General features: G+C 63.7%; 106 protein-coding genes and 2 pseudogenes (2 of these 108 only partly in view). 41 read left to right on the forward strand and 67 right to left on the reverse strand.

What is annotated here, in order from left to right:
- Positions 1-877 carry the 5' portion of a LysR family transcriptional regulator gene (locus CK228_RS02690; protein ID WP_095771261.1) on the reverse strand. 26 nt of this gene lie to the left of the window's left edge, so 877 of the gene's 903 nt are visible here — the first part of the coding sequence; the start codon lies at positions 875-877; the stop codon falls past the left edge of the window.
- 102 nt (positions 878-979) lie between these two features.
- Between CK228_RS02690 and CK228_RS02695 the strand changes: the two genes are divergently transcribed.
- From CK228_RS02695 to CK228_RS02720, 6 genes are all read left to right on the forward strand, one after another.
- Entirely contained in the window at positions 980-1969 is a 990-nt protein-coding gene (locus CK228_RS02695; protein WP_095786782.1) for a zinc-dependent alcohol dehydrogenase family protein, read from the forward strand.
- 197 nt (positions 1970-2166) lie between these two features.
- A complete protein-coding gene (locus tag CK228_RS02700; protein ID WP_032929194.1) occupies positions 2167-2460 on the forward strand; it encodes a zf-TFIIB domain-containing protein in 294 nt (97 codons plus the stop codon).
- A 63-nt stretch (positions 2461-2523) separates the two neighbouring features.
- Positions 2524-3510 (forward strand): Tim44 domain-containing protein, encoded by a 987-nt coding sequence (locus tag CK228_RS02705; protein WP_095771263.1) that lies wholly within the window; start codon positions 2524-2526, stop codon positions 3508-3510.
- Between the two features lie 366 nt (positions 3511-3876).
- On the forward strand, positions 3877-4428 hold the full coding sequence (locus CK228_RS02710) for a MaoC family dehydratase (RefSeq protein ID WP_095786783.1): 552 nt from the start codon (positions 3877-3879) through the stop codon (positions 4426-4428).
- A gap of 2 nt (positions 4429-4430) precedes the next feature.
- Positions 4431-5591, forward strand: a complete 1161-nt coding sequence (locus CK228_RS02715; protein ID WP_095771458.1) for a CaiB/BaiF CoA-transferase family protein — start codon at positions 4431-4433, stop codon at positions 5589-5591.
- A 14-nt stretch (positions 5592-5605) separates the two neighbouring features.
- Positions 5606-6754, forward strand: coding sequence for an extracellular solute-binding protein (locus CK228_RS02720; RefSeq protein WP_095786784.1), 1149 nt, complete (start codon positions 5606-5608; stop codon positions 6752-6754).
- A 62-nt stretch (positions 6755-6816) separates the two neighbouring features.
- Here CK228_RS02720 and CK228_RS02725 read toward each other — a convergent pair whose 3' ends face one another.
- Together CK228_RS02725 and CK228_RS02730 are read right to left on the reverse strand one after the other, a co-directional pair.
- A complete protein-coding gene (locus CK228_RS02725; RefSeq protein WP_095786785.1) occupies positions 6817-7656 on the reverse strand; it encodes an amidohydrolase in 840 nt (279 codons plus the stop codon).
- 65 nt (positions 7657-7721) lie between these two features.
- Positions 7722-8507 (reverse strand): IclR family transcriptional regulator, encoded by a 786-nt coding sequence (locus CK228_RS02730; RefSeq protein WP_095771266.1) that lies wholly within the window; start codon positions 8505-8507, stop codon positions 7722-7724.
- Positions 8508-8676: 169 nt separating this feature from the next.
- Between CK228_RS02730 and CK228_RS02735 the strand changes: the two genes are divergently transcribed.
- From CK228_RS02735 to CK228_RS02770, 8 genes are all read left to right on the forward strand, one after another.
- Entirely contained in the window at positions 8677-9996 is a 1320-nt protein-coding gene (locus CK228_RS02735; RefSeq protein ID WP_095786786.1) for a sugar ABC transporter substrate-binding protein, read from the forward strand.
- Positions 9997-10120: 124 nt separating this feature from the next.
- Positions 10121-11017 (forward strand): sugar ABC transporter permease, encoded by an 897-nt coding sequence (locus tag CK228_RS02740; protein ID WP_095771268.1) that lies wholly within the window; start codon positions 10121-10123, stop codon positions 11015-11017.
- Positions 11017-11883, forward strand: coding sequence for a carbohydrate ABC transporter permease (locus CK228_RS02745; protein WP_038645102.1), 867 nt, complete (start codon positions 11017-11019; stop codon positions 11881-11883). Before CK228_RS02740 ends, CK228_RS02745 begins: the two co-directional genes overlap by 1 nt.
- 4 nt (positions 11884-11887) lie before the next feature.
- Positions 11888-12985: a sn-glycerol-3-phosphate ABC transporter ATP-binding protein UgpC gene (ugpC, locus tag CK228_RS02750; RefSeq protein ID WP_095786787.1), complete on the forward strand. Its 1098-nt coding sequence runs from the start codon at positions 11888-11890 to the stop codon at positions 12983-12985.
- A 3-nt stretch (positions 12986-12988) separates the two neighbouring features.
- Entirely contained in the window at positions 12989-14101 is a 1113-nt protein-coding gene (locus CK228_RS02755) for a mandelate racemase/muconate lactonizing enzyme family protein (RefSeq protein WP_095786788.1), read from the forward strand.
- Between the two features lie 9 nt (positions 14102-14110).
- Entirely contained in the window at positions 14111-14440 is a 330-nt protein-coding gene (locus CK228_RS02760; RefSeq protein WP_095786789.1) for an L-rhamnose mutarotase, read from the forward strand.
- Positions 14433-15509 (forward strand): Gfo/Idh/MocA family oxidoreductase, encoded by a 1077-nt coding sequence (locus CK228_RS02765; RefSeq protein WP_095786790.1) that lies wholly within the window; start codon positions 14433-14435, stop codon positions 15507-15509. The genes CK228_RS02760 and CK228_RS02765 overlap by 8 nt, the downstream gene beginning before the upstream one ends.
- On the forward strand, positions 15506-15961 hold the full coding sequence (locus CK228_RS02770; RefSeq protein ID WP_179295795.1) for a MaoC/PaaZ C-terminal domain-containing protein: 456 nt from the start codon (positions 15506-15508) through the stop codon (positions 15959-15961). The genes CK228_RS02765 and CK228_RS02770 overlap by 4 nt, the downstream gene beginning before the upstream one ends.
- 73 nt (positions 15962-16034) lie before the next feature.
- Here the strand turns inward: CK228_RS02770 and CK228_RS02775 are convergent, their stop codons facing one another.
- The 12 genes from CK228_RS02775 to CK228_RS02830 form a co-directional block, all read right to left on the reverse strand.
- Positions 16035-16478 (reverse strand): GntR family transcriptional regulator, encoded by a 444-nt coding sequence (locus CK228_RS02775; protein ID WP_245437947.1) that lies wholly within the window; start codon positions 16476-16478, stop codon positions 16035-16037.
- 115 nt (positions 16479-16593) lie between these two features.
- Positions 16594-17715 carry an acyltransferase gene (locus CK228_RS02780; RefSeq protein WP_095786791.1) on the reverse strand — a complete coding sequence of 374 codons (1122 nt, stop codon included), beginning with the start codon at positions 17713-17715 and terminating at the stop codon, positions 16594-16596.
- Between the two features lie 218 nt (positions 17716-17933).
- Positions 17934-18935 carry a N(2)-acetyl-L-2,4-diaminobutanoate deacetylase DoeB gene (gene doeB, locus CK228_RS02785; protein WP_095786792.1) on the reverse strand — a complete coding sequence of 334 codons (1002 nt, stop codon included), beginning with the start codon at positions 18933-18935 and terminating at the stop codon, positions 17934-17936.
- Between the two features lie 5 nt (positions 18936-18940).
- A complete protein-coding gene (doeA, locus tag CK228_RS02790) occupies positions 18941-20119 on the reverse strand; it encodes an ectoine hydrolase DoeA (protein WP_027046567.1) in 1179 nt (392 codons plus the stop codon).
- A 134-nt stretch (positions 20120-20253) separates the two neighbouring features.
- Entirely contained in the window at positions 20254-21246 is a 993-nt protein-coding gene (locus CK228_RS02795; RefSeq protein WP_095786793.1) for a cyclodeaminase, read from the reverse strand.
- Positions 21243-22229: a hydroxyectoine utilization dehydratase EutB gene (gene eutB / locus CK228_RS02800; protein WP_179295786.1), complete on the reverse strand. Its 987-nt coding sequence runs from the start codon at positions 22227-22229 to the stop codon at positions 21243-21245. The genes CK228_RS02795 and eutB overlap by 4 nt, the downstream gene beginning before the upstream one ends.
- Before the next feature lie 5 nt (positions 22230-22234).
- On the reverse strand, positions 22235-23014 hold the full coding sequence (eutA, locus tag CK228_RS02805; protein ID WP_095786794.1) for an ectoine utilization protein EutA: 780 nt from the start codon (positions 23012-23014) through the stop codon (positions 22235-22237).
- A 3-nt stretch (positions 23015-23017) separates the two neighbouring features.
- Positions 23018-23677 carry an ectoine/hydroxyectoine ABC transporter permease subunit EhuD gene (gene ehuD / locus CK228_RS02810; RefSeq protein WP_095771279.1) on the reverse strand — a complete coding sequence of 220 codons (660 nt, stop codon included), beginning with the start codon at positions 23675-23677 and terminating at the stop codon, positions 23018-23020.
- On the reverse strand, positions 23677-24336 hold the full coding sequence (ehuC, locus tag CK228_RS02815; protein ID WP_095786795.1) for an ectoine/hydroxyectoine ABC transporter permease subunit EhuC: 660 nt from the start codon (positions 24334-24336) through the stop codon (positions 23677-23679). Before ehuC ends, ehuD begins: the two co-directional genes overlap by 1 nt.
- A gap of 160 nt (positions 24337-24496) precedes the next feature.
- Positions 24497-25348, reverse strand: a complete 852-nt coding sequence (ehuB, locus tag CK228_RS02820; RefSeq protein ID WP_095771281.1) for an ectoine/hydroxyectoine ABC transporter substrate-binding protein EhuB — start codon at positions 25346-25348, stop codon at positions 24497-24499.
- Between the two features lie 81 nt (positions 25349-25429).
- Positions 25430-26215, reverse strand: coding sequence for an ectoine/hydroxyectoine ABC transporter ATP-binding protein EhuA (gene ehuA / locus CK228_RS02825; protein ID WP_095786796.1), 786 nt, complete (start codon positions 26213-26215; stop codon positions 25430-25432).
- A gap of 180 nt (positions 26216-26395) precedes the next feature.
- Positions 26396-27781, reverse strand: coding sequence for a PLP-dependent aminotransferase family protein (locus CK228_RS02830; RefSeq protein ID WP_095771283.1), 1386 nt, complete (start codon positions 27779-27781; stop codon positions 26396-26398).
- An 84-nt stretch (positions 27782-27865) separates the two neighbouring features.
- Between CK228_RS02830 and CK228_RS02835 the strand changes: the two genes are divergently transcribed.
- From CK228_RS02835 to hutH, 5 genes are all read left to right on the forward strand, one after another.
- Positions 27866-28357, forward strand: a complete 492-nt coding sequence (locus tag CK228_RS02835; RefSeq protein ID WP_010914600.1) for an Lrp/AsnC family transcriptional regulator — start codon at positions 27866-27868, stop codon at positions 28355-28357.
- Positions 28358-28487: 130 nt separating this feature from the next.
- Positions 28488-29981 carry an NAD-dependent succinate-semialdehyde dehydrogenase gene (locus CK228_RS02840; RefSeq protein ID WP_095786797.1) on the forward strand — a complete coding sequence of 498 codons (1494 nt, stop codon included), beginning with the start codon at positions 28488-28490 and terminating at the stop codon, positions 29979-29981.
- A gap of 38 nt (positions 29982-30019) precedes the next feature.
- Positions 30020-31399, forward strand: a complete 1380-nt coding sequence (locus CK228_RS02845) for an aspartate aminotransferase family protein (protein ID WP_095786798.1) — start codon at positions 30020-30022, stop codon at positions 31397-31399.
- A gap of 8 nt (positions 31400-31407) precedes the next feature.
- Positions 31408-32511 (forward strand): alcohol dehydrogenase family protein, encoded by a 1104-nt coding sequence (locus tag CK228_RS02850; protein ID WP_095786799.1) that lies wholly within the window; start codon positions 31408-31410, stop codon positions 32509-32511.
- Positions 32512-32644: 133 nt separating this feature from the next.
- On the forward strand, positions 32645-34141 hold the full coding sequence (hutH, locus tag CK228_RS02855) for a histidine ammonia-lyase (RefSeq protein WP_095786800.1): 1497 nt from the start codon (positions 32645-32647) through the stop codon (positions 34139-34141).
- Positions 34142-34196: 55 nt separating this feature from the next.
- Here the strand turns inward: hutH and CK228_RS02860 are convergent, their stop codons facing one another.
- On the reverse strand, positions 34197-35636 hold the full coding sequence (locus CK228_RS02860) for an NAD(P)-dependent oxidoreductase (RefSeq protein WP_095786801.1): 1440 nt from the start codon (positions 35634-35636) through the stop codon (positions 34197-34199).
- A 218-nt stretch (positions 35637-35854) separates the two neighbouring features.
- A complete protein-coding gene (locus tag CK228_RS02865; protein ID WP_095786802.1) occupies positions 35855-37201 on the reverse strand; it encodes an FAD-binding oxidoreductase in 1347 nt (448 codons plus the stop codon).
- A 348-nt stretch (positions 37202-37549) separates the two neighbouring features.
- Here CK228_RS02865 and CK228_RS02870 point away from each other — a divergent pair, with 348 nt between their 5' ends.
- Both CK228_RS02870 and CK228_RS02875 read left to right on the forward strand, forming a co-directional pair.
- On the forward strand, positions 37550-39406 hold the full coding sequence (locus tag CK228_RS02870) for an ABC transporter ATP-binding protein (RefSeq protein WP_095786910.1): 1857 nt from the start codon (positions 37550-37552) through the stop codon (positions 39404-39406).
- Complete coding sequence (locus CK228_RS02875) at positions 39406-41298, forward strand: ABC transporter ATP-binding protein (RefSeq protein ID WP_095786803.1); 1893 nt, start codon at positions 39406-39408, stop codon at positions 41296-41298. The genes CK228_RS02870 and CK228_RS02875 overlap by 1 nt, the downstream gene beginning before the upstream one ends.
- A 27-nt stretch (positions 41299-41325) precedes the next feature.
- Here CK228_RS02875 and CK228_RS02880 read toward each other — a convergent pair whose 3' ends face one another.
- The 8 genes from CK228_RS02880 to CK228_RS02915 form a co-directional block, all read right to left on the reverse strand.
- Positions 41326-42108: an ABC transporter ATP-binding protein gene (locus CK228_RS02880; protein ID WP_027045736.1), complete on the reverse strand. Its 783-nt coding sequence runs from the start codon at positions 42106-42108 to the stop codon at positions 41326-41328.
- Between the two features lie 10 nt (positions 42109-42118).
- Positions 42119-42859 carry an ABC transporter permease gene (locus CK228_RS02885; protein WP_348628951.1) on the reverse strand — a complete coding sequence of 247 codons (741 nt, stop codon included), beginning with the start codon at positions 42857-42859 and terminating at the stop codon, positions 42119-42121.
- A gap of 145 nt (positions 42860-43004) precedes the next feature.
- The gene (locus tag CK228_RS02890) at positions 43005-44012 is read right to left on the reverse strand and encodes an ABC transporter substrate-binding protein (protein ID WP_095786911.1); all 1008 of its coding nucleotides are present in this window, start codon (positions 44010-44012) and stop codon (positions 43005-43007) included.
- Between the two features lie 215 nt (positions 44013-44227).
- Positions 44228-45526 (reverse strand): hypothetical protein, encoded by a 1299-nt coding sequence (locus CK228_RS02895; protein ID WP_095786804.1) that lies wholly within the window; start codon positions 45524-45526, stop codon positions 44228-44230.
- Positions 45527-45633: 107 nt separating this feature from the next.
- Positions 45634-46365: a histidine utilization repressor gene (hutC, locus tag CK228_RS02900; protein WP_095786805.1), complete on the reverse strand. Its 732-nt coding sequence runs from the start codon at positions 46363-46365 to the stop codon at positions 45634-45636.
- A 31-nt stretch (positions 46366-46396) separates the two neighbouring features.
- The gene (locus CK228_RS02905) at positions 46397-47422 is read right to left on the reverse strand and encodes a zinc-binding dehydrogenase (protein WP_095786806.1); all 1026 of its coding nucleotides are present in this window, start codon (positions 47420-47422) and stop codon (positions 46397-46399) included.
- 15 nt (positions 47423-47437) lie between these two features.
- A complete protein-coding gene (hisD, locus tag CK228_RS02910; RefSeq protein ID WP_095786807.1) occupies positions 47438-48760 on the reverse strand; it encodes a histidinol dehydrogenase in 1323 nt (440 codons plus the stop codon).
- 82 nt (positions 48761-48842) lie between these two features.
- Positions 48843-49616, reverse strand: coding sequence for a glucose 1-dehydrogenase (locus CK228_RS02915; RefSeq protein WP_095771295.1), 774 nt, complete (start codon positions 49614-49616; stop codon positions 48843-48845).
- Positions 49617-49847: 231 nt separating this feature from the next.
- On the opposite strand from CK228_RS02915, the gene CK228_RS02920 reads away from it, so the two are divergent.
- The gene (locus CK228_RS02920; protein WP_095786808.1) at positions 49848-50951 is read left to right on the forward strand and encodes a histidinol-phosphate transaminase; all 1104 of its coding nucleotides are present in this window, start codon (positions 49848-49850) and stop codon (positions 50949-50951) included.
- Between the two features lie 170 nt (positions 50952-51121).
- Positions 51122-52405: an FAD-binding oxidoreductase gene (locus tag CK228_RS02925; protein ID WP_095786912.1), complete on the forward strand. Its 1284-nt coding sequence runs from the start codon at positions 51122-51124 to the stop codon at positions 52403-52405.
- A 120-nt stretch (positions 52406-52525) separates the two neighbouring features.
- On the opposite strand, the gene fghA is transcribed toward CK228_RS02925, so the two are convergent.
- The 9 genes from fghA to CK228_RS02960 all read right to left on the reverse strand — a co-directional run bounded on the left by fghA (position 52526) and on the right by CK228_RS02960 (position 60490).
- Positions 52526-53395, reverse strand: coding sequence for an S-formylglutathione hydrolase (gene fghA, locus CK228_RS02930; protein WP_095786809.1), 870 nt, complete (start codon positions 53393-53395; stop codon positions 52526-52528).
- Positions 53396-53502: 107 nt separating this feature from the next.
- Entirely contained in the window at positions 53503-53634 is a 132-nt protein-coding gene (locus tag CK228_RS36275) for a hypothetical protein (RefSeq protein WP_280951006.1), read from the reverse strand.
- Positions 53635-53646: 12 nt separating this feature from the next.
- Positions 53647-55266 carry a GMC family oxidoreductase gene (locus CK228_RS02935; protein WP_095786810.1) on the reverse strand — a complete coding sequence of 540 codons (1620 nt, stop codon included), beginning with the start codon at positions 55264-55266 and terminating at the stop codon, positions 53647-53649.
- A gap of 223 nt (positions 55267-55489) precedes the next feature.
- On the reverse strand, positions 55490-56569 hold the full coding sequence (ugpC, locus tag CK228_RS02940) for a sn-glycerol-3-phosphate ABC transporter ATP-binding protein UgpC (RefSeq protein WP_095786811.1): 1080 nt from the start codon (positions 56567-56569) through the stop codon (positions 55490-55492).
- Positions 56570-56579: 10 nt separating this feature from the next.
- Complete coding sequence (locus CK228_RS02945; protein WP_095786812.1) at positions 56580-57425, reverse strand: carbohydrate ABC transporter permease; 846 nt, start codon at positions 57423-57425, stop codon at positions 56580-56582.
- Positions 57418-58320 carry a sugar ABC transporter permease gene (locus CK228_RS02950; RefSeq protein ID WP_245318043.1) on the reverse strand — a complete coding sequence of 301 codons (903 nt, stop codon included), beginning with the start codon at positions 58318-58320 and terminating at the stop codon, positions 57418-57420. The genes CK228_RS02945 and CK228_RS02950 overlap by 8 nt, the downstream gene beginning before the upstream one ends.
- Positions 58321-58427: 107 nt before the next feature.
- Entirely contained in the window at positions 58428-59357 is a 930-nt protein-coding gene (locus tag CK228_RS02955) for an extracellular solute-binding protein (protein ID WP_245437948.1), read from the reverse strand.
- Positions 59354-59662: a hypothetical protein gene (locus CK228_RS35675; RefSeq protein ID WP_245437949.1), complete on the reverse strand. Its 309-nt coding sequence runs from the start codon at positions 59660-59662 to the stop codon at positions 59354-59356. The genes CK228_RS02955 and CK228_RS35675 overlap by 4 nt, the downstream gene beginning before the upstream one ends.
- 126 nt (positions 59663-59788) lie before the next feature.
- A complete protein-coding gene (locus CK228_RS02960; protein WP_095786813.1) occupies positions 59789-60490 on the reverse strand; it encodes a GntR family transcriptional regulator in 702 nt (233 codons plus the stop codon).
- A gap of 67 nt (positions 60491-60557) precedes the next feature.
- On the opposite strand from CK228_RS02960, the gene CK228_RS02965 reads away from it, so the two are divergent.
- Positions 60558-61697: a mandelate racemase/muconate lactonizing enzyme family protein gene (locus CK228_RS02965; protein ID WP_095786814.1), complete on the forward strand. Its 1140-nt coding sequence runs from the start codon at positions 60558-60560 to the stop codon at positions 61695-61697.
- A gap of 500 nt (positions 61698-62197) precedes the next feature.
- Here the strand turns inward: CK228_RS02965 and CK228_RS02970 are convergent, their stop codons facing one another.
- Positions 62198-62854: a GntR family transcriptional regulator gene (locus CK228_RS02970; protein WP_245318061.1), complete on the reverse strand. Its 657-nt coding sequence runs from the start codon at positions 62852-62854 to the stop codon at positions 62198-62200.
- A gap of 323 nt (positions 62855-63177) precedes the next feature.
- Between CK228_RS02970 and CK228_RS02975 the strand changes: the two genes are divergently transcribed.
- The 8 genes from CK228_RS02975 to atzF are packed head-to-tail and all read left to right on the forward strand — an operon-like array spanning position 63178 to position 71541.
- The gene (locus tag CK228_RS02975) at positions 63178-64305 is read left to right on the forward strand and encodes a BMP family ABC transporter substrate-binding protein (protein WP_095786815.1); all 1128 of its coding nucleotides are present in this window, start codon (positions 63178-63180) and stop codon (positions 64303-64305) included.
- A 59-nt stretch (positions 64306-64364) separates the two neighbouring features.
- Positions 64365-65453, forward strand: coding sequence for an ABC transporter permease (locus tag CK228_RS02980; protein ID WP_245437959.1), 1089 nt, complete (start codon positions 64365-64367; stop codon positions 65451-65453).
- Positions 65453-66379 carry an ABC transporter permease gene (locus CK228_RS02985; RefSeq protein ID WP_095786817.1) on the forward strand — a complete coding sequence of 309 codons (927 nt, stop codon included), beginning with the start codon at positions 65453-65455 and terminating at the stop codon, positions 66377-66379. Before CK228_RS02980 ends, CK228_RS02985 begins: the two co-directional genes overlap by 1 nt.
- Before the next feature lie 14 nt (positions 66380-66393).
- The gene (locus tag CK228_RS02990; protein ID WP_095786818.1) at positions 66394-67095 is read left to right on the forward strand and encodes an isochorismatase family cysteine hydrolase; all 702 of its coding nucleotides are present in this window, start codon (positions 66394-66396) and stop codon (positions 67093-67095) included.
- A gap of 10 nt (positions 67096-67105) precedes the next feature.
- A complete protein-coding gene (locus CK228_RS02995; RefSeq protein ID WP_095786819.1) occupies positions 67106-68638 on the forward strand; it encodes an ABC transporter ATP-binding protein in 1533 nt (510 codons plus the stop codon).
- Positions 68638-69306 carry an isochorismatase family cysteine hydrolase gene (locus tag CK228_RS03000; protein ID WP_095771311.1) on the forward strand — a complete coding sequence of 223 codons (669 nt, stop codon included), beginning with the start codon at positions 68638-68640 and terminating at the stop codon, positions 69304-69306. The genes CK228_RS02995 and CK228_RS03000 overlap by 1 nt, the downstream gene beginning before the upstream one ends.
- The gene (locus CK228_RS03005) at positions 69299-69649 is read left to right on the forward strand and encodes a cupin domain-containing protein (protein WP_095786820.1); all 351 of its coding nucleotides are present in this window, start codon (positions 69299-69301) and stop codon (positions 69647-69649) included. Before CK228_RS03000 ends, CK228_RS03005 begins: the two co-directional genes overlap by 8 nt.
- Positions 69646-71541, forward strand: coding sequence for an allophanate hydrolase (atzF, locus tag CK228_RS03010; protein ID WP_095786821.1), 1896 nt, complete (start codon positions 69646-69648; stop codon positions 71539-71541). Before CK228_RS03005 ends, atzF begins: the two co-directional genes overlap by 4 nt.
- Here the strand turns inward: atzF and CK228_RS03015 are convergent.
- The 8 genes from CK228_RS03015 to CK228_RS03050 all read right to left on the reverse strand — a co-directional run bounded on the left by CK228_RS03015 (position 71489) and on the right by CK228_RS03050 (position 80559).
- Entirely contained in the window at positions 71489-73018 is a 1530-nt protein-coding gene (locus tag CK228_RS03015) for an amidohydrolase (RefSeq protein ID WP_095786822.1), read from the reverse strand. The two genes, atzF and CK228_RS03015, sit on opposite strands and share 53 nt — an antisense overlap.
- Before the next feature lie 9 nt (positions 73019-73027).
- The gene (locus CK228_RS03020; RefSeq protein WP_095786823.1) at positions 73028-73921 is read right to left on the reverse strand and encodes an ABC transporter permease; all 894 of its coding nucleotides are present in this window, start codon (positions 73919-73921) and stop codon (positions 73028-73030) included.
- Positions 73918-74955, reverse strand: coding sequence for an ABC transporter permease (locus tag CK228_RS03025; protein WP_095771316.1), 1038 nt, complete (start codon positions 74953-74955; stop codon positions 73918-73920). Before CK228_RS03025 ends, CK228_RS03020 begins: the two co-directional genes overlap by 4 nt.
- Complete coding sequence (locus CK228_RS03030) at positions 74952-76511, reverse strand: ATP-binding cassette domain-containing protein (RefSeq protein WP_245437951.1); 1560 nt, start codon at positions 76509-76511, stop codon at positions 74952-74954. Before CK228_RS03030 ends, CK228_RS03025 begins: the two co-directional genes overlap by 4 nt.
- 40 nt (positions 76512-76551) lie before the next feature.
- On the reverse strand, positions 76552-77619 hold the full coding sequence (locus CK228_RS03035; RefSeq protein ID WP_245437952.1) for a BMP family ABC transporter substrate-binding protein: 1068 nt from the start codon (positions 77617-77619) through the stop codon (positions 76552-76554).
- 122 nt (positions 77620-77741) lie between these two features.
- The gene (locus tag CK228_RS03040) at positions 77742-78062 is read right to left on the reverse strand and encodes an NIPSNAP family protein (RefSeq protein WP_095771318.1); all 321 of its coding nucleotides are present in this window, start codon (positions 78060-78062) and stop codon (positions 77742-77744) included.
- 16 nt (positions 78063-78078) lie between these two features.
- Positions 78079-79704 (reverse strand): choline dehydrogenase, encoded by a 1626-nt coding sequence (locus CK228_RS03045; protein WP_095786825.1) that lies wholly within the window; start codon positions 79702-79704, stop codon positions 78079-78081.
- Between the two features lie 3 nt (positions 79705-79707).
- Positions 79708-80559, reverse strand: coding sequence for a uracil-DNA glycosylase (locus CK228_RS03050; protein WP_245437953.1), 852 nt, complete (start codon positions 80557-80559; stop codon positions 79708-79710).
- A gap of 193 nt (positions 80560-80752) precedes the next feature.
- Here CK228_RS03050 and CK228_RS03055 point away from each other — a divergent pair, with 193 nt between their 5' ends.
- Positions 80753-81403, forward strand: a complete 651-nt coding sequence (locus CK228_RS03055; protein WP_095771321.1) for a TetR family transcriptional regulator C-terminal domain-containing protein — start codon at positions 80753-80755, stop codon at positions 81401-81403.
- A 228-nt stretch (positions 81404-81631) separates the two neighbouring features.
- Here the strand turns inward: CK228_RS03055 and CK228_RS03060 are convergent.
- The 6 genes and pseudogenes from CK228_RS03060 to CK228_RS03085 form a co-directional block, all read right to left on the reverse strand.
- A pseudogene (locus CK228_RS03060) lies at positions 81632-82361 on the reverse strand (SDR family oxidoreductase).
- A 70-nt stretch (positions 82362-82431) separates the two neighbouring features.
- Positions 82432-82605, reverse strand: a pseudogene (locus CK228_RS03065) (SDR family oxidoreductase); the annotation flags it as partial.
- 645 nt (positions 82606-83250) lie between these two features.
- Positions 83251-84813, reverse strand: coding sequence for a glutamine-hydrolyzing GMP synthase (guaA, locus tag CK228_RS03070; protein ID WP_010914447.1), 1563 nt, complete (start codon positions 84811-84813; stop codon positions 83251-83253).
- A 55-nt stretch (positions 84814-84868) separates the two neighbouring features.
- Entirely contained in the window at positions 84869-85534 is a 666-nt protein-coding gene (locus tag CK228_RS03075; RefSeq protein ID WP_095786827.1) for a 5'-methylthioadenosine/S-adenosylhomocysteine nucleosidase, read from the reverse strand.
- The gene (locus tag CK228_RS03080) at positions 85534-85992 is read right to left on the reverse strand and encodes a PaaI family thioesterase (protein ID WP_023686843.1); all 459 of its coding nucleotides are present in this window, start codon (positions 85990-85992) and stop codon (positions 85534-85536) included. Before CK228_RS03080 ends, CK228_RS03075 begins: the two co-directional genes overlap by 1 nt.
- Positions 85993-86120: 128 nt before the next feature.
- Complete coding sequence (locus CK228_RS03085; protein WP_095786828.1) at positions 86121-87410, reverse strand: RsmB/NOP family class I SAM-dependent RNA methyltransferase; 1290 nt, start codon at positions 87408-87410, stop codon at positions 86121-86123.
- A 302-nt stretch (positions 87411-87712) separates the two neighbouring features.
- Between CK228_RS03085 and CK228_RS03090 the strand changes: the two genes are divergently transcribed.
- Entirely contained in the window at positions 87713-88390 is a 678-nt protein-coding gene (locus tag CK228_RS03090) for an MIP family channel protein (protein ID WP_010914441.1), read from the forward strand.
- 70 nt (positions 88391-88460) lie between these two features.
- On the opposite strand, the gene katG is transcribed toward CK228_RS03090, so the two are convergent.
- Entirely contained in the window at positions 88461-90659 is a 2199-nt protein-coding gene (gene katG, locus CK228_RS03095; protein ID WP_095786829.1) for a catalase/peroxidase HPI, read from the reverse strand.
- Between the two features lie 149 nt (positions 90660-90808).
- Between katG and CK228_RS03100 the strand changes: the two genes are divergently transcribed.
- A complete protein-coding gene (locus tag CK228_RS03100) occupies positions 90809-91717 on the forward strand; it encodes a hydrogen peroxide-inducible genes activator (RefSeq protein ID WP_019860002.1) in 909 nt (302 codons plus the stop codon).
- Positions 91718-91735: 18 nt separating this feature from the next.
- Here CK228_RS03100 and CK228_RS03105 read toward each other — a convergent pair whose 3' ends face one another.
- Genes CK228_RS03105 through CK228_RS03120 form a run of 4 tightly spaced genes read right to left on the reverse strand, consistent with a single transcriptional unit; the run spans position 91736 to position 95440 of the window.
- The gene (locus CK228_RS03105) at positions 91736-92542 is read right to left on the reverse strand and encodes an amino acid ABC transporter ATP-binding protein (protein WP_095786830.1); all 807 of its coding nucleotides are present in this window, start codon (positions 92540-92542) and stop codon (positions 91736-91738) included.
- Positions 92539-93480 carry an amino acid ABC transporter permease gene (locus CK228_RS03110; protein WP_095786831.1) on the reverse strand — a complete coding sequence of 314 codons (942 nt, stop codon included), beginning with the start codon at positions 93478-93480 and terminating at the stop codon, positions 92539-92541. The genes CK228_RS03105 and CK228_RS03110 overlap by 4 nt, the downstream gene beginning before the upstream one ends.
- A gap of 57 nt (positions 93481-93537) precedes the next feature.
- Entirely contained in the window at positions 93538-94395 is an 858-nt protein-coding gene (locus CK228_RS03115) for an ABC transporter substrate-binding protein (RefSeq protein ID WP_095786832.1), read from the reverse strand.
- A gap of 31 nt (positions 94396-94426) precedes the next feature.
- Positions 94427-95440 carry a 2OG-Fe(II) oxygenase family protein gene (locus CK228_RS03120; RefSeq protein WP_095786833.1) on the reverse strand — a complete coding sequence of 338 codons (1014 nt, stop codon included), beginning with the start codon at positions 95438-95440 and terminating at the stop codon, positions 94427-94429.
- Positions 95441-95543: 103 nt separating this feature from the next.
- Here CK228_RS03120 and CK228_RS03125 point away from each other — a divergent pair, with 103 nt between their 5' ends.
- Positions 95544-96488, forward strand: a complete 945-nt coding sequence (locus CK228_RS03125; protein ID WP_095771329.1) for a nucleoside hydrolase — start codon at positions 95544-95546, stop codon at positions 96486-96488.
- A gap of 103 nt (positions 96489-96591) precedes the next feature.
- Positions 96592-97266 (forward strand): TetR/AcrR family transcriptional regulator, encoded by a 675-nt coding sequence (locus CK228_RS03130; protein WP_095786834.1) that lies wholly within the window; start codon positions 96592-96594, stop codon positions 97264-97266.
- A 52-nt stretch (positions 97267-97318) separates the two neighbouring features.
- Here CK228_RS03130 and CK228_RS03135 read toward each other — a convergent pair whose 3' ends face one another.
- A complete protein-coding gene (locus tag CK228_RS03135; RefSeq protein WP_095786835.1) occupies positions 97319-97843 on the reverse strand; it encodes a hypothetical protein in 525 nt (174 codons plus the stop codon).
- Between the two features lie 12 nt (positions 97844-97855).
- On the reverse strand, positions 97856-98731 hold the full coding sequence (locus tag CK228_RS03140; protein WP_245437954.1) for a methyltransferase domain-containing protein: 876 nt from the start codon (positions 98729-98731) through the stop codon (positions 97856-97858).
- A gap of 32 nt (positions 98732-98763) precedes the next feature.
- Here CK228_RS03140 and CK228_RS03145 point away from each other — a divergent pair, with 32 nt between their 5' ends.
- The gene (locus CK228_RS03145; protein ID WP_095786837.1) at positions 98764-99672 is read left to right on the forward strand and encodes a LysR family transcriptional regulator; all 909 of its coding nucleotides are present in this window, start codon (positions 98764-98766) and stop codon (positions 99670-99672) included.
- A 134-nt stretch (positions 99673-99806) separates the two neighbouring features.
- Here CK228_RS03145 and CK228_RS03150 read toward each other — a convergent pair whose 3' ends face one another.
- The 5 genes from CK228_RS03150 to hisS form a co-directional block, all read right to left on the reverse strand.
- Positions 99807-100910, reverse strand: a complete 1104-nt coding sequence (locus CK228_RS03150) for a calcium:proton antiporter (protein ID WP_095786838.1) — start codon at positions 100908-100910, stop codon at positions 99807-99809.
- A gap of 69 nt (positions 100911-100979) precedes the next feature.
- Entirely contained in the window at positions 100980-102752 is a 1773-nt protein-coding gene (locus tag CK228_RS03155) for an AMP-binding protein (protein WP_095786839.1), read from the reverse strand.
- A 102-nt stretch (positions 102753-102854) separates the two neighbouring features.
- Complete coding sequence (gene hisG, locus CK228_RS03160; protein ID WP_095786840.1) at positions 102855-103553, reverse strand: ATP phosphoribosyltransferase; 699 nt, start codon at positions 103551-103553, stop codon at positions 102855-102857.
- Entirely contained in the window at positions 103550-104671 is a 1122-nt protein-coding gene (locus tag CK228_RS03165) for an ATP phosphoribosyltransferase regulatory subunit (protein WP_095786841.1), read from the reverse strand. Before CK228_RS03165 ends, hisG begins: the two co-directional genes overlap by 4 nt.
- Positions 104672-104722: 51 nt before the next feature.
- The gene (gene hisS, locus CK228_RS03170) at positions 104723-106225 is read right to left on the reverse strand and encodes a histidine--tRNA ligase (RefSeq protein WP_095786842.1); all 1503 of its coding nucleotides are present in this window, start codon (positions 106223-106225) and stop codon (positions 104723-104725) included.
- 253 nt (positions 106226-106478) lie between these two features.
- Between hisS and CK228_RS03175 the strand changes: the two genes are divergently transcribed.
- On the forward strand, positions 106479-106730 hold the full coding sequence (locus CK228_RS03175) for a hypothetical protein (protein WP_095786843.1): 252 nt from the start codon (positions 106479-106481) through the stop codon (positions 106728-106730).
- 86 nt (positions 106731-106816) lie between these two features.
- On the opposite strand, the gene CK228_RS03180 is transcribed toward CK228_RS03175, so the two are convergent.
- The gene (locus CK228_RS03180; protein WP_095786844.1) at positions 106817-107455 is read right to left on the reverse strand and encodes a DNA-3-methyladenine glycosylase I; all 639 of its coding nucleotides are present in this window, start codon (positions 107453-107455) and stop codon (positions 106817-106819) included.
- A gap of 213 nt (positions 107456-107668) precedes the next feature.
- Between CK228_RS03180 and CK228_RS03185 the strand changes: the two genes are divergently transcribed.
- Together CK228_RS03185 and CK228_RS03190 are read left to right on the forward strand one after the other, a co-directional pair.
- A complete protein-coding gene (locus tag CK228_RS03185; protein ID WP_095786914.1) occupies positions 107669-108400 on the forward strand; it encodes a L,D-transpeptidase in 732 nt (243 codons plus the stop codon).
- A gap of 264 nt (positions 108401-108664) precedes the next feature.
- Positions 108665-109585 carry a bifunctional 5,10-methylenetetrahydrofolate dehydrogenase/5,10-methenyltetrahydrofolate cyclohydrolase gene (locus CK228_RS03190; protein WP_095786845.1) on the forward strand — a complete coding sequence of 307 codons (921 nt, stop codon included), beginning with the start codon at positions 108665-108667 and terminating at the stop codon, positions 109583-109585.
- A 125-nt stretch (positions 109586-109710) separates the two neighbouring features.
- On the opposite strand, the gene CK228_RS03195 is transcribed toward CK228_RS03190, so the two are convergent.
- The 5 genes in view from CK228_RS03195 to CK228_RS03215 are tightly spaced (at most 31 nt apart) and all read right to left on the reverse strand, a layout consistent with a single transcriptional unit that may run on beyond the window.
- Entirely contained in the window at positions 109711-110598 is an 888-nt protein-coding gene (locus tag CK228_RS03195) for a hypothetical protein (protein ID WP_095786846.1), read from the reverse strand.
- 31 nt (positions 110599-110629) lie between these two features.
- Entirely contained in the window at positions 110630-111928 is a 1299-nt protein-coding gene (gene glcF, locus CK228_RS03200; RefSeq protein ID WP_095786847.1) for a glycolate oxidase subunit GlcF, read from the reverse strand.
- 10 nt (positions 111929-111938) lie between these two features.
- Positions 111939-113144: a glycolate oxidase subunit GlcE gene (gene glcE, locus CK228_RS03205; protein WP_095786848.1), complete on the reverse strand. Its 1206-nt coding sequence runs from the start codon at positions 113142-113144 to the stop codon at positions 111939-111941.
- Positions 113141-113725, reverse strand: coding sequence for a hypothetical protein (locus CK228_RS03210; RefSeq protein ID WP_095786849.1), 585 nt, complete (start codon positions 113723-113725; stop codon positions 113141-113143). Before CK228_RS03210 ends, glcE begins: the two co-directional genes overlap by 4 nt.
- A 4-nt stretch (positions 113726-113729) precedes the next feature.
- A protein-coding gene (locus tag CK228_RS03215) for an FAD-linked oxidase C-terminal domain-containing protein (protein WP_095771467.1) crosses the window boundary here: on the reverse strand, positions 113730-114424 show its end. Its footprint extends 802 nt past the window's final position; only the last 695 of its 1497 coding nucleotides appear in the window; its start codon lies beyond the right edge, outside the window; it ends in the stop codon at positions 113730-113732.

The raw sequence follows: 114424 nt of genomic DNA on the forward strand, positions 1-114424 counted from the left end.
CCGCCAGCGCATCGATGGCGAGCCTAACCTTGAGCGGCAGATGCGGCGTCTGCAGCCAGAGCGCGTGGCAGTCGTAGAGATAGTGCGGCTGGTCCGGCAACAGCGCGACCAGCCCACCGGCCTCTATGCGCGCGCGGACCAGCCACCATGGCAACCACGCTAGCCCCATGCCTTCTGCCGCTGCATCGGCGATGGCATCGAGATCGTCGAGCCGCAGGCGGCCGGTCGGCATGATCTCCTGTGCGGATTGCCCTTCACGCGCAAACAGCCAGGGCTGAACGACCTGGCCAAGCCTGCGATAGACAATCGCCTGATGATCGGCGAGGTCTTCGATCCGCCGCGGCTCGCCATGAAGCCCGAGATAGGCGGGCGAGGCACAGACGACCATGCCTTGCCGCGCAACGCGGCGGGCGATGATGCCCGCCTTATCGTCCAGATCGCCGGTGCGGATGGCAAGGTCAAAGCCGTCTTCGGCAAGATCGGCGAAGCGGTCGCTGAGTGACAAATCGAGTTCCAGCATCGGATAGTGCCGCGCCAGCTTCAGCAGCACGGGGGTGACGCAGTGGCGGCCGAAATGCGCCGGCATGGTCACGCGCAGTCTGCCTCTCGGTTCCGAAAACTGGTCGGCGGCCAGCGCATCGGCGGCTTCCGCCTCGGCCAGCACGATGCGGCAGCGTTCATAATAGGCGCGACCGAAATCGGTCAGGCTCTGGCGGCGCGTGGAGCGATTGATGAGGCGAACGCCGAGCCGCTCTTCGAGAGAACGGACATGCTTGCCCACCATCGGCCCGGACAGGTCGAGCGCTACCGCCGCTGCCGCGAACGAGCCAAGGTCGACCGCCTTGACGAACACGGCCATGCTCTCGAGCCTATCCATATTCGAAACCTATGGTTTCTTCTGCTTTACCCTTACGCCCATTTATCTATCAAGTCTCTGGCTACATAGCCTATTCGGTACAGATAATTTGGAGTAACCCGAATGGCTCGTACTGTCTGCTTCCATCAGCATGGCGGTCCAGAAGTCCTGCGCATCGAGGATATCGATCTCGCTCCAGCGGGTGCGGGAGAGGTTCAAATCCGCGTCAAGGCACTCGGCCTCAATCGCGCCGAGGCACTGCTGCGTGCGGGCAGCTATATCGAGACGCCCGCCCTGCCCTCCGGGCTTGGTCTCGAGGCGGCGGGAATTGTCGAAACGGTAGGCGAAGGCGTGAACGATTTCGTCCCGGGCGACGCCGTCAGCGTCATCCCGCCGCAATCGATGGCGCGCTGGCCGGCTTACGGCGAGCTGGTCACCTATCCCGCCGGGCTCATCGTCAAGCACCCACCGTCGCTCGACTGGCAGACAGCGGCGGCTGTCTGGATGCAATATCTCACCGCCTATGGCGCCCTGATCGACATCGCCAGACTGAGCAGTGTAGACGCTGTCGTCATCACCGCGGCCTCCAGCAGCGTCGGGCTTGCCGCGATCCAGATCGCCAACAAGGTTGGCGCGACAGCGATCGCGGTGACGCGAACATCGGCAAAGAAACAGGCCTTGCTCGATGCCGGCGCGGCGCATGTTGTGGTCCTGGCCGAGGAAGATCTCGCCGCACGGCTGAGCGAGATCGCGGGACCGCAGGGCGTGCGCGTCGTGCTCGATGCAATCGGCGGTCCGATCTTCGAGCCGCTGACAGGTGCAATGTCAAAGGGCGGCATTCTCATCGAATATGGCGGGCTGAGTCCCGAGCCGACGCCGTTCCCCTTGGCTGCCGTGTTGGGCAAGACGCTGACATTGCGTGGTTATCTCGTGCACGAGATCACCGGCGCCCCAGAGAAGCTGGAGATCGCGAAGGCGTTCATCCTTGAAGGCCTGGAAACCGGCACGCTGAGGCCGATCATCGACAGGATCTTTGCTTTCGACCAGATCGTCGAGGCGCACCGCTACCTCGAATCGAACGAGCAGTTCGGCAAGATCGTCGTAACGGTTTGAGCGACGGCAGCGGCCAACAAATCATTCTTGCCGGCAATATCGCCCTTGAAGGCCTGGCTCCGCATTCCTAACTGTCTGGAGCGGGCCGGGCCCCTCTGACGATCGCTTCTGGTGATTGTGATGTCGGACCGCTTTAACGGGCCCGTTTCCACCTTTTTCGGTCAAGCGGGCTCAATCCTTTCGGTTTGGAGCCCCGTATGACATCTTCCCTCCTTGGTTTGGTTTGCCCCTCCTGCCGTGTCGCGCTCGTGATGAGCGAACGCCAGGGTATCGAGATCGACTATTGTCCACAGTGCCGTGGCGTCTGGCTTGATCGAGGCGAACTCGACAAGATCATCGAGCGTTCCGGCAGGGAGGCGTCGCCTGCGCCGCAGCCACAGCCGGCAGCCTTCTCCCAGCCGCAACACGGCCGCGATGACGACTATTCGCGCTCGCAGGGCCATCGCTATCCCAAGCGGAAGAAATCCTTCTTCGAGGAATTGTTCGATTGACCGCATGAGGCCCGGCGCCTGCTGAAATTTCCAAAAAACCACATCGATAAAGGTTCATCTGCGATGATGTCTCGCACCAGTCGATTTGCAACCCTGTTTGCCGGGCTGTTCCTTGCATTCTCCATGATCGCGATCGATCATGCCGAGGCGCGGCGCGGCGGCAGTTTCGGCAGTCGCGGCACGCGCACGTTCCAGTCGGCGCCGCCGACCAGGACCGCGCCGGCGCCGATCGCTCCCGTCGAGCGTTCGATGACACCCAACACCGGTGTGAACGCTGCCACCCGGCAGCCGCAGGCCGGCCCACAGCGGCCGGGCTTCATGAGCGGTTTTGGCGGAACGATGATGCGCGGCCTGCTGCTCGGCGGCCTGATCGGCCTGCTCGTCGGGCAAGGGTTCGGCGGCCTGGCCGGCATGTTCGGCTTCCTGCTTCAAGCCCTGCTCATCAGTGGCGCGATCATGCTGGCCATCCGCTTCTTCCGCTCGCGGTCGGCGCAGGGCCCCACCCCGGCGCTCGCCGGTGCCGGCAATGCCCAGGCGCCGCGATTTGAGAACCGCGCTCCGGCACAGCAGCAAACGGCCGGCTCGTTCACAATCCCCGGCTTTGGCGGAGGTTCGGGCGGAGGCTCTCCGGCTGACGTCTCCGAGGAGATCACGCTGGCTCAGAGCGACCTCGACGCATTCCAGAAGCTGTTGACCGACGTCCAGGAAGCATTCGGGCGCGAAGACCATGCCGCCCTGCGCCGGGCGACAACGCCCGAGATGGTGTCCTATCTCTCGGAAGAGCTGGCCGACAATGCCCAGAAAGGTCTTCGGAACGAGGTCTCCGATATCACCTTGCTGCAGGCCGACATCGCGGAAAGCTGGCGCGAGGACGACCGCGACTACGCCACGGCCGCGCTGCGCTACGAGTCTCGCGACGTGATGCGCGAACGCGGCAGCGGCAAGGTCGTCGAGGGCGACGAAGACCATCCGACAGAGACGACCGAACTGTGGACTTTCACGCGTCAGAATGGCTCGAGCTGGAAACTCTCGGCAATACAACAGGCCTGAGCCGGCCATTGAAGGAGGGGCGTCGCGGGGCGCCTTAGCGCACGATCCTGACGCACATCGGCGTGCCGATCCCGATGGTGCGTCCGATGTCCGTCAGCGGTCCTGCGCGCTGAAATAAGGTGCCTCCCGGTTCAGGCGGCCGACAAAGACCAGGCAATCCTTTTTCATGATTTCCTCCCCTGCCGGCCCGCGCGTGGGCGCGCGGGATTGGCAAAATTTCGCCTGCCCTCGCTTGCAACATTGCCCCATATGTGAAAATACTTTTTACAAAAGAAGATTAGCGGGAGGAGACGTCATGCGGTCCGGCGCTTTGAGGCGTGTTCATATGGCTGGGCTGAGTCTCCTGCGAGACTGCCGGGGCCGGCCATGAACGACTTCGCGCCCACCGTCGGTGTCACCTCGACCTACCCCCAAAACATGCCTGAGGCGCACGCGGCATTGCCGGTGTGGAACGCCGAGAACTGGTTCTACGAGGACTGGCCGGTCGGCCAGAAAATCCGCTCATTGCGGCGCACGATGGCGGAGGGCGACAGCCACCTCTTCAACACGCTGGTGCTCGACATCCACCCCTATGTGCAGGACCAGATGTTCGCCGAAAGCGAAGGCATTTTCGGCAAGCGGCTGATCGCCGGCGCTTTCGTCTTTTCGGCCGGGCTGGGGCTGGTCGCCACCAACTGCGTCAACGCCTTTTCCTATGGCTATGACAAGCTCCGTTTCATCAAGCCTGTCTTCATAGGTGACACGATCTATTCGATCCGCTCCAACCTCGACAAGAAGCCGCGCTACAGAGAGATGGGACTGATCCGTGCCAGCTACGAAGTGTTCAAGGGCGAAGGCGAGCTGGTCCTCTATTGCGAGCACCTGCAGACGGTGAAGTACCGCAACCCGGCCGATTTCGTCGGCAAGACGGAGAAATGAAAATGCCGGCTTTGGCCGAATTGCCGCTTGCCGGTCTCGTCGTCGTCGACATGAGCCAGTTTCTGTCCGGGCCTTATTGCTCGCTGCGGCTGCTCGACCTCGGTGCGCGCGTCATCAAGATCGAGCGTCCGGATGGCGGCGACCTGTCGCGCCGGCTCTATCTCAGCGACACCGAGATCGGCGGCGATTCCACGATCTTTCATGCCATCAACCGCGCCAAGGAAAGTTTTGCCATCGACCTGAAGAACGAGGCGGATCTCGAAGCGCTGCGCGGGCTTCTGGCCAAGGCCGATGTGCTTATCCAGAATTTCCGGCCCGGCGTCATCGAGCGGCTCGGCCTCGACTACGAAGCCGTCCGCAAGATCAACCCGCGGCTCGTCTACGCATCGATCAGCGGCTATGGCGAGGACGGCCCATGGGTCAAGCGGCCCGGCCAGGATTTGCTGGCGCAATCCCGTTCCGGCGTGATGTGGCTCAATGGCGACGAGGACCAGGGACCCGTGCCCTTCGGGCTGGCCATCGGCGACATGCTCGCGGGTGCAGCCTGCGCGCAAGGCATTCTGGCGGCGCTGGTGCGGCGCGGCATCACCGGCCAGGGCAGCCATATCGAAACCAGCCTCCTGGAAGCACTGGTCGACTTCCAGTTCGAGGTGCTGACCACGCATCTCAATGACGGCCGCCGCTTGCCCAGGCGCTCCAGCTTCCGCAGCGCGCATGCCTATCTCTCGGCGCCTTACGGCGTCTACCCGGCCAAGGACGGCTATCTCGCCATCGCCATGACGCCGATCCCGAAACTCGCCGACCTGCTGTCGCTCAATGAGTTGGCGCCTTATCGCGACAGACCGGCCTCGTGGTTCACCGCGCGCGACGACATCAAGGCGATCATCGCGCAGAGGATCGCCAGCAAAACCATCGACGAATGGCTTGATATTCTCGAGCCGGCCGACATCTGGTGCGCCAAGGTGCTGACCTGGCCGGAGATGCTGGCCAGTGAAGGCTTTCAGTCGCTCGACATGCTGCAGACGGTGACGCGCGAGGACGATGTCTCGATCCTCACCACCAGTTCGCCGCTCAGGGTCGACGGTGTCAGGGCCAAGGTCGATCGGGCCGCGCCGCGCATCGGCGAGCACAGTGCCGCGATCCGCGAGGAGTTCGGCCTGTGACCACGCTCAAGGGTATGACCTGGAGCCATCCGCGCGGCTATGATCCGATGGTCGCCTGCTCGTCGCTTTGGCAGCAGAAGACCGGCGTCGCCATCCACTGGGACAAGCGCTCGCTGCAGGATTTCGAGTCCTTTCCGGTCGAGGAACTGGCGCGCGCCTATGATCTGATCGTCATCGATCACCCGCATGTCGGCCAGATCACGGCGGAACGCTGCCTCGCGCCGCTGGATGTCGCCGGCCGCGAGGCCGAGCGCGCAGCGCTCGCTTCGGGCAGCGTCGGCCAGTCCTATCCGAGCTACGCCTGGCAAGGACGGCAATGGGCGTTTCCGATCGATGCGGCCAGCCAGGTCCAGGCATGGCGGCCGGACGCGCTCGACGCGCGGCCGGCGCGCTGGAGCGAGGTGCTCGACCTCGCCCGGCAAGGCCGCGTGCTTTTGCCGTTGCGGCCGCCGCATGCGCTGATGGTGTTCTATACGCTTGCCGGCAATCTCGGGCACGCTTGCGCGACCGATCCGTCCCGCGATCTCATCGATAGCGAGACCGGCTGCGAAGTCTTCGAGATGATGCGAGAGATCGCCGCGGTGGTCGACCCGGCCTGTTTGGAGATGGATCCGATCGCGGTTTCCGAACGCATGGCGGAGGCCGATTCCCGCATTGTCTGCGCTCCACTCATCTACGGCTACGTTTCCTATGCGATGTCAGGGTTTCGCGCGCACCGGCTGGCCTTCACCGACATCCCGGCTGTCGGCTCCAGCGGCCCTATCGGCTCAGCGCTCGGCGGCACGGGCATAGCGGTGTCAGCCTTTTCCAAGGCGAAAGATGCAGCGACGGACTTCGCCTATTGGGTCGCCAGCGGCGACGTGCAGCGCGGCGCCTATGCTGCTGCCGGTGGCCAACCAGGCCATGCTGCCGCCTGGGAGGACCAGACCGTCAATGCCGCGACCGGCAATTTTTATCGCGGCACGCACGCGACGCTGGAGGGCGCATGGGTGCGGCCGCGTCATGATGGCTACATGGCGTTCCAGCAGGCGGCGTCCGACCGCATCCTGTCGGCCATGACCTCCGGGCACAAAGCCGCCCGGGTCGTCGCTGATCTCGTCGGCCTGTTCCGGGAGAGTGCCGCCGCGCAGGTGTCCGGCGCCGCTGCTGAGAGAGGAGCCTGAGCGAAACCGGGCGGAGGAGAACGTCTGGGCTACGCCCCGGCGAGACGCCGAGGCAAATCCAACTATTCCAACCGCCAGAGCTTGCGGGCATTGCCCGACAGCAACCTCTCGCGCTCCGCGACGCTGCAACCGGAAAGCAGCGCGTGGGTCGCTGCCACCCAAGTCGACAAGCCGCCACCAAGCGTGCAGACCGGCCAGTCGCTGCCCCAGACCACACGGTCCCAGCCGAACGCAGCGATGCTGTGCTCGACATAGGGCCGCAGCGTCCCGACCGTCCAGCTGCCGGAATCGGCATAGGCGACCACACCGGAAATCTTGGCCATGACGTTCGGACGCCGCGCGATCTCGCTCATATGCTCGCGCCAGGGATGCTCGGCTCCGCCCTTGATGTCGGGGACGCCGCAATGGTCGAGAACGAACTGGACGTCGGGTGCGAGGTCGGCCAGCGCTATTGCTTTCGGAATCTGGTGCGGCAGCACGACGAGATCGAAAGTCAGGCCGATGCCGCCAAGCCGCTTGATGTTGTCACGAAACACCGCACCTTCCGACAGATCATCGGGCATGACATGGAGCACGCGGCGGAAACCCCTGACGAAAGGATTTGCCCGCTGCCTTTCGAGATAGGCCGGGAAATCCGCGTCTTCCGGCCGGCAGGACGCGATCGCCCCGACCAGCATGCTGCCGGCCTGTCGCGACAGACCTTCCACCCGTGCGGTCTCGGCTTCAATGTCAGCCGGATCGACATCGACCTCCATGTGCAGCACGCGCTCGACGCCGACACGCTGCGCCTCGGCGGCATAGTCCTCGTAGGAGAAGTCGCGGTTGAGCGGCGGCACGCCGGCAAGCCAGGGATAGCGCAAGGCCGAGCGATCGATGAGATGCAGATGGGTGTCGATGATCACTGGAGCTCCTCCAAATTGGCGTTGTCAAATCATCTCACGGAGGAATTCTTCATTCAAATAAGAATTTATGCTGCCGACCCTACAGCCGATCCTGCCAGATGCGACAGCTTCTCGCACGTCGCCAGCAACAGCTCGATCGTCCTGGTGATATCGGGCGCGGACGGCGCATTGACCACGGTAATGTAGGGAATGGACAGGGCGGCGATGGCCTTGCCGTCGGAACTGCGCACCGGAGCCGACAGGTTGAAGACGCCGGCGGTCTGCATCGAGGCCATCATCTCGTAGCCACGGTCGCGGATCTGGTCGAGCCGGGTGAAGAACTCGGTCGATTGGGCCGTCTTGTCGGTGCTGCGGACGTGTTCGGAGATCATCATCTGCCGCTCTTCCTGCGAGCGGAAGGCAAGCAGTACATGGCCCGAACCGGTGTCGAACAGGCTGATGTGGGAACCCACCCGGATCGAGATGCCCCAGTAGTTCGGCGCCTCCTGCTGGGCGATGACGACGGCGGAACCGCGATCAAAAACAACGAGTTGATTGGCCTGCTGCGAGGTCTCGGCCAGTTCGCGCATCAGCGGCGTGGCGTAGGAAACCAGCCGCCGCACCGGAGCGTGCAGTTGCGCCAGGCCGAACAGTTTCAGCGTCAGCGAATAGCGGTCACCATCCAGCCTTGTGACATAGCCGCGCCGCACCAGCCGGTCGAGCATGCGATAGAATTCGTTCGGGCTGCGGTCGAGTTTCTTGGCGATTTCGGCCTGGGTCAGGCCTCCGTCGACGCCGGCCAGCAGTTCGAGGATGTCGAGCCCCTTGTCGAGCGCCGGCGCGCGGTAGCGCTCGTCTTCGCTGTCGTCCATGGCTCATCCCTCCAGTGAATTCGATTCTTCATATACGCAGGAATGCGGCCGGCGGAAACAAATTTCGCCTTGACGTACGTATGAATGTTTTGTTTGTATATGAATGTAGCATTTCCTGTCACGTGGACAGGTTGCGGTCGCCGCTAAGGCGCACCCAGGGAGGAAACCAATGAACAGACTGCTTTCCGGCGTCTCCGCCGGCGCATTGGTGCTTGCATTCGGTGCAGGCACGGCCCTTGCCGGCGACCTGCCCGGCAAGTTCGAAGGCGTCACCGTCGACGTGAAACTGATCGGCGGCCAGCAATATGAAAAGCTCTATGAGCGCATTCCTGAATGGGAGAAGGCCACCGGCGCCAAGGTCAACATCCTGACCAAGAAGAATGGCTTCGACATCGACAAGGAGTTGAAGTCCGACATCGCCTCTGGCAGCACCAACTGGTGCGTCGGCTGGAACCATTCGTCCTTCGCGCCGCAATATACCGGCCTCTACACAGACCTCAGCAAATTGCTACCCAAGGAAGAGATCGACGCCTTCGTGCCGTCGACGATCAAGGCGGCAACCATCGACGGCAAGCTCGAGATGCTGCCGCGCGCGCAGTTCGACGTCTCGGCGCTCTACTACCAGAAGAGCCTCTACGAGAACGCCGACAACAAGGCCAAGTTCAAGGCCAAATACGGCTATGATTTGGTGCCGCCGGACAGCTGGAAGGAGGTCACCGACCAGGCCGAGTTCTTCGCCAACCCGCCTAATTTCTACGGCACGCAGTTCGCCGGCAAGGAAGAGGCGATCAACGGCCGCTTCTACGAGATGGTGGTCGCCGAGGGCGGCGAGTATCTCGACAAGGACGGCAAGCCGGTCTTCAACTCGGAGGCCGGCATCCGGGCGCTCGACTGGTTCGTCAATCTCTACAAGGCCAAGGCCGTGCCGGCCGGAACGACCAACTATCTCTGGGACGATCTCGGCCAGGGCTTTGCCTCGGGCACCGTCGCCATCAATTTGGACTGGCCGGGCTGGGCCGGCTTCTTCAACGACCCGAAGTCGTCGAAGGTGGCGGGCAATGTCGGCGTGAAGGTCGCGCCGAAGGGTTCTTCCGGCAAGCGCACTGGCTGGTCCGGTTTCCACGGTTTCTCGGTGACCGAGAACTGCCCGAACAAGGAGGCCGCAGCCTCGCTGGTTTGGTGGCTGACCAATGAGGACAGCCAGAAGCTGGAAGCCGCAGCAGGCCCGCTGCCGACACGCACGGCCGTGTGGGATTGGGACTTGAAGCAGGCCGAAAACGATCCCTACAAGAAGGAGGTTCTCTCCGCCTTCCAGGAAGAAGCCAAGCACGCCTTCGCCGTGCCGCAGACGCCTGAGTGGATCGAGATTTCGAACGCCGTCTATCCTGAGCTGCAGGCGGCGATCCTGGGCGACAAGACCTCCAAGCAGGCATTGGACGAAGCCGCCGCCAAGGCGACGCAGATCCTGCAGGATGCCGGCAAGCTTTAGAGCAGTCCCAAGGCTGCCTCCCCCATGACGAATGGGGGAGGCGATCGCGTCTCGTCGGAAGCTCCGCGATGCACATCGCCTTTCGGTGCCCCACCCACGCAATGCAAAACCCCACAGGATTCTGATGAAGGGCTTCAAGCCATCGGCGCCATTTCTGCTGCTGCTTCCAGCCTTCATCGTGCTGGCCGCGGTCGTCGTCGTGCCGCTGCTTCTGTCGCTCTATTCCAGCTTCACACCGTTCCGCCTGACCAGGCCCGAAACGTTCTTCGTCTTCGTCGGCTTCAGGAACTATCTCTCGATCCTGGCCAACTCCGATTTCTGGTGGGCGTTCGGGCGCACGGTGCTGCTGCTGACCATCGCGCTCAATCTCGAAATGCTGCTGGGCCTGGGGCTCGCCATGCTGGTCGAGAAGGCGACGCGCGGCCAGCGCATCCTGCGCACGCTGATGATGTTTCCGATGATGTTCTCGCCGATCCTCGTCGGCTTCCAGTTCAAGTTCATGTTCAACGACAATATCGGCCTGGTGAACAACGCCCTGCAGTCGCTCGGCATCACCAGGGATGCCATCCCGTGGCTGATCGAGGGCCACCTCGCCTTCATCGCCATCTCGGTTGCCGAGATATGGTCGTCGACCGCGATCTTCGCGATCCTGATCCTCGCCGGTCTGCTCGCAATGCCCAAGGAGCCGATCGAGGCGGCGCGGGTCGATGGTTGCACGCCGTGGCAGACCTTCCGCTATGTGACGTGGCCGTTCGTCATGCCTTTCGCCTATATCGCCATGACCATCCGTTCGCTCGACGTGGCGCGCGCCTATGACATCGTCAAGATCATGACCGATGGCGGACCGGCGGGCCGCACCGAGCTGTTGTGGACGCTGGTGGCACGCACCGCCTACAGCGACGGCCGCATGGGCATGGCGAACGCCATGGCCTACTTCTCGATCCTGCTGTCGATCGCCTTCACCGTCTATTTCTTCAACAAGCTCGCCGCGGCGCGCACGCAGATCGGTGCGGAGTGGTGATGGACGAGAATTCTTCCGCCCGCCTGAAGCGCCGGCTGCTGGGCATCGTCCATCGCGTCGGCCTGTTCCTGGCGATGCTGACGATCTGCCTGCCCGGCCTCTGGATCGTGCTGTCATCGCTGCGGCCGACCGTCGAGATCATGGCCAAGCCGCCGGTGTGGATCCCGCAGGAGATCTCGTTCGACGCTTACATCGCAATGTTCTCAGGCATCGGCAAAGGCGGCATCCCGGTCATCGAATATTTCCGCAACTCGCTGATCATCTCGGTGACCTCGACGATCATTGCGGTGGCCATCGGCATGGCCGGTGGCTATGCCTTCGCGCGCTACCGCTTCCGCGGCAAATCGAGCGTGTTCCTCGGCCTGATGCTGACGCGCACGGTGCCTGGCATCGCGCTGTCGCTGCCTTTGTTCTTCCTCTATGTGCGGCTCGGCATCATCGACACGCATTTCGGGCTGATCCTGGCCTATGTCGCGCTCAACGTGCCGTTCACCATCTGGCTGATCGACGGCTTCTTCCGCCAGGTGCCGAAAGACCTCGCGGAGGCAGCACAAATCGATGGCTGCACGCGCTGGCAGGCTTTCTGGCAGGTCGAGTTTCCGCTCGCCGGACCGGGCATCGCTTCCGCCGCCATCTTTGCCTTCCTGACCTGCTGGAACGAGTTCGCGCTGGCTTCGCAGCTGACCCGTTCGGTGAGCGCCAAGACGCTGCCGGTCGGCCTGCTCGACTACACGGCCGAATTCACCATCGACTGGCGCGGCATGTGCGCGCTGGCCGTGGTGATGATCATTCCCGCACTCACCCTCACCTACATCGTCCAGAAACACCTTGTCGGCGGCCTGACCTCCGGCGCGGTGAAAGGCTGATCCCATGGCAACCGTTTCCCTCAAAAAGCTGACCAAGCGCTACGGCAATATCGGGATCGTGCATGGCATCGATCTCGATATCGCCGACCGCGAATTCATCGCGCTGGTCGGCCCGTCGGGCTGCGGCAAGTCGACGACTTTGCGCATGATCGCCGGACTGGAAGAAATCAGCGCCGGCTCGATCGAGATCGGTGGACGTATCGTCAACGATCTGCCGCCGCGCTCGCGCAACATCTCGATGGTGTTCCAGTCCTATGCGCTCTATCCGCATATGACGGTGCGCGAAAACCTCGGCTTCTCGCTGAAGATCGCCGGCGCGGCCAAGGAAGACATGGAGCGCCGCGTCGCCGAGGCCTCGGCCATTCTCGGCCTCGATACGCTGCTCGACCGCCGCCCGTCGCAACTGTCGGGCGGCCAGCGCCAGCGCGTCGCCATGGGCCGCGCCATCGTGCGCGACCCTGACGTGTTTCTCTTCGACGAGCCGCTTTCCAATCTCGACGCCAAGCTCAGGACGCAGATGCGCACCGAGATCAAGAAGCTGCATGCCAAGGTGCAGTCGACGGTGATCTACGTCACCCACGACCAGGTCGAGGCGATGACGCTTGCCGACCGCATCGTCATCATGCGCGACGGCCATATCGAACAGGTCGGCACGCCAGACGAAGTCTTCCGCCGCCCGGCGACACGCTTCGTCGCCGGCTTCATCGGTTCGCCGCCGATGAATTTGCACGAGGCGACTGTCGACGACGGCCAACTGGTTTTCGCCAGCGGCGAAAAGCTGCCGCTGCCCACCCAGTTCAAGGCCAATGTCGCGACCGGCGACAAGGTCGTGTTCGGTCTGCGGCCTGATGACATCTATCCGACCGGCCATGGCATCAGCTCCGGCGGCGCGGCCGACGTCCATCAGATCGAGCTGCCGATCACCGTCACCGAACCGCTCGGCAACGAGACGCTGGTGTTCGTCGAATTCAACGGCACGGACTGGGTTTCGCGCATGCTGAACCCGCGCCCGTTGCGCTCCGGCGAGCGGGTGGCGATGAGCCTCGACCTGTCGCAGGCGCATCTGTTTGCCGCCGAGACCGGAAAGACATTGCGGAGCTGACCGATGGCTAGAATCGAGAAAATCGAACTGCGGATGGTGGACCTTGTGCCCAAGGTCAAGCGCACCGACGCCATCCAGAGTTTCGTCAGCCAGGAAACGCCGATCGTCACCATCACCGATTCCGACGGCGCGGTCGGCACCGGTTACAGCTACACGATCGGCACCGGCGGCTCCTCGGTGATGCGGCTGTTGTCCGACCATCTGGCGCCACGCCTGATCGGCCAAGACCCCGACATGATCGAGGCGATCTGGCACGATCTCGAATTCGCCACCCATGCGACCACCATCGGTGCGATCACCGCCATTGCTATCGCGGCGATCGATACGGCGCTCTGGGATCTCAGGGCGAAGAAGCAGAACCTGCCGCTGTGGAAACTGGCCGGCGGTGCCAAGGATCGCTGCCCGCTCTACACCACCGAGGGCGGCTGGCTGCACATCGAGACGGCAGCACTTGTCGACGACGCACTGGCCGCCAAGGCCAAGGGCTTCCGCGGCTCAAAGGTGAAGATCGGCAGGCCGCACGGGTCGGAAGATCTCGCCCGCCTGTCGGCGGTGCGCAAGGCGGTGGGCGACGGCTACGAGATCATGACCGATGCCAACCAGGGGTTTTCGGTCGACGAGGCGATCCGGCGCGCGGCGCGGCTGCGCGAACTCGATCTCGCCTGGATCGAGGAGCCGCTGCCGGCCGACGATGTTGACGGCCATATCAGGTTGTCCAACTCGACGCAGACGCCGATCGCCATTGGCGAGTCGCTCTATTCGATCCGCCATTTCCGCGAATACATGCAGAAAGGCGCCTGCTCGATCGTGCAGGTCGATGTCGGCCGCATCGGCGGCATCACGCCATGGCTCAAGATCGCCCATGCGGCAGAGGCCTTCGACATTCCGGTCTGCCCGCATTTCCTGATGGAGCTGCATGTCAGCTTGACCTGCGCGGTTCAGAACGGCAGGTATGTCGAGTACATTCCGCAACTCGACCAGTTGACCGGCAAGCATATGCGCATCGAGGATGGGCATGCGCTGGCGCCCGACGAACCCGGCATCGGCATCGACTGGGACTGGGACGCGGTCAAGGCCATGAGCATCGCCGAATTCACCACGGCGATCACCAGATAGGAGTCGGATATGCAGCGAATGGGCATGGTGCTTGGGTTGAAGCCGGAGAAGGTCGAGGAGTATGTCCGCCTGCATGCCGCCGTCTGGCCCGACGTGCTGACCATGATCTCGGCCTGCAACATCAAGAATTACTCGATCTATCTGAAGCGGCCGGAGAATCTGCTCTTCTCCTATTTCGAATATCACGGCACCGACTATGCGGCCGACATGGCCAAGATGGCCGCCGATCCGAAGACGCAGGAATGGTGGGCGGTCTGCATACCATGCCAGGAGCCGCTCGCGACCCGCAAGGAGGGCGAATGGTGGGCCAGCATGGACGAGGTCTTTCACCATGACTGAGGGCGGTTTCGACCCTGCCTTACTCGTCCAGTCCTGGCCAAAACCCTCGAAGCCTCGCCCGATCGTCACCTTCGGCGCCGGATCGATCGTCGGCGACGCGCATTTTCCCGCCTATCGCAAAGCCGGCTTTCCAATTGCCGGCCTCTATGATCCGGACCAGGCCAAGGCGAAAACCCTGGCCGAAAAATGGAGCGTGACGGCGTTCCGTTCGGTCGACGAAGCCGCATCTGTCCAGGATGCGATCTTCGATCTGGCGACCCCGCCGGGACGGCACGCCGAGATCCTGGAAGCTCTGCCCGACGGCGCGGTTGCGTTGATCCAGAAGCCGATGGGCAACTATCTCGGCGAGGCCACCGAAATCCTCGAAATCTGCCGCGCCAAGAACCTCAAGGCGGCGGTGAACTTTCAGCTGCGCTTCGCACCGATGATGCTGGCGCTCAAGGACGCTATCGCCAGGGGCTGGCTCGGCGAAGTCGTCGACTTCGATGCCTGGCTGGCGCTGGCGACACCGTGGGAGTTATGGGAGTTCCTGCTCAAGGCGCCGCGCGTCGAGATCGCCATGCACTCGATCCATTATCTCGACCTGATCAGGCAATTGCTTGGCGATCCCAAGGGCATCCACGCCAAGACGCTCGGTCATCCCAACCACAAGGTGGCGCAGACCCGCACCAGCGCCATTCTCGACTATGGTGACACCGTGCGCTGCGCGCTGTCGATCAACCATGACCACAAATTCGGCCGCCGCCACCAGGCCTGCGAGTTTCGCATCTGCGGCACCGAGGGCGCGGCCTATCTCAAGCTCGGCCTCAACCTCGACTACCCCCGGGGCGAACCGGACATTCTGGAAATCCATCCGAAGGGCGCAACGGACTGGATCGCGGTACCGCTTGCCGGCGAATGGTTCCCCGACGCCTTCGTCGGGCGCATGGCCAATGTGCAGCGCTTTGCATCAGGAGAAGACGGCGAACTGGTCAGCTCGGTCGAGGACGCCTGGAGCACCATGGCGCTGGTGGAAGCCGCCTATAGATCGAGCGCGGCGCCGGCGACGCCGATCGCGGAAAGACCCTGATGGAACAAATCCAATATTTCGAAGATTATGAGATCGGCTCTTCGCGGCTGACCAGCGGCCGCACCATCACCGAAACCGACTTCGTCGTCCATGCCGGCCACACCGGCGATTTCTTTCCGCACCACATGGACGCCGAATACATGAAGACGACGCCGTTCGGCCAGCGCATCGCGCATGGCACGCTGGTGTTCTCGGTCGGCATCGGGCTGACGGCAAGCATTATCAACCCCGTCGCGTTCTCCTATGGCTATGACCGGCTGCGCTTCATCAAGCCGGTGTTCATCGGCGACACGATCCGCACGCGCACCACCATTGCGGCCAAGGAAGACGATCCCAAGCGGCCGGGCTCGGGACGCGTGATCGAACGCTGCGAGGTGATCAACCAGCGCGGCGAGGTGGTGCTCGCGGCCGATCATATCTACGTCGTCGAACGCAAGCCGGCGCAGAGCTGAAAAACAGCGTGGTTCTTACGAACCGGTCGCGCGCGGTGATGCGCTCAAGCCCCGAGCAGCAGGACCATCCCGACTATGATTTTCGCGACAGGCCGCCGCCCTCTATCGCATTGACGAGCGTATCGCTTCCTTCGCGCAGGTGCTGCCGCAGAATGCTCCCGGCCTTCTTGCCGTCGCGCCGGCGGCAGGCGGCCAGCAGGTCGCGATGTTCCGCCTGCGAGCGGGCGCGATGGTCGAGGTTGGACAAGAGGATGCGGACATAGCGATCGGCCGCGTTGTGATGCGCCTCGATCAGGCCGAGCAGACGCTGATTGCCGCAGGCAGCGTAGAGCGACAGGTGAAAGGTCCGGTTCAGCGCCCCCCAGCGGCCGACATTGCGCTCCGCGTCGATCTGGTCGAGCACCTGTTCAGCCTCATCGAGATTGCCGTCCAACAAAGCCGGAATGGAGAGGCGGAGCGCTTCGCATTCGAGCAATTCGCGCACCGCGTAGATTTCGCTGATCTCGGCCCCGTCCATCCGTGCGACATGCGCAGGCCCGCTGCAGACTGGCCAGCATTGATAGCGAGATTCCCCGCGCCGATGGTCTCTATCGAAAATCTCTGCAGGGCTCTGCCCAGCGCAGGCGCGGCGCCTATGCTGCCGTAGCCGGCCGATCCTTGAACAGGACCGGATTGGCAACAGCGGGCTGCGCATACCGTATGCGCAGGCGCAGAAATGGCGCTTCTATGCAGGTGTAGCTGAGATAGCCGATCGGGATCGTCGCCAGGAAACACAGCAAGGACCAGAGGCAGGCAATGTAGAAATTGCTTATGCCCATGATGTTCGTGTTTATGAACGCCGCCAGCTGCATGACGAAGAACAGGTGCAGGAGATAGATCGAATAGCTGTAGGCCCCAGCCTTCTCCAGGATCTTGAATGGCAGGCCTGTTCGCTTCCTTGGAAAGCTGGTGTCGTAATAGGCGATCCCAAATGAATAGGCCGCCGCCTCCACCGTCGGCAGGATGATCCATATCCAATGTGGCGAGGGGTATCGCTGTAGCTGGTAGAATCCCCCGGCGGCATCGAACCACCAGAAGAACCCCGAAAAGGCCAGCAGTACGGCCAGCGCCAGCCAGTGCCGGTCCTTCGCATAGGCGCGGAGATGGAAGGCAAGGATGCCGGCGAGGAACTGATCGGCATGGCCAATGATGGTCCAGGCCGCCGCCGACTGCACCTCGCCGAACTGCGCGTAAAGCGCCCACCTCAGCAAAATGGCTGCAGCGATGAACAGCAAAGGGGCGAACAGGAAGCGTCTGGACGCCATCAGCAGGAACGGCAGCAGGATGTAGAAGTGAGCTTCCACGGTTATCGACCAACCGCCGTTCGGGAGGGTGGGAAAGATCACCCCCTTCCCGACGTCGGTGAAATAGCCGCCCAGGGGTTGGCCCGCCATAGATACGCGGCAAGCCTCGACGGCGATCACGGCCAGCAAGAGCGGAAGCAACCTCAGCGCCCGGTTGGCGAAGAAGGGCAGATAGCTGACTTGTTTCCCATCAAGAAGCTTGGCGAACAGGTAGCCGGAGAGCGCCATGAACAATGAAACGCCGGTGAACCCCTCATCCAGCAGGCTGAAAATGGGCACGGCAGGCACGAAATCATAGGGCACCGGCCCCTCGGGAGACTGATGGAGGAAATGCCAGGTGAAGACCAGGAAGGCCGCTAGGCCACGAACATGGTCCAGCGCCGGATAGTGTTCTCCAGTCGAAGATCTCATGATTCAGACCAGGCGTCCGGGCGTTCAACGATCATCGCCATGTCGCGCGGTCCAATACCCGCAACCGTGGCCGCAGAGCGAGGGTCCGCTCGCCAATGCCTAGTTTGTCTGCCTCTCGTTAATTTACACTTCCATCAGATGGAGAAAATTGATGTCCGGCGCGGCCAGCCGCAATCGCCGGAAACCGCGCGGGATGTACCGGGACGCAGCCGTGTCGATCAATCGACCTCCACGGCTACCACCGCCGCGCAGTCCCCGGCCTTGACCAGGCCGGGAAAATGCCGCGCCGCCAACATGCCCGGCATTTTTGCCCGGATCTCCTGCGGGGCAATGCCTGTGCGGCCAACCGAATGGATCCGTGCCAGCACCGCGCCCTCTTCGATGGGCTCGCCGAGATCGACCATGGTTTCGATCATGCCGTCCTCCTCGGCGAAGGAGAAGCAATCGCCTGACGGCATGTCCAGCCATCGAGTTCTGCTCTTCTCGACCGCGCCATCCACGATGCCGGCATGGCGCAGCACATTGAGAATGCCGCGCCGCGCGATACGCACGGTTTGCGCACGCGAGGTGCCGCCACCGCCCAGTTCGGTGCTGACGAAGACCTTGCCCATCTCCTCGGCCGCCGTATCGTACATGCCGACCGAGTCGATTTCGATCATGCGCATCGCGAACGGAGCCGAGAATGCCGCCACCGCATCGAAGGCTTTTTGCTCCAGCGCCTTGTCGGGCAGTGTGTGGGCGGCGCAGAACGGCACGAAGTCCAGCGTCTTTCCCCCAGAATGAAAGTCGAAGACGATGTCGGCTCGAGGCAGCAGTTCACGCTGGAAATAGTCGGCGATCTTCTCGGTCACCGTGCCGTCCGGCCGTCCGGGAAAGCTGCGGTTCATGTTGCCCTTGTCGATCGGCGAGGTCCGCGTGCCGGCGCGGAAGGCTGGATAGTTCATCGCCGGCACGATGATCACCGTACCGCTGACATTTTTCGGGTCGAGCGTGCGGGCGAGATCGTAGAGCGCCAGCGGCCCTTCATACTCGTCGCCGTGGTTGCCGCCGGAAAGCAGCGCCGTCGGCCCCTTGCCGTTGCGGATGACGCAGATCGGGATCATCACCGAACCCCAGGCCGAGTCGTCGCGGCTGTAGGGCAGGCGCAGGAAACCGTGCTGGACGCCGTCACGATCGAATTCCACAGTCGGCGCGATCGGCGACGGGCGGAGGCTGGACATCGGGCTCAATTCTTCACCACCAGTTTGCGCGGAACATTGGCCAGGCACTCTACACCGGTTTCGGTGATCAGGATGGACTCGGTGATCTCCAGCCCCATCGTCTCCAGCCAGAGGCCGGTCATGAAGTGGAAGGTCATGCCGGGCTTGAGTTCGGTGCGGTCACCGGGGCGCAGGCTCATCGTGCGTTCGCCCCAGTCCGGCGGATAGGACAGACCGATCGAGTAGCCGGTGCGGTTGTCCTTGACGATGCCATACCTTTTCAGCACGGCGAAGAAGGCATTGGCGATGTCCTCGCAGGCGTTGCCGGGCTTGGCGGCGGCGAGCCCCGCCTCCATGCCTTCCAGTGTCGCCTTCTCGGCATCGAGGAACTCCTGCGTCGGCTTGCCGAGGAAGACGGTGCGCGACAGCGGACAATGGTAACGGTTGTAGCAGCCGGCGATCTCGAAGAAGGTGCCCTCGCCCCGCTTCATCGGCTGGTCGTCCCAGGTCAGATGCGGCGCCGAGGCGTCCACGCCGGACGGCAGCAGCGGCACGATCGCCGGATAGTCGCCGCCAATGCCGTCGACGCCGCGCGTGCCGGCATCATAGATCTCGGCGACGAGATCGCATTTGCGCATGCCGATCTCTATTCTGTCGAAGATGCGTTGGTGCATGGCTTCGACGATGCGGGCGGCCTTGCGCATGTAGTCGATCTCGGTCGGGCTCTTCACCGCGCGCTGCCAGTTGACCAGGGCGGTGGCGTCGACGAAGCGGGCATTGGGCAGATGCTTCTGCAGCGAGGCGAAGGCGGCGGCGGAGAACCAGTAATTGTCCATCTCGACACCGATGGTGAGCTTGCCCCAACCACGATCGACGAGCACGCTGGACAGGAAGTCCATCGGATGGCGTTCCGTCGACTGCACATAGTGGTCGGCGTAGCCGACGATGTTGTCCTGCGCGAGATAGGCGGTGCGCCTGGCGCCGTTGGCGTCCTGACCGCGGCCGTACCAGACGGGCTCGCCCGAGGGCGGCACGATGACCGCCTGGTGCACGTAAAAGGACCAGCCGTCATAACCGGTCAGCCAGGCCATGTTGGAAGGGTCGCTGACGATCAGGAGATCGACGCCCTTGGCCTCCATAGCTCGCCGCGTCTTGGCGAGGCGATCCGCAAATTCGCCGCGCGAGAATTTCAGGTTCGGTTGCATTCTTTTGCTTCCTCGTTTGTTGGGCCCTGGAGCCTGTTTCAACTTCGTCGAACCCGGCTCCAGGAATTTTTGCTTGAGCATGATCTGATCGGAAACCGGTTCGCACTTTTCCGGGTCATGCTTTGCGGCCAGCATCAGCTCTCAAAAGTGGTTCCGGCATTGGCCGCCCGCGCGCGGTCGCGGGCGAACGTGGCGATCGCCGTGTCCTGCACGCCGGTGCCGGTGAGGTCGGCGATGGTGATATCGCTGGCCGAGCGTCTTCCGTGTCGTTCGCCCGCGAGGACCTGGCCGAGTTCGGTCACTTCTTCGTCGGCGGCCATCACTCCTGCCGCGATGGCATGATGCAGTTCGCCCAGACGCCGCGTCTGGCGCGCGCTGTCGGCGACATAGAGATCGGCCATGCGCAGGATGGCCGGCGCGATCTCGTTCTTGTGTTCGGCGTCCGAGCCCATGGCGGTGATGTGCTGGCCGGCGGCGATGAAGCCGGCCTTGATCAGCGGCTCGGTCGATGGTGTGGTGGTGACGATGATGTCGGCGCCGGCAACGGCATTTGCTGCATCAGGCTCCGCGCGCACGACAATGCCCAGTCTTTCGCGCAAGCGGGCAGCAGTGGCTTCGGCCTTGGTGGCGTCGCGCGCCCAGATGCGTGCCTCGGCGATCGGCCTGACAAGACGCAGTGCCTCCAGTTGCAGGCCCGCCTGCAAACCGGCGCCGAAGATCGCTGCCACGGTGGAGTCCTCGCGCGACAGATGCTTCGCCGCGACCGCGCCGGCAGCGGCCGTGCGGACATCGGTCAGGTAGCCATTGTCGAGCAGCAGCGCCTCGACCACGCCGGTCCTTGCCGAAAGCAGCACCATCATGCCGCCACCGCTCGGCAGGCCGAGTTTTGGATTGTCGAAGAAGCCGGAGCTGATCTTCACTGCGAAGCCGTCGATACCGGGCACATAAGCGGACTTCATGTCGACCTCGCCGCGATGCTCGGGAATGTCGAGCCGCAGGATCGGCGGCATCGCCACGGGCAGAGTGGCGAGCGCGCGAAAAGCGTTCTCGACGCAGGCGACCGCATCGAGATCGAGCGTCACGATCTTGCGCAGTTCTTTCTCGGTGAGGATGGTCATCCGGCTCATGCTGCACGCTCCGCGATTGCGTCGCCGCAGACGATCTTGCGGTGCGCGTCCATATCGATGTTGCGACCGGAGAGAAGCGCAACCACCGGCCCGCTCGGCTTCACCTTGCCGGAAATCAGCGCGGCGACGCCGACCGCACCGGCGCCCTCGACGATCTCGCGCTCCTGCGCATATGCATGGCGGATGCCGGCGGCGATCTCGTCCTCGCTGAGCAGGACGACGTCGTCGAGCAGGTCGCGGCACATGGCGAAGGTCAGCCTATTGTCGAGGCCGATGCCACCCCCAAGCGAATCCGCCAGCGTCGGCAGTTCCTCCACCAGGACAGGCCGGCCGGCATCGAGGCTCGCCTTCATCGCAGCACCCCGGGCCATCGAAACTCCGATGATTTTTGTGGCGGGGCTGACGCCCTTGACGGCTGCGGCAACGCCAGAAGCCAAGCCGCCGCCGGAAAGCTGCACCAGCACGAGACCGGCGTCAGGAACCTGCTCGATCATCTCGAGCCCGAGCGTACCTTGCCCGGCGACGACATCGGGATGGTCGAAAGGCGGCAGCATGATGAGCTCCTCCTCCGCCACAAGCCGCTCGACCTCCTGCTGCGCGTCGTCCTGGCTGTCGCCGACGATGCGGACCTCCGCGCCGAGCCGGCGGATTTCGTCCAGCTTGTTCTGGGGCACCAGCCGCGACATGCAGATCACCGCGCGCATGCCTTCAAGCTTCGCCGCATGTGCCAGCGCGCGACCGTGATTGCCGGTCGAAGCGGCGACCACGCCGCGTGCCTTTTGCTCCGAGCTCAACGAGGCGACGGCATTCGAGGCGCCGCGCAGCTTGAAACTACCGGTGGTCTGGCGATGTTCGAGCTTGAGATGCACGGGGACACCGAGACGCTCGGAAAGGATCGGGGACAAAACGGTCGACGTGCGCTCGACTTTGCCGGCGATGCGGTCGCGAGCGGCGCGGATATCGCCAAGGGAGACGGTCGCCATCGTCATCAATCGTGCAGCAGCGGTAGCGTCAGCAGCCGCCCGAATTCGGGACGCGGCGTCTCGTCGCCACACAGCCGCAAGCAGTTCCAGGCTGTTGCCTGGTTGCTGGTCACCACAGGACGGCCGATTGCCTGTTCCATGTCGGTGACCGCAAGCGCGCCGCGCAGCGCCGTGCAGGACACAAACAGGGCATCGGCCTGCGGGTGGGTCGCCTGGCGCGCGAGATCGACAAGGGCTGTCGGGGGGATGCGCGCCATCTCGCGGTCGTCCTCGAAGCCGAGACAGGTGAAGCTGGCGATCTCGAAACCACGCGCGGCGAAGTAGGCCGCCATCGGCCTGGAGGTTTCGACCGTGTAGGGGGTCAGAATGCTGATCCGGCGCACGCCGAAGGCATTCAGCCCGCGCACGCCGGCCATTGGCGGGGTGACCATGGGAACGCCAGGCTTGGCCGCCTGGATCGCCGTCTCGATCTCGGCATCACCGATCACCACCGAGGCCGACGTACAGGAGTAGCAGATGGCGTCGAGCTTCTCGTCGGGCAGGATCAGGGCCGCGCCCGCCGTCAGCGCCGGCTGCATCTTGCGCAGATTTTCCGGCGTCGTCGGATTGGCATAGGGAATGCGCGCGACATAGACGCCGATGCGCTCGCTTGCCACCATGCGGCGAAAATCCGGTTCGCTGGTGTGATCCGTGGCCAGGATGATCAGGCCGACGCGCTTGTCGAGCGGACGCTCGTCGAGTGATGGCCGTTTCGGATAGACCTTGATCTCGGGCAAAGGTTTCATCTGCTATCTCTCGATCTTGCCGTAACGGCGTTCCAGCCAGCGCAGCAGCACGACCGAACAGAGGCTGATGGCGAGGAAGAAGGCACCGACCAGCGTGATCGGCTCGATGTAGCGATAGTAGGTGTTGGCGACGCTTTTGGCCTGGTTCATCAGTTCCAGCACGGTGATCGCCGAGAGCAACGGCGTCTCCTTGAACATGGCGATGAAATAATTGGCCAGCGCCGGGATCATCGGCGGGATGGCTTGCGGGATGATGACGTGCGTCCAGGTCTGCCGGGCGCTGAGATTGCAGGCCTTGGCGGCCTCCCACTGGCCACGTGGTACATTGTCGATGCCGGCGCGGTAGACCTCCGCCGTGTAGGTGCCGTAATGCAGCCCGAGCCCGATGACACCGGCGACCAGCGGCGGCAGCAGGATGCCGATGTCGGGCAGCACGTAGAAGATGAAATAGAGCTGCACCAAAAGCGGCGTGCCGCGGATGAATTCGGCCGCCCAGCCGACGGTGCGTGACAGGGCCTTGTTGGGCGAGCGGCGCGCAAGCGCGATGCCCAGCCCGACGATCGCCGCCAGTACCGAGCCGAGCAGCGTGGCCAGGATGGTGATCTTCACCCCCTGGATCAGCGTCGGCATGATCTGCCATACGAAATTCCAGTCCCACTCCATCAGACGCGCACCCCATCGAGGCCGCGCGCCATGCGGCGCTCCAGCGAGCGCACGCCCCACGAAATGAGCAGCGCCAGGATGAAATAGATGACCAGGATGGTGGCGAACGGCACCATCGTGTTGCCGGTCTGGGCGCGCACCACCTGCGCCTGGAAGGTCAGGTCCGCGAGCGAGATCAGCGAGACCACGGAGGTGGCCTTGAGCAGCTCGATGGCGTTGTTGCCGAAGGTCGGCAGCATCACCAGAAAGGCCTGCGGCAGGATGACATGGCGCAGGCCTTGCCAGCGGCCGAGATTGAGCGCGATGCAGGCCTCATGCTGTTCACGGCCGATCGACTGCACGGCCCCGCGCACCACTTCGGCGGCATAGGCGCCGACGTTCAGGCCCAGCGCCAGCACGCCGGCCTGCAGCGGGGTCAATTCGAGGCCGATCAAAGGCAGCACGAAATAGGCGAAGAACAGCTGCACGAAGATCGAGGTGCCGCGGAAGAATTCGATATAGGCGGTGGCGAGCGCCCGCAAAACGAAGAAACGTGACAGCCGTCCCATGCCGGCAAGAAAGGCCATGATCAGGGCAAGCGCCGCCCCCATCAGCGTCAGCTCGATGGTGACAAGCGCTCCCTGCAATATCAGACCGAGATAGCCGGACCACTGGGTCATTCGGTTTCCAACGTTGGTTTAGCCTTCCTTCTCCCCGTTCCCGGGAGAAGATGCCGACAGGCAGATGAGGGGCTGAGCCATCCTTGCGAAAGTTAGTGCCGCCCCTCATCCGGCCCTTCGGGCCACCTTCTCCCCGTAAACGGGGAGAAGGGAGGAGCAGCTACTTCGCCGCGCAGAGCTTGTCGCGCGTCGTCGACATGGCGGCGGCGGCCGAGAAACCGTAGGGCTCGATGATCTTGGCGAACTCGCCCGACTTCTTCATCTTGGCGAGTTCGACGTCGAACTGATCGCGCAGCGCCTCGTCGCCCTTCTTGAAGGCGGCGCCGTCGCAATAGACAGGGGCGCCCTGCACCGGGGCAATGACTTCGAGGTTCGGGTCGTTGGCCTTCTTCATCAGATCGTTGATCGACAGAACCGGCAGCGAATAGGCATCGATGCGGCCGTCCTGCACCATCTTCAGGCCGCTCTGGCCGTCCGGCACGACGATGACGCGTTCGCGCGGCACGCCGGCGTTGAGCGCCAGCTTCTCCTCGGTGCCGCCGCCGGGCGCGCCGATCGTGGCCGATGTGTCCTTGGCGACGTCCTCGTAGCTCTTGAAGCCTTTCGGATTGCCCTTCTTTACCAACATCGCCTCGGCGTCGCACAGCACAGGCTCGGAATAGGCGACCGCGGCGCAACGCTCCGGCTTCATGAACAGGCCGGCGGTGACGACGTCGAAGCGGCCGGCCTGCAAGCCGGGGATCATGGCGCCATATTCGGAGATCGAGGCGACGATGTCGGCGACACCGAGCCGCTTGAAGATCTCGCGCGCCACGTCCGGTGCCGCGCCCGAGACCTTGCCGTCGGCGGCAACCGCCGTATAGGGCGGCTCGTTCGCGATGGCGACACGGGCGAAGCCCTGTGCCTTCAACTGCTCGAGCTTGCTGTCGTCGGCCGAGCCCGGGATCGAGGCGGCTAGAACCGCCGTCAGTGCCAAGCCGGCGACGCCGGCCAGAATGCCAAGTTTCTTCATTGTTCCCAACTCCTTGTTTCTTGTCTTGGTTTGACTTCTTGTCTTGGTTTGTCTGGGGCGATGCTCCACCCCGCAAAGCGGTCAGACGCGATGTCCGGCCGCGATGATCTTCTTCAGGAAGCCTTGCGTGCGCTCCTGCTTGGGATGGCGGAAAATCTCGTCGGGCTTGCCTTCCTCGACGATTTTGCCGCGATCGAAGAACAGCACCCGGTCGGCAAAGTCGTGGGCAAAACCCATTTCGTGGGTGACCAGCAGCATGGTCATGTCGGTCTCGGCGCAAAGCCGCCACAAGACGTTGAGCACCTCTTCGACCAGTTCCGGATCGAGCGCCGACGTCACCTCGTCGAACAGCATGATCTTCGGCTGCAGCGCGAGCGCCCTGGCGATCGCCACGCGCTGCTTCTGGCCGCCCGACAGTTGCGCCGGCATCGCCTTTGCCTTGTCGGCCATGCCGACCATGTCGAGCAGTTCCATCGCCCGCTTCTCGGCGGCGGCGCGCGGCATGCCCTTGGTCAGCATCGGCGCCAGGGTCACATTGTCGATGACGCTCTTGTGCGGAAACAGGTTGAACAGCTGGAACACCATGCCGATCTTCTGGCGCATCCGCGCCAGATGCCTCTCGTCGGCCGGCAGCAGCTGACCGTTGCGCTCCATATGATAGAGCTGCTCGCCCTCGATCTGGATGTGGCCGCCATCGATGCGCTCCAGCGTCATCAGGATGCGCAGGATCGTGGTCTTGCCCGAGCCGGAGGGGCCGATCAGCGCCAGCTTCTCGCGCGGCATGACCTGCATCGACAGGCCGTCCAGCACCTTGAAGGCACCGAAGCTCTTCGAAATGGCATCGACCTTGATGATGGGTGCGGACAAATGAATTTCCCCGTGCTGGAGAAGCCTGTGCCCTTAACGATGCGGAACGCGCCAAATCATGTCAATTGGGAAAATAATATCATGACAATTATTCTGATTGCGCACATTTTCCGGTCAATCGTGGCTGGCTTTTTGGGCATGCCGTCGTCCCGAAACCGCTTCGCACTTTGGGCGACATGCTCAGATAGCGAGCAGCAAATGCTCCGGATCGCCAAGCAGCAGCTTGGTGACAACGCCGAGACCGGCGCGCAGTTCCCCTTCGGTGGTCGAGCCCAGCGAGATGCGCACCGCCGGATGCCAGGGCGCATCCGAAATGCGGAACGATGTGCCCGGCGCGATCGCCACGCCCTGTAGCCGTGCTTGGGCGACAAAGCCCTCCTCGGCGCGGTCGTCGGGCAGTTGCAGCCAGACATGCAGCCCGTCGCGCCGGGCGCGATAGTCGATCCCTGCCAACACTTCGGCGGCGATATCCTGCCGCCGCCGTAACGCGGCGCGCTGCCAGCGCACCAGTTCCATCGCCGTGCCGTCGGTCACCCATTTGGTGGCGATCTCGGCTACCAGCGGCGTTGCCATCCAGTTCGACACCAGATGCCGGTTGGCGACGGCGGCGACATAGCGGTCGGGCGCCGCGAGATAGCCGATGCGCAGGCCGGGCACGGTGATCTTGGTGAAAGAGGTAACATAGAGCGTACGCTCCGGGGCAAAGGCGGCGACCGGCGGCGGCCGGTCCTCGACCAGCGGCCCCAGCACGTCGTTCTCGATGATGGCGATGTCATGCTTGCGCGCAACCGCCGCGATTTCTTCGCGCCGCCGCGCGTCCATGAGCGTTGCCGTCGGGTTGATCACCGAGGGTTGCACGAACACCGCGCGGATGTCGGAAAGGCGGCAGGCCTCGTCCAATGCCTCCGGGATCAGGCCGTTATCATCGATCGGCAGGCCTTGGAGGTTGAAGCCGAGATAGCGGGCCAGCGGCACCAGCGTGTGGTGGCCGATCGCCTCGGTGGCAACGGTCGAGCCAGGCGGCGCCACGCTCATCAGCGCCACCGTCATGCCGGCGGTAGCGCCGTTGGTCAGGCTGATGTTCTGCGCTGAAATGTCGAGCCCGCACAATTTCAGCCATTCGACCGCCACCGCACGATGGCGCGGAAACACCATGTTGGGCCGGAAAGACAGCGCCGAACTCGACGGCAGGTTTTCAGCGAGCCAGCCCAGCGCCTGCTTCAGCCGCTCCAGATGCATCGGCTCGCAGACCGGCTTCAGGATGGAGAGATCAATGACCTCGCCGAGACGCTCGGGCAGATAGGGCGGCTCCGGCTCGCGGCGCTGCGTCTGGACGAAGCTGCCACGGCCGATCTCGCCCGAAATCAGGCCGCGCCGGATCAACTCCTCATATGCGCGGCTGACCGTCTGCACCGAAAGCTTGAGATCATCGGCCAGCCGTCGATGTGTCGGCAGCCGCGCGCCATTGGCAAGACGCCCGTCATGGATGGCGCGCGCGAACTGATCGGCAAGCGATTGATAGGCTGGCCGCCTTATGAGCGCGGGATCGGGTTGCCACAATGTCATGACTTATTAGAGATCGAAATCAGTGCAATTGACAATCGAAATAATGCGCCATCATGGTACTGTGGACGAAAAAAGTGGGCGCTGATGACTGCTGCGAAACTCGACGCGATCGACCTCAAAATCCTCGACGCCATCCAGCGCGACGGGCGCATCACCAAGCTGGCGCTGGCCGAGCAGGTGGGGCTGTCGCCGACCCCATGCTGGATGCGGCTGCGCAAGCTGGAGAAGGCCGGCATCGTCTCGGGCTATCACGCAAGGATCGCCATGCGCGTCGTGGCACCGGTGGCCACCGTACTGATGGAGGTGACGTTGGCCAGCCACCGCCAGGCCGATTTCGACCGCTTCGAGCGTGTCATCCGCGATATCCCCGAGATCGTCGCCTGCTGGTCGGTGGGCGGCGGCGTCGACTATGTGCTGAAGGTGATGGCTCGCGACATCGATGCCTATCAGCGGCTGGTCGACGGCTTGCTCGACCGCGAGATCGGCATCGACCGCTACTTCACCTACATCGTCACCAAGACGGTGAAGGAAGAGATCGCACTTCCCATCGCCGAGTTGCTGCCGGTGTCGCCGTAGTGCCGGAGACATCGTCTGCTGAGGCGGCACAATAGAGAGAATCTCTCTACTTCAGGACACCCAAACAGCCTCTCTGTCTGCCCACGATGGATAGTCTCCCAAGATCAGACCGAACCGGGAGGCTTCGACCATGTCCGCGCATTTCGCCCGCTCGCATCGCCATGAGGCGCTCGACCGCCTCGCTGACCGCCGTCTGCTGCGCGAACTGGCCTATGTCGGCGGCCACTGGACGGCGAGCGAGGCCGCCGAAAGCTTTGAGGTCACCGATCCGGCGACAGGAAGCACGGTCGCCTTCGTCGCGGCGCTGGATGCACGGCAAACGACAAAAGCAATCGATGCCGCCGCGCGCGCTTTTCCGGCCTGGCGGTCGCTGCTGCCGCAGGAGCGGTCAAGAATCCTGCGAAAATGGTTCGAGCTGATCATCGCCGCGAAAGGCGACCTCGCGCTGCTGATGACCCTGGAACAGGGCAAGCCCTTGCAGGAATCGCTCGGCGAAATCGACTATGCCGCCTCTTTCGTCGAGTGGTATGCGGAGGAAGCCAAGCGCCTCAACGCCGAGAGCGTCACCAGCCATCTGGCGAATGCGGAAATGATGGTGCGGCGCGAGCCGCTCGGCGTCGTCGGCATCGTCACGCCGTGGAATTTCCCCTCGGCCATGCTGACCCGCAAGGCGGCCGCAGCCCTGGCCGCCGGCTGCACCATTGTCGCGCATCCGTCCTCGGAAACGCCGCTGTCGGCGCTGGCACTGGCCGAGCTTGGCGAGCGCGCCGGACTGCCGGCCGGCGTCTTCAACATCGTCACCGGCAAGGCCGCGACGATCGTCGGGCGGATGTGCGAAGACGCGCGCGTCCGCGCCATGAGTTTTACCGGTTCGACCGAGATCGGCAGGCTGATCGCCGCGCAGAGCGCGCCGACAATGAAGCGGCTGGTGATGGAGCTTGGCGGCCACGCTCCGCTGATCGTCTTTGCCGATGCCGATCTCGACAAAGCGGTAAACATCGCCATCGACGCCAAATTCGCCACATCGGGCCAGGATTGCCTCGCCGCCAACCGCACCTACGTCCAGCGACCGATCTACGATCGCTTCTGCGCCGCCTTCGCCAAGCGGATCGAGGCGCTGCGGACCGGCAATGGCCTTGACGACAGGACTGACATCGGGCCGCTGATGCATGAGCGCGCTGTCCAGAAAGTCGAGGAGCAGGTCGCCGATGCGCTCGCCCATGGCGCGCGTTGCCTTGCCGGCGGCAAGCGACATCAGGCCGGGCCGCTGTTCTACCAGCCGACGCTGCTGGCCGACGTTTCCGACGCGGCGCTGATCATGGGCGAGGAGACTTTTGGGCCCGTCGCCGCGGTGACGCCATTCGACAGCGAGGGCGAGGTGATCGAGCGCGCCAATGCCACCGAATATGGCCTCGTTGCCTATGTCGTGACCGAGAACGGCGCGCGGCAGCAACGCATGGGCCGCGCGCTCGACTACGGCATGGTTGCCATCAACCGGGTGAAGATCACCGGCGCGCCAATCCCGTTCGGCGGCGTCAAGCAGTCGGGCATTGGTCGCGAAGGCTCGCGCCATGGCATCGAAGCTTTCACCGATCTCAAATATCTCTGTCTCGATGTAGCCTAAGCTGCAGCGGAATCGCCCTTTCGTCAGGAGTAGAAAAAATGCTCGACCAATCCAACGAACTCAACGCCTGGGATCGCGACCACTTCTTCCATCCCTCGACGCATATGGGCACGCACGCGCGCGGTGAATCGCCGACCCGCATCATGGCGGGCGGTGAAGGCGTGACCGTCTGGGACAACAATGGCAGGAAGAGCATCGATGCTTTCGCCGGCCTCTATTGCGTCAATGTCGGCTATGGCCGCCAGAAGATCGCCGATGCCATCGCCACCCAGGCGAAGAACCTCGCCTACTATCATGCTTATGTCGGCCACGGCACCGAAGCCTCGATCACGTTGGCCAAGATGATCATCGACCGCGCGCCGAAGGGCATGTCGAGGGTTTATTTCGGCCTCTCCGGCTCGGACGCCAACGAAACCAACATCAAGCTCATCTGGTACTACAACAATGTGCTCGGCCGGCCGGAGAAGAAGAAGATCATCTCGCGCTGGCGCGGCTATCACGGCTCGGGCGTGATGACCGGATCGCTGACCGGGCTCGACCTGTTCCACAACGCCTTCGACCTGCCGCGCGCGCCAGTGCTGCACACCGAAGCGCCCTATTATTTCCGCCGCGCCGACCGCTCGATGAGCGAGGAGCAGTTCTCGCAGCACTGCGCCGACAAGCTCGAGGAGATGATCCTGGCCGAAGGTCCCGAAACCGTGGCCGCCTTCATCGGCGAGCCGATCCTCGGAACCGGCGGCATCGTGCCGCCGCCCGCCGGCTACTGGGAGAAGATCCAGGCGGTGCTGAAGAAGTATGATGTGCTGCTGGTCGCCGACGAAGTGGTTACCGGCTTTGGCCGGCTGGGCACCATGTTCGGCTCCGATCATTACGGCATCAAGCCGGACCTGATCACCATCGCCAAGGGCCTGACCTCGGCCTATGCGCCGCTGTCGGGCGTCATCGTCGCCGACGGAGTGTGGAAGGTACTGGTCGATGGGTCCGACAAGCTCGGCTCGCTCGGCCATGGCTGGACCTATTCGGCGCACCCGATCTGCGTTGCCGCCGGTGTCGCCAATCTCGAACTGATCGACGAGATGGATCTGGTGACGAATGCCGGCGAGACCGGTGCCTATTTCCGTGCCGAGCTCGCCAAGGCCGTCGGCGGCCACAGACACGTTGGCGACGTGCGCGGCGACGGCATGCTGGCGGCGGTCGAGTTCGTCGCCGACAAGGACGACCGGGTGTTCTTCGACGCTTCGCAGAAGATCGGGCCGCAAGTGGCGACGTCGCTGGCCACCAGCGGGGTTATCGGCCGCGCCATGCCGCAGGGCGACATTCTGGGCTTCGCGCCGCCGCTCTGCTTGACGCGCGAGGAGGCCGACATCGTCGTCTCGAAGACGGCGGATGCGGTGAAAAGCGTGTTCGCCAATCTCTGAGATCGACGATGAACGCCATGACCGCAACCGTTCCCGCCACCATGGCCGCCGTGCTGCTCACCGGGCACGGCGGACCGGAAAAGCTCGTCTACCGCACCGATGTGAAAGTACCCTCGCCCGCACCGGGTGAAGTGTTGGTCAAGGTCAGTGCCTGCGGGATGAACAACACCGACGTCTGGGTGCGCCAGGGAGCCTATGGTACGGAGGAGGATGCCGGCGCCGTGTCGACCTGGCGGCGCCAGGGCAACACGCTGACATTCCCGCGCATCCAGGGCACCGACACGGTTGGCACCATCGTTGCCGTCGGCGACGGCGTTTCGCCGGACCGCATCGGTGAGCGGGTGATGGTCGATTTCTCCATCTACAACCGCGACGACGACTCACTGGCCGACATCGACTATATGGGCCATGGCCGCGACGGCGGTTACGCCGAGTACCAGACCGTGCCGGCGCAGAATGCGCATGTCGTCGACACGGATATGAGCGACGTCGAACTCGCCACCTTCTGCTGCGCCTACCTGACCGGCGAACAGATGCTGGAACGCGCTGGCTTGAAAGCCGGCGAGCGCGTGCTGGTCACCGGTGCCTCGGGCGGCGTCGGCTCCGGCATCGTGCAACTGGCGCGGGCGCGCGGCGCCATCCCCTACGCCGTCGTCGGCAAGGGCAAGGAACAGGCGGTGCTCGACATCGGCGCCGAGGCCGTCATCACCCGTGGCGTCGCCGATCTGCGGCGGGCCGCGGCTGAAGTGACCGGCGGCCAGCCGATCGATGTGGTGGCCGATCTCGTCGGCGGCGCGATCTTCAACGACCTGCTGCGTATTCTGCGGCCCGAAGGCCGCTACACCACGGCCGGTGCGATCGCCGGGCCGGTCGTGCAGCTCGATCTCAGGACCATGTATCTCAAGCAATTGCAGTTGCATGGCTCGAGCCAGGGCACTCGGGCGGATTTCCGCCGGATCGTCGGCTACATTGAGGCGAAAAAGATCCGGCCACTGGTCGGCGGCGTCTACCGGCTCTCCGATTTTCACCGCGCACAGGCCGACTTCGTCGCCAAGGATTTCGTCGGCAAGCTGGTGGTGGTACCTGATGCCGTCGCGGAGCGGCCGGCGTAGTTCCTGGCCCCCCGCTTTAGCCACCTTCTGCCGCTGTCCCAATGGGAATGGCTTGCAGTCGTGTCCGCGAGCCGTCACAAACGGCGACGCCCGTAGTCATGCTGGGCATCCGGTCGCGGGATACAGGCGAGACATGACAGGCCGAATGATATTGCTCGATGCCAAGCCGCTCGGCGTGGCCGACGTCGCAGAGATCGCACGCCGCAACGCCCGACTGATGCTGGGCGAGGAGGCGATGCGCCGCATCCGGGCGAGCCGCGCCCTGATCGAGCATCTGACCGGGCTTGGCAAACCGATGTACGGCGTCACCACGGGCCTGGGCGCCTGTGTCGACACGCCGCTCGCGCAGGCTGACCTGATCGCCTTCCAGCACAGCGTGCCGCTCAGCCACAGCATGGGCATCGGACCGGCGCTGCCCACCGAGGCGGTTCGGGCACTGATGACCGCGCGCATCTCGGGCATGGCCGCTGGTGGCACCGGCGCGTCCGAGCGCGTGGTCATGGGCCTTGTCGCGGCGCTCAATGCCGGCGTCCATCCGGTGATCCCGACCTGGGGCTCGATCGGCGCGGCCGACCTTGCCCATCTCGGCCATATGGCGAGGTCGCTGCGCGGCGATGGCGAGGCGGAATTCCAGGGCAGGATCATGCCCTCCGCCGAGGCGCTTGCCTTGGCCGGACTCGAGCCGCTGGACCTGCGCGAGAAGGACGGCCACGCCATCATCGTCGCCAACAGCCTGTCGACCGGAACGGCGTGCCTGTGCCTCGAAGACGTCGCCCATCTCATCGACTGGGCGCTGGCCGCCGTGGCGCTCAATTACGAGGCGTTTCGCTCCTCCCTGACCGCGATCGACGAGCAGGCGCTGGCCGCGCGGCCGGCCTTCGGCCAGCGCGAGATCGGCGCGCGGTTGCGCGCGGAGCTGGCGGGAAGCGGCTTGTGGAAGGACAAGGCGGCTCGGCGCCTGCAGGATCCGCTCAGCTATCGCTGCGTTCCACAGGTCTGGGGCGGCCTGCTCAATGCGTTCGAACAGGCGCGGCTCGCCACCGAGATCGAACTGACCCATTCGGGCGACAACCCAGTGATCCTGGCCGACGGCGATCGGGTGATTTCCAACGGCAATTTCGACCTGACAGCAATGACGCTCGCCTGGGAGCAGCTCGGCCAGGCACTCGCGCATTGCGCGGTTGGCACCGCCAACCGCAGCATGAAGCTGATGTCGCCGACAACAGCCGAACTGCCGCGTTTCCTGTCGGCGAGAGGCGGCAGCCGTCAGGGCTATGCGGAACTGCAAAAGCCCTTGTCCGCGCTGGAAGCCGAAATCCGGCACCTGGCCAACCCGATGTCACTCAGCCCGCTCGCCGTTTCGGACGGCATCGAGGACCAGTCGTCGATGGCGCCGCGTGTGGTGGCCAAGACGGCCGAGATCATCGAGCGCATGCGCTATCTCGTGGCGATGGAGCTGATCTTCGCGGCGACGGGCGTGGAGTTGCGCGGTGTCGTCGACAGCATGGGCGAAGGGCCGCAGCGCACCTTCGCCGCCGTGCGTGCGCTCGTCAGCCCGCTCGACGACGACCGCGAGATGAGCACCGACATGACGCGGGTGGCGCGGATGGTGGCGGGTCCGCGCCACTGAGCCGACGTTCTCATCCCGACAGCTCCCGTTTTGGATCCGCTGCGGCAGGTCGAGCCTATTGGTAAGGGCCTCTGAGGTTCAGGCTCTCAGTCAGGAGACAGAAGCGGTTGATCAGCCGGACGAGCTCCTCGCCCTGCTCGGCGACGATTTTGTTGCGCTCGACGGACGGTGTGTCGGACAAAACCTTCCAAAGCCGGCTTTGCCGATCACAGACATCCGCCAGTTCTGAGCAGTCGCTGGCAGTCAATTTCAAAAAATGATCCGCCGTCACCGGTCCGATGCCTGGGGGCGTTGTCGCCCCAAGCGACAGATAACCCGACGATACGGACCCCTTGGCATTTGCCACCGATTTGCGGCAGATGAGGTCGAACAGCTGGTCGACGGCCTGTTTGGCGCCGGCGACGCGCGACGGATGGTCCGTATCAGCCGCGGCATGCGGCAGAAGTTCAAGTTTGTCGCCGTGCCTCTCGACGAGGTCGAGATAAGGCAGCATCGGGCCAGACAGACGCCCGGTTGAGGCATCCCTGAACAGATCGGCATCGATGGCGGCGTGGCGCACCCGCCCTGCGTCCAGCGCCTCGCCAAGCGCCACAACGTCGACGAGCTCGCCGCGATCGTAGTTGACCAGCACAGCGCCCTTGTTCATGCGGCTCAGAACATCGGCGCCGATGAGCCCGGCATTGGCGTAGCGGCCGGTCTGCGTATCCTGCTTGCCCAGGCCGACATGGACGCTGAGCACATCGGCACCTTCAGCCGCGTCGGCGAGGTCCGCCGCGAAGGCAAAGCCCTCGGCTTCTACCCAGTCGCGGTGCCGTGGCCTGGCATGGATCACCACGCGCATGCCGAAGGCACGGGCGAGCTTGGCCACTTCCCTGCCGATATTGCCGTAGCCGATGATCGCGATCGTCTTGCCTTCGAGCTTTTCGGTCGGGAAATCACGCAGTTCCCTGCCGGTGTCGAAATCGCCGCGTGCCACCCGGTCGTGGAGCAAGCCGAGCGGGAGATCCGGGAGCACTTTCAGGATCGCCTTCATCACCATCTGCGCGGTGGCGCGGCTGTTGATGCCGGGCGTGTTCATCAGCACCGCTGTGCCGCCCTCGCCGCTGCCGCCGCCCCAGGAGCGAGAACCCATATTGCCGGTGCCGGCGCCGATCCGCACGCCGGCCAGCGCAAAGACGGTTTCGGCAGGCAGGAAGGTCGCTGCGGCGATGACGGCGTCATAGCGGCCGTCGCCGGCGGCTTCGATCAGCTCCTCGCGGGTGCTGAGGTCCGGCTGGTAGAAGAAATGCACCCGACCTCGCTCGAGGCCCGCTTTGTCGCCAAGCGCGGACAGGTGGAAGCGCCCGCCCTTGGCTTCGATATGGGCGCGCACCTCGCCGGGATCAGGCTTGCCGTCAGGTCCGAAGCGCAGGCCGACCAGATCGCAGATCAGCACGGCGTAGGCGCTTTGCGGGTCGATCGGCTCGACGGCCTGTCTATTGGTGTTTGCGGTCACGTCGTTTCCCCATGCAAGAACGGAAAGCTTGCCGGTTTGGCAGCGCGCTCTGAGTCATCAGAACCTATCCGCCCGGAAGGGCGTCGGATCGATCGCGGGCGGCAAACCGGCGGCAAGTTGCGACACGATCTTGCCGGTGACGCGCCGCCGATGAGGCCTTGATGACCATGGCCGAAGGCATGGATGACGGTCTTGGCCCGTGACGCCCGGCGCCCGATCTAAAGGCTGGGTCCCAGCTTGATCGGGCTGCCGTCGCTGAAACGGGATTGACGGAACCTATGAAGATCATGTCCGATCTCGTTTCCCTGGACGAGGTCGGACACGACACGGCCCATTCCGGGTCCGATGCCGAAGCCGTGACCGCTCATTCCGGTGGCGATGACGAGACCCGGAATTTCGGCGGCGCGATCAACGACCGGCACGACATCCGGCATCGCATCGATCATGCCCGCCCAGCTCGCCTTGATCGGCACCGTCTTGAACTGCGAGAAAAGTGCCGAGAATTCGCGCTCGATATCGCGCAATGCCGAGGCTTTGGGGGCGGGATTGAGGATGCGCATCCGTTCGAACGGGCTTGCCTCGTCCGCGTTCCACCGGCGTGGGGTCGACCAGCCGTCCGGATAGCCGCGCGGCGCCGCCGGCAGGTAGGAGGTGCCAAAAGGATTCGCCATCAGAGCGGAAACGTATTTGGTCGCATGACGAAAGGCGTCAGGCCCGACATACAGCTGGCTGGTGCCTCCCGATGCCAACGTATAGCCGCCGTCCTGCCTGCGCCGGAATGCGATATGGTCGTCGGCGACGGCGCCCGAATGGATTTCGGGCATGGGTCCGGTCGCAGCGACGGTCGCCCTGACGCTGAGCTGCGGGATGGATACGCCGTGCGCGCGCAGGAAGAGCGACGTCCACGCACCGCTCGCCACGACCGCGCTCGAGGTGGCGATACGGCCCTGCTCGGTCCAGACCCCGCTGACGCGTCCAGCCGATATGTCGAGCATGCGCGCCGCACAATTCTCGATGATGGTGACGCCCTCCCGGGCGGCCAGGCGGGCAAGCGCTGAAACCGCGACCCAGGGCTCGGCGCGCATGTCCGATGGGGTGGTCATCGCACCCTTGAAAGAGCGCGACATGGCCGGGATCAGCTTGGCCGTCTCACCCTGGTCGAGGAGACGCGTGTCGACGCCGTGTACGTGAGCGATCTTCAGGAACTTCGCGAAGCCGGCCATCTCCTTGTCGGTTCGGGCGAGGTAGGTAACGCCCGTCTGCTTCAGTCCGATGTCCTCGCCGCATTCCTCGGCCAGTTGCCGCCAGAGGCGTTGCGCTTCGATGACAACGGGCAGTTCATCGGCATCGCGGCCCTGCTGCCGGATCCAGCCCCAGTTCCGCGACGACTGCTCGCCGGCGATGCGGCCCTTTTCCAGCAATGTCACCGAAATGTTGCGCCGCGCCAGGAACAAGGCCGTGGTCACGCCGATGACGCCGCCGCCGATGACCACAACCTCCGAAGCCTTCGGCAACGGTGCTTGAAACTGGATCGGCATCGCTTCGGTGAAGGGAAAACTTGTCAAGGAAGACTGCCCTCTTGCTTTTCACGGCGGCGTCGGCCCTGGCTGCTTCCGTGCCGGCGACGCGTGACAGACCTGATAGTCCGTCAAGGCTGGGTCGAGCTGGAGAATCTGCGCGTCAATGCAATGAATTGTTTATGCCAGCGAATGTCGCCTCGACACCCACATGATCTTTGCCGACAAGACCGAAGCGCCCGGCGACGACCGACGGCGGCACCGTATGTCAGGCACAGCGCGATGCCGCCATTGGCCCCTTGAAGGGTCAAGTCGGACACGCGTAACATCTCGTCATCAGAACTGAGTCTGCTTAATGCGTCCGGGCTAATGTCCGGATTGGACTGGATATTTTCCTTGCCTACGGATGCAACCAGCGGCGCGGCGGAGCGCGGCAAATCGTTTGCCCATGTGGCGGAAGCCTCCTGGGGCAGGGGCCTCAGCACCTTGCTGCGCATCGTGCGCATGACGCTGCGCCATCCTTGGCAGGTCGCCATCACCCTCGTCTCGACCTTCATCGCCGCGACGCTGCAGCTTTTCATCCCACGCCTGCTGGGACGCGCGATCGACCAGGCGCAAGGCGTGATCGCCGCGGGTGCCGGCACTGTCGCGGAACAGGCGCTGTGGCACACAGCGCTGACGCTGCTCGTCGTCAGCATCCTGCGCGGTCTCTTCACCATGGCGCAGAACTATTATGGCGAGGCCGTCGGCCATCAGACCGGCTATGAATTGCGGCTCGCCTTTTACGAAAAGATCCAGCGCCTGAGCTTCTCCTTCCACGACAAGGTCCATACCGGGGACCTGATCACGCTCGGTCTGCTCGATCTCGACGGCGTGCGCATGTTCTTTTCCACCGGCATCCTGCGCGTGGTGCTGCTCAGCGTGCTGATCGGCGTCGGCGCGTATCTCCTGATCAGCACCGACCTCGTGCTCGGGCTGCTCAGCCTCAGCTTCGTGCCTTTCGTCGCCTGGCGATCCTCGGTGACCCAGCTCAGATTGCGCAGCACCTGGCTGACGCTGCAGGAGCGGCTGTCGGTGCTGAGCCGGGTGATGGACGAGAATCTGGGCGGCATCCGTGTCGTGCGCGCCTTCGCGGCGCAGCGCCATGAGCTCGCAAAATTCGACCGCGCCAAGCAGGACGCGCTGGAGCTGGCCAATCAGCGCGTCGACATCCGCGTCTCCAACACCAGCGCCATGAACTTTTCCTTCCTGGCCGCCATGGGGCTGGTGCTGTGGTTCGGCGGCCAGAAGGTGATCGCGGGCCAGATCAGCGTCGGTACGCTGGCGCAGTTCCTCACCTTCATGACCATCCTGCAGATGCCGGTGCGCCAGCTTGGCCTGATGGTCAACTCGTTCGCGCGCGCCTCGACCTGCGGCACGCGGCTGTTCGAACTGCTCGATACCGAACTCGACATCGAGGATGCGCCCGACGCCAGGGAGCTCGTCATCACCGAGGGCGTGCTGTGCTTCGACAATGTCGGCTTCCGCTATGAAGGCGCGGGCGATCGCCCGACGCTGTCCGGCATCTCTTTCGAGGCCAGGTCCGGCGAGACGATAGGGATCGTCGGCCCGCCCGGCAGCGGCAAGTCGACCATCGCGCATCTGATCCCGCGCTTCTACGACGTGAGCTCGGGCACGATCACCATCGACGGCCAGGACATAAGCCAGGTCACGCTGCAATCGCTGCGCAAGGCGGTGGGCGTGGTGCAGCAGGACGCCTTCCTGTTCACCACCTCGATCGAGAACAACATCGCCTATGGCAACCCCTGGGCGCGCGAGACCCGCATCGGGCAGGCCGCCGAGTATGCGCAGTTGCACAACTACATTATCGGGCTTCCGGCCGGCTATACCACCGTCGTCGGCGAACGCGGCGCGTCGCTTTCCGGCGGCCAGCGCCAGCGCCTGACCATTGCGCGCAGCCTGATGCTGCGGCCATCGGTGCTGGTCTTCGACGATTCCACCGCGGCAATCGATGCCGGCACCGAGCAGCGTATCCGCGCGGCGATGAAGCGTTTCGCCAAGGATCGCGTGACGCTGATCATCTCGCACCGGCTGAGTTCGCTGATGCATGCCGACCAGATCCTGTTCGTCGAGGGCGGCCGCATCGTCGAGCGCGGCACGCATGAGGAGTTGCTGGCGCTGGGCGGTCGCTATCGCGCGCTTTACGACCTGCAGCTGCGGCCGGACAACGACCGGCTCGAGGGAGCCGCATGATGTCGAGCCAGGACGACGACGAGAAGGACGACAAAAGCGGCCGGCCGAGCAAGGCCGTCGTCGGCTCGCATCGCGACGAGGAAGAGGTTTTCGGCAAGGCCTATGATCCGCGCATCGTCAGGCGCATCTGGAGCTTCGTCAGACCCTATCAGGGCCGGATCTTCATCTCGGTGGCGGCGGTGCTGGTGTTCACGCTGACGCAGCTGGCGATCCCGCTGGTCATCCGTTATGCCATTGACCACGGCATGGCTCCGGGCAGGCTCGACCGCTCGGTGATGATCTCCGCGATCGTCACCTTCACCGTGATCATCCTGATCAACTATGCCGCAAGCCATGTGCAGGAAAGCGTCGTCGGCAAGGTGGCCGAGAATGTGCTGTCCGACCTGCGCCGCGCCATGTTCAGCCATTTGCAGCGCGTGTCGCTGAGCTTCATGGACAAGACCGAGGTCGGCCGGCTGATGTCGCGCCTGCAGGGCGACGTCAATTCGATGCAGGAATTCCTCGAAACGTCTGTCATGTCGGTGGGCGACATCGTGCTGCTGTTCGGCATCGTCACCGTCCTTTTGTGGCTCGATTTCCGGCTCGGACTGCTCACGCTGTCGACCATGCCGATGCTGTTCATCGTGCGGCTGTTCTGGCTGCCGCGCGCCAAGGTCGCCTTCATGGCGGCGCACGAAACCAATTCCATCGCCAACGGGGCACTCGCCGAAGGCATCCATGGCGTGCGCACCGTGCAGAGCCTGGAACGCCAGCACGTCAATTTCGACCTCTATGACGAGAAGGTGCTGGCCAACCTCAACGCCCATCTGCGGTCGGCGAAATATGCGCAGGTGATGGTGCCGATCGTCGACACGCTGACCGGCATCGCCATGGCGACGGTCATTGTCGTCGGCGGCTCGATGGTGCTGTCGCACAGCCTCGATGTCGGCGTCATGGTAGCGTTCCTGTTCTATATCCAACGCTTCTTCGACCCGATCCGTTCACTTACCATGCAGTACAGCGTCATGCAGCGCGCCATGGCCTCCGGCCAGCGTATCTCCGAAGTGCTCGACGTGCCGGTGGATGTCAGCGACAAGGACAATGTGGTGGCCTTGTCGCGCGATACGGACGGCTCGGTCGAGTTCAGGAACGTCACTTTCGGCTACCGGCCGAACCAGCCGGTGCTGAAGAACATCTCCTTCCGCGTCAATCCGGGCGAGACGGTCGCTCTTGTCGGCCCGACGGGATCGGGCAAATCGAGTTCGATGGCGCTGGTGCACCGCTTCTACGATGTCTGGTCGGGGCAAGTCCTGGTCGGCGGTCACGATGTGCGTGACCTGACGCAGGATTCGCTCGGCGACCAGGTGGCCATGGTGCTGCAGGAGCCGTTCCTGTTCTCCGGCACGGTGCTGGAGAATATCCGCTACCACAAGACCGGCGCCAGTCGCAACGAGGTGGTGCGCGCGGCACAGGCGGTCGGCGCGCACCACTTCATCGAACAGTTGCCCGATGGCTACGATACCGAACTCGAACAGCGCGGCGGTAACCTTTCGCTCGGCCAGCGCCAGCTCATCAGTTTCGCGCGAGCGCTGGTGGCCGACGCCAAGATCCTGGTGCTCGACGAGGCCACGGCCAGCATCGATTCCTACACCGAAATGCTGATCCAGAAGGCGCTGATCAAACTGCTGGAGGGCCGCACCGGGCTGGTCATCGCCCATCGGCTCGCCACCATTCGCGGCGCCGACCGCATCATCGTGCTGCAGAATGGCGAAATCGTTGAAAGCGGCAACCACGAACAGCTGATGCAGAGGAAGGGCCTCTACGCCCGCCTCTACAACATGAACTACGCTTCGTTCGACGACATTGCGGAAGGCGAGCTGGAACTGGACGCCGCGGTCGGCAAGGCGACGTGAACGGCGCCTGCAAGTGGCCGCAATCGTCTACGCCATTTCGGGGCGTCTTGATGCCTCGCGGATCGCCTTGTGCACGCCGCGCTGCAGATCCATGAAGGCCGGGGTCTCCATCACCTCTTCCCGGCGCGGCCGCTCGATGTCGACGTTGAAGGTCTGCATGATGCGTCCCGGCCCGATCCCCATGACGACGATGCGGTCCGACAGATAGACCGCCTCCTCCACATCATGCGTGACGAAGAGAACGGTCAGCCGGTGTTCCTCCCAGATCTGGGTCAGCAGTTCCTGCATCTGGTGCCGGGTCAAGGCATCGAGCGCGCCGAACGGTTCATCCATCAGCAGCATCTTCGGCCGATAGGACAGTGCGCGCGCAATGGCGACACGCTGCTTCATGCCGCCCGACAGTTCGGACGGATAGCGGTCGGCGCTTTGCGACAGCTTGACGAGGTCGAGATGCTCGAGCGCGATCTCGCGGCAGGCCGTGCGATCGTAGCCGGCGGCCTTGAGGGCGAACTCGATGTTCTGCCGCGCCGTCAGCCAGGGCAGCAGCGTGTAGGACTGGAAGACGACGCCGCGGTCGAGACCCGGCTGCAGGATCGGCGCGCCATCGATGCTGAGATCGCCGGCGTCGAAGTCCTGCAGCCCGGCAACGATCGACAGCAATGTGCTCTTGCCGCAGCCCGACGTGCCGACGAGCGAGACGAACTCATTGTCGGCAAGATCGAGGTTGATGTCGCGCAGCACTTCCGTGCGCCGCTCGCCAGTGCCGAAGCTCTTGTCGAGACCGGCGATGCGCAATTTGGGAACAGTCATCGGCGGTTCCTCATTGCGAATGGCCATCCTGCCGGAACAGAACCTTCTCCAGCGCCTTCATGACCTGGTCGGTGATGAGACCGAGCACGCCGAGGAGCAGGATGTAGCCAATGATGGTGTTGGTCTGGAAATAGCGCTGCGACACGGTGATGCGATAGCCCAAGCCAGATGTCGCCGCGACAAGTTCGGCCAGCACCAGCCAGGTCCAAGCCCAGCCGAGGCTGATGCGAAGCGTATCCCAGATGCCCGGCAGGGCGCTGGGCACGACGATGCGCGTCAGGATCTTGCGGTCCGGCAGGCCGAGCGTGCGGCCAAGGCCGATGAAATCGGCGGGAACTCGTTTCACATTGTCCATGATCATCAGCACCTGCTGGAAGAAGGTTCCGATGAAGATGATCAGGAATTTCTGGGTATCGCCGGTACCGGCCCACAGGATGGAGAGCGGTACGAATGCGACGACCGGCATGTAGCGGATGAAATCCACCAGCGGCTCGATACCAGCCTCCCAAGAGCGGAAGCTGCCGATCAGCACGCCGATCGGGATGGACAATGCCGAAGCGATGAGGAAGCCGATGGAAATGCGATACGCCGAGGCCGTGAGGTCCAGCCACAGCGTGCCGTCGGCGGCGAGCTTGGCTATCTGGGTCGCAACGCTGCCGGGCGACGGCAGGAAGATGGGCTTCACCCATTCCAGCCCCGTCGCCGCCCACCAGGCAAGGCCAAGCCCGACAAAGACTGCCACCGCGATCATCAGGAAACGCGACCTGGCGATGGGCGCGCCGATCCCGGAGGATCGGCGGCGCCTGGCCTGTTTCGTGACCGCCTTTGGCGCGGCCGGGCCGGTTTTCGCGGGGGGCTCCGCGGACATCTGCGCTACCACCGCGATCCGGCCTCTATCATTGCGCCGCCTTGACGAAGGACGGATCGATCATCTGTTCCGGCGTCACGTCGGCCTGCAGCAGCTTGGCGTTCTTGGCGGCCGCTTCGACGTCGGCGAATGTCTTGGTGGTGAAATCGCCGGTCAGCGCCGTCTTGTTTTCGGCGAGTGAATAGTAGCGCACGCCATCGAAAGCGGTGTTCAGGTCCTTGACGTCGGAACCGACCGCCTTGGCGATGATGGCGCGGCCGCCGGGTGTGTCTGCATGGTAATCCTTGAGTGCGGCGTCCCAGGTCTTGATCATGGCCAACACCTGGCCGGGCCGCGACTTGATGACCTCGTCGCGCACCACCAGCACGTCGCTGATCAGGCCGGGATCCTCGCCGGCGGAAAACAGCAGCTTGACGTCCTTGTTCTGCGCCATGGCGACGGTGAGGTAGGGCTCGTAGGTGACCGCCACCGGCACGCGGCCGGCGATCAACGCGCCGCCGGCGTCGGAGGCAGGCATCGGAACCGGCTGGACGTCGGCGATCGACATGCCATTCTTGGCGAGCGCGTATTTGAGCAGGATATCGCTGGTCGTGCCTTCCTCGAAAGCAACCTGCTTGCCCTTGAGGTCGGCGATGGAGGTGACGTCCTTGCCGGCGATGATGGCGTCGGCCGTCATCGAGACGTCGAGCAGCAGCACGATCTTCACCGGCAGGCCGGCGGTCACCATGCCCATCGCCGTGTGGGTCGCGATGTTGGCGGCGTCGAGCTGGCCGCTGGCCAAAGCGGCGTTGATGTCCTTGTCCTCGGCAAAATTGACGATCTGGACGTCCGACAGGCCGTTCGTCTTGAACAGGCCCTTGGCGTCGGCGACGTGCCATTGGCCGTAGCCGAGCCAGGGCTCGATGCCGATCTTGAACGGTCCTGCCTCGGGCGTCGCGGGAATGGCCGCGTCGGCCGCGTGGGCCACTGGCGCGGCGGCGAGCCCGATGGCGGCGGCCATCATGAGCGCGCGAAATTGTCCTGCTAGGTTACGCATCATCTCAAGTTCCCCTTGATGATCAGACCGCTTTTTTACCCAGGCATCCGGTCTGGTGAGACTGCGGGTTTCTGCTCTTGCGGCACTGTGCCTCGGCGTCTTGCCCACCACTTCGTGGTGAAGTGCAGGGATATTTCAGCGTCCGCGGGAGCAGATGTCAAGGCTAAAATACATACATGCATATACAAGTTGGTACGGCTCAATTCCCCCATGGATCAGGCGCATCGGCTCGCGCTTTCAGGATCGATCAAGTCCAGGAAGTCGGTCACCCGATCGGCTCCGGCATCGGGCTCGCTGCCGACCATGACCGCGACTGAAAAGGCGATGAGGGAAGAGACCGGCGTGTGGCTGCGCGCGCCGGCGCGCAGGTTCATGACCAGGGTTGGCGACAGGAAAAGCCCTGAACGCAGGACCGCCCGCCAATCCGCCGGCAGCATGCCGCGCCGCTTGAGCTCGAGCAGCAACGGTCGCCACAAAGCAGTGGCCTTGACCTCCAGCAGGTCGCGGCGAACCGGGCTCAAATCCCAGTCCGTGTCGACATGGATGAGGTCTCCGTCCAGCCGCGCCTGAGCGCGAAAAGCGTCTGTCGCGATGGCTGGGTCGTAGAGCCAGAACGGATGGGCGAAGATGTTGTGGAAGGTTGCCTTCACCTCGGCCAGCAGCGTCGGGATATGCGAGCCGGCAAAGGCAGGATCGAAGAAGGACAGATCCGCCCTCCCCGCTTCTTCCGTGTACCAGACATTGGCATTGTGGGCGTCGCCATGCGCGACCACACCGCCGGCATCGGCCAGCCGGTCCGGCCGCAAGCGCTCCGCAGCAGCGTCGAAAAGCTCGCCGATGCTGCTGGTGTAGAGCTGGCCGTTGATGACGAATTTCAGCCGGCAGAACCGATCCCAGCCAAGTTCCATGCCAGGAAAGACAAACGGCTTGCCGACATAGAAATCCGCCAGCCGGCCGCCCGGCGACGACCGCGTATCGGCGTCGATCAGCCGCTCATGGAACAGCCGGTGGATCGGCTCAGCCGAGACCTCCGCGACAGTCACCGGATGCAGCGTCTCGAGATAGACTTCGAGCAGCCTGGCGGACAGGTCGCGCTCGGCGAGAACCGCCTCGCGCCGCTTGCCGGCATCGTCCTCGGCATCCAGCGCAAACAGTACATCCGAAAATCTCGGATCGGTGCGGCGGCGGTAGACAAGGATCTGCTCACCCGGCTGGGCGGACATGTGGACAGGCTGGTCGACCGGCAGGCCGGCACGCGACAGGATTTCCGCCCGGTAGTATTCGCCGGTCATGGCTTCCTCACGTTCCTCCTGGTGGAACTTGAAGAAGTAGGCCTGGCCCTCGCTGTCGAAGAAGCCGTTCAACGAATTGAGGCTGTATTTGTCGACATTGATGCGGACGTTGCTGGGGGTCATTGCGAACAGATCGCCCAGCAAGGCCGCCAGCGCGTGTTGCGCCTCGCCGACATCGTGTTGCGCGAGCGCGCGGATCCGCGCCGTGCGGCTGTGCATCATCGGCCGTCCCTTCCAGCCGATCCGTCCGCAAGGCGCGAAACAGCTCTTATCAGTACATGTACATACATCTGCGTCGAAGATTCCGTGATCTGCATTGGCTTTCGGCGTCAGTTGGTCTTGGAGGGGGAATAGCGGCTGCCGAGCGAATAGCGGCTGCCGGCATAAGTCAGCTTGCTGATGGTGGCGACGATCGCGCCTGTCCATGTGCGGCGGTGCAGAAACAGGCAGCAGCTGCCGACGTCGATATTGAGATGCCGCGCCGTCTCGGCGTCGGCCGGGATCGCCGAGATGATGTGCTCGACCTCGGTCACCGGGGTCTTCTGCATGAGGTAGTCGTAGGTCGCCGTCTTCGAAAAGTCCTGCTTGTCGTAGTCGGGGATCAGGCTCGGATTGACGAAGCGCTCCTCCAGTTGCACCGGCAAATCGTTCTCGAAATTGACGACGACCGAGTGATAGATCGCGACGCGCGTTGGGAACTCGAAGGACAGTGCGAGTTCCTTCGTAGGCATGATGGTTTCCAGCACGAGGACTTCCGAGCGATGCCTGTTGCCGCGCTCGACAATCTCGGCCGCGATGTTGTTGATCTCGATCAGCGTCGATTGCGGACGGGGCGGCGCGATGAAGGTGCCGACACCTTGCAGCCGGATCAGGAAGCCCGCCGCGGTCAGTTCCCGCAAGGCCCGGTGGACTGTCATGCGCGAGACACCCAGCGAAACCACCAGCTCATTCTCGGACGGCAGCTTGCGATCCTTGCCCCACCGGCCTGTACCGATGTTGGTCAAGATGTAGTCCTTCACCTTCTCGTAAAGGGGGCTCGCCGTATCGGGCAAATCGATCATTTCAAAATCCTTTCCGGCAATTTATCGGAAATCAAGCCGGCTCAACAGGTTGCCGCATGCGGATGATTGTTTTCAAGCCGTCGCTTTGCCCCGCCAACAGCCGCTCATAAGTGGCCGGAATATCGTCGAGACCGATCTCGCGATCGATCAGGGAAAGCAGCGGTTCGCTCAACTCACCCAGCATCCGCACGGCGTCGGGCAACTCGTCGGCGAAGGCATGGCACCCCAGCAGCGCGATCTCGCGTTCGACCAGAAAGTTGGGGTCGATGTCGAGACGGCCATGGAAGATGCCGACCATCGCCACAGCGCTGCCGGAATCGAGAACGCCGAGCAACTGGTTGAAAGCGGCGATGCTGCCGGTCGCCTCGACGGCCGCCAGCAGCGGAGCATTGGCGGTCGCGGCGGCAATGGCATCGCGGTCAAGGTCGACGATTGTTGCGCCGGTCACCCGCGCCACGCGGGCGCAGCGGGCCTGGTTGCGGTCGGCGACAAGCACGGTGCCGGCAAAGCTTCGAGACAGCAGCAGCGCGGCGAGACCGCCGATCGGCCCGCAGCCGACGACAAGCACCGAGCCTGCCGTCTTTGGCAAACGCCGTACCGCGTGCAGCGCCACCGCGAGCGGCTCCGCCATCGCGGCGACCCGTTCGTCAAGTGCTGCATCGACAACATGCAGCAGTCGCGCGGGTAGAACAGCCTGTTCGGCAAAGCCGCCGTCGCAGACTTCGCCGACAAAGCCCAGCGAAGCGCATAGATGGCGCCTGCCGGCACGGCATTGCGCGCATTCCCCGCACCAGAAGCGGGAATCGGCAATCACCCTGTCGCCGATGGCGACCGTGTCGACGCCCTCGCCGAGCGCGGTCACCGTGCCGGTCAGCTCATGGCCGGCGGTCGAAGGCGAGCGGCTTATCCATTGGCCGGTGCGGAAATTGTGCAGGTCCGAACCGCAGATGCCGGCGGCATCGACCCTGAGCTTCACCCAGCCGGCATCCGGCAAGCCGGGTTCGGCGATGTCCTCCACCCGCAGATCGCCCGGTCCATAAAGCCGTGCCGCCTTCATCGCGATCGTCTCCGTTCAGCCGGCGAGGTAGCGGTCGCGGATCTCCGAGACCGCGTTTTCGTGCGAGCTGAAGCCCTCGTAGCGGGCGAGCCTGCGGGCATGCTTCGCCAATTCCGGATAGGCGGCCGAGGTGACGTAGCCGACAGACGAGCGCTTGACGAAATCAGTCACCGAAAGCGGCCCGTAGGTGCGCGCCCAGCGGCTGGTCGGCAGCACGGCATTAGGCCCAAGGACGAAGTTGGCAAGGGTCACCGGCGTATGCGGGCCCATGAGGATCTCGGCCGCCTCGGTGATATGCCCGAGATGCGCGAACGGATCGTTCGACAGGATTTCCAGATGTTCGGGCGCATAGTCGTTGATGAAGCGGTAGCTGTCTTCCAGCGACGCGGTCAGCACGACGCCGCCGCGCTTGCCCGTCAGCACGGCGCGCGAGAACTCCACGCGCTGTTCGGTCATCCGCGACCAGTGTTGCGGGAGTGCGGCGAGCGCTGCCTCGGCGACCTTGCGGCTATGCGTCACCAGATAGGCCGAAGAATCCGGTCCGTGCTCGGCCTCGATCAGCAGATCGAGCGCGGCAAGGCCGCCGTCGACGCTGTCATCGGCAAAGATGATGGCTTCCGACGGGCCGGCCGGAAGCCCTGTGTTAATGACCGAGGACAGGATGCTCTTCGCCGCCACCACCCATGGGCTGCCGGGGCCGACGATCTTGAGCGCGGGCTTCACCGTCTCGGTGCCGTAGGCGACGGCGGCGACGGCATGGGCGCCGCCGCATTTGTAGACGGTGTGCACGCCGGCGAGGCGAGCCGCGACCAGGGTCGCCGCATCCACCGAACCATCCGATGTCGGTGGCGTCACGATGGCGATCTGCGGCACGCCGGCAATGACCGCCGGAACCGATGTCATCATCGTCACCGACGGAAAGGCGCCCTTGCCGCGCGGCACGTAGAGCGCGACGGAGGCGATCGGCGTATAGCGGTCGCCGGCATAGGCGCCCGGCCGGACTTCCTTGAGCCACATCGTTTCCGGCTTCTGCTCCTCATGGAAACGCCTGATGTTGTCGATGCCGAAGGCGATGCTCTCCACGACATCCTTTTCGACCTTGTCGAAGGCCGCGTCGAACTCGGCTTCCGACACCTGCAGTCCGCCTTCGGCGACATTGGCCTTGTCGAGCTCCCTGGCGAACCGGATGAGGGCGGCGTCGCCCTCGTCCTTGACGGCCTGGATGATCGGGCGGACTTTTTCGACGAAGACCGACAGATCGGCCTCGGCGCGCTTCAACAGGCTGGCCCGCTGGGTGGCGTCGAGCGATGACAGATCGTGGAAGCTGATGTCGGACATGGATATTCCTCTTTGTTGGAAGGCAACGCGCCGGCCGGTTACGTTGCGCAAGACGTTGATTTCGAACTTTTAGCGCGCCGCCTCAAATCGATGCCAGGAAGCCGCCATCCACCGGAATGGACTGGCCGGTTATGTAGGCCGCCGCATCCGAGGCAAGGAAGACGGCAACGCCGTGCAGGTCGCCGAGATCGCCGAAACGCTGCTGCGGGATCTTGGCGAGCATGGACTGCTGCCATGCCTCGTTGCTGTAGAACACATCGGTCATCGCCGTCCGGAAGTAACCCGGGGCGATGGCGTTGACCCGGATGCCGAGACCCGCCCACTCCGCCGCCAGCGCCCTGGTCATGCCGAGCAGGCCCGACTTCGACGAGCCGTAGGGCACCGCGGTGGGAATGCCGACTTCTGACGTCAGCGAGCAGAGATTGATGATGGCGCCGCCATGCCCGGCATCCCGCATCTGCAGTGCAGCCGCCTGGGCGCAGAAGAACGCCCCCTTGAGATTGGTGTCGACGATCCGGTCCCACAGCGCCTCGTCGACGTCGAGCGAGGGCCTGACCTCCTCCATTCCGGCATTGTTGACGAGGATGTCGAGACCGCCAAGCAGGCCCGCAGCCTCGGCGGTAGCGGTCCGGCAGCGGCCGACATCGGTGACGTCGAGAGCGACGGCATGCGCAACCCCGCCGGCCGCACGGATCGCCGCCGTGGTCCCGTCGAGGGACGCCAGGCTGCGCGCGGTGACCGCGACGTCGGCGCCGGCAGCGCTCAACGCCTCGGCGATGCTGCGGCCGATTCCGCGGCTGGCGCCGGTGACAAGCGCTTTCCTGCCGGCGAGATCGAACAGAGAAGCATTGCGCATGTGATCCTCCTTGCCGGTGTCGAGCTTCCGTTCCCATAGCGAGACTACCAGATCAAGTTACATATACAAGCATATACAAACAGTTTCGGCTACGCTACTCCTAACAAAATTCGCTGCGCTGGCGCGCCCGTCGGCGACCAGGCTCCCCTGGGGACGATGCAGCGAAACCCTGGTTTTTGAGAACCCGGTCGATGATAGGGGTCCGTCGGCCGACCGTAGAGGAGCCCGCTAATGTCGAAAGCATCAGACATGGTCCGAACCGAAGTCACGCGCTTGTCGCCTTACAATTCCGGGCTGACCGTCGCCGAGGTCATGCAACGATATGCTCCGGCCAGGATCGCCAAGCTGGGCTCGAATGAAAACCCGCTTGGTCCGAGTCCGACGCTTGCCACGATGATGCAGGCCGGCGCCGAGATGTTCCGGATCTATCCGGATCCGGCCGGGCGCGAACTGCGCCAGGCTATCGCCGCCAAATATGAGTTCGGTGAGGATCAGGTGATCCTCGGCAATGGCTCGGAGGACCTTCTCTCCGTCATCAGCCGTGCCGTGTTGCGGCCCGGCGATGCCGTCGTCACGCTCTATCCATCGTTCCCGCTGCACGAGGACTACGCGACACTGATGGGCGCGAGCGTCAAACGAGCGACCGTCAACGACGACCTCACCATCAATGTCGATGCCCTGATCGAGGCGGTGCGCGAGCGGCCCCGCATGCTGCTGTTCTCCAACCCGATGAACCCGGTCGGCAGCTGGCTGTCCGCCGGCGAGCTGTCGAAGGTTCTGGATGCGGCCGGCGACGAGACGCTGATCGTCGTCGATGAAGCCTATGCCGAATATGCGGAAGGCGACGACTATGCCTCGTCGCTGCCTTACCTCTGCAAATGTGACCGGCCCTGGATCGTGCTGCGGACATTTTCCAAGGCGTTCGGGCTCGCCGGATTGCGGATCGGCTTCGGTATCGTCGGCGACCCGGAATTGCGCGCCCTGCTCGACAGGGTGCGCACACCATTCAACGCCAATGGCATGGCTCAGGCCGCCGCGCTGGCGGCGCTGGCGGACGAGAAACACCTTGCAAGGGTCGTCGCGCTAGCCAAGGCGGAAAGAACGCGGGTCGAGAGCTTCCTCAGGAACATGGGCCTCGACGTCGCCCCTTCCCGCGGCAATTTCCTGTTCTTCAACTGCCGGCAAAATGCCGCCGCCTTCGCCGAGGGCCTGCTGCGCGAAGGCGTCATTGTCAAACCGTGGAAGCAGCAAGATTTCGACAGTTATGTGCGTGTCAGCATCGGCTCGCCGGCGGAGAACGACCACTTCATGGCGGCACTGTCGCGGCTGTTGTGATTTCCCGAAAGCCATGCTGAATTGTCCGGTGCGCACCGGGCACGATATTTGGACGGTCTGCCGTTCCCGATATGGAGTTTTTCGCAGGTGGCGCATCCCCTTTCGCCCAACGGCTTCCGTCCAGCCTCTCGGGCCTGTGTTCCGCCCAGGTCACCTTGACGATGCCCAGCATGCTAGAGAGCAACGCACCGAAGAGCCTCTACCGCGAAACGGCCGGCGGCACCGCCGACTACCCCGCCCTTGCCGGCGTGCAGCGGGCAAGGGTCGCCATTGTCGGCGGCGGCTTCACCGGCCTTTCCACCGCCTTGCATCTGGCGGAAGCCGGCGACGACGTTGCCGTGCTGGAAGCGCACCAGCCGGGCTGGGGCGCTTCGGGCAGGAATGGCGGCCAGGTCAATCCCGGCCTCAAATACGATCCCGACACGATCGAGGCGATGTTCGGCCCTGAGCTTGGGCCGCGGATGATCGATTTCTCCTACGGTGCGCCGGATTTCACCTTCGGCCTCATCAAGCGCCTGTCGATCGCCTGCGAGGCCCGGCAGAACGGGACCATCCGCGCGGCGATCCGGCCGAAGCCGGAAGCCGCGGTGCGGACCACGGCCGCGCAATGCGAGCGGCGGGGCATGCCGGTCAGCATGCTGGATGCACAGGCGATGGCGACACGAACCGGAACCGACAGATACATAGCCGGCATGTTCGACGCGCGCGGCGGCGACCTCCATCCCCTGAAATACACGATCGGCCTGGCAGCCGCCGCGCGGAACGCCGGCGCGCGGATTTTCGGTGGCAGCGAAGTGCTTTCGCTGAAGAGGGAGGCTGGACGATGGGTCCTCAAAACCGCCAACGGCTCGGTCAGCGCACAGAAGGTGCTTGTAGCAACCAACGGCTATACCGGAGCCCTGTGGCCGGGCCTGGAGCAGTCGCTTGTTCCGGTGTTCAGCGCGATCGCGGCGACCGAACCGCTTGCGCCGGCAGCAGCGGCCGCAATTCTCCCTGAAAGGCCGGTCGTCTACGAAGCCGGCAATATCACCGTATACTATCGCATCGACGCGCAGAACCGCCTTCTCATGGGCGGCCGGGGACCGATGAAGCCGATCGGCGATCCCTCCGCCATCCGCTACCTCACCGACTATGCGCTGCGGCTGTGGCCGGCGCTTGCCGGAACGCGCTGGACACATGGCTGGAACGGCCGGGTGGCGATCACCAAGGACCATCTTGTGCACATTCACGAGACGCAGGACGGCGTGCTGATCTGCCTTGGCTACAACGGCCGTGGCGTCGCCATGGCCTCGGCGATGGGCGCTGCCCTGGCGCAGCGGCTGCACGGCAGCGAAACGTCGCCGTTTCCCATGCCGACATCGGCGCTCAAGCCAATCCGGTTCCACCGCCTCTGGCCGCTCGGGGTGAAGGCCGCGATCCTGTCCGGGCGGCTGAAGGACCGGTTCGGCCTCTGACACGAAGCGTTCGACCGACCTGACAATGCGCGCATCGCGCACGAAGTCGACGCGGACCGCTTCTTCAAGCTGATGTTCGACCTGCTGCGGGATTAGCCCGCTCGGGTATATTCCCTTGCTTCAGCGTTGCCCGGTGCCAGGAACCGGGTCAGACAATCTTTCGGCGTGCCATCTCAGATGGTCGTCCATGAATGTCGAAATGAAGAAATACGAATGGTCGTAGCCGTCCTGCATGCGCAAGGTCAGCGCAATGCCCGCCTTGGCGCAGGCAGGTTCCAGCAGCCAGGGCCTCAGCCCGTCCTTGAGAAAGCCGTCAGACGTTCCCTGATCGACGAAAAGCTCGGGGAAACGGTGGCCATCCTCAATGAGCAAGGTGGCATCATAGCCCCGCCATGACGCCTCGTCGGCACCGAGATATTTTTCGAGAGCGGGCCGCGACCAGCCGGCGGTGCTTGGCTGCACGATCGGCGCGAAGGCCGAACAGCTTTTGAAGCGCCCGGGATTCTTGAGCGCGATCGTCAGCGCCCCATGCCCGCCCATCGAGTGGCCGAAGATCGCCTGGCGCGTCATATCGGCCGGAAATTCCCGGGCGATCAACGCCGGCAATTCCTCGCTGACATAGGAATACATGCGGTAGTTCGTGGCGTAAGGCGCTTGCGTCGCATCGAGGTAGAAGCCGGCGCCACTGCCGAACTGCCAATTGTCCTTCTCGTCGGGAATATCTCCGCGCGGGCTGGTGTCGGGACAGACGACGATCAGGCCAAGCTCCGCAGCCATGCGCCGGTACTCACCCTTGTCCATGACATTGGCATGGGTGCAGGTGAGGCCGGAGAGGTACCACACGACCGGGCAAGGTTTTTCACGGGCCTGCGGCGGCACGAAGACGGCGAAAATCATGTCGCAAGAGCAGGCATACGAAGCATGGGAATAGACGCCCTGCACGCCGCCATGCGACTTGGCCGAGGAGAGGGTCTTCATCCGGTCCGACATCTTGTTTCTTCTCCGCCAACGTCCGTCACGGCCGCCTGTCTACGGCATGGGGCGGGACCGCGGCAACCCTGATGGATTGGACCCATGGTCGCGAGGGCAGCTCGGGCCTATTCCGCCGCCAGGGCCGCCACTTCCCGCCGGAACGGCAGCGCATCACCGATATCGTGTGCGTCCTGTTCGCGCGCGAAACGGTGGCCGGCATAGGTCGCGACGGCTTCGGCATCCGCAGGATGCCGCACATCGCCACGGCACTATCGGCGTGGATCCTGCAAGATCATCTCCGCTGCCTTCTCCGCGATCATGACGACCGGAGAGTTGGTGTTGCCCGAGACGATTGTCGGCATGATCGAGGCATCGACCACGCGCAGTCCGGCAAGCCCGTGAACGCGTAGCCGGTCGTCGACCACCGCCATCGAGTCCGAACCCATCTTGCAGGTGCCGACGGGGTGGAAGATCGTCGTACCGATATCGCCGGCCTTGCGGATGAGGTCTTCGTCGCTGTCATATTGCGTGCCGGGCAGCATCTCTTCGGGCGCAAAGCGTGCCACGGCCCGTGCCTTCATCAGGCTGCGCACATGGCGCAGCGATGCGACCGCGACGCTGCGGTCTCCCGCGGTGGAGAGATAGTTCGGCCGGATCTTCGTCGCCTCGCGCGGATCGGACGATGCCATATGCACGGTGCCACGGCTTTCCGGACGCAGATTGCAGACCGACACGGTGACCGCGGGAAAGCGATGCAGCGGCTCGCCCAGGCGGTCCGTGCTCAGCGGTTGCACATGGTATTCCAGATCAGGTGTTGCGAGCCGAGGATCGCTTCTGGCGAAGATGCCGAGCTGGCTCGGCGCCATCGACAGCGGCCCGCTGCGTTTGAACGCGTATTCCACCCCCATCGCCGCACGGCTGATCAGATTGTGATAGCGCTGGTTGAGCGTCGCGGCATTGGCGACCTTGAAAACCGTGCGTATCTGCAGATGATCCTGCAGGTTTTCGCCAACGCCCGGCAAGGCGCGTCGAACATCCACGCCAATGCTCGAAAGCAGGTCGGGTCGACCCACTCCCGACAGTTCGAGGATCTTCGGCGAGTTGATGGCACCGGCTGCAAGGATCGTCTGTCCGGCGCTGACCCTGTGCAGGCGGTCGCCCTGGCGGAAGACCAGTCCGGTGACGCGCCGGCCGTCGAATTCGAGCCGTTCGGTCTCGGCCCCCGTCACCACGCGCAGATTCTGACGCGCCGCAATGCCGCGCAAAAACGCCTTCGATGTGTTCCAGCGCACCCCTTGGCGCTGGTTGACCTCGAAATAGCCCGAGCCTTCATTGGTGCCGGTGTTGAAATCGTCGGTGCGGGGAATGCCGAGTTCCTCGGCGGCGTCCCGGAACGCGTCGAGGATCGGCCAGGACAGACGCTGCCGTTCGACCCGCCACTCGCCGCCGCTGCCGTGCATGGCGCTCTTGCCGCCGTGATAGTCTTCCGACTTGCGGAAATACGGCAGCACATCGTCCCAACCCCAGCCGACATTGCCGGCCTGTCGCCAGCCCTCATAGTCGGCGGCCTGGCCGCGCATGTAGATCATGCCGTTGATCGACGAACAGCCGCCAAGCACCTTGCCGCGCGGATAGTTGAGGCTGCGTCCGTTGAGACCGGCTTCCGGTTCGGTCTTCATCATCCAGTCGGTGCGCGGATTGCCCATGCAGAAGAGGTAGCCGATCGGGATATCGACCCAGTGATAGCGGTCGCTGCCGCCGGCTTCGAGCAGCAGCACCCGGTTGCGCGGATCGGCCGAGAGCCGGTTGGCGAGCACGCAGCCGGCGGAGCCGGCACCGACGATGACGTAGTCGTAATCGCCGAAAGGGGATGATGAAGTTTCGCTCACGTGCGTGCCTGCCGTGCGGCGATGCGCTCCCACATCGGAATCATCGCCTGGTTGATCTCGCCATACAGGCGATACCCTCCCGCGTAAGCCTCGGCAACCGCCGCCGATGCCCGCTGCAGCCGATGGCGACGATCTCGCCGGCATCGATGCCGGCTTCGGCTATGCTTTGGCCGATGACCGAAACCGCGTTGCGCTAGAAGCGCCGTGGTGTCCGTCCCCTAGTCTAGATATCGATGCGCTGCTCGCTGTTGGGGTCGAACAGGTTGACGCTGGCCGGATCGACGGCAAGGAATATCGGCTCGTTTCGCCGGCCTGCAAACCTCGGCGGCAGGCGGGCGATGATCGACTGTTCGCCAACCGGCACCGTCACCATGGTTTCCGGCCCTGTAGGCTCCACGACATCGATCACCCCGGTGACCGAAGCTTCATCGCGCCCGGCCACCTTCAGTTCTTCAGGCCTTATGCCCAGGATCACAGGGCGCTGGGAATCAACCGGCCGCTTGCCGGCCTGCAATGCGACCGACACGCCGCCTGCTGCGAAACGCACGCCGTTGGCGTCCGAGACCAGGCGCCCGGGCAGGAAGTTCATCGCCGGCGATCCGATGAAACTTGCGACGAACACGTTGGCGGGCCGTTCATAGATGGTCCGAGGATCGGCAAACTGTTGGATGTGGCCGCCCTTCATCACCGCCACCTTGGTGGCCAGCGTCATCGCCTCGATCTGATCATGCGTCACATAGACGATGCTCGTGCCGAGACGCTCATGCAGGCGCTTGATCTCCGTGCGCATTTCCACACGAAGCTTTGCATCGAGATTGGAAAGCGGCTCGTCAAAAAGGAACAGCTCCGGGTCGCGCACGATCGCCCGCCCCATTGCAACGCGCTGCCGCTGTCCTCCCGAAAGATTGGCAGGGCGTCGGTCGAGCAGATGCGAAATCTGCAGCAGCCGCGCCGCGTCGTCGACGGCGCGCTTGCGCTGATCGGCGTCCACGCCACGCATTTCCAATCCGAAGCCGATATTTCGCTCCACCGACATGGTAGGGTAAAGTGCGTAGGACTGGAACACCATCGCGATATTGCGATCCTTGGGCGCAAGATCAACGACCGAGCGTCCGCCGATCAGGATGTCGCCGCCGGACGTGTCGTCGAGGCCCGCAATCATGTTGAGCAGGGTCGACTTGCCGCATCCCGACGGCCCGAGCAGAACCAGAAAGCCTCCGTCCTCGAGCTCGATATCGACCCCGTGAAGGACCTGCACGGAGCCATAGGATTTGCGCACGTCCTTGATGGAAAGTGTCGCCATGCGAATACTCCTAACCTTTGATGGCGCCCGCGGTCAGCCCCTGAACCATGGTTCGCTGGACGATGGCGAAGAGGACGATGACAGGCAGGATGCTGAGAATGCCGCCTGCCGCCAGGACACCCCATGGAAGCTGGAACTCGCCGACCATCAACTGCAGGCCCACGGGCCAGGTGCGGGATCCCTGCCCTGTTGTCAGCATCAGGGCGAACAGGAACTCGTTCCAGGCAGCGATGGCAATGAACACCGAACTTGCCACCAGGCCGTTGCGCGCCAGCGGCATGACGATACGGACCATGGCGCCAAGCCTTGTCGAGCCGTCGATGCGCGCCGCGCTCTCGAGTTCCTTGGGTGCGGAATCAAAGAAACCTTTGAGCATCCACACGAACAGCGGCAGAAGGAAACTCGTATAGGCAAGTGCAAGTCCGAAACGGCTGTCGACGAGACCGACGCCGCGCATGACGACATAAAGGGGAATGATCATCATCACCGCGGGGAACATGCGCACGACGAGATAACCGAGCATGAGCTGCGTTCGGCCGCGAAAAGCGAAACGTGAAAATGCATAGGCGGCAAGCGTACCCGTGGCGACGCAAATCGTCACCGTCAGGAAGGTGACGACCAGGCTGTTGGCTATCAGTCGCGGGAAGCTGGACTGCGTCCAGATCGCTACGTAATTGTCGAAGGTGATGCGCCTCGGTATGTACTGCATGGTCTGGGTGACGATGTCGGCCTCATATTTGAGCGATGTCAGGAACATCCAGATCATCGGACCGATGCAGAACATCGACAGGGTCGCGAGGACGAAGTAGGTGGCGATGTTGGCGATCAACCGCCGGCGGCGCTTGCTTTCAATCATCGCCCTCTCCCTTGGTGATCCTGGACAGGCGGATATATGCCGCCGCGAAGATCATCAGGATCACGAACATCACCACCGACAGGGCGGACGCGTAGCCGAAATTGAATTCCTTGTAGGCGGTCTGGAAGGCGTATAGCGACAGGACCTGCGTGGCGTCTCCCGGTCCGCCACCGGTGAGAATGAGGAGCAGATCGGGCGAATTGACCAGCCCGATGACGCGCAGGATCACCGCCGCCGCAATCACGGTCCTGAGCATGGGCAAGGTGATCAGCCTGAGTTGCGCGGCGACGCCCGCGCCATCCACCGCGGCTGCCTTGTAGAGGTCTTCGGGAATGCTCTTCAGGCCCGCGAGCAACAGCAGCGCGAAGAATGGAAATCCGTGCCACGCCTCGACAAGGACAGTCGCCGCAAGCGCGGTATTGGGATCCGCGAACCATGCCTTGTAGGTCTGCAGGACGCCCGCGCGAACAAGAAGATCGTTGATGACCCCAAGCCTCGGATCGAGCAGCAGGGCCCACATATGACCCGCCACGACGTTGGGCAGGAAATAGGGAAGCAGGATCAGCACGGCAAAGATCTTCGTGCCCGGCAGATCCCTGTTGAGGGCTGTCGCGGCGAGGAGGCCGAGCGCCAGTTCCAGCACGACGGCCGCGGTGACCCACACGACCGTATTCTTCAGGGCGATCCAGAAGACAGGATCGGACCACATTCCCGCATAATGTTTGAAGCCGACCCAGCCACCAAGCCCGGGACGCGTCAGACGCATCTCGCGAATACTGATGGCCATGCCGTAGAGCGTCGGATAGGCGATCACCAGGAGGATCATGACGAGGCTGGGAAGGAGCAGCAAATACATCCAGTACCGGGTCTCGGACAGTTCGCCGACAGCCCGCAAGGGCCGATATCCGCTCGAGCTTGATGTCATGGATGCGCGATGCGAAAGCATCGTCCCGTTGCGTTCAGAGCATGGCCGCACGCCGGAGCAGGCCGTGCAGGGATGTATCAGCGAAGGGCAGCTTCGAGGCCTTGGATCATACGGTCCACAGCCTGTTCCGGTGTCGACTGACCCGTGAGCACCGCTTGGAAAGCCGGGTTGACGACATTTTCGGACCAACCCGCCGCGCCCACGAAATTGTTCGGCAGACGTCCGAACTCCAGCGTTTCGACCGCCGCGTGATAGATTGGATTGCCGGTGATCCGCGGATCTTGCAGGGCAGCGGCCGAGGCCGGGAAATAGCCTGTGCCTTCGAGCAAGGTCAGGGCAGCATCGGTCTGGCCCCAGAAACTCACCCAGCGCCAGGCGGCCTCTATATTGTCTTCCTTCATGATGCCATTGCCGGCGTAGGCAACGCGAGCGACATGCGCCTTCGGACCGGCCGGCATGGGTGCCGTCGAGAATTGTTTGCCCTGCTTCATCGCGGCCGAGATTTCATTCAGCGAACCGGTGTGGTGCCACACCATTGCCGTCTGCCCGGTGCGGAAGCCCTCCATGATCTGGCGGTAGCTGTCGTTGGGCGCGCTCGGCGGCACGACCTTTTCCTTTAGGAAGAGATCGGAATAGAACGTTATTGCCTCGATCGCCGCGGCCCTGTCGATGGCTGGCTGCCCATCCTTGACGATCGGCGAGCCGAACGCCTCCATGACATCGATAACATATTTGAAACCGCCGGCGCCGGCGCGCATGCCGAAGGCATACCTACCCTTCGACGGGTCGGTCAGCTTGCGGCAAGCGCTCAGGAATTCGTCGAAATTCCGAGGCGGCCCCGCCAGCCCGGCTTCCTCGAAATAGTCGGCGCGGTAGTACATCCAGTCGACGAAGGCAAAGGCGGGAACCGCATAGATGGCGCCGTTGCTGGAAAGCCCGGCCCAGCGATCTTCGGGGAAATTGGCCTTGCCTTTCCACCCGTTCACCCGCTCGGTAAGATCGATCAACCCCTCCCGGTAAGATCGGCGAAACGCTCGGCGATCACCATCGCAGTATCCGGACGGCCACCGGCCAACACAGCCGAAGAGACCTTCGCCATATATTCGGAATTCGGGATATTCTCCTGCGTCACCGCCACATCGGCATTCGCCGCCTGAAACAATGCGATAATCTTCAGCAGGCTGGCCATTTCCGACTGGCTGGTGAAATGGTGCCAGTAACTGATGGCACTCGCGGCACGGGCGCCGCCGATATGCCCTGCCATCGCCAGGGCCGCCGAACCCATGAGAAACTGCCTCTTGTTCAACTGCATGCGATCTCCTCCAAGATATCAGATCATCAATCTGATCGATCAGGTGAAGGTTGGGTAGCATCCTTTGCCACGCCATGCAACCGCCCGGCGCGCAACTGGACTAAGCGACGGATCACCGTTGACCTGTCAGACGAGACCCAGGCTTCGCTGCATCGCCGCCTGGAAATGCGCCTGCAGTTTTGCCTCGGCGGTGTCGGCATTCCTTGTGCCGCAAGCTTCGAGGATGTCGAGGTGCTCCTTGAGCGTCCGGACCATGATGGGTGTCGTGATCTTCCTGTCGAGCCGCAGCAGACGCAGATAATTGTGCATGCGCCGGTAGGTGCTGTCGATCAGGGGATTGCGCAGTGCGGCGATGACCGCGCCGTGCAACTCTCCCTCCAGCGCATCCATCTCCTCCAGTTGCTCCTTTCCGAGGCCATCGCGCTCGATGCGCCGAAGCAGCCTGGAATGCCGGATTTCCAAGGCATTCATGACGGCTTCATCGCCTTGTTCGGCAAAGACGCGGACCGCCGCGCGCTCAATGATGGAGCGGAATTGGTAGGTGGCGCGCGTAAGCTCCAGTCCGGGCCTGATGAACTGGATGCCGGAGCGCGGATGGATGGTCAGGATCCCTTCCGCTTCAAGAACACGCAGGGCGTCGCGAAGCGGAGCAACGGGCACGTCGACGATCGCGGACAACTCGTTTTGCGAAATGAATGCCCCGGCCGGAACGCGCCGGTCGAACAAGCCCTCCAGGATTCGCTCATAGGCGACATCGCTCATGCGGGCGGCCGCCACGAGGGGAGAAGAGTCAGTTTTTGCCTTGCCCGCCACTTGCGGCACCTCCATTGGTCCGGTAGTAAGATGCCATCTGATAGATCAGTTTGATATAGTAACCGATCAGGAAGCCCCTGTGATGAGCCTTTCGCATTTTCGTATAACCCGATTTCAGTTCGCCCGCGACCGGGTAATCGGGGACAGCCAGGTTCGGTCGGACGATGTCAACGTCGCCGCGCTGGAACTCGTTTCCGAAAGTGGCGAGGTGGGGCTGGGATTCATCCAGACGCTCTTCAATCCACTGCCTGATCAGCAGGAGATCGAGAGCGTTTTCGAACATGAGGTTTGGCCGAGCCTGAAGGGCAACAGGGCGATCGCCCTGGTCCACCGTGTGCACCGCCCGCGCGGCGGCAATCAGCGGGCTTACTCCCTGCCCTTTCACGAAGCGGTTCAGGTGGCGCTCTGGGATCTTGCGGCCAAGGAAGCTGGCCTGCCCCTTCATGTCTTGCTCGGCAGTCGGCGCAACCGGGTGAAGGCCTATGCCAGCGGCCTCGATTTTCACCTCGACGACGAAGCCTTCGTCTCGCTGTTCTCCCACGCGGTGTCGATTGGCTACTCGGCTTTCAAGATCAAGGTCGGCCACCGGGATTTCGACCGCGATCTGCGGCGTCTGGAACTGTTGAAGACCTGTGTCCCGGCCGGGTCCAAAATCATGATCGATCCGAACGAGGCCTGGAGCTCGAAGGAGGCGCTCACAAAATTGGTGGCGATCCGCGAGGCCGGCCACGAACTTCTGTGGGTCGAGGATCCGATCCTGCGTCACGACCATGAAGGGTTGCGAACACTCAGGCATGCCGTCACATGGACCCAGATCAACAGCGGCGAGTATCTGGATCTACAGGGCAAGCGGCTGCTCCTGGAAGCCCATGCGGCCGATATCCTGAATGTCCATGGTCAGGTGACGGACGTCATGCGCATCGGCTGGCTGGCCGCCGAACTCGGGATACCGATCAGCATCGGCAACACGTTCCTGGAGGTCGGCGTGCATATGGCGGCCGCGCTTCCCGAGGTCGAATGGCTGGAATATTCATTTCAGAACTTCGATCATCTGGTGCAACAGCCTATCGAGATCCGGGACGGCTACGCCTACGCGCCCAATCGGCTAGGCCATGGATTGGTCCTATCGGAAAAGGCGCGCGGCGAATGGATCAGGCCAAGGCGCCTGGCACGGTCGGAACTCGGCGCCGCGCCGGATAATCCACGCCTTCCCGTGAAGTAGTAGAGAAGCTGAAGCCCAGACCAGGGCCGAGGCGGTCGGCCCACCATCGTCGCTGGTTCAAACCCCCTATACGCGATACCGACCCACAACGCCGACCTATGGCCCGTCAAAAAGTTACGCTTTTGATTTTAAAGGAAAAATCGCGGCAAAAAAAATTTTGACGTTTCACCAACTATCGGGACCAATCGGGCGATTTTTCGCACTTTTGCGGGTTAGACGGCGCGCCCAATCCATCTCGAAAAGTACCGTCACCTCTCTAAACCGCCACCTCGCCAAATAGGGTATCTTTTCGTCGCAAAATCAATGGTCATGGCAGGCCCGGAGAATGTACCAGGAACCTTGATTTCATTGACTTTTTCGTTGGCCAAAATCAGAAATCTTCCCGTATCGCTCCATATGGTTCCGCGACAGCCAAAGGATCAAACTTAGCGACCTTATGCCTTCTTCGTGCCAAATCCGTGTCTTCGGCGCTATGTGCCGCTGCTGCAACAGGTGGTTTCTCAGTCGGCGGTGACTGGCGTCGTGCTTGCGGCTTTCGGCTGGTCACCGACGGCAAAGACGGCGCTCGCCTCGCTGACGATGGAAACGTGGTCCCGCGCCGCTTTACCGGCGGCGGCGCCGTCGCCACGCAGGATCGCGGTGACGATTAGGTCGTGTTCCTGCCAGGATTTGGCCAGCCGTCCGGGCAGCATGAACTGCGCGCGGCGGAAGGGTGCCAACCGGCTGCGGGTCATCACGGTGAGATCGTGGATATGCGTATTGTGGGCGCCACGATAAAGCCGGCTATGGAACTCGGTGTTGAAATACTCATAGTCCTCCTCCGCGCCCAGTTGCACCATCCGCGCCGAACCCTGGTGCTCGATCTCGAGCCCGCGACGTTCGCTGCTGGTCATGCGCTCGGCCGAGAAGCGCGCGCAGATCGCTTCCAGTTCGGCCATGCTCTCGAACATCGAGGCGAGATGCTCCTGCGTCACGACGGCAACGATAGCGCCCCTGTTGGGCCGCCTCTCGACCAGGCCCATGGCGCTGAGCTGGCCCAGCGCCTCCCTGACCGGGGTGCGTGATACGTCGAAGCGGGCGGCGAGCGAGGTCTCGTCCAGTTTTTCGCCGGGGCGCAGGTAGCCGGTGACGATCCGGTCGCCGATCGCCCGGACCATCTGATCCACGGTCGTGCCCGACCTGATCAAGCTGCGCTTCCCCGACAAGTTTCCTCCGTCGCGTCTTCTCGTGGAGTCCGCCGACTCGTTGGCCTTTCAACTCGGATATGCCCTCTATGCCTCTATTTTAATCTGCCTGTCAAATTGTCTATTTTAAAGGCAAAAAGTGCATGCAATTGCCTCAAGCATGAGCACAAGCCTTCGATGTGATAATTGATTTTATTGAATAAATTTCAATTCACAAACTGGCACAGTGATTGCATGCACTTTCTTGACGGCATGTTAATCGACCCGGAAAAGGGTCCTAAAGGGGAGCATTCACTATGACCGACAGATTCATGCTTAACCGCCGCCAACTGCTCAAGATCTCCGCCGCGGGAGCCGCACTCAGCCTGGCCTCGGCATCCTTTCCGATCAGCCGTGCCTTCGCCGCTGCCGCCACCGTCGGCTTCATCTATGTCGGACCGAGGGACGACTATGGCTACAACCAGGCGCATGCCGAGGGCGCGGCGGCGCTGAAGGGCATCGAGGGCATCACCGTCGTCGAGGAGGAGAACGTGCCGGAAACGGTCGATGTCCAGAAGACGATGGAATCGATGATCAATCTCGACGGCGCCTCGCTGATCTTCCCGACCTCCTTCGGCTATTTCGATCCGCACATGCTGGCGATGTGCGCGAAATTCCCCGACGTGCAGTTCCGCCATTGCGGCGGCATGTGGGACAAGGCCAAGCACCCGATGAATGCCGGCTCATATTTCGGCTATATCGGCATGGGCCAGTATCTCAACGGCGTCGTCGCCGGCCACACCTCGAAGAGCAAGAAGCTCGGTTTCGTCGCCGCCAAGCCCATTCCGCAGGTGCTGCTCAACATCAACTCCTTCCTGCTCGGCGCGCGCTCGGTCGACCCGACGATCACCTGCCAGGTCATCTTCACCGGCGAGTGGTCGCTGGCGGTCAAGGAGGCGGAAGCCACCAACGCGCTGGTCGATCAGGGCGCCGACGTCATCACCTGCCATGTCGACAGCCCGAAAGTGGTGGTCGAGACGGCGGCCGGGCGCGGCGCCTCCGTCTGCGGCTACCACGCCAACCAGAGCCCGCTGGCGCCGGAGAAATACCTCACCGGCGCGGAATGGAACTGGGCCAAGGTCTACAAGATGTTCGTCGACGACCTGACTGCTGGCATGCCGCTGCCCAATTTCACCCGCGGCGGACTGGCCGACGGCTTCGTCAAGATGAGCCCACTCGGTCCCGCCGTCGGCGAGGCGGCTCGCAAGCAGTTCGACGCCACCCTGGCCGAAATGATGAAGGGCGGCTTCTCCGTCATCAAGGGCCCGCTGAAGAGCAACAAGGGCGCCGTGGTGGCGACGGCAGGCCAGGCCTTCGCCGAGACCGCCATTGAGCTCGAAAGCATGGACTATCTGGTCGAGGGCGTCGTCGGCTCGACCGCCTGAGGCCGAGCGCGGAGACGGGGACCATGACGGATACGGTCAGCAGTGCGGAGGCGCCGGCCATGCTCGGCGCCAGGGGCTATCCGGCGACGATCGAGTGGATCGCCAGGCGGGCGGAAGCTTTCGTTATTCCGCTCGCGGCGCTGGTCGTCGGCATGGTCCTGTTCAGCCTGTTCATTGCGCTGGTCGGTAAGTCGCCGGTCCAGCTCTATGAAACCATGTGGCGTGGCGGCTTCGGCTCGTGGTTCTCCATCCAGAACTCGCTGTCGCGCGCTGCACCGCTCCTGCTCGCGGCGCTCTGCGTGGCGCTGCCGGCGCGGCTCGGCCTCGTCGTCATCGGTGGCGAGGGCGCCATCGTGCTCGGCGGCGTCGGTGCCGCTGCCATCGGCGTGGCGCTTAGCGGCGCGCCTTCGTCAATCGTCATTCTTGCCATGGGCGTGGCGGGCATGGCCGCCGGCGGCATCTGGATAGGTGCCGTCGGCGCGCTGCGCCACTACCGCGCCGTCAACGAAACCATCTCCAGCCTGCTGATGGCCTACATCGCCATCGCCCTGATGAACCAGCTGGTGGAAGGGCCGCTGCGCGACCCGGCCTCGCTCAACAAACCCTCGACCCAGCCGCTCGCCGACATCTACCGCATCGGCAACATTCCAGGCATGGAGGTGCATTGGGGGCTTGCCGTCGGCGTCGTCGCCTGCGTGCTCTGCTGGGTGCTGATCGAAAAGACCCGCTGGGGCTTTGCCGCTCGTATCGCCGGCGGCAATGTCAGGGCAGCGCAGGTGCAGGGGCTGGCCGTCGGACCGCTCATCGTTGGCTTTACCGCGCTTGCCGGCGGCTTGGCCGGTCTTGCCGGCATGCTGGAAGTCGCTGCCGTGCAAGGCAGCGCCAACGGCTCGCTCGCCGCCGGCTATGGCTACACCGGCATCCTCGTCGCCTTCCTCGCCCGCCACAACCCGCTGGCCATCATCCCGGTCGCCATCTTGCTTGGCGGCATCGACGCGTCAGGCGGGCTGATCCAGCGCCGCATGGACCTGCCCGACGCCACCGTGCTGGTTCTGCAAGGCATGCTCTTCATCGTCATCCTGTTCAGCGAAACCTTGTACGGCCGCTTCAAGGCCTTCAATCCCGATTTGTGGCAGAGGGCCTCGTGATGGATGCGACCGAGATCGGCCTCTGGGGCGTGCCACTCGCCATTCTCGGCGGCGCCATACGCGTGTCGACGCCCTTCATCTTCGTCTCGCTGGGCGAGGCCATCACCGAGCGCTCCGGCCGCATCAATCTGGGGCTCGAAGGCACGCTCGTCTTCGGCGCCATGACCGCATATGCAGTCGCGGTCATGACCAACTCGCCATGGCTCGGTCTGCTGGCAGCCTCGGCCGCTGGCCTTTGCTTCGGCCTGCTCCATGGCTGGATCTGCAAATTCCCGAAAGTCAACGACATCGCCATCGGCATCGCGCTGATGCTGTTCGGCTCGGGGCTCGCCTTCTTCTTCGGCAAGCCGTTCATCAAGCCTAAGGCGCCCAACCTTCCGGCCATTCCCTTCGGCGCCTGGTCCGATATTCCGCAGGTGCAGGCGGCACTCGACGTCAACGTCCTGTTCCTGATCGGGGCGGCACTTTCGCTCGTCCTGTGGTGGGCCTTCCGCAACACCCGCGCCGGCCTTATCGTGCGCGTCGTCGGCGACAGTTCCGACGCCGCGCGCGCCATGGGCCTCAACCCTAATACGGTGCGCCTCGTCGCCACCGGCGTCGGCGGCGCGCTGGCCGGCATCGGCGGCGCCTATCTGTCGCTCTACTACCCCGGCAGCTGGACCGAGCGCATCTCGTCCGGCCAGGGGCTGATGGCGGTGGCGCTGGTCATCTTCGCGCGCTGGAATCCGCTCGGTTGCTTTGCCGCCGCCCTTCTGTTCGGGGGCGCCGGCGCGCTCGGACCGGCGCTGCAGTCGGTCGGCGTCACGCAAGGGTACTACCTGTTCTACGCCGCCCCCTACATCCTCACCCTCATCATCATGGTCGCCGCCTCGTCGCCGACCCGTTCGCTTGCCGGTGCGCCGGGCGAATTGTCGATCACCAAATAACTGGAGTTTTTGCCATGAACGCCAGAGCCGAAATCACCCAGCGCTATATCGACGCCGACCCGTATCCATGGCCCTACAATGGCGAACTTCGCCCCGACAACACGGCGTTGATCATCATCGACATGCAGACCGATTTCTGCGGACCGGGCGGCTATGTCGATCATATGGGCTACGACCTGTCGCTGGTGCGCGCGCCGATCGAGCCAATCAAGTCGGTGCTCTCGGCCATGCGCGCGAAAGGCTACACCGTCATCCACACCCGCGAGGGCCATCGGCCCGACCTTGCCGATCTGCCCGCCAACAAGCGCTGGCGCTCGCGCCGCATCAATGCCGGCATTGGCGACCCCGGCCCCTGCGGGCGCATCCTGGTGCGCGGCGAGCCGGGCTGGGACATCATCCCCGACCTCTATCCGATCCGGGGCGAGCCGATCATCGATAAGCCCGGCAAGGGCTCGTTCTGTGCCACAGACCTGGAACTGATCCTCAATCAGCGCGGCATAGACAATATCGTGCTTACCGGCATCACCACCGATGTGTGTGTCCACACCACCATGCGCGAAGCCAACGACCGCGGCTTCGAATGCGTGATCCTGGAGGATTGCTGCGGGGCGACCGATTACGGCAATCATCTCGCCGCGATCAAGATGATCAAGATGCAGGGCGGCGTCTTCGGCGCGGTGTCGAACTCGACATCTTTCGTCGCGCAGCTGCCGTAAGGGAACCAGGATGAGCGTGATCACCGGCAACAAGGCCGTCGGAGTCGAGACCATCGGCATGACCATGCGTTTCGGCGCCCTCACGGCACTGGGCGATGTCTCGGTCAAGGTGCCGGCCGGCTCCTTCCACGCGCTGCTCGGCGAGAACGGCGCCGGCAAGTCGACGCTGGTCAAATGCATGATGGGTTTTTATCGCCCGACCGCCGGCGATATGCTGGTCGACGGCCGCGAGGTGGCGATCGCCAGCCCCAGGGACGCATCGGCGCTCGGCCTCGGCATGGTCTACCAGCATTTCACACTTGTGCCGTCGCTGACCGGGGCGGAGAACCTGGTCATCTCGCGCGAAAAGGTGCCCGGTGTGATCGACTGGCGCAAGGAGCGCGGCGACCTTGCCGTGTTCATGGATCGCATGCCGTTCAAGCTGCCGCTCGACGTCAAGGTGGCCGAACTCGCGGCCGGCGAGAAGCAGAAGCTGGAGATCATCAAGCAGCTTTATCTCGGCCGCTCCTTCCTGGTGCTGGACGAGCCGACCTCGGTGCTGACGCCCGTCGAGGCGCAGGAGGTGCTGGGGCTGGTGCGCGACATGACCAGGGCCGGCGAACTCACCGTGTTGATGATCTCGCACAAATTCCACGAGGTGACGGCCTTCGCCGACGATGTCAGCGTGCTGCGCAAAGGCAAGCTGACGGGAACGGGCCGCGTCACCGACCTCGACCACAAGAGGATGGCAGCGATGATGATCGGCGATCAGCCGATCGCTGTGCTCGACAGCCGTGCCGCGCCGAAACCCGATGCCGAGATCGTGCTCAAGGTCAGATCGCTGAAGGCGCCGGACCGCACCGGGCTGAAGTCGATCCGCATTGAGTATCTCGGCGTGCGCTCCGGCGAGATCGTCGGCATCGCCGGCATTTCCGGCAACGGCCAGAAGGAATTCCTCGAAGTGCTGGCCGGACAGCGCCCGCGCGATACCGGCGAAGTCATGGTGCGCGGCACCCCCTATGCGGCGACGCGTGCCGAGGCGCGGACGCTCAACGTCCGCCTCATCCCGGAAGAGCCGCTGAAAAACGCCTGCGCGCCGAAGATGACGGTGGCTGAGAACATTTCTTTCCGCACCTTCGACATCGACAGCAACGGCAAGCCGGTAAGCTGGATCAGCGCCGGCGCCATCAAGGCATTCAGCGCCAGGCTGGTCGAACAGTTCAAGGTCAAGACCGCCTCGCTTGCCTCGCCAATCGCTTCGCTGTCGGGCGGCAATGTGCAGCGTGCCGTGCTCGCGAGGGAACTGACCGGCGAAGTCGATCTGCTGATCGTCTCCAACCCGTGCTTCGGCCTCGACTTCTCGGCGGTGGCCGAAATCCGCGCCCGCATCATGAAGGCGCGCAATGCGGGTGCCGCCGTGCTCCTGATGTCGGAAGACCTCGACGAACTGCTCGAACTGTCCGACCGCATCTTCGTCATGTCGGACGGCGCACTGGTCTATGAGACGCCGATCGCGCAGGCCAGCGTGCAGACCATCGGCGAACACATGGCGGGACATCACTGATGGCGGAAATCGATGCGCTGCCGTTTTCCTTCACCTTTAAGCCGCAGACCATGGCGCTGATGGTCATCGACATGCAGCGAGACTTCGCCGAGCCCGGCGGCTTCGGCGCCAGTCTCGGCAACGACGTCGGTCGCGTGACCGCGATCGTGCCGACAGTGAAGCGGCTGATCGAAGGCTTTCGCGCCGCTGGCCTGCCGGTGATCCACACCATGGAGTGCCATAGGCCCGACCTTTCGGACCTGCCGCCGGCCAAGCGCGACCGTGGCAATCCGTCGATCCGCATCGGCGATATGGGTCCGATGGGACGTCTACTGATCGCGGGCGAACCCGGCACCGCGATCCTCGACGAGCTTGCGCCCTTGCCCGGCGAGATCGTCATCGAGAAGCCCGGTAAGGGCGCCTTCTATGCGACCAGCCTCGGCAACGACCTCAAGTGGATCGGCGCCCGCCAACTCGTCTTTGCCGGCGTGACGACCGAAGTTTGCGTGCAGACGACGATGCGCGAGGCCAACGATCGCGGCTATGAGTGCCTGCTCGCCGAGGACGCGACGGAAAGTTATTTTCCCGAGTTCAAGGCGGCGGCAATCGCCATGATCAGGGCGCAGGGCGCCATCGTTGGCTGGACGGCAACGACCGACCAGGTGCTCGAGGGAATTGCCCATGCCTAATCTTGCCTTTGCCGGCCTGCTCGACGGCGGCTGGCGCGATCTGGCGCTCGAGCATTTCCGCGACGGCATCAGGGTGCACTGGCTGCTCAAGGGCGGACCGGTCGAACCCTCGGTCGCCGTCCTCAGCTACCAGCCTGGCGCCGGCGTGCCACGCCACCGCCATGCCGGGCTGGAGACCATCGTCGTGCTGGAAGGCATCCAGAGCGACGAGAACGGTGACTATCCTGCCGGCAGCGTGATCCTCAATTCGGTCGGGACCGAGCATTCGGTGTGGACGAAGGACGGCTGCGTCGTGCTGATCCAGTGGGACCTGCCGGTGATCATTCTGGGGGAGACGAGATGAGCGACATCCACTTCGACATAGCGAGCCTGCACGCGGCCTATCGGAACGGCGTCAGCGTTGGCGATGTGATCGCCACGATCCATGCCCGCATCGAGACGGCTGATGATCCGGGCATCTTCATCCATCTCGCCGCGAGGGCGGATCTGCTTGCGGCGGCCGACGCGCTCGGCCCGTTCGACCCGCTGGGGAAACCGCTCTGGGGCATTCCCGTCGCCGTCAAGGACAATATCGACGTCGCCGGCATGCCGACGACGGCGGCCTGCGCCGAATACACCTACTGGCCCGACAGTGACGCCACCGTAGTGGCGCGGCTCAGGGCCGCCGGCGCGCTCGTCGTCGGCAAGTCCAACCTCGACCAGTTCGCCACCGGCCTCGTCGGCGTCCGCACGCCCTGGCCGATCCCGCGCAACGCCATCGACGCGGAGCTGGTGCCGGGCGGCTCCTCCTCGGGGTCGGCGGTGGCGACGGCGCGCGGCATCGTCTCCTTCGCGCTCGGCACCGACACCGCCGGCTCCGGCCGCATCCCGGCCGGCCTCAACAACATCGTCGGGCTGAAGCCGACCGTCGGTGCGCTGTCGACGGCCGGCGTCGTGCCGGCCTGCCGCACGCTCGACTGCGTCTCGGTGTTCGCGCTGACCGTCGACGACGCCTATCTGGTGTTCTCCGTCGCAGCTGCGCGCGATGCGGCCGATCCCTATTCGCGCGACATCGCCGTCCAGCCGCTCGCCGCCCGCCCGCCGGTGCTGAACGTCGGCATCCCGGCAAAAGCCGACCGGAAATTCTTCGGCGATGCGGCGATGCAGGTCGGCTTCGAGGCCTCGCTTGCCATGCTGTCGCGGTTCGGCTGCCGGCTGGTCGAAATCCCGTTCGCCGATTTCTACGCCACCGCCAACCTTCTCTATGAGGGCGCCTGGGTGGCCGAACGCTATGCCGCGATCCGCGATTTCATGGAAGTCAACGAAGCCGCCATGCATCCGGTGACGCGCAAGATCCTCGGCGCCGCTAGGAAGTTATCGGCGGCGGACGCCTTCCGCGGCCTCTATGCCTTGCAGGCCTACAAGGCCAAGCTCGCCCCGGTCATTGCCTCGGTCGACCTGTTCTGCGTGCCGACCGCGCCGACGCACTACACCACCGCCGCCGTGCTCGCCGATCCGATCGAGACCAACAGCCGCCTCGGCACCTACACCAATTTCGTCAACCTGCTCGACATGTGTGGCATCGCCGTGCCGACAGGCAAGCGCGATGACGGCCTGCCGATGAGCGTCACCTTGCTGGCGCCGGCCGGCCGCGATGCGCTGACAGCGGCGCTCGCCCGCGACCTGCATGCGGCGAGCGGCCTTTCGCTCGGCGCAACCGGCTGGCAGCAGCCGGGTTTTCTGCCTACAGCTTCATCAGCAGATGATGGCATGATCGATCTCGTGGTTGTTGGCGCGCATCTTTCGGGGATGCCGCTCAACGGCCAACTGAGCCAGCTCGGCGCACGGTTTTCGCGCTCGGCAAAGACATCCGCCGCCTACAGGCTCTATGCGCTGGCTGGCCAGTCCGTGCCCAAGCCGGGGCTGCTCCGTGTCGCCGAGGGCGGCGCAACCGTCGAGGTCGAAGTCTGGCGACTCTCGGCGGACGCCTTCGGCCGCTTCGTCGCGGCTATCCCGCCACCGCTCGGCATCGGGACCATCGAGCTCGAGGACGGCAGTTCGGCCAAGGGCTTCCTGGTCGAAACCGCTGGCCTCAGCGGTGCGTCCGACATCTCGTCCTTCGGCGGCTGGCGCCGCTTCGTCAGCCCCAGCAAGAACATAGCAGACCAAAGCGATCACTGCCCCGTCGCCCACACCCCAGCTGTTAGCGCCAGTTCGAGAAGTTCCAGGGCGCCTCGTCGCCAGCATAGCGGTTGAACCCCAGATTCTCCTGCGACGCGCGGCGGTGGATTTCGGCAAAGTAGGGATCGAACACACTGTTGAGCCGTTCGAGCTCAGCGTGCTCGGCTAAAAAAGCGGGCACCGTCTCTCGGATTTCGGCGAAGATCGTGGTCTCGTCGACGGTGGTCAGGCGGCCGTCGCGCATGACGATTTCGCCGGCCACCATGACCATCTCGATCGACGATCCGTTCTCCGAAAACACCAGATGCTTGTCTATGTCGTTGAGCGGCATAAACGCATAGGTGTCGAGATCGAGCACGATCAGGTCCGCCGCCTTGCCTACGGCGAGCGAGCCGGTAGCGTCCTCCAACATGGCACTGCGGGCGCCATTGATTGTCGCCATGCGAAGAATGTCGGCGGCTGGAATCCATGTTGCATAGTCGGGCCCCGAGGCACTGTGGATGAGACCGGCAACCCGCATCACGTCGAAGATGCGGGCGGTATCGTTGGACGACACGCCGTCGGTGCCGAGCGCCACCGTGACGCCGGCATCCATCAGGCGGCGGATAGGCGCGATGCCGGCGCCGAGCTTCTGATTGGAAACGGCATTGTGAGCGATCGAGCATCCTGCCTCACCCATCAGTTCCATATCTTCGTCGGTAACCCAGACCGAATGGGCGATGGTGGTGTTGCGGCCGAGCACGCCGAGTTCGTGCATGCAAGCGACAAGGGTCTTGCCGAACATCAGGTGCCCGGTGATCGCCTGGGTCTTGGTTTCAAGCACGTGGGTGTGTAGCGGCACCCGCATTTTCAGCGCCAGATCGTGACAGGCGACCAGCAGGTCGGGCGTGCAGCGTTGCGGCGCAGACGGCGCGATCATGAAGTTGAGACGGCCGGCCATGCCATGCAGCGACGAAAAGGCCGAGCGACAATAGTCGACATAGGTTTGGGCGCTGACGGGCGGCCCGAAATCGAGCTTGTCCTGTAACGCCTGCGGCAGGACTTCGCGCGCATAGGGCAGCGCATCGAGCGTGTGCACGTTCATCACCGCGCTCGATACATTGGCGCGAATGCCGGCGTCCCTGTAGGCCCTGAACACGGTGCCGAGACGCTCGAGATCATGCGCTGGCGGATCGAAGAAATCGTCGCACAGGGTCGTCACGCCGTTGCGCAGCGACTCCATGGCCAGCAGTAGTGTGCGCAGGTAGAGCAGACGCGGCGCGATCGCCGGGCCCATCAGCAGTGGATAGGCATAGAGCAGCCAGACTTCGAGCGGCATGTTCTGGTAGCGGCCGCGCAGGAAGGTCTCGCTGGAATGGGTGTGGGCGTTGATGAGCCCCGGCATCACCAGCTTGCCCTGCCCCTCGATGATCCGTGCGTCGGGGGCAGCAGCCAGGTTCTTGCCGATGGCGGTGATGGTGGCGCCGTCGATGAGGATGTCGCCGGCAAATGGAAGGGCCCCGTCGGGCCCGTCCATGGTCAGAAGCGTGGCGTTGCGGATCAGCGTTTGCATATGCGTGTCCTAGTAATCGCGCAGTTCAGCGAAGCCCGTGGCGGCCTTGCGCCCTCCGCGCAGCTTGCCGCTGAGCCAGACGCCGAACACCGTCGCGATATAAGGCAAGGCCAAAAGCAGGTCATGCGGAACAGCATCACCGAACAGCAACTGGGCGCGAATGCCGAGGGCGCCGACCACGGAGAAGAACAGCGCGGCAAATGCGGAACCGATCGGATGCGCTGCCCCGAAAATAACCGCGGCGAAAGCCATGAAGCCGCGTCCCGCCGTCATGTTCTGGGCGTAGATCTGCAAACTGCCAGCCGCCAGTTCGGCGCCACCAATGGCGCAAAGCACCCCGCCAATGATCAACGCTGCAAGTCGCATGCGCGAGGGATTGGCGCCGACGCTGCGGGCTGCAAAGGGGTGCTCGCCCGAAGCCGCCAGCCGCAAACCGAAGCGCGTGCGCCGCAACAGAACCCACATGGCGAAAACCGCGAAGGGCATCGCCAGCACGAAGATCGACAGCACCCCGAAAGGTCCAAAAGCCGGGCCAAGCTTGGGCACGCCGAAGGGGGCCGTGACGGCGGCCTGGCTGCCGAAGATGGCCTGGACGGCAAGCGACGTGCCGCCGAGGCCGAAGCCGGTCAATCCAAGGCCTGCGATGATCGGATTGGCCTTGAGCTTTTCGATGACGAACCACAGCAGCACCGAGGCGAGCACGCACAGGATGATGGCAATCAGCATCGCCAACGCGAACGAGCCGGTCAGCACGATGCCGACAATCGCCGCACATGCGCCGATGATCATCAATCCCTCGAGGCCGAGATTCCATATGCCGGCGCGCTGGGCCACGACGCCCGCCATGGTGACATAGATGAGCGGCGTGCCGGAACGCAGGATGGCGACTATGATGTCGTTCATGCCGATCTCCTCCCGATCGCCAGGAGGCGGTCGACGAAGCCGGATTTGGCAGTAATGAAAAGCGCAATTGCGGCGTTGATGATCTCGATGGCCGCCGAGGGCAGCCCTGCCATGATCGGCAGATAAAGCGCGGCCGAGGCAAGCCCGCCGAAGAACACCGAGACGAAGGCCGTACCCACCACCGACAGATTGGCCACCAGCGCGATCAGGATAGCGGTGAAGCCGTGGGTCGGCAGGAACCCGCCGGCCAGACGGCCGTTGGGGCCCATGAACTCGATGGTGCCGGCGAGGCCCGCCAGGGCACCGGAGATCAGAAAGCTCGAAAGCCCCAAACGCCAGACCGTTGCGCCCTGCCACTGCACCATGGTCGGGTTACGCCCGGCAAGGCTGGCCAGAACGCCGAAGGCGGTGCGATTGACCAGCAGCCACATCGCCACCGCGACCAGCGCGGCGATCACGATAATGGTCGGCGACAGACCCAGCGAATCCGAAATGCGATAGGCAGCCGCGAGCGGCCGGCTGGAGGCCTGCTGACCCGAACCTGACGGGTCCTTCAGCGGGCCGGCGGTGACATAGACCAGCAACAGCCCAGCGAGGAAATTGCCCATCAGAGTGGTGATCACTTCGTCGGTGCCGGACTGCAGGCGCAGCAGTCCCGGCCACAGGGCCCAGAGCGCCCCACCTGTCATGCCGGCTGCAAAGCAGGCCGGAATGACAACGAAGGCGGGCGCGCCGTTGAGCCACTCGGCCATGAAAGCGGCACAGATGGCGCCGAGGTAGAACTGGCCCTGCGCGCCAATGTTGAAATAGCCGGCGCGGAAAGAAATGCCGACACCGGCGGCGGTGATGAACAGCGGCAGCGCCCAACGCAGGCTCTGCTGCCATGCGCCCGGGCGGAAGAACGCGCCTTCGGCGACACTGTGGAACATGCCGAGCGCCGAATAGCCGGCGAACTGGAAAATGACGCCGCACAGCGCCAGGGCGATAACGATGAAGATCAGCCCACGCAAGACCGAAACGAATTTGCCCGTCATTGGGAAACCCCTGTCATGGCCGCGCCGACGGCGCCGATCCGGTAGGGCGCCGAAAATGTGCCGGCGACCTCTCCCGACAGCATGACGACGACCCGGTCGCTGATGTCGAAGAGCTCGTCGAGGTCCGAGGAGATCAAGAGCACGCCGCAGCCGCGGTCGCGTGCCTCTCGCAGCGATTGCCAGACAAAGGCTGTCGCGCCGATGTCGAGACCTCTCGTCGGCTGCGCGGCGATGATCAGCTTGGCGTCGGCATCGACCTCGCGCGCCAGGATCACCTTCTGGGCGTTGCCGCCCGACAGTGAACCCGCTTGCTGGCCGGTGGTCGCATAGTGCACGCTCCATGCTTGAAGCGCCTCGTCACAGCGCTTTTTCAGCCGCGCCGGATTGATGGCGCTCAGCAAGCGCGATTGCAGCAATTCGCGCGCCGACCAGTTCTCCCACAGGCTGCTCGAAAGGCTCAAGCCCTCAGTGTTGCGCTCGAATGGAATGATGCGCAGGCCGGCGGCGCGGCGGCGCGCCAGCGGTGCGGCCGTGACATCGACCCCGCCCACTGCGAGCGTGCCGTGCATCGCGTCGACAAGATCAGCGATGGCGCGCACCAGCGTTCGCTGGCCGTTGCCCTCGACGCCTGCAATGCCGACGATCTCGCCGGCCTTGATTGTGAGCGAAAGATCGCGCAGGGCAGGCCCTTCGGCGTCGCTCTGCGTGGAGACGCCGCGCATGTCGAGGACCAGCCCAGCATCGGCCGGAGTGTGGTGGTTCGCCGTGTGCGCGGCTGGTGCGCCTCGGCCGGTCGCCGCGTCGGCATCACCCGGCGCCAGGGTCCTGGCGACGGCCGGGCCGACGATCATCTCGGCAAGACGCTTGGCGCCGATCTCGGCGCAGGCCGCCGGCCCGTCGACAAGCCTGCCGCCGCGCAGCACGCTGACCGTATCGGCAATCGCCAGCACCTCGCGTATCTTGTGCAGGATGAGGATCACGGTGACGCCGCGATCCCTGAGCTTGCGCACCCGCTCGAACAGCATCTCGATTCCGGAAGGCGAAAGCACCGCCGTCGGCTCGTCGAGGATCAGAACCCTAGCGTCGGCGACCAACGCGCGGGCGATCTCGATGCCTTGCTGCGTCTCGACCGGCAGGTCGCGCACCCGGCGCTTCGGATCGACATTGACATCGAGGCTCTTGAGATGCGGCGCCCAGCGCTTCTGCAATGCCGAGCGGGTGAAGATAGCGGCGCCTCTGTCCGACCCGAACTCCATGGCTTCGGCCACCGTGAAGGACGGCGGCAAGGCAAAGCTCTGGTGCACGAGTTCGACGCCGGCGGCGCGCGCGTCCTTGACCTTGCCTGTCTTGACTTGCTGGCCGTTGATCCTGAGTTCGCCCGCGGCCGGCCGGACAAGTCCGGCCGCGACGCGGGCAAAGGTGGTTTTTCCAGCGCCATTCTGACCGACCACGGCGTGAATCTTGCCCTGTTCGAAAGCAATGCCCACACCCGAAAGGGCCATGACGCTGCCATAGGCCACGGTAACGTCACGGCATTCGAGTGCGGGATTGTCCATCGGGGTCATCGATCCAGGTTCGCCCTGTCAGCCAACAGGCTCAAAGCGTGGTGTTGAAGGGCACGACGATGGAACCGTCGAGAATGCCGGCCTTGGTCTTCTCGATCTCAGCCCAGATTTCCTTGGATTTGGCAACCCGATCCGCCGGGCCCTGCTCGGCATAGAGCGGCGACAGCTCGAATTCGACCACGCCGGTGCCCAGACCGGTGGCGACATGCTTGCCGCCAGCCCATTCCGCGCCAAGCGCCTTGCCGACCTCGATGTAGAGCGACTGGCCGAAGTCGAGGCTGACGATGCCGACGATCGACTTCGGACCGAGTGGATACTGCGCCCGCGCAAGGGTGGAGAGCATGCGCCCCGCGCCCTCATTGGCGGCGGCAATGATGCCGCCATCGGTGGCCGCAGAGTCGGTCTGGATGTAGTCGATGCCGTCGTTGAACATCTGGGTGGCGATTTCCTGGCCCTTGGCGGGGTCCTGGAACGAACCGGCAAAGGCGGCAGTCACGGTTAGGTCCGGATTGACCGAAAGAGCGCCGGCCTTCAGCGCATTGAAATCGGCGTTGAGCGGGGGAATGGAGATGCCGCCGATATAGCCGATCTTGCCGCTCTTGGTCATGCGCGCGGCGAACACACCCGACAGATAGCACCCGAGATAATAGTCATAGGATACGGTCACAACATTGGGCAGCGGCGGCTCGATAGCGTCGCCGAACAGCTGGATCCATTTGGTTTTGGGATAGGACGGCGCCAGCGCCTTGAACGGCTCGCCAACCTCGTTGAAGGTCGAGACGATGACCGATGCGCCGGCATCGGCCAGCGTGCGAAAGATGGTTTCGTAGGTCGCCGGATCCTGGGCGTAGACGACGCGCGCCTGAACTCCCTTTTCCTGCGCCAGCTGGTTGATCTTGGCGATCATGGAATCGACCGCGCTCTGGTCGCCCGCTGCCTGGGTGTGCACCAGCGCGATGAATCCGTCAGCCGCATATGCCACCTTGGATAGCGCACCGCTTACGGCGGCAAGCGCTGCCGCGCTGGCGCCGGCCTTGATGAAGCTGCGGCGGTTCAATCCCGCGGCGAGGATCGCCCGGTCGTCAAAATTGCTCGTCATGACAGTCTTCCCTTTTTTGGCGTCCGCGTTTCCGGCTCGCCGTTCCCTTGAAAGTTCTGGTGCCACCTTCTTGAGGCGGCATCCGATGCCTCATCCGTCCCCGGTCACGCTCGTGTTCGCCATCAGACACCGGGGGAAAACGGTGCCGGATTCATGATCATCACGTCCTGGGACTGGATGGCGTTCAGCGCCCAGACTTCGCCGATGAATTTCTGCCAGTCGGGATCTGCATACATGGCGGCGCGGCGCGCCTCGCGATCGGCGAGGCTGTCGTAGCCCCACATCAGAACCGTCGTATGAAGATGCCCGATCTCGGAAACGTAGAGCCCGAGGAAACGGTTGAGGTGCTTCTTTTGCACAGGGAGGCCTTCGGCCTCGTATTTCTGCATCCACGAATCGACCGTGCCGGGCCGGAATGTGTAGGTGCGGTGTTCGACAATCATGGCGTTCCTTGTCCCGTCAGGCAGCGTTCAGGATGAACTCGGCACATTTTTCACCGATCATGATCGCTGGCGCATTGGTGTTGCCGCTGGAAATGACCGGCATGATCGAAGCGTCGGCGACGCGCAGGCCGTCGATGCCATGGACCTTGAGACGCGCGTCGACGACGGCGCGCTCATCGTTGCCCATCTTACATGTGCCGACCGGATGGAATGTCGTCATGGCGGTCGCCTTCAGCCATTCGACAAGATCGGCGTCGGTCTCGACCTGAGGACCGGGCGCGAGCTCGCGTCCGCGATAGGCGTCGAAGGCGGGCTGGTTGATGATCTCTCGCGTCAGCCGAATGCCGGCGATCATGGTCTGACGATCAAACTCGGTTTCGAGATAATTGGCCTGGATTCTGGGCGGCACCTTGGGATCGGCGGATGCCAGCGTGATGGCGCCCCGGCTCTCCGGGTTGACAGGCCCTACCCGCAGCGTGAAGCCGTGATTGGCTTCGACAGCCGCGCGCTTGAACGGACTGGGAAAGTGCAGGTTGGCGGTCTTTTCCAGAGCTGGCATGAAATGCAGCTGGATGTCGGGCGCAACCAGATCCGACCGCGATTTGATGAACGCGCCTGCCTCATAGGGGAATGTCGTGGTGATGCCGCGGCCGAACAAGATGCCTTCGACCAGCGACCAGGTCAGCCTGTCGACACGCAGGTCGCTGAACAGCGTGATTGGCTGGGTGCATTCGTAGGACAACACGCAATCGACATGATCCTGCAGGTTCTTGCCGACGCCGGGCAGATTGTGAATGGCCTTGATGCCATGCTCTGCGAGCTCGTCGGCAGGCCCGATACCCGACAGCAAAAGGATTTGCGGTGAGTTCACCGCGCCGGCGCTAACCACGACTTCGCGTTCGGCATGAGCGGTACGTAGCGTACCGTTATGGGAGAATTCGACACCGGCGGCTCTGCCGTTGGCGAGGACGATCCGCTGGGTCAGCGCTTTGGTCAGGACGGTCAGGTTCTTGCGTCCGGCGATCGGGCGCAGGAACGCATACGAGGTCGACCAGCGCTTGCCGTCCTTGATGGTGAAGTCGAATTTGCCGAAGCCTTCCTGTTCGTCGCCGTTGAAGTCGTCGTTCATCGGATAGCCGGCTTGCGCGCCCGCTGCCGAGAACACGTCGAGCAGCGGGTTCCAGCCGCGCGCCCGGCAGACGGTCAGCTCACCCCCGGTGCCATGCGGGGCATCCTTGCGCTGAATGTGTCCTTCCGACCTGCGGAAGGCCGGCAGCACATCTTCGTAGGACCAACCGGGCAGCCCCATTTGCGCCCAGCGGTCGTAGTCGTGGCGGTTGCCGCGCACATAGATCATGCCGTTGATGGTGGACGAGCCGCCCAATGCCTTGCCGCGCGGCCAATAGAGCGAGCGGTTGTTGAGAAAGGGTTCCGGCTCGGTGTGATAATGCCAGTTGTAGATGCCGGACTGGAACAGCTTGCCCATCAGCATGGGCAGTCGGAACAGTGGATTGGAATCCCGACCGCCCGCTTCCAGCAACAGCACCTTGTGATCGGGGTTGGCGGACAGCCGGTTGGCCAGAACACAACCGGCCGAGCCGGCGCCGACGATGATGAAATCGTAGGTCTCTGTTGCAGACATATGTCACCATGCGACGGGCTTGGCGCCCATCGCCTCCAGATACCGGTTGCAAAGCAGGAATGGGTTTTCGAGCGTCAGAACCGCATCGGCGCGCGCCGGATGGTCGCGCAGAATGCAGCCGGTCAGTGGGCCCTGGCCTTCGATGATGCCCGCCAAAGCAAGCGTCTGCGCGGCAGCGTCGCCAAAGCCGATGAAGATGACGGGAGCGCCACGGCCAGCGAGCTGGTGCAGCACCGCGAGTATCAGCGGACGCCACAAGGGCAGATGACCGCTCGACTGGTGCGGGTCGATCTCGACTTTGAAGCGAGACAGCGTCAGCGACGCGTTGAGAAGCAAAACGCCGTCGTCGACCCATCGCTGCGCCAGCACGTCGGCGCTCTCGAGATCGACCTGGCCGTCCTCGATGGCGGCCAGCGTCGCCGGCCAATCGGCGAAGGACCGGGCATAGGCGAGATTGCCGGTGCGCGCCGCGACGATCTGCTGGGTGAAGGCGCGAATGCTCTTGGAGAACATCTTGTCGAGCTCGCGCCAGGCAGCGACATTGCCGGCCTCGAAGGCACGGCCGGTGGAAAAACCGGGCTCCGGATAAGGGTCTTGGCCAAGAATGACGCAACGCACATCCTCCGGCGCAATGCCGTCGAAGGCGCGTAGCATGTGCGCGCCCTTGGGCGCGCCAGGAAAAGTCTTATCGCGCCGCGACGGGAAGATCGGCTCCCAAGGCTCAAGCTCAAGCATCGGGTCGATGGCATCGAAATCCAGCGACACGGCACCAAGGGCGGCCCGCCAGGCCGGTGCGATGTCGTCGTGCCAACCCGCCAAGGTTTCAATCATCGCAGACCTGAGTTGAACCGGCATCGCGGCGACGCCCTCCCCTTTAACTTCCCGACGATCGGGACGTTACGAAGAACCTGACCAAAATGTCAACTTCCAAAATTACAAAACCTGACCATATCGTCAGTTTTTTTGAAACCATGCCACTATGGCTTGGGCCGATTTTCGAAGGGTGCTATAGAGCCCGGACAAGTACAGGCAGGGGGGCGTAGCGAATATGGCGGGACAGAAAGCGGCACGCCCGGGCGGCAAGAACCCCGAAGACAGGGTTGGCGCCAGGAACCGGGAGAAGATTCTGCGCGCGGCGGTCGACGTGTTCGCGCGAAAGGGCCTCGACGGGACGCGCATCCAGGAAATAGCTGACCATTGCGGGCTGCCCAAGGCCAATGTCTACTACTACTTTTCGACCAAGCAGGAAATCTACACCCACGTGATCGAGCATCTGCTGACGGGGTGGGACAAGGCCTTCGAGCACATCACGCCTGATCGCGACCCGCGCGAGGCGATTGCCGTCTATGTCCGCGCCAAGCTCGACTATTCACGCAAGCATGCAGCCGAGTCGCGTTTCTTCGCCAACGAAATGCTGCGAGGTGCCCACTTCCTGAGCAAGCAGCAAAAGCTGCACATGCAGCGGGTCACGCGCGAGCGGTCTGCCGTCGTCGAGGGCTGGGTGCGCGACGGCAAGATGGCGCCCGTCGATGCCCGGCATTTTTTCATCATGCTGTGGGCGGCGACGCAGTTCTACGGCGATTTCGAACCGTTGGCAGCCAATGCGCTCGAAAAGAGCAAACTGGCCAAGGCCGACTACGACGCAGCGGCCGCCGCCATCACGACTATCGTCCTCGACGGGTGCGGCGTCTCAGCTTGACAGCATCGAAATGCTTCTTGCGGCGCTGGCCAATGGCGACAGCGCCGCCGCGCGCACGGCGATTGTCAGCGCCATTGCAAATGCGGCCGCCCGAATAAAGTTGCATGGCGGATTGGCGAAAAGTCCTGTTTGAATACATGCTGCTTGCCGGAATTGCATTGCGGATCATACATTGCACCACGGAAGTTTGGCCACGGGAAGATGAGCTGTCGGCGAATACCCAGGCCTTCAGAGATCGAAGTTGGTCGGCATCATCACCACGTCGCGGATCGTCATGCCGCGCGGTCGCGTCAGCATGAAGGTGATCACATTCGCCACTTCGCCTGCTACCAGCAGGCTGCCCGACTCCCTGGCTTCCTTCAGCTTCTCTGGTGGCCAGTCCGCTAGCAGTGCGCTGATCACAGGTCCAGGAGAGATCGAGCCGACCCGAATACCGTGCTTGAACACCTGACGTCGAACCGTCTGCACAAAGCAGTTGATCGCCCACTTGGACGATGCATAGACCGGCTCCCATGGCGTCGGGAAGTGGGCTGCCAAAGAACTCGTAACGATGACGTCGCCCGTTCTACGGTGGATCATGTGAGGCAGCACGTCGTGCACGTTCTTCATCACGACATTAACGTTCAGGTTCAGCGTACGATCGATGGCACCTGTGTCGGAGTCGACCAGGTCACCACCCACATAGGTCCCCGCATTGGCATGAAAGATGTCGAGTTGACCTGCGGTTTCCAGAACGCGTGGCATCAGCGTCGCACAGTCCTTCGGGTCGAGGAGGTCGATGACAAGCGGGATGACCGCCTCCCCGTGTTTGGCCTGGTAAGCCTCGAGGGCTACCTTATTGCGATCGATCATCACGACGCGCGCGCCCTCACCCAACATTGCTTCGGTGCTCGCCAGCCCGATACCCGAGGCAGCCCCCCGGGACCGCGGCAATCTTGCCTTCCAACTCTCTCGCCATGAAATCTCGTCCTATCTGAAACGCTGGAACCTTAGCATGAATCTCTCATCCCTTAGGATTACGCCGGCACCTAATTGATCCCGAAGCCCGTATCGACCGGTATCGAGATGCCGTTCACCATGGCGGTACGCTCGGAGAGCAGGAAGAGCACAACCTCCGCGACCTCCTCGGTCTCGATGAAGCGCCCCAACGGCATGCGCGCCGGTCCGGCCTTCTCGGGGTCGCTCTACGCCTCCCTCGCCAGCCCATGCCTTTCTCGAAATTCAGGACGTTGTTGGGGCAATGGTCGCTTTCTCGGGACGCCTGGCATCGGCTTTACCGTTAGCTCCCGCAACCGGCACCCCGTTTGCACCTGATTCACACGATGACGCCGATCCGATATGCCTTCAGGCGAGAATGTGCGAGCGGCAGAGCAGCTAAAGGCAGCCGGTGTCCTGGCCAAGGTTGAGCCTCGAGCCATCAGGTTTCAAACAGCGGTCTCGCCGAGGAGGCCAGGTTCATAAATGAGGCGCTGCCCTGACCGTCCCAGCCGTCCAATCCGGCGATGCCAGCCGAGGACTAAAAGTACGGTCATCGACACGATACTTTGGGGCCGTTTTCTATTTCTATTTCAAAGCGTTAGATATCAAATAAGTACCGCGGCAACTGTAGTGCGAGTGACGGTACTTTCTTATGGGCGTGTCTCAGCGCGAAAAGTACCGTCAATAGTACCGTCGGATTCCAACCGCAGCGCTGACTGACAACACAGCCATGGTTGGCACAGAGGCATAAAAATCAGTGACTTAAGAGAGCGATGGCTTCAGTTGATGATGCAGGACCGATAGTCAACAAGACCGCAGATAACACTATCCTTTTTCACGCCGTTTCGCCGAATTTCGCAGGTCTTTTCCTATTCCCACTCGATCGTGCCAGGCGGCTTCGACGTCACGTCGTAGACAACGCGGTTGATGCCGCGGACCTCGTTGATGATGCGCGTGGCGGCGGCGCCCAGGAAGGCCATGTCGTAGTGGTAGAAATCCGCCGTCATTCCGTCGACCGAGGTGACGGCGCGCAGCGCGCAGACGAACTCGTAGGTGCGGCCATCGCCCATCACACCGACGGTCTGCACCGGCAAGAGCACGGCGAAGGCCTGCCAGATGGCGTCGTAGAGCCCGGCCTTTCGGATCTCGTCGAGATAGATGGCGTCGGCCTCGCGCAGGATTTCCAGTTTCTCGCGGGTGATGCCGCCCGGGCAGCGGATGGCAAGGCCAGGACCGGGGAACGGGTGGCGGCCGATGAAGCTTTCGGGCAGGCCGAGCTCCTTGCCCAGCGCCCGCACCTCGTCCTTGAACAGTTCGCGCAGCGGCTCGACCAGTTGCATGTTCATGCGCTCGGGCAGGCCGCCGACATTGTGGTGCGACTTGATGGTCACCGACGGGCCGCCGGTGAAGGAGACGCTTTCGATGACGTCGGGATAAAGTGTGCCCTGTGCCAGGAAGTCGGCGCCGCCGAGCTTTTTGGCCTCTTCCTCGAACACCTCGATGAACAGCCGGCCGATGGTCTTGCGCTTCTTCTCGGGGTCAACCTCGCCTTCCAGCGCCGAGATGAATTTTTCCGAGGCATCGACCAGGATCAGCGGCAGATTGTAATGCTGACGGAACATCGCCACCACGCCCGCCGCCTCATCCTTGCGCATCAGGCCATGGTCGACGAGGATGCAGGTGAGCTGGTCGCCGACCGCCTCGTGGATCAGCAGCGCCGCGACGGAGGAATCCACACCGCCCGACAGCGCGCAGATGACCTTGCCCTTGCCGACCTGCTTGCGGATCGCCTCGACCGCGTGTTCGCGGTAGGCGCGCATCGTCCAGTCGCCCTCGATGCCGGCGATGTTGTGGACGAAATTACGGAGCAGCCTGGCGCCATCGGGCGTGTGCACCACCTCGGGGTGGAACATGATGCCGTACATCTTGCGCTCGACATTGCCGAAAATGGCGAAAGGCGAGCTTTCCGACTTGCCGAACACCTGAAAACCCGGCGGCAAGGCGATCACGCGATCGCCATGGCTCATCCACACCTGGTGGCGCTGGCCGGTCGCCCACAGCCCCTCGAACAGCGGGCTGTCCTTCTCGATCTCGACGAAAGCGCGTCCGAACTCGCGATGGTTGGAGCTTTCGGCGACACCGCCCATCTGCACGCACATGGCCATCTGGCCGTAGCAGATGCCGAGCACCGGCACCCCGGCATCGAAGACGATCTGCGGCGCGCGCGGGCTGCCGATATCCGACGTCGAAGCCGGGCCGCCCGACAGGATGACGGCTTTGGGATTGATGCGCTTGAACGCGGCTTCGGCCGATTGGAACGGCACGATCTCGGAAAACACGCCGGCCTCACGGATGCGGCGGGCAATGAGCTGCGTAAACTGGCTGCCGAAATCGACAATCAGGACGGTGTCGGGATGATTGGCTGTTTTCATGGCGAGCGTTTAGAGAAAGAAATGAGTCGACGCAATGGGTTGCGTAGCCTGACTTTCAGACAGGTCTGGCCTGGTCGTTGGATGGAGCGGTTCGCAGCAGACCCGAGCCGATCGCCTGTTCGAGGCGCATGACGGCGTCGGCCAGCCTTTCGTCGATGACGTGGAGATATTCGGTCCAGTCGCCGACATGCCTGAGATCGGCAGCGCCGTCGGAAATACCGCGCAGGCCGATCAGGGGCACATCGAAGAGCTGGCAGGCGCGCAGGCAGGCGAAGGTCTCCATGTCGACCATGTCGGCCGCGATTGCATCATAGGCAGCGCCGGTGATGATGGCGCCGCCGGTCGACAGTGTGGCTTGCCTGATTTCAGGAATACGAAACGGCAGCGGCACGGTGACCGGCAGATCGAGAAAAGGGGTCGCGCCCTTTTCGAAGCCCAAGGGCGAGGCGTCGATGTCGCGATAGCTGACGGAGACGGCCTGATAGATTTCCGTCTGCTCCAGCGTCCGGCTGCCGGCTGAGCCGAGCGAGACGACAAGGTCCGGCAAAGCCTTCTGCGACTTCAGCCAGGACAGTTCCGCGCCCAGCCTGACGGCTGCCTCGACCGGACCGACGCCCGTCATCAGCGGTGTGAACAGTTTTTGCAGATGCGGACCATATTCGGCTTGCGCCGCCATGACGAAGAGAACGTCCTTGCCGCCAATTCGCGTAGCGTTGACCATCACCCCGCTATCCCATCACGCCCAACCACCGTCATCATCGTTCCGGTCATGGTGGCGATCAGCTTGGCCTCGCCGTCGGCGGCGAAAGCATAGGCCTGGCCGTCGGCGACGATGATGGTGCGGCCGGGTTTGGTTACCGAGCCGCGGAACAGGAAGCGTTCGCCCCTGCCCGGCGCCAGAAGATTGACCTTGAACTCTATGGTCAGCACGCCGGAGTTTTCCGGCATCAGCGAGAAGGCAGCATAGCCGCAGGCCGAGTCCAGCGCCGTCGAAATCACCCCGGCATGCAGGAAACCATGCTGCTGGGTGAGCGCCGCCGAATAGGGCATCTCGATCTCGATGATGCCGGGCGTCACCAGCGTCAGTTCGGCGCCGATCGTCGCCATCGCCTGCTGGCGCGCGAAGGACGCCCTGACGCGATCCTCATAGTCCGGGGCCGGTACGATCTTTGCTGCCATCGCAATTGCCTTCGTTTGTCTGGCAAAGCTTATTGCAGAGGGATGGGCAGCAGGCAATCTCAATTGCTGCACTGCAACAATTCGTCCCGTCGGCCGTCATGGGTTGAGTGGCCGGGGATCCGGCTGGCTCAGTTGGTCCGGCGCAGCGCGCAGAAATAAAACCCGTCCGTGCCGCTCAGCAACGGCGACAGTGAGATCTCGCCGGCGGAACCGATCCGCGCGGCCGCCTCGTGGCCGGGGAAATGGCTCTCCCAAAGTGCGCGGTGGTCAATCGGAACAAAACGGCTGTTGCGCTCGCGGAACGCGGCGATCTGCTCGCCATTCTCCTCGGAGAATACCGAGCAGGTGATGTAGACCAGCAGGCCGCCGGGTTTGACATAGGCTCGTGCGGCATCGAGGATCGCCGACTGCTCGCCCTTGCGGGCATCGAGCTGCCTTTGCGTCAGGCGCCATTTGGCATCGGGACGGCGCCGCCAGGTGCCGCTGCCGGTGCAAGGCGCGTCGACCAGCACGATGTCCATGTGGTTGGAGAGCGGAGCGAGTTCGGCCGGCTTGGTGACGACCTGCACGTTGCGGTTTTCCGAGCGGCGGATGCGGTCGAAGATTGGCGCAAGGCGCGCTTTTTCGGCATCATGGGCAAAGATCTGGCCGCGATTGTCCATCGCAGCCGACAGCGCCAATGTCTTGCCGCCGGCGCCGGCACAGAAGTCGAGCACCTGCATGCCGGCCTCGGCGCCGGCAAGTGTTGCCGCTATTTGCGAGCCCTCGTCCTGGACCTCGAACCAGCCTTTCTGGAAGGCGGGCTCGGCCTGCACGTTCGGGTGCCTGCCGTCGCCGTCGATGGGCGGAATGCGGATGCCGAGCGGTGCGATCCGCGCGGCCTGCGCCCCTGTATCGGCCAGTTCCTTGAGCACCCTGGCGCGATCGGCCTGCAGCGTGTTGACCCTTATGTCGAGCGGCGGGCGGGTCGCCAGCGCCGCGCCCTCCCCGACCCATGCCTCGCCAAAAGCCCGTTCGAAAAGCGGTTCACACCAATCTGGTATGTCGGCACGCACCGCGGGCGGCGCGTCGGCAAGCCGGCGACCGGCAATCGTCTGCAGCTCGGTGGCACTGAGCAGCGGCGGCGCGAACTTGTCGCCGTCGAGCGCGTCGTTGAGCGACTGCGCCGTCTGGCCCCATTCGAGCAGCAACGCGCCGAAGCCGACTGCGCGCGGCGTGTCTTCGCCGAGCAGCCAGCCGGCGGAACGTTTGTGGCGTAGCGCGTCGTAGACGATGTTGCCGATCGCCGCGCGATCACCGCCACCGGCGAAGCGGTGTGACAGGCCCCAATCCTTCAGCGCATCAGCCACCGGCCGGTGACGCCGGCCAATGTCCTCCAGCACTTCGATGGCCGCAGCCAGCCGTCCGCCCAGTCGCATTGATCATTCCATCAAATCGAGATTTATCGCCTGCTCTTAGAGCCTTTCGCGTTCGGATTGAACCCCGCTCCGCCACGCGACGAAGAGGCCGCCTGAAATCTGTCCGATCGATAAATATTGCGGGCCGGCAACAGCAGATCGATCAATAGATGCAAGATCTCTAATGTTCGCAACTGGCGACTGCAAGCACGGCAGGTGGCGCAACTGCTCTGCTTTCCAAGTTTTTCCGTTGGGAATACTCTTCACACCATGATTCGCGGCGCGGAAAACGCGAACCGGCGGATCGCTACGAGGAGAGGGCAATGAAAACTTATCTGGCGGAAGTTCTAGGCACATTTCTGTTGGTGTTCATCGGCACGGCGTCGGTGGTGACGGGCGGCTTCGGCGGCGCGCTGCCGCTCGGCCAGGAAGGCATCGGTCTGGCATTCGGCATCGGTCTCATCGCCGCGGCCTATGCGATCGGCCCGATTTCGGGCGCGCATCTCAATCCGGCAGTGACGCTCGGCGTCTTCCTCGCCGGCCGGCTGCCGGCCAAGGACGTCATCCCCTACTGGATCGCGCAGATCATCGGCGCCATCCTGGCTTCGCTGGCACTGTGGATCATCGTTTCCGGCCAGGCCGGCGGCCACACAGGCGGCTTCGGCGCCAATGGCTGGGACGAGACGAAATGGGGCATGAGCTCGGCGTTCCTGTGGGAGCTGATCGGCACCTTCACCTTCGTCACGGTGATCCTCGGCGTTACCGCTGAAAAGCACTCGACGGCTTTTGCCGGTCTGGTCATCGGCCTGACGCTGGCGGGCATTCACTTCGCCATGATCCCGGTCACCGGCACCTCGGTCAATCCGGCCCGCTCCATCGGCCCGGCGCTGTTCACCGGCGGTGCGGCGCTCAGCCAGCTCTGGCTGTTCATCGTCGCCCCGCTGATCGGCGGCGCCATCGCCGGTGTCGTCGCCAAGGCACGCATCTTCGAGAAGGATTGATCCCGAAAGCCGGATGCAAAAGGCGCGGGCCACGGCCCGCGCCTTTTTTGTTGGATAGAGCTTGTCTGGATCAGCCGGCGATGTCGAAGCGGTCGGCGTTCATCACCTTGGTCCAGGCCACGACGAAGTCCTTCGCGAACTTCGCCTTGGCGTCCGCCGTCGCATAGACTTCGGCGAGCGCGCGCAGCTGCGAGTGCGAGCCGAAGATCAGGTCGGCACGAGTGCCAGTCCACTTCACTTCACCGGTTTTGCGGTCGCGGCCTTCGAACACGTCCTTGGCATCCGATGTCGCCTTCCACTCCGTGCCCATGTCGAGCAGGTTGACGAAGAAGTCGTTGCTCAGCGTTTCCGGCTGTTTGGTGAACACGCCGTGCTTCGACTGCCCGGCATTGGCGCCGAGAACACGCAGGCCGCCGACGAGGACCGTCATTTCTGGCGCGGTCAGCGTCAGCAGTTGCGCCCGGTCGACCAGCGCTTCCTCGACGGTCAGCCGCTGCTTGCCGCTTACATAGTTGCGGAAGCCGTCGACAATCGGCTCCAGCGGCGCGAAGGAGTGGATGTCGGTCTGCTCCTGCGAGGCGTCCATGCGGCTGGGCCAGAAGGGAACGTCGACGCTGTGGCCGGCGGCCTTCGCGGCCTTCTCGATCGCTGCGTTGCCGCCGAGAACGATCAGGTCGGCAAGCGAGACTTTCTTGCTGCCGGTCTGCGCGGCGTTGAAGTCCTTGGCGATCGTCTGGAGCTTGTCGAGCACCTTGGCGAGTTCGGCTGGCTGGTTGACGGCCCAGTCCTTCTGGGGGCTGAGCCGAATGCGCGCGCCATTGGCGCCGCCGCGCTTGTCGGAACCACGGAAGGTCGAGGCCGACGCCCACGCCGTCGAGACCAGCTGCGACACCGACAGGCCCGAAGCCAGGATCTTCGCCTTGAGCGCTTCGGCATCCTGCTCGTCGATCAGCACATGATCGACCGCCGGGATGATGTCCTGCCAGGGCAGCTCTTCCTTCGGAACCAACGGGCCGAGATAACGGGCGACCGGGCCCATATCGCGGTGGGTGAGCTTGTACCAGGCGCGGGCGAAGGCGTCGGCGAACTGATCCGGATTCTCGTGGAAGCGCTTCGAGATCGTTGCGTAGGAGGGATCGAAACGCAACGCGAGGTCGGTGGTCAGCATGGAGGGTGCGTGGCGCTTGGCCGAATTGTGCGCGTCCGGCACCGTGCCGGCGCCGGCACCGCCCTTCGGCGTCCACTGATGCGCGCCCGCCGGGCTTTTGGTCAGCTCCCAGTCGAAGCCGAACAGATTGTCGAAGAAGTTGCTGCTCCATTTGGTCGGCGTCGTCGTCCAGATGACTTCCAGACCACTGCCGATGGAGTCACCGCCCTTGCCGGTGCCGAATTTGCTCGCCCAGCCGAGGCCCTGCTGCTCGATATCAGCACCTTCCGGCTCGACACCCACCAGGCTCGCATCGCCCGCACCGTGGGTCTTGCCGAACGTATGGCCGCCGGCGATGAGGGCCACGGTTTCCTCATCGTTCATCGCCATGCGCGCAAAGGTGTCCCTGATGTCGCGTGCCGCGGCCAGCGGATCCGGATTGCCGTTCGGCCCTTCCGGATTCACGTAGATCAGCCCCATCTGCACGGCGCCGAGCGGGTTCTGCAGATCGCGGTCGCCGCTGTAGCGCTCGTCGGCCAGCCACTTGCCTTCGGGGCCCCAGTAGACGTCCTGCTCTGGCTCCCAGACATCGGCGCGGCCACCGGCGAAACCGAATGTCTTGAAACCCATCGATTCCAGCGCGACGTTGCCGGTGAGGATCAGCAGATCGGCCCAGGAAATCTTGCGGCCATATTTCTGCTTGATCGGCCACAAGAGCCGGCGGGCCTTGTCGAGGTTGACGTTGTCAGGCCAGCTGTTGAGCGGCGCGAAACGCTGCTGTCCGGCCCCGGCGCCGCCGCGGCCATCGGCGATGCGGTAGGTGCCGGCGCTGTGCCACGCCATGCGGATGAACAGCGGCCCATAGTGGCCGAAATCGGCCGGCCACCATTCCTGCGAATCCGTCATCAGTGCATGCAGATCCTTGATGACGGCGTCGAGGTCGAGGCTTTTGAATTCCTCGGCGTAGTCGAACGCCTCACCCATCGGGTCGGACAGCGACGACTGCTGATGCAGGATCTGGACGTTCAGCTGGTTCGGCCACCAGTCACGGTTGGTCCTGCCAACGGCTCCGTGCGCAACCGGGCATTTGCCCGCGCTTTTGTCATCGGTGTTCGCGTCCATCTTCAGTCTCCGATTTTTGCCGAGTTTTGATCTTTGCCAGGATTTTGGGGGCGGCTCGTCGGCCGCACCATCTTGGAATGATTCCAGACTAGGCCGCATTGGCGATAAAAACAAATTGCCTTTCCTGTTCCTTTCGATAGGATTTTCTTATGATCGGATTGACAGTTCGCCAGATGCATTATTTCGACGCGCTGGCGCAGACGCTACATTTCGGACGCGCGGCAAAACTGGCCGGCGTCAGCCAGCCGGCGCTGTCCTCGCAGATCGCGGAGATGGAACAGAGGCTGAACTGCCGGCTGTTCGAACGCGGCGGCAAGTCGGTGCGCATGACCGACGAAGCGATCGCGCTTTTGCCGCGCATCGAACGCATCCTGGCCGACATACGCGACGTCGAGACGACGGCAAGGCGCGGCCGCACCGCCATGGAGGGACGCTTCCGGCTGGGCATCATCCCGACGGTCGCGCCCTATCTCCTTCCGCGCGCTTTGCCCGAACTGAAAAAGCATTTTCCGGCCCTGCTGCTCGAATTGCGCGAGGCGGTCACCGCCACGCTGGTCGACGACATCGCATCGCGCAAGCTCGACGCCTTCATCGCGGCGCTTCCACTCGATCATCCGGGCCTGATCACCGAGGCGCTGTTTTCCGACCGGTTCTTCCTTGCCGTCCCGGCGGGCGACCCGGCCTTCGCCTCGCCGCCGGTTCCGCCCGAAAGCCCGGCGCTGGAAAGGCTGATGCTGCTGGAAGAGGGCCATTGCCTGCGCGAACAGGCGCTGGCGGTCTGCGGCAATGTGCGGCCGGTGGCGATGGCCAGCTACGGCGCCACCAGCCTGACCACGCTGTTGCAGATGGTGGCGCACGGGCTCGGCGTCACGCTGATCCCCGAAATGGCGACCGGCCCAGCCGGCACCATCCCCGACCTCAAGATCGTGCCGTTCCAGGAACCGATGCCGCAGCGCATGATTTGCCTTGCCTGGCGGCGGAACAATGCAAGGCATGGCGAATGCGTCGAACTGGCCAAGATCATCCGCAGCCTCGGCGCGGCGGTGTTGGCCGCGTGAGAAATGATCAACCGGACGTCAGAGAACGCGGGACAGAAACTCGCGGGTGCGCGGCGATTTCGGGTCGGCGATCATCTCGCGCGGCGCACCGCGTTCGACGATCACACCGCCATCCATGAAGACGAGCTGATCGCCGATCTCGCGGGCAAAGCCGATCTCGTGAGTGACGACGACCATCGTCATGCCGCTCTCGGCCAGATCGCGCATCACCTGCAGCACCTCGCCGACCAGTTCCGGGTCGAGTGCCGATGTCGGCTCGTCGAACAGCAGCACCTTCGGCTTCATCGCCATGGCGCGCGCGATCGCCACACGCTGCTGCTGGCCGCCGGACAGTTCGCGCGGATAGCGGTCGACCTTGTCGGCAACGCCGACGCGCCTTAGCAGGACTTCCGCTTCGGCCTTGGCCTGGTCGACCGGGACGCGCCGCACCTGCGTCGGCGCTTCGATCAGGTTCTCCATCACCGTCATGTGCGAGAACAGATTGAACGACTGGAACAGCATGCCGATCTCAGCCCGGCGTTGGCACAGGAGATCGTCCTTGACCTCGTAGAGCCTGTCGCCCTGGAGGTCGTAGCCGACGAACTGGCTGTCCACCAACAGGATGCCGCCGCTCAGTTTTTCCAGATGGTTGATGCAACGCAGGAACGTGCTCTTCCCGGATCCCGACGGGCCGATGATGCAGGCCACCGAGCCCTCGGGCACGTCGAAGTCGACACCCTTGAGGACCTCGAGCGAGCCATAGGTTTTGCGCACGCCGCGCGCGAACACCATGGAATCGGCCGGCACGCCGAAGCGGGCGCGATTATCGGACTTCACATCGCTCATCGGGCAATGCCGCGCAGGCTGATCACGTTGCGCAAGGCGCGCATCGTCAGAGGTTCACGGCGCGTGTCGCTACGGCCGAAATGGCGCTCCAGGAAATGCTGCCCAACCGACAGGATGCTGACCACGGCGAGGTACCAGAAGGCGACCACGATCAAGAGCGGGATGGTCTCGAAGGTGCGGGCATAGATGCTTTGCGCGGTGTAGAACAGGTCGTCGACCGCAATGAAGGTCACCAGCGACGTCATCTTCAGGAGGTTGATCGCCTCGTTGCCGGTCGGCGGCAGCACGAAGCGCATGGCTTGCGGCAGGGTGATGCGCTTCAGGATCATGCGGTAGGGCATGCCGAGCGCACTCGCCGCTTCCGCCTGGCCCGACGGCACGGACTTTATGCCGGCGCGGATGATTTCGGCCATGTAGCCGGCCTCGCACAGCGAAAGCGCGACGACCGCGGAGAAGAACGGGGTCATGAAATCATTGGTGCGCACGGAAAACGGCGTGCCCAGAAAGGGCAGAGTGAGCGAGATTTCGCGCACCAGCAGCGACAGGTTGAACCAGAAGATCAGCTGGATCAGCGCCGGGACACCCCGGAAGAACCAGACATAGACCCCCGCGAAGGCGCGCAGCACCGGACTTGGCGACACCCGCATGATGGCGATGACGGTGCCGACCACGATCGCCAGCGCCATGATGATGACGGTGAGCACCAGCGTGTTGCCAAGGCCGCGCATGATCGAGGGATGGAACAGGTAGCCGGCGGCCGTGCCCCAGGCGAAGGCTGGGTTGCTGGCAAAAGCGCGGACGATCAGGAAGGCTAGCAGCAAGGCGAACACGGTGCCGATCCAGATGCCGTAGCGGCGCTGCGGCACGACGGTCAATCGTGACACGGCGGCGGCAATGCCGGGCTCGACGCCAATCTCGGTCGGGTGGGCCACGCCCATCAATGGTCTCCTGGTTGCTGGCCGGCGCCTGACTTAGGATCAGGCGCCGGGCAATTCCTATTCGGCGCGAAGCGCGTCCATGGTGCCGACGAAATAGGGTTCCTTGATCGCGTAGGCGCCCATGCCGTATCTGTCGAGGATAGCCTTGTAGGTGCCGTTCTTGAACAGTTCGGCAAGCGCGCCCACCATCATGTCGGCGGTCTCCTTGTCGTCCTTGGCAATCGCCATGCCGAGCGGCGCGACCTCGTAAAGCGTCGGCAGCACCAGCAGCTGGCCCTTGCTCGTCACCTCGAAATAGCTCGAAGCGGTGGCATCGTCCATGCGGGCGTCGACGCGATCCGACAGCACGGCCTGGACGATATCGGTCGAGGAGTTGAAGACCGACTTCGCGATGGCCGCCTGGCCCTTGTCGGTACACTCCTTGCTCAGCTTGTCGACAAGGAAGTCCGAGGCGCTGCCGGCCGAGACGCCGATGCGCTTGCCGCAGAGCGGGGTGTCGCCGCTGAAGCTCGCCTTCTTGTCGGGCGATGTCGAGACCGCGAGCCCGGCCTTGAGGAACATGACGAAATCGACCTGCTTCAGCCGCTCGGGCGTCGCCGAGAACGTCTCCCAGGCGATCTTGAAGCGGCCGGCCGCAAGGCCAGGGATCATCGAGGGAAAGGGCGTGCGCTGCACGTCGAGCTTGGCGTCGACGAGCTTGGCCACCTCGCCGGCCAGTTCGATGATGATGCCGGTCTGCTTGCCGTCGGCATCGAGATATTCGAACGGCGCATAGTCCAGCGTGTTGGCGACGGCGAGCGTTCCGCTCTGCTTGACGTCGGTGGATTTCGCAACCTCGGCGGCCTGGGAAACCTCGCCCCAGGCCATGGTGGATATCGCCAGCGCAAGGCCGGTCATTCGCAGATATGCATTCATTGCTGTTCCCCTTTCTTTTGCTTGTTTGCCGTTATGCGCCGGCGGCTTCCGCCGCCTTCTTCTTGCGATAGTGGTAGTTCTTGTCGATGCGCTCCATCAGATAGTCGCCGTAGAGCACCGGGCCGTATTTCGGCTGCGTACCGGCCGGCACGCAGACCGACAGCGCCTCGATCGTCTCGTCCATGGACGGATCGAAGAAAAAGGGCTGCGAATAGCGCTCGCGCCCCGACCGGTTGATGACCCGGTGCGGCGTCGAGACGAACTGGTCGTTCGACCAGCGCGCCAGTATGTCGCCGACATTCATCACGAAGGAATCTGGAACGGGAGGTGCCGGAACCCAGTCGCCGGCCTTGTTCTTGACCTCGAGGCCCCCGACATTGTCCTGCGCCAGCAAGGTGATGAAGCCGTAGTCGGTGTGCGGCGCCGAGCCGAAGAGGCCTTCTTCGTGGGGCTGCGTCGGATAGTGCAGCAGCCGCAGGAAGGTCGTCGGCTGCTCGAAATAGCGGTCGAGGCTGTCGGAGGGCAGTCCGAGCGAGAGCGCGATGGCGCGAACCATCTTGCGCGCGAGCGTCCCCATCTCGTCGACATAACGCTCTATCGTCCCCCTGAAACCGGCAAGTGCCGTTTCGTCGGGCCATTGGTTGGGGCCCTGGAGCGGCTTTTCGGCCAGGGCCCTTGGATCGTCGGCGCCGACCTCGTGCATGAAGAAGATCGATTCGCTCTGGTTGGGCTTGCTGACAGTTGCCACCGACGAGGTCACGATGGTCGAGCCGGCAAAGGGCAGATAGCCGCGGAAATTCCTGTCGATTTTCAGCTTCGCCTTTTCCTCTTCGGGCAAGGCAAAGAAGCTTTTGCTGGCTTCGCGCACGGCTTCGACATCGGCGCGCGGAATGGGATGCCCGGTGACATAGAGGAAGCCGATCGTCTCGAGATAGCGGCGCAGCGTCGCCGCCGTTGCCCGGATGGCGCCCTCATCGTCGCCATAGAGCGCCGAGACGTCGAGGATCGGAATTTCGGAAAAATCGCCGCGCTCTTGTGCATCCATTTTCGAACACCCTGTCTTGAACATAAGATACAGTACTGTATTTCTACACATCCGAACGGCCTCATCAATAGGCTTTCGATCGCAAAAGGAAGAGCGCTCAAACATGGCACCACGCAAGATCATCATCGACACCGATCCGGGCCAGGACGACGCCTTCGCCATCCTCTTCGCGCTGGGGTCGCCGGCCGAACTCGACGTGGTCGGCATCACCACGGTCGGCGGCAACGTGCCGCTTGCCCTGACGTCGAAGAATGCGCTCAAGGTGGTGGAGCTTGCCGGGCGGGCCGATGTGCCGGTGCATGCCGGATGCCCGGCGCCGATGGTGCGCAAGCTGATCACTGCCGAATATGTTCACGGCGAAACCGGCCTCGACGGCGCCGATCTTCCCGAACCGGTGACGCCTCTGCAGAGCGAACACGCGGTGAATTATCTCGTGCGCACCATCATGGACGCGCCGGAGGGTGAGTTGACCGTCTGCACGCTGGGGCCAATGACCAATCTCGCAATGGCCATGACCATGGAGCCGAGGATCGTGCCCCGGCTGCGCGAAGTCGTGCTGATGGGCGGCGGCTTCTTCCAGGGCGGCAACGCCACGCCGGCGGCGGAATTCAACATCTTCGTCGATCCGCATGCCGCGCATAAGGTATTCGACAGCGGCGTGCCGGTGACCATGGCTGGCATAGACTGCACCTACACCGCGCTGATGACGCCGGAATGGCTCGACCGACTGCGGGCAACCGGCAGCCGCGCGGCGGTCGAGGCCGCCAATCTGGCCGACTTCTACCGCCAGTACGGCACGCACAAATTCGAAACGCCGGCGCGCCCCATCCATGATGCCTGCGTCACCGGCTATCTGCTGGCGCCGCAAATCTATGAGCAGCGCCAATGCGCGGTGACGGTCGACATCGTCTCGCCGGAGACGATCGGCATGACCGTGGTCGACTGGTGGCATGTCACCGGCCGGCGCAAGAACTGCAATGTCCTGCGACGCATCGACCCGGCGCCGTTCTTCGAGTTGATGCTGGAGCGAATCAGCGCATTGCCCTGAGTTGCGCCGTCCGCGATAGATGGACACTTGATGAGTCGCGAAGCGCATCGAAGCCGACGAACGGTTTGCAGGCGTCGCGCATGGCGATGAAGGTCTTGATCAGATGAAAGCCGAAAGCGCCCCGGCCAGAAGCAAGAGACCGTCCAAGGCCGCCTCGCCTGCGAAAGCGGCGCGGCAGACGCTCAGCCGCGAGGCCTGGATCACGGCCGCGCGCAAGGTGCTGGAAAAGCGCGGCATCGGCGAGGTCAAGATCGATCGCCTGGCGCGCCAGTTCAAGGTGACGCGCGGCAGTTTCTACTTCCACTTCGCCAGCCTTGCCGATCTTCGCGACGGCCTGCTGCAGGAATGGCGAAACACCAATTGCGCGCCGTTCCGGGCCATGCGCGACATGCACGACATAGACGGCCTGCAGTTCTTCACCGACATCGTGCATGTCTGGGTCGATGAAGCGCCGTTCAGCCCGCTGCTTGACCTGGCGGTCCGCGACTGGTCGCGAACGTCGAAGAAGCTGGCGCGGGAGGTCAAGGACATGGACGATCTGCGCATCGCGCTGTTGATCCGCTCCTTCCGCGCCATGGGCTATCCCGAGGACGAAAGCCTGGTCCGGGCGCGCATCACCTACTTCCACCAGATCGGCCAGTACGCGCTGTCCTTCAAGGAGGACCCGGCGGTGCGCAGGAGCTACCAGCCGCTGTTCGGAGAGGTGCTGCTCGGACCGCTGGTGCAGGAGCCAGGCTCGGCGCCGCGGCCGTCGGTGATCCAGAGCGGACGGCGCTAAAGGGCGTGCCAGCGATAATGGGCTGCGGCGCGTCCAGCGGACCTCCGAATATCTACGAAGCAGCCGCCTCGTTGGTAATGGCGCGAGTCGCGTTCTGATGGGGACGTAGCAGAAAATAGAACGCGGCGACGTGCGTGATCATCAGCAGCGGCACGTAGATGACCGGGATCACATAGGTCGCACCCAGCAATCCCGCATGGGCAGGAAGATCGGCCTGGATGGCTTGATAATAATCGACGATGAGGTCGATGGTCCCGACGCCATTGAAGGCAACGACGAATAGCCAGAAAAGCGGGCGTATCCTTACGGCAAACAATGCCAGCATGGCCGACACCCCGGTTGCGAAGTCGCCATAGGCGGCAACGGTGGCGAAGCTGGCGGGCAGGTCGGGGCTGACGACGCCCGGAAGGATGAAGACGAGCCCGAAGAAACGGAAACTGTGCAGGGTGGCAATGGCGCGTTGCGCCGCGACCCCGTCCATCGAGCTCAACCGGGGCCAGATGTAGGCACCGAAGCACAGCAGCCATGCGACATAGCCGAGAACGAGCTGGATCTGGAAAAGGATTTCCGTCGACATTGTGGTCTCCCGTCAGCTGTTGGCCGGCGCGGCCTCGAACACCGCGGTCAGGATGCCGAGCCGGCCTTGCATGAGATTTCGTCCCAAATTGGCTGCAAGCTCGGCGAAGTCCGGCCCCATCACCACGCCGAGATTTGGCGAAGGCGGCGGACCCGACGCCCGCAACTGTGCGAACCAGGCCTTGGCGGCCTCGGTGTCGTCTTGCCATGCCAGCATGCGGAAGCCGGCCGGCTCGATCGCCTCACGCGTCGTATCGATTGTCATGAGGAAACTCGTCGCCGGTGTTCGCGCCCAGGGAAGCGGATAGTGCGGCTGGCCGCCGCCCAACACGACGTCGAAGGTGGCAAACCTGCCGCCTGATTTCAGCACGCGGCGAATCTCGCGATAGAGCCGCCCCCGGTCGAAGATGTTCATCGCCACATGCTGCAGCAGCACGATGTCGAAACGGCCATCATCGAACGGAAGCTCCAGGGCGTTGGCGGTCTGGAACGACAGACGCTCGCCCTGCCCGGTGCGCTCGGTCAGGTAGCGCGCGGCATCCACGAAAGGCTCGCTGAGGTCCACGCCGGTAACCTGGCAGCCATAAGTCGCAGCCAGGAAGCGCGCCGGCCCGCCGACGCCCGAGCCGACGTCCAGAACCGACATGCCGGCGGTGATGTCAGCCAATTGGGCGAGCTCGGCGGTGGCCGCAAGCCCACGGGTGTGAAATTGGTCGAGGGTGCCCAGTTGCTGCGGCGTGAGAAGCTGATGCTCCGGGCCGAAGTCAGCCAGTACCGTCCTCAACCGTTCAGTCAGGCCGGTCGCGCGATAATGGTCGCGCACTCCATCAAGTTCATCGGTCATGGCAAGATGCTCCTGTCTCAAGCTCTTACCTAAACCCGCTTCCATCGTTCGACTATCCGCTGTAATCACTACAACCCATGAAGCAGAGCTACACAATCCGAGCCGGGGCGCTGGAGGGCGTCGAGGTGTTCCTGGCTGTCGCCAGACACCGCAACTTCCGCCGCGCCGCCGCCGAGCTCAGCGTGACGCCGTCGGCCGTAAGCCAGGCGGTGCGCGCGCTGGAAGCCCGCATCGGCGCGGCGCTGTTTGTCCGCACGACACGCAGCGTCGGCCTGACCGAGGCCGGTCAGCGCTTCCTCGACCGTGCCGGCCCCGGCTTCGAGGAGATCGTCGCCGCGGGCGAGGCCGCGCGTGACGTCGGCCAGCGGCCGACCGGCCTGCTGCGCCTGTCGGTGCCGCGCGCCGTCGTGCCGTTGATCCTGGAGCCGGTGATCGCGTCGTTCTGCCAGGCCTATCCCGAAGTCGAACTGGAGATCGCCGCGAGCGACGAGATGGTCGATCTGGCGACAGGCGGGTTCGATGCCGGCATCCGCCTCGGGCAGTTCATTGCCACCGATATGGTGGCGGTGCGGCTGACGCCGTCCTTCTCGTTCGTGGTCGTCGGCAGTCCCGACTATCTCGATCGCCATGGCCGCCCTGAGCGTATCGACGATTTGCGCCGGCATGCCTGCCTGCGCCTGCGCCGTTCCAACGGCGCCATCGCGCCGTGGACGTTCGCCGACGGCAACGAAGCGATCGAGGCGATGGTCTCAGGTCCGCTGATCGCCCACGACTATCCGACATTGCTCGGGGCCGCCATGCGAGGGATCGGTCTGGCGCAGACGCCGCGACCCGTCGCCGAAGGTCCGATTGCCCAGGGAAAACTCGAGCCCGTGCTGGACACCGTCGCGGCGATGACGCCTGGCGTCTTCCTCTATCACCCCGGCAAGCGCCAGATCCTGCCGAAGCTGCGCGCCTTCATCGATCACCTCAAATCCGCGATCTGAGGCAATCAAGAGTGCCGCCCCCTGGCGTCATCGGCAATTTGGTGTTGAAGCGGATGACTGCTCTCTCGATAACCCGGTCGGCAACGGTTTCCTGATCAGCGAATGCCTCATCCCGTTCACCTGCACAAAATATTTCATGGTACAAATATCAAAAATACATAAGTAAAAAATACTACAAGATGGACCATACCGGTCAAGAACGTCGTTCTTTCAGTGCTGAAACTTACATTGCATATGAAAAGCGCCAAGACCAAAAGGACCGCATCAGCAGCCGGCAGCCCCAGGGTCAGTCCTCTCCCCGTCAGCAGGCTGGCGGCTGCGACTCCCGGTATGGTCAGGCCGATCGTGGCGCAAGCCGAACCCATCGCGACATTCAAACCGCGCTGCAGCTCGTTGTTGAGTGAAGCGCGCACCGCCGAAATGGCCTCCGGCATCAGCACCAGCCCCGCGATCATTGCCCCCACAATGCTGTCAGCCTGACTCACCTGATAGGCAACGAGCGTATCTTCGACGCTTGCCGCGACCTGCTCGGCGAGCATGACAATTCCGATCAGCCCGGCCATCAGCAGCAGAGCGCTGGCAGAGATGTTCTCGTGAGGGGCAGCGCGCACCGAAACGTCGTGTGGTTGTCCCTGGATAAAGTCTTCCCGGTGCCGGACGGTCTGCGCGAACACGAAGCTTGCATAGAGCAGCACTGAAAGGACGCTGACGAAACCAAGTTGGGCTGCCGAAAACGTGCCGGGATCCGTGGCCCGGGTGTAGGTCGGCAGAATAAGCGTCATGACGGTCAGCGCGATCAGAACCGCCAGATAGGCACTGGTCCCTTGCCGCAAGATGGCCTGCTTGCGATGACGCCAGCCGCCAAGCGCGAGACACATACCGACAACGCCGGTGGATGTGATCATCACCGTCGAGAAGACGGACTCCCGTGCCAGCGTCGGGTTGTTCTCACCATGCAGCATCATGGAAACGATGATCGATACTTCGATTGCCGTGACGGCAAAGGTCAGCACCAGCGTGCCGTACGGTTCCCCTACCCGCCGAGCCACCGCCTCGGCGTGGTCGAGCACCACGAAAATGGTGACGAACATGATCGCACTCGACAGCGCACCGACAAGGATCCTGGCGTTCAGCGAACCTTGGTCCACCGACAGCCCGCTCGCTCTGACCGCGACAGCCATCACCAAGGCGGCCAGCGGCATCGCATAGGAAGTCATCGATCGTCCGAAACCGCTCATCCAAGCCCCTGCGTGCTTCTGCGAACCGTGGCTGCATTCGCGCACCGACAGATCGAAGCATTCACCCGTTCACGCCGTCTTCTGCGCCACCAGTCCCAGTTCCTCGACCATCGCCTCACGCATCAGGAACTTCTGCGGCTTGCCGGTCACCGTCATTGGCAATTCGGTGCGGAAGCGGATGTGGCGCGGGATCTTGTAGTGCGCGATCTGGCCGGCACAGAAGGTTTTGATCTCCTGCTCGGTGGCGATCTGGCCGGGCTTGAGCACGATCCATGCGCACAGCTCTTCGCCATATTTCTGGTCGGGAATGCCGAAGACCTGCACCTCCCTGACCATGGGATGGCGGTAGAGGAATTCCTCGACCTCTCTGGGATAGACGTTCTCGCCGCCGCGGATGACCATGTCCTTGACCCGGCCGACAATATTGCAATAGCCCTCCGCGTCGATGGTGGCGAGGTCGCCGGTGTGCATCCAGCCATCGGCGTCGATCGCCTCGTGGGTCTTTTCGGCGTCGTCCCAATAGCCCTTCATCACGGAATAGCCACGTGTGCAGAGCTCGCCCGGCGCGCCGACCGCGACGGTGGCGCCGTCGGCGTCGATGGCCTTGACCTCGACATGAGGGTGGATGCGCCCGACGGTGGAAACGCGCTTTTCCAGAGGGTCGTCGACGCCGCTCTGGAACGAGACCGGGCTGGTCTCGGTCATGCCGTAGGCGATGGTCACCTCGGACATATGCATCAGCGACACCACCTTCTTCATCACCTCGATCGGGCATGGCGAACCGGCCATGATGCCTGTGCGCAGGCTGGAGAGATCGAAGGTCGCGAAATCCGCATGGTCGAGCATGCCGACGAACATGGTCGGCACGCCATAGAGGCCGGTGCAGCGTTCCTGCGCCACCGCCTTCAGCGTGGCGCCCGGGTCGAAGCCCTCGCCCGGAAACACCATGGTCGCGCCCTTGGTGACGCAGCCCATCGTGCCCATCGACATGCCGAAGCAATGATAGAGCGGCACCGGGATGCAGAGCCGGTCGTCGACGGTGAGCTTGATCGCGGCGGTGACGAAATTGCCGTTGTTGACAATGTTGTGGTGCGTCAGCGTCGCGCCCTTGGGCGCGCCCGTCGTGCCCGAGGTGAACTGGATATTGATGGCGTCGTTCGGCTTCAGCCCCTCGGAAATGCGGTCGAGGCTGTCATGCTCGTCGCGGCCGGCCATGGCCAGCACGTCGGCGAAATTGAACATGCCCGGCGAATTGTCCTCGCCCATGCGGATGACGATCTTCAGATCAGGCAATTTTTGCGCCTTCAGCTTGCCCGGCGTGGCCTTCGCGATCTCCGGCGCCAGCGTCTCGATCATGCCGAGATAGTCCGAGGTCTTGAAACTGGCGGCCGTGACCAAAGCCTTGCAGCCGACCTTGTTCAGCGCATATTCCAGCTCGGTCAGCCGGTAGGCCGGGTTGATGTTGACCAGGACCAGGCCGATGCGGGCGGTGGCGAACTGCGTCACCAGCCATTCCCAGCGGTTGGGCGACCAGATGCCGACGCGTTCGCCCTTTTCGAGACCCAGTGCCAGGAAGCCGGCAGCCAGCGCATCCACCGTGTCGGATAGTTCGCTCCAGGTGAAGCGCTTGTCTTGGCCGACGAAGACGGCGGCATCTTGCGTGGCGTATTTGCTGGCCGTGTCGGAGAAAAGGGCGGGAATGGTCTTATCGAGCAGCGGCACCTTGCGCTCGCCCGAGACGTGCGCCCTGCCGTCGATGGGTGCGATAAAGACGCTGCCGGCGCGCCCAGCGCGGCCGCGCAGATTGGTGGCGTTCTTCAGCTCGTCGAGATTGACCGGCATCGCTGTTTCCTCCCCAGGCCGCGCCGAGTCTATCAGCCCGGCGTGGCAGTGGAAATCCTGTCGATGGTCGAGGAGTTCCGGTCCCTCGGAGCGGTGGTTTGGCTATCCGACCGCCACCGCCATCTTCGCCGCGATGTCGCGCAAGGTGGCTTCATCGCCTGCGGTACGCGCCTTTTTCGACGCGACCAGACAGGCCTGCGACTTCAAGACCACGCCGTCGCCCAGCACCTTGAGATGGTTGGCGCGCAGCGTCGAGCCGGTGGTGGTGATGTCGACGATGACATCGGCCAGTCCAGCCGCCGGCGCGCCTTCGGTGGCACCGAGGCTTTCGACGATGCGATAGACCTGGATGCCGTGTTTCTGCGAAAAGAACTGCTGCGTCAGCCGCCAGTATTTGGTGGCGATGCGCAGCCGCCGGCCGTGGCGCTGGCGGAAATCGGCGGCAACGTCGTCGAGATCGGCCATGGTGTCGACATCGAGCCAGATTTCGGGCACCGCCACCACGACATCGGCATGGCCGAAGCCGAGGCGGGCGACGATTTCGGCGCGGGCTTCCCAATCGGCGAGGTTTTCCCGCACCAGATCTTCGCCCGTAATGCCGAGATCGACCGCGCCCTGGCCGATCTCGCCTGCAATCTCGGAAGCCGACAGGAAGGCGACCTCGACATTGTCCAGGCCCTCGACACGGGCATGATATTTGCGCTCGTCGCCGGGCAGGCTGATGGCGAGGCCGGCCTTGGCCAGCACCTCCAGCGCCTGTTCCTTGAGCCGGCCTTTCGAAGGGATCGCCAGAGTGATCATGGTGTCGTCTCCCGCAACGCCTCGATGCGGTCGAGCCAGACGGAAAAGCCGACGCCGGGGATGGCCGTCTTGGCGCCAAGCAGGGTCAGCAACCGGTCGTAGCGGCCGCCACCGGCCAGGGGACGCTCGCCGCCTTGCGCCGCGATTTCGAAGACCACACCGGTGTAGTAATCGAGCGGACGGCCGAAGGCGGCATCGTAGCGGATTTTTGCCGCCGGCAAGCCATGCGCCTCGATCGCCTTGGCACGGGCAGCGAATTTCTCCAGCGCGGCGCCAAGCGACAGCCCGGCGCCGGCGGCAAAGCCTTCCAGCGCCTGCGCCGCGCCATCGAGCGGCACGTCGATCGCCAGAAAGTTCTTCAGCGCCGCGAAGGCCTCGTTCGACAGCCGCACGCTGCGCAATTCGCCCTTCTCGATCAGCCGCCGCGCAATGTCGGAGGGCGCGCGGCCGGCCGATGCCGACAGGCCGGCCTCTTCCATGCCGTCGGCGATGTGCGCCGAAAGACCTTCAAGATCCCCGTCAAGGACAAGGGCAGCGACGTCGCCGGAAAGCTGGCCGTTGCGCGGCGGGTTGGCAAGGTCGGCCAATGCCGCCTGCAGCATCGGCGCCGAGCCGAAGGCACGGGCCAGCCGCATGCGCCAGCCGCGCGGCAGCCCGAGCGCCGCCAGCACCGCTTCGAAGATGCCCTGATCGCCCAGCGTGACCTCAAGCGACCGGCCAGGCAGCACCAGCGAAAGCAGCGCATGCGCGTCGGCCACCGAACGGGCATCGGCTTCCGCCGTATCACGGTCGCCGAGATCCTCGATGCCGGCCTGGAAGAACTCGTTGCCGCCTTCGCGGCGCTGGCGAAAGACTTCGCCGAGATAGGAATAGCGGCGCGGCGTGCCGGCCTGCGAGCCTATATGGTCAAGGCAGACCGGAATGGTGAATTCCGGCCGCAGGCACAGTGTCTGCCCGGTCTCGCTCTCGGTAAGGAAGATGCGGCGGCGCAGATCCTCGCCGGCCATGTCGAGGAACGGGTCCGCCGGCTGCAATATGGCGACCTCTACCGCATGCGTGTTGCGGGTGGCGAAGAGACTGGTGATGTCGGCTGCGATGGCGGGGAAGCGGGAGGTCAATTTGGCCTCCGTATCGCACGATCAGCTGATTTGGGACCAGCGGGGCGGCCTCTACTTGCCACGCGCCCTCTCCTCGACCTGCGCCGCCAGGATCTTCTTCACTTCCGCGACCAATTCACCTTCCGCCACCGTCACCTGCGCCGGGCGTGCGGCGCGCCATTCGGCGTTGTCGGTGATTTCGGCCGACATGCGCGCGCCTTCGATCAGATCCTTGATCTGCAGCTCGCCCTTGGCGCGCTCGTCGCCCCCCTGGATGATGGCGACCGGGCAGCCGCGCCGGTCGGCATATTTCAGCTGCGCCTTCATGCCTGCGCCGCCGAGATACATTTCGGAACGGATGCCGGCGGCGCGCAATTCGCTCACCATCTTCTGGTAGCGGCCGAGGCTTTCGGTGTCCTTGTCCATGACCAGGACGACGACCGGCGCGATCACGTCGGCGCTGTCGAGCTTGCCGAGGTTCTTCAGCGCCGTCATCAGCCTGCTGACGCCGATGGAAAAACCGGTCGCCGGCACCGGCTCGCCGCGGAAGCGCGAGACCAGGCCGTCATAGCGCCCGCCACCACCGACCGAGCCGAAGCGCACGATCTGGCCGTCCTCGTTGGGGATTTCGGCCAGCAGTTCAGCCTCCAGGACGGGGCCGGTGTAATATTCGAGGCCGCGCACCACCGAGCGGTCCATGGCGATGCGGTCTTCGCCATATCCCGCCGCCCTGACCAGGGCTTCGATGATCGCAAGTTCGCCGACGCCTTCCTGATAGGTCGCATTCGAATTGACCATGGAATCCTGGCCGGCCTGCGCATTCCTTGCCGTTGCCTGAAGAACCGCCTCGGCTTGCCCGTTGTTCAAGCCCGCCCCCTTGGCGAAATCGCCTTCGCCTTCCTTGCCGCCATCCCAGCGCCCCGGGCCAAGCAGGAGCTTCACCCCTTCCGGCCCGAGCTTGTCCAGCTTGTCGATGGCGCGCAGCACGGTCAGTCGGCGTCCGGCGTTCTCGTCACCGCCAAGGCCGATCGCCTCCAGCACGCCGTCGAGTACCTTGCGGTTGTTGACGCGGATGACGTAGTCGCCGCGCTTGACGCCGAGCGCTTCCATGACGTCGGCCATCATCATCGCCATCTCGGCGTCGGCAGCGACGCCCGGTGTGCCGATCGTGTCAGCGTCAAACTGCATGAACTGGCGGAAGCGGCCGGGGCCGGGCTTCTCGTTGCGGAACACCCAGCCGGAGCGATAGCTGCGGTAGGGCTTTGGCAGGCGCTCGTAATTCTCGGCGACGAAACGCGCCGTCGGCGCCGTCAGATCGTAGCGCAACGACAGCCACTGCTCGTCATCGTCCTGGAAAGAGAACACGCCTTCGTTCGGCCGGTCCTGGTCGGGCAGGAATTTTCCGAGCGCATCGGTGTATTCGATCAGCGGCTGGTCGGCCGGTTCGAAACCGTAGAGCTCAAAGACCGAGCGGATCGTCGCCATCATCTTTTCGACGGCGCGGATGTCCTCGGCGCTGCGGTCGGCAAAACCGCGCGGCAGCCGCGCTTTCGTCTTTTCCGATTTGTCGGCCATGAGATGTTTTGCCCGGTGTTTCGTGATGCTTGCAGGTCAACAATGTTGCGATTTTCGTAACGCGCGTGTCCTAAACGATGAAGCGCAGAGCGGCAAGGGCGGGTGCTTCAGACCTGCTCGGGTCAAAAGAAGACAGAAGCGAACTACGGTGAAATAGAAACGCACCGAGAATGAAACAATCCCGCCATGGGCGCGGCATCGTGCCGACACAATCGGAGCCGATATGACGCATCGACACGAAGGGGTTCGGGACATGACCAGCGCAGTGAAATTCCATGCCAACGGCGATGCCGGCGAATTGCCAGCGCGGCTGCGCCCGGCCAGCACCCATGCGCCGAAACCAGTTGGCCAGGCTGTCGGGCCGTTCGATGCGCTCGCCGACACCGGCAAGGGCCCTTCCCTGCGCGACGCCCTGGTGACCGGTCTGCTGGTGATCTATCCGACGGTGGCCACGGTGGTGGCGATCGTCGCCGGACTGCTCCTGGCCAGCGTCAACGGCACCTGAAACCGCCCGCTTCGTTGGTTCCATATTTTCTTGATCGCAGGATTGGTAATGCGGCTGGGCTTCTCCCCGTGAACGGGAGAAGGGAGCTACGTCGGCCGTTTGAACGCCTTGCGTTCCTTCTCCACCTGCTTGCGGCAGACACAGCCCTCTAGATGGTCGTTGACCAAGCCCATGGCTTGCATGAAGGCATAGACCGTGGTCGGGCCGACAAAACTCCAGCCGCGCTTCTTCAGTTCCTTCGAAATCCGCACCGAGACCGCCGTCGTCGGGTTGGCGCGCAGATGGGCGAGGTCGACGATTTCGGGCCGTTCCGCCTTGCCGGGTTCGAACTTCCAGAACCAGGCAGCCAACGAGCCGAACTCGTCGACCATTTCGCGGGCCCGCTTGGCGTTGTTGATGGTCGAGACGATCTTGCCGCGATGGCGGATGATGCCGGCATTGCCGAGCAAGCGTTCGACATCCTTGTCGGTGAAGGCGGCGACCTTGTCGAAATCGAAGCCGGCGAAGGCCTCGCGAAAATTCTCGCGTTTGCGCAGGATGGTCAGCCACGACAGGCCGGACTGAAACCCTTCGAGGCAGATCTTTTCGAACAGTCTGCGGTCGTCGGCCACCGGCCGGCCCCATTCATGATCATGATAGTGCAGATAGTCGGGCAGGTTGCCGTGCCAGAAGCAGCGCGCGACCCCGTCGGGGCCGGCAAGCAGGCCGGTGTTTTCATTGCTCATTGCGAAAAGTCCATCCGTTAACGCGCTCTGGCGCTGCTTTACCGTGGCTTTACCAGATTCCTGAACCCGGCGGTAACCACACCAAAAGGTTTACTGACAGAACCGCATTTTACGCATTCCGATTCATGTTTCGGTTGCTGCTTGCGCGCCAATGATCGCTGGACCGGGGAGCGTTTCCACCCGGTGTATCAGACGATCCAAGGTGCGTTCCCGATGAAGAGAGTTGTGTTTTCCGTGCTCGGCGCCGTGGCTGTGTTTGCCGGCGTCACACCCTCGGCCGCTGGCGACCGCTATGCCGACAGGCCGCCGGTGATGGTGAGCCCCGACCTTTCCGCCCCCTGGGTGCTGCAGCTCGGCAATGCGCCCGGCATTGTGCGGCGGAACCGCCAGCAGCCGCGCCTGCGCACCGCGCAACCGGCACAGCCAGACCGCGTGCAGACGGCGGCCGTGCAGGCGCCGGCGAAACGCATGGTCGTGCGCCCGCAGATCAACCCAATCTACCTGCCGCAGGAAGTCGCCTATGACGGCCCGCAGAAGCCGGGCACGATCGTCATCGATACCACGCAGAACTTCCTCTATCTGGTCGAGAAGAACGGCAAGGCGCGGCGCTACGGCGTCGGCACCGGCAAGCCAGGCTTCGAATGGTCGGGCACGCACAAGATCACCAACAAGCGCGAGTGGCCGGACTGGCGCCCGCCGGCGCAGATGATCAAGCGCGAAGCCGCCAAGGGCCGCTATCTGCCGACCTATCTGGCCGGCGGCATCGAGAACCCGCTCGGTGCCCGCGCGCTCTATCTCGGCACGACCGAATACCGCATCCACGGCACCAACCAGCCATGGACGATCGGCGGCGCGGTGTCGTCAGGCTGCATCCGCATGCGCAACGAGGACGTGGTCGACCTTTATGAACGGGTCAATGTCGGAACCACGGTCGAGGTGATATGATAGCCGCAGCGAATCACCTGGTCGGGAAGCACATCGTTTCCTGAAGTCGGAAGGAATAATGGGGGACGGGCCGTATGGGGATGCGGTCAGTCAAGAAGGGCAGCACGGGAAACCGCGCTGCCCTTCTTCTTTGATCGGCGTCCCGCACCTGCGACAAAGCCCGCGTCCTTGCGTCGCGCAGAAGGCATGGCGCTTCGCTTTCATGCTGCCATTTTCGATGGTCTTTTGCTATGTCGGCGCCAACGCAAGAAAAGAGTGCCAGCCATGTCCCTGCCCGACGACAGCCGCTATCTCAAGGGCGGCCCGGTTGCCCAGCGCATCATCGCCGCCGTGCGCGAGGATGCGGCGATTGCCAAGGCCGAGGGTTTTGCGCCCAAGCTGATCTCGATCACCGTCGGCGATACCGATGCCGTGGATGTCTATGTGCGCAACCAACGCGCCAAGGCGCAGCTTGCCGGCATCGATTTCGAGGAACGGCGTTTTCCCGCCACCATCACCTCGGGCGAACTGGAAGCGGCCATCCACGGGCTGAACGCCGATCCACGCGTCACCGGCATCATCATCCAGCGGCCGGTGCCCGCACATATTCCGGTCAAGACGCTGCAGGCGGCGGTGCATCCGCTCAAGGATGTCGAAGGCATGCACCCGGCCTCGATCGGCAACATCGTCTACAACCAGCTTGATCTGGCGCCCTGCACGGCGGCTGCCTCTGTCGAACTGCTCAAGGAGACCGGCCTCGACCTCAAGGGGCTCGAAGTCGTCATCGTCGGCCATTCGGAAATCGTCGGCAAGCCGATCGCCTTCCTCTTGATGAGCGAAGGCGCGACGGTCACGGTCTGCCATCACATGACGCGATCGGTCGCAGCGCATGCGCGCCGCGCTGACGCGCTGTTCGTCGCCGTGGGCAGGCCGCGGCTGATCAAGGCCGACATGGTGAAGCCAGGAGCTGCCGTCATCGATATCGGTATCAATTCCGAGATCGGACCCGATGGGACGAGCCGCATCGTCGGCGACGTCGACACCGACAGTGTGAAAGACGTGGCCTCCTGGATCACGCCGGTGCCGGGCGGCGTCGGCCCGATCACGGTGGCGATCCTGCTGCGCAACACGATGGTGGCGCTCAGCCGCCAGCGCGCGCTTTATGAGGCGACCTATGGCACGGCGGATAGGCTCGCGGCGGAGTAGCTTCGTTCGTTACGTGAATTGCGGTAAGTGGCAGGTGATACGGCTTTCTTCGTCCCAGAAGACGTAAAGTATGCCGCCGCTGCCCCAGAAGAAGCCGGCCATCGAATCGAGCTGCAGCAGAAATTTCATTTCCCGATCCGTTCCGGGAACCAGCGGACACTGCGGTCCCTGGACCCAGGATGGCAAACCGCCCAGCCGAAACAGATTTTGACGTGAATTGCTGATCCCCCACGACTGCCTGAGCCACCGCGACGGCGTCGGCGCAAGACGGACGCTGCTTTTCTTCGAAGCTCGATTGCGGAGCCATAATTGGAATGAAACGGCGCGATCGGCGTCGGTATACCAGCGGCATCGTGCGCGTAATAGGTCGGTTCCAGCGAGCCGTCGCAGGTCTCGATGCGCAGCCGTGGAAAAGCTGACGTTGTTCCCGCCCCGAAGTCGTCCAGCGTGATGAGATGGACCAGCCGCCTGCCGCAGGCTCGACACAGGCCCGTTCCCTCGCCGCCGATCGCGAAGGACGGCCCTGCCGTCGGCAGATGCCAGGTGGGATGATTGCGGTGCGTCGGAAACGGCGAGTCGTCCGGTGTGCCGCCTTCAAAGACGAGATGGTGGCAGGCCAGCGGCGAGCGAGGGTCGTCGTGGGTCTGCCAATCCTCAAAGTCGGGAATGTCGGCCAGCACTTCGTCCGGGAACAATTCGGGCGCCTGCAGAGCGGCCTGGGCCAACAGTTCCTCAACGTCGGCGTCGCTTTCCGCCGCATCTTGCAGGAAAGTTGCAAGGCGAGCCATATCCGAATCGTCGAGGAACGAGACCGCGTCGTCGATCAGAGTGATCCGGTGGACGCCGGCTTCGACGGCCGCCTCGATGAGATGAATCAGGAACGCCGATCCGTCTTTCAAATATCGGGCGATAATAGCTTCGCAATCGGCATAGCGAGCCTGAAATGTGGAACCTGACTCCTCCGACAGAAGGCGAACCACGGTTTCGATATCTTGCTGTTGCGACTTGCACATTGCCGCATCGTCCTTAGCGGATGCTTCGCCGTCAACTCATTTTGGGCGGCTCGCCGCCATAAGCCCAGTCGAGCAGTTTGATGGTGTGCACCACCGGCATCCTGGCGGCCGACGCGATCTGGGTGATGCAGCCGATATTGCCGGTGGCGACAATCGAGGCGCCTGTCGCCTCGATGTTTTTCACCTTGCGGTCGCGCAGTTTTGCCGAAATCTCGGGCTGCAGGATGTTGTAGGTGCCGGCCGAGCCGCAGCACAGATGACCCTCGCGCGGCTCGCGCACGATGAAGCCGGCCTTGGCCAGCAACTCCTTCGGCTGGCGGATGATCTTCTGGCCGTGCTGCATCGAACAGGCGGAGTGATAGGCGACGACCGTGCCCGGTTTGCGCACGGACTCGGGCAAGTCGAAAGCGGCCAGATATTCAGTGATGTCCTTGGCCAGCGCCGAGACGCGCGCGGCCTTGCCGGCATAGGCCGGATCGAGCCGCAGCATGAAGCCATAATCCTTGATCGTCGTGCCGCAACCGGACGCGGTGATGATGATGGCGTCGAGCCCGCCCTGGTCCATGGCGCGCGTCCAGGCATCGACATTCTGTCTTGCCGAGGCAAGCGCGGCCTCTTCGCGCCCCATATGATGGACCAATGCGCCGCAGCAGCCTTCGCCCGGCGGCACCACGACCTCGACGCCGAGGCGCGTCAGCAGCGAAATCGTCGTGTCGTTGATGGCGGGATCGAGTACCGACTGCGCGCAGCCGGTAAGAATGGCGACGCGACCCTTTTTGGCCCCCTGCCCGGCATGGACGCCCGGCGAGTCCATCGGCGAGGCTGCCGGGATTGAGGCCGGCGCGAGCTTGAGCATGGCGGCGAGCGGCTTTAGCGCCGGGATCTTCTCGAACAGGCCGATGAAGGGCTTGCCGAGTTTCGCCAGCTTGAGCGCGGCGCGAAAACGCTGGGGATAGGGCAGCACGAAGGCCAGCATGGCGCGAGTCAGGCGGTCGAGCAGCGGCCTGCTATAGGTCTCCTGGATGTGGGCGCGAGCGTGATCGACCAGGTGCATGTAGTTGACGCCCGAGGGGCACGTGGTCATGCAGGCAAGGCACGACAGGCAGCGGTCGATATGGGTGACGATCTCCTTGTCGGCCGGACGGCCGTTCTCCAGCATGTCCTTGATCAGGTAGATGCGCCCGCGCGGCGAATCAAGCTCGTTGCCGAGCGTCACATAAGTCGGGCAAGTGGCGGTGCAGAAGCCGCAATGCACGCATTTGCGCAGGATCTTTTCCGATTCCGCGACATGCGGGTCGGCGAGCTGATCGGATGAGAAATTCGTCTGCATCGCTGATGTCCTAGGCCATGCGGCCGGGATTGAGGATGTTCTTCGGGTCGAATTCCTGCTTCAGCCGCTGGCTGAGCGCTGCCAGCGCCGGCGGCTGCGGCTCGAACACCGGCAGCGCGGCGCGATGGGCGGGGACGGCGCGCACCAGCGTCGCATGGCCGCCGCCATGTTTTCGCAACAGCCCGCGCAGCAGAGCGGCTTCCGGATCGCCCTCCTCCATACGCAACCACACCAGCCCGCCCTGCCAGTCATAGAAGGCGCTGACGGCCGCCTGCATGCGCAAGGTCAGCACCATCTGGTGGCCCTGGGAAGGTGTCATCGACACGCGCCAGACCGGTTTTTCGCTGCTGTCGGCGAAAGGCCTGATATCGCGCACGTCGCGCCAGATCAGCCGCGAAGCCTCGCCGGCAATCTCCTCCAGCGGTCCGGCCTTGCCGAGCAGCATCTTCAGCGCGGCGATGCGATAGGCGACGGACGGGCCAAAACCTTCGACGCGCAGCAGCGTGGCAGCGTCGCTGCCGAGCGCGCCGCCGGCTACGCGCGCGGCGATCCGCTCCGGCAGATGGGCGGCACTCGACACTTCCGCGCTGGAGCCGAGTGCCAGCGCCATGGCGCTCGCCGCGGCGTCGTCAAGCAGGCCACGGACCGCGAGCGTCACCTCGGTCTCGGCGGCAGGAAGCACCTTGAACGTGACGTCGGTGAAAACGGCCAGCGTGCCCCAGCTGTTGGCCATCAGCTTCGACATGTCATAGCCGGTGACATTCTTGACCACGCGTCCGCCGGACTTGAAAGCTTCGCCCCGGCCGGACACGACGTTGATGCCGAGGATATGATCGCGCGCCCCGCCCGCCTTTAGCCTGCGCGGACCGGAGAGGTTGGCGGCAAGCACGCCGCCGATCGTGCCCTTGCCCGGTTCGCCGGCGAGCAGCGGGCCGTAGTCCATCGGCTCGAAGGCGAGCTGCTGGCCGTTGTCCGCCAGCAGCTTTTCGATCTCGGCCAAAGGCGTGCCGGCCTTGGCCGACAGCACCAGTTCGGCGGGTTCATAAAGGGTGACGCCGGTGAGTTTCGACAGGTCGAGCGTGTGCTCGGTCTGCAACGGACGGCCGATGCCGCGCTTGGAGCCATGGCCGATAATTTCGAGCGGCGTCCCTTCCGCCACCGCCCAGGCAATGGTGGACAGGACTTCGCCTGACGTTTTCGGGGTGAAAGTCGTCAAAGCCTGTGCTCCCTGAGCTTCTCGAGCACGGCTTCGCCCCTTGGCGACAGCCGGTAACCGATCTCGAGGCTCTCGGTGAGCCCGAGTTCCTTGAGCTTGCGGACATCCTGCTTGAATTTCGGCGTCTCGACGCCGGCCTTGGCCGCCAGGTCCGCCGCCCGCACTTCCGGATGGGCGCCGATTGCCCGCAGGATCGACGGGAAATAGCCAGGCGCCGCATTGTCCCAGCGGGCAAAGCGCAGGGTCAGGAAGTGCCAATCCGCATCTGACAGCGAGGCCTCGCCGCGCAAGGCAACCCGCTCGTCGGGCTCAAGACCGGTGAGTTCGATGCGATAGACCGGGGTGCCGTCATCAGGCCCAAGCATCTCCCGCAGGGCCGCGAGTGTCGGAAAGCCAGCCGCGCTGGCGTCCTTTTCCGTCAGTGCGGACATCTCCACGACCGTGATATCGCCGATCAGCACGACACCCGACGCCGTTCTCACCCGCCCGCCAGCCCTGACCGTCGGCCGCCGCCAGCGACGAAAGGCGAGCGTCGCTTCGCCCGACGCAATGGCCGCAAGGGTCTGGTCCCGGAACAGCATCCTCTCAAAACCTCGGAATATCCGGAAACGCCACTTGCCCGCGATGCACATGCATCCTTCCCAGCTCCGCACACCGGCGCAGTTGCGGGAACACCTTTCCCGGGTTGAGCAGGTGATTGGGGTCGAAGGCGCATTTGACGCGCATCTGCTGGTCGAGATCGACCTGGTTGAACATTTCCGGCATCAGGTCGCGCTTCTCGACCCCGACCCCATGTTCCCCCGTCAGCACGCCCCCGACCTTGACGCAGAGGCGCAAGATGTCGGCGCCAAAACTTTCGGCCTTGTCGAGTTCGCCGGGAACATTGGCATCGTAGAGGATCAGCGGATGCAGATTGCCGTCGCCGGCGTGAAAGACATTGGCGACGCCGAGACCGTATTTTTCCGACAGCTCGCGCATGCCGGCGAGCACACGCGGCAGTTCCTTGCGGGGGATTGTGCCGTCCATGCAGTAATAGTCGGGTGAGATGCGACCGACCGCCGGGAAGGCCGCCTTGCGGCCGGCCCAGAAGCTCAGCCGCTCCTGCTCGGATTGCGAGATGCGGCAGGTGGTCGAGCCGTTGCTTATGGCGATCGCCTCGACAGCGGTGATGAGGTGATCGACCTCGACGCCCGGCCCGTCGAGCTCGACGATCAGCAACGCCTCGACATCGAGGGGATAGCCAGCGTGGACGAAATCCTCCGCCGCGTGGATCGCCGGCC

Source organism: Mesorhizobium sp. WSM4312, assembly GCF_002294875.1.
GTDB lineage: Bacteria > Pseudomonadota > Alphaproteobacteria > Rhizobiales > Rhizobiaceae > Mesorhizobium.

Bases quoted from the DNA above. Each gene is read 5' to 3' on its own strand.
- CK228_RS02720 (WP_095786784.1), top strand. From the start codon at position 5,606: ATGACCTGGAGCCATCCGCGCGGCTATGATCCGATGGTCGCCTGCTCG.
- CK228_RS03135 (WP_095786835.1), bottom strand. From the start codon at position 97,843: ATGTCGACGGAAATCCTTTTCCAGATCCAGCTCGTTCTCGGCTATGTC.
- CK228_RS02730 (WP_095771266.1), bottom strand. From the start codon at position 8,507: ATGGACGACAGCGAAGACGAGCGCTACCGCGCGCCGGCGCTCGACAAG.
- CK228_RS03100 (WP_019860002.1), top strand. From the start codon at position 90,809: ATGATCGGATTGACAGTTCGCCAGATGCATTATTTCGACGCGCTGGCG.
- CK228_RS02710 (WP_095786783.1), top strand. From the start codon at position 3,877: ATGAACGACTTCGCGCCCACCGTCGGTGTCACCTCGACCTACCCCCAA.
- ehuB (WP_095771281.1), bottom strand. From the start codon at position 25,348: ATGAAGAAACTTGGCATTCTGGCCGGCGTCGCCGGCTTGGCACTGACG.
- CK228_RS03190 (WP_095786845.1), top strand. From the start codon at position 108,665: ATGTCCCTGCCCGACGACAGCCGCTATCTCAAGGGCGGCCCGGTTGCC.
- CK228_RS03130 (WP_095786834.1), top strand. From the start codon at position 96,592: ATGAAAGCCGAAAGCGCCCCGGCCAGAAGCAAGAGACCGTCCAAGGCC.
- katG (WP_095786829.1), bottom strand. From the start codon at position 90,659: ATGGACGCGAACACCGATGACAAAAGCGCGGGCAAATGCCCGGTTGCG.
- CK228_RS02760 (WP_095786789.1), top strand. From the start codon at position 14,111: ATGCAGCGAATGGGCATGGTGCTTGGGTTGAAGCCGGAGAAGGTCGAG.
- CK228_RS03030 (WP_245437951.1), bottom strand. From the start codon at position 76,511: ATGGACAATCCCGCACTCGAATGCCGTGACGTTACCGTGGCCTATGGC.
- CK228_RS02980 (WP_245437959.1), top strand. From the start codon at position 64,365: ATGCTCGGCGCCAGGGGCTATCCGGCGACGATCGAGTGGATCGCCAGG.
- CK228_RS02905 (WP_095786806.1), bottom strand. From the start codon at position 47,422: ATGAAGGCGGCACGGCTTTATGGACCGGGCGATCTGCGGGTGGAGGAC.
- CK228_RS03175 (WP_095786843.1), top strand. From the start codon at position 106,479: ATGACCAGCGCAGTGAAATTCCATGCCAACGGCGATGCCGGCGAATTG.
- CK228_RS02945 (WP_095786812.1), bottom strand. From the start codon at position 57,425: ATGATTGAAAGCAAGCGCCGCCGGCGGTTGATCGCCAACATCGCCACC.
- CK228_RS02715 (WP_095771458.1), top strand. From the start codon at position 4,431: ATGCCGGCTTTGGCCGAATTGCCGCTTGCCGGTCTCGTCGTCGTCGAC.
- CK228_RS02705 (WP_095771263.1), top strand. From the start codon at position 2,524: ATGATGTCTCGCACCAGTCGATTTGCAACCCTGTTTGCCGGGCTGTTC.
- CK228_RS02925 (WP_095786912.1), top strand. From the start codon at position 51,122: ATGCTAGAGAGCAACGCACCGAAGAGCCTCTACCGCGAAACGGCCGGC.
- CK228_RS03195 (WP_095786846.1), bottom strand. From the start codon at position 110,598: ATGTGCAAGTCGCAACAGCAAGATATCGAAACCGTGGTTCGCCTTCTG.
- CK228_RS02915 (WP_095771295.1), bottom strand. From the start codon at position 49,616: ATGCGCAATGCTTCTCTGTTCGATCTCGCCGGCAGGAAAGCGCTTGTC.
- CK228_RS03110 (WP_095786831.1), bottom strand. From the start codon at position 93,480: ATGGGCGTGGCCCACCCGACCGAGATTGGCGTCGAGCCCGGCATTGCC.
- CK228_RS02830 (WP_095771283.1), bottom strand. From the start codon at position 27,781: ATGACATTGTGGCAACCCGATCCCGCGCTCATAAGGCGGCCAGCCTAT.
- guaA (WP_010914447.1), bottom strand. From the start codon at position 84,813: ATGAAAACAGCCAATCATCCCGACACCGTCCTGATTGTCGATTTCGGC.
- CK228_RS02845 (WP_095786798.1), top strand. From the start codon at position 30,020: ATGCTCGACCAATCCAACGAACTCAACGCCTGGGATCGCGACCACTTC.
- CK228_RS02965 (WP_095786814.1), top strand. From the start codon at position 60,558: ATGAGCCTTTCGCATTTTCGTATAACCCGATTTCAGTTCGCCCGCGAC.
- CK228_RS02985 (WP_095786817.1), top strand. From the start codon at position 65,453: ATGGATGCGACCGAGATCGGCCTCTGGGGCGTGCCACTCGCCATTCTC.
- CK228_RS03035 (WP_245437952.1), bottom strand. From the start codon at position 77,619: ATGACGAGCAATTTTGACGACCGGGCGATCCTCGCCGCGGGATTGAAC.
- CK228_RS02840 (WP_095786797.1), top strand. From the start codon at position 28,488: ATGTCCGCGCATTTCGCCCGCTCGCATCGCCATGAGGCGCTCGACCGC.
- CK228_RS03080 (WP_023686843.1), bottom strand. From the start codon at position 85,992: ATGGCAGCAAAGATCGTACCGGCCCCGGACTATGAGGATCGCGTCAGG.
- CK228_RS03210 (WP_095786849.1), bottom strand. From the start codon at position 113,725: ATGCTGTTCCGGGACCAGACCCTTGCGGCCATTGCGTCGGGCGAAGCG.
- doeA (WP_027046567.1), bottom strand. From the start codon at position 20,119: ATGCAACCGAACCTGAAATTCTCGCGCGGCGAATTTGCGGATCGCCTC.
- CK228_RS03040 (WP_095771318.1), bottom strand. From the start codon at position 78,062: ATGATTGTCGAACACCGCACCTACACATTCCGGCCCGGCACGGTCGAT.
- CK228_RS03140 (WP_245437954.1), bottom strand. From the start codon at position 98,731: ATGGAAGCGGGTTTAGGTAAGAGCTTGAGACAGGAGCATCTTGCCATG.
- hisG (WP_095786840.1), bottom strand. From the start codon at position 103,553: ATGATCACTCTGGCGATCCCTTCGAAAGGCCGGCTCAAGGAACAGGCG.
- CK228_RS02780 (WP_095786791.1), bottom strand. From the start codon at position 17,715: ATGAGATCTTCGACTGGAGAACACTATCCGGCGCTGGACCATGTTCGT.
- CK228_RS02735 (WP_095786786.1), top strand. From the start codon at position 8,677: ATGAACAGACTGCTTTCCGGCGTCTCCGCCGGCGCATTGGTGCTTGCA.
- CK228_RS03105 (WP_095786830.1), bottom strand. From the start codon at position 92,542: ATGAGCGATGTGAAGTCCGATAATCGCGCCCGCTTCGGCGTGCCGGCC.
- fghA (WP_095786809.1), bottom strand. From the start codon at position 53,395: ATGTCGGACCGGATGAAGACCCTCTCCTCGGCCAAGTCGCATGGCGGC.
- CK228_RS03020 (WP_095786823.1), bottom strand. From the start codon at position 73,921: ATGAACGACATCATAGTCGCCATCCTGCGTTCCGGCACGCCGCTCATC.
- CK228_RS03115 (WP_095786832.1), bottom strand. From the start codon at position 94,395: ATGAATGCATATCTGCGAATGACCGGCCTTGCGCTGGCGATATCCACC.
- CK228_RS02765 (WP_095786790.1), top strand. From the start codon at position 14,433: ATGACTGAGGGCGGTTTCGACCCTGCCTTACTCGTCCAGTCCTGGCCA.
- CK228_RS35675 (WP_245437949.1), bottom strand. From the start codon at position 59,662: ATGCAGTTGAACAAGAGGCAGTTTCTCATGGGTTCGGCGGCCCTGGCG.
- CK228_RS03185 (WP_095786914.1), top strand. From the start codon at position 107,669: ATGAAGAGAGTTGTGTTTTCCGTGCTCGGCGCCGTGGCTGTGTTTGCC.
- CK228_RS02745 (WP_038645102.1), top strand. From the start codon at position 11,017: ATGGACGAGAATTCTTCCGCCCGCCTGAAGCGCCGGCTGCTGGGCATC.
- CK228_RS03150 (WP_095786838.1), bottom strand. From the start codon at position 100,910: ATGAGCGGTTTCGGACGATCGATGACTTCCTATGCGATGCCGCTGGCC.
- eutA (WP_095786794.1), bottom strand. From the start codon at position 23,014: ATGAAACCTTTGCCCGAGATCAAGGTCTATCCGAAACGGCCATCACTC.
- CK228_RS03180 (WP_095786844.1), bottom strand. From the start codon at position 107,455: ATGAGCAATGAAAACACCGGCCTGCTTGCCGGCCCCGACGGGGTCGCG.
- CK228_RS02880 (WP_027045736.1), bottom strand. From the start codon at position 42,108: ATGACTGTTCCCAAATTGCGCATCGCCGGTCTCGACAAGAGCTTCGGC.
- CK228_RS02740 (WP_095771268.1), top strand. From the start codon at position 10,121: ATGAAGGGCTTCAAGCCATCGGCGCCATTTCTGCTGCTGCTTCCAGCC.
- CK228_RS03145 (WP_095786837.1), top strand. From the start codon at position 98,764: ATGAAGCAGAGCTACACAATCCGAGCCGGGGCGCTGGAGGGCGTCGAG.
- CK228_RS02850 (WP_095786799.1), top strand. From the start codon at position 31,408: ATGAACGCCATGACCGCAACCGTTCCCGCCACCATGGCCGCCGTGCTG.
- CK228_RS02795 (WP_095786793.1), bottom strand. From the start codon at position 21,246: ATGAGCCGGATGACCATCCTCACCGAGAAAGAACTGCGCAAGATCGTG.
- CK228_RS02975 (WP_095786815.1), top strand. From the start codon at position 63,178: ATGACCGACAGATTCATGCTTAACCGCCGCCAACTGCTCAAGATCTCC.
- CK228_RS03005 (WP_095786820.1), top strand. From the start codon at position 69,299: ATGCCTAATCTTGCCTTTGCCGGCCTGCTCGACGGCGGCTGGCGCGAT.
- doeB (WP_095786792.1), bottom strand. From the start codon at position 18,935: ATGTCCAGCCTCCGCCCGTCGCCGATCGCGCCGACTGTGGAATTCGAT.
- CK228_RS02835 (WP_010914600.1), top strand. From the start codon at position 27,866: ATGACTGCTGCGAAACTCGACGCGATCGACCTCAAAATCCTCGACGCC.
- CK228_RS03015 (WP_095786822.1), bottom strand. From the start codon at position 73,018: ATGCAAACGCTGATCCGCAACGCCACGCTTCTGACCATGGACGGGCCC.
- CK228_RS03120 (WP_095786833.1), bottom strand. From the start codon at position 95,440: ATGGATGCACAAGAGCGCGGCGATTTTTCCGAAATTCCGATCCTCGAC.
- CK228_RS03050 (WP_245437953.1), bottom strand. From the start codon at position 80,559: ATGCCGGTTCAACTCAGGTCTGCGATGATTGAAACCTTGGCGGGTTGG.
- CK228_RS02895 (WP_095786804.1), bottom strand. From the start codon at position 45,526: ATGATGCACAGCCGCACGGCGCGGATCCGCGCGCTCGCGCAACACGAT.
- CK228_RS03025 (WP_095771316.1), bottom strand. From the start codon at position 74,955: ATGACGGGCAAATTCGTTTCGGTCTTGCGTGGGCTGATCTTCATCGTT.
- CK228_RS03155 (WP_095786839.1), bottom strand. From the start codon at position 102,752: ATGCCGGTCAATCTCGACGAGCTGAAGAACGCCACCAATCTGCGCGGC.
- CK228_RS03075 (WP_095786827.1), bottom strand. From the start codon at position 85,534: ATGGTCAACGCTACGCGAATTGGCGGCAAGGACGTTCTCTTCGTCATG.
- CK228_RS03045 (WP_095786825.1), bottom strand. From the start codon at position 79,704: ATGTCTGCAACAGAGACCTACGATTTCATCATCGTCGGCGCCGGCTCG.
- hisD (WP_095786807.1), bottom strand. From the start codon at position 48,760: ATGTCCGACATCAGCTTCCACGATCTGTCATCGCTCGACGCCACCCAG.
- CK228_RS02885 (WP_348628951.1), bottom strand. From the start codon at position 42,859: ATGATCGCGGTGGCAGTCTTTGTCGGGCTTGGCCTTGCCTGGTGGGCG.
- CK228_RS02890 (WP_095786911.1), bottom strand. From the start codon at position 44,012: ATGCGTAACCTAGCAGGACAATTTCGCGCGCTCATGATGGCCGCCGCC.
- CK228_RS03090 (WP_010914441.1), top strand. From the start codon at position 87,713: ATGAAAACTTATCTGGCGGAAGTTCTAGGCACATTTCTGTTGGTGTTC.
- CK228_RS03000 (WP_095771311.1), top strand. From the start codon at position 68,638: ATGGCGGAAATCGATGCGCTGCCGTTTTCCTTCACCTTTAAGCCGCAG.
- ugpC (WP_095786811.1), bottom strand. From the start codon at position 56,569: ATGGCGACACTTTCCATCAAGGACGTGCGCAAATCCTATGGCTCCGTG.
- CK228_RS02755 (WP_095786788.1), top strand. From the start codon at position 12,989: ATGGCTAGAATCGAGAAAATCGAACTGCGGATGGTGGACCTTGTGCCC.
- CK228_RS02960 (WP_095786813.1), bottom strand. From the start codon at position 60,490: ATGGAGGTGCCGCAAGTGGCGGGCAAGGCAAAAACTGACTCTTCTCCC.
- CK228_RS02995 (WP_095786819.1), top strand. From the start codon at position 67,106: ATGAGCGTGATCACCGGCAACAAGGCCGTCGGAGTCGAGACCATCGGC.
- CK228_RS02695 (WP_095786782.1), top strand. From the start codon at position 980: ATGGCTCGTACTGTCTGCTTCCATCAGCATGGCGGTCCAGAAGTCCTG.
- CK228_RS02875 (WP_095786803.1), top strand. From the start codon at position 39,406: ATGTCGAGCCAGGACGACGACGAGAAGGACGACAAAAGCGGCCGGCCG.
- ugpC (WP_095786787.1), top strand. From the start codon at position 11,888: ATGGCAACCGTTTCCCTCAAAAAGCTGACCAAGCGCTACGGCAATATC.
- glcF (WP_095786847.1), bottom strand. From the start codon at position 111,928: ATGCAGACGAATTTCTCATCCGATCAGCTCGCCGACCCGCATGTCGCG.
- hutC (WP_095786805.1), bottom strand. From the start codon at position 46,365: ATGATCGATTTGCCCGATACGGCGAGCCCCCTTTACGAGAAGGTGAAG.
- CK228_RS02970 (WP_245318061.1), bottom strand. From the start codon at position 62,854: ATGGTCCGGGCGATCGGCGACCGGATCGTCACCGGCTACCTGCGCCCC.
- CK228_RS02920 (WP_095786808.1), top strand. From the start codon at position 49,848: ATGTCGAAAGCATCAGACATGGTCCGAACCGAAGTCACGCGCTTGTCG.
- CK228_RS02775 (WP_245437947.1), bottom strand. From the start codon at position 16,478: ATGGACGGGGCCGAGATCAGCGAAATCTACGCGGTGCGCGAATTGCTC.
- ehuD (WP_095771279.1), bottom strand. From the start codon at position 23,677: ATGGAGTGGGACTGGAATTTCGTATGGCAGATCATGCCGACGCTGATC.
- hisS (WP_095786842.1), bottom strand. From the start codon at position 106,225: ATGGCCGACAAATCGGAAAAGACGAAAGCGCGGCTGCCGCGCGGTTTT.
- hutH (WP_095786800.1), top strand. From the start codon at position 32,645: ATGACAGGCCGAATGATATTGCTCGATGCCAAGCCGCTCGGCGTGGCC.
- CK228_RS02700 (WP_032929194.1), top strand. From the start codon at position 2,167: ATGACATCTTCCCTCCTTGGTTTGGTTTGCCCCTCCTGCCGTGTCGCG.
- CK228_RS03055 (WP_095771321.1), top strand. From the start codon at position 80,753: ATGGCGGGACAGAAAGCGGCACGCCCGGGCGGCAAGAACCCCGAAGAC.
- ehuC (WP_095786795.1), bottom strand. From the start codon at position 24,336: ATGACCCAGTGGTCCGGCTATCTCGGTCTGATATTGCAGGGAGCGCTT.
- CK228_RS03085 (WP_095786828.1), bottom strand. From the start codon at position 87,410: ATGCGACTGGGCGGACGGCTGGCTGCGGCCATCGAAGTGCTGGAGGAC.
- CK228_RS03125 (WP_095771329.1), top strand. From the start codon at position 95,544: ATGGCACCACGCAAGATCATCATCGACACCGATCCGGGCCAGGACGAC.
- atzF (WP_095786821.1), top strand. From the start codon at position 69,646: ATGAGCGACATCCACTTCGACATAGCGAGCCTGCACGCGGCCTATCGG.
- CK228_RS02990 (WP_095786818.1), top strand. From the start codon at position 66,394: ATGAACGCCAGAGCCGAAATCACCCAGCGCTATATCGACGCCGACCCG.
- eutB (WP_179295786.1), bottom strand. From the start codon at position 22,229: ATGGCGACCGTCTCCCTTGGCGATATCCGCGCCGCTCGCGACCGCATC.